Origin of the sequence: Cedecea selenatireducens (genome assembly GCF_042138895.1) — a bacterium.
Classification (GTDB): domain Bacteria; phylum Pseudomonadota; class Gammaproteobacteria; order Enterobacterales; family Enterobacteriaceae; genus Cedecea; species Cedecea selenatireducens.
In genome coordinates, this window is record NZ_JBHIKW010000014.1 from 1 (window position 1) to 115,343 (window position 115,343).

A 115,343-nucleotide genomic window follows, 5' to 3' on the forward strand; every position below is an offset into this window, starting at 1 on the left:
AAAACAGAAAACCTCAGCCTGACGGCTGGGGTTTTTTGCTTTTTACAGATTAAAAAAACGCCGCAAGCGGCATCTTTTCAGCTCGTTATTGCTGTTTTATCCATTCATAGATGAAATCAGCAATCCCTTCTGCATTATTAATATCCAATACGGGTACGGAAATGGTCAAAGGTACGTTACTGGCTACAGCGATAACACAGGGATCGATCTCTAATTCTTCCGCTTTATGACCCGTTTCCTGTCTGAACAGCAGGATTTTTGCCACCGGCTCGTGTTTGAAACCCTCGACAAGAATAAGATCCAACCTGCTGCTGTCCATCCTTGAGGCAAGGTAATGTAGATCCAGGTCAGGTATTTCGGGCGTTTCCGTCATTAGTGCCCAACGCTTCTGGCTGGCGACGATGGTTTGCGCTGCGCCAGCTTTGCGTAGCTCATAGCTATCCTTACCCGGTTTATCCACATCCATATCATGATGCGTATGTTTGATAAGTCCTGGCCTGATGCCTTTCTCCAGCAAAAGTGGGATCAGCTGCTTCAGTAACGTGGTTTTTCCTGTACCGCTCCAGGCCGCAATAGCCAATAAAGGCGGTACTATCCTTTTTTCTGCCATCGTGAAAGCTCATCAAGAGTATTTATGTTGGTGAAACAGTCCGCCAGGCCATCAAAAGAGACTGCATGCCCGCCGGTGCTCAATAAAAACTGCATCACTCGTCTTTCGCCTGCGTGCAAATATTCTGTTAGCGGCAAACAAAGGGAACGATGAAGTAGTGCAACGCCAGGGTGATCCCGTTGGCCGTCATTTACCCAGGTTGCCGGCGCATTTTCACGCGCCTGCCAGAGTCTTGATGCCAGATCTTCGGGTATATTAGGGGTGTCGCAAGGGCAGAATAACAGCCACTCGCTTTCCGTTTGTTCTATAACGGCTAACATACCGGCCAGCGGCCCCTGATAATCACTCATTGAATCCTGGATAACCGGAGCGCCACTTCGCTGATAGATCTCGAGGTTTCTGTTGGCGCTGATGACAACATCGCCTACCTGTAGCCTTAATGCGTTGAGGACGTGCTGGAAAAGTGGCTGGCCGTTAAGCAAGGCTAATCCTTTATCGCTGCCGCCCATTCTGCTTCCCCGGCCGCCGGCCAGCACAACGCCAGTTACCTCTGTTAATCGCTGCACGAATATCGCCTCTTTTAATGTGGGTTTGAGCCTGCTAACGTGTTGCCTTTCACATGTGATAAGGAACACCAACATGAAATGTAAGCGCCTGAACGAACTTCTTGAACTGCTTCAGCCAGCATGGCAGAAAGATCCAGATCTTAACCTGATACAATTCTTGCAGAAACTGGCTACGGAGTCAGGCTATCGCGGTGAGCTGACCGATCTGACTGACGATGTACTGATCTACCACCTTAAAATGCGTGATTCTGCAAAAGATGACGCTATTCCGGGTCTTAAAAAAGACTATGAGGAAGACTTTAAAACGGCTCTGTTGCGCGCACGTGGTGTGATTAAAGAGTAAAAGCTTGTAAGTCGAGACACTTAAGCGGTTTTGAAATGTTATCCTGAAGTATTCGTATTTACTCCGGTTGCCGGGATGACAGACAGCGCTTTTAATTTCCAGACTCTACATCCGGATACTATCCTCGATGCTCTTTTTGAACAGGGCATTCGGGTTGATTCGGGTTTGACGCCGTTAAACAGTTTTGAAAACCGCGTTTACCAATTCCAGGATGAAGATCGCCAACGGTTTGTGGTGAAGTTTTATCGTCCACATCGCTGGTCAGCGGCGCAAATTGAAGAAGAACATCAATTTGCGCTGGAGCTTCAGGCTGATGAAGTGCCTATGGCTGCTCCCCTCCGTTTTGCTGGAAACACACTCCTGCAGCATCAGGGGTTTATGTTTGCCGTGTTCCCAAGCCTGGGGGGGCGGCAGTATGAAACCGATAACCTCGACCAAATGGAATGGGTGGGTCGCTATCTTGGCCGCATTCATCAAACGGGTCGCCAGCAACTCTTTCAGCACCGCCCAACCTTTGGCCTGGATGAATATCTTTTTCAGCCGCGTGAGCTATTTGAAGACAGCAAGCTTATTCCCCGCGCCCTTAAGAAAGACTTTTTGACCGCAACAGATGCGTTGATCGACGAAGTAAAACTCACCTGGCACACCGATTTTGAATCACTTCGCCTGCACGGTGACTGCCATCCGGGTAACATTCTCTGGCGCGACGGGCCGCTGTTCGTTGATCTTGATGATGCTCGTAATGGTCCGGCCGTGCAGGATATCTGGATGTTGCTTAATGGCGATAAGCCCGAACAGCGCATGCAGTTAGAAACCATTATTGAAGCTTACGAAGAGTTTTCGACGTTTGATACCGGCGAACTAACCCTGATTGAACCGCTACGCGCTATGCGCATTGTTTATTATCTCGCGTGGCTGATGCGACGCTGGGATGACCCCGCATTCCCCCGAAATTTCCCCTGGTTTAGCGAGGAGGATTTCTGGAGAAGACAGACTGCAACCTTTACAGAGCAGGTCCGGGTTCTTCGAGAACCACCATTACAATTAACGCCAATGTATTAATCAGTAAAATTCAGGAGAGAGTTGATTATGAAGAAGATTTGGCTGGCGCTGGCGGGCATGATCCTGGCATTTAGCGCTTCTGCAGCACAGTTTACCGACGGTAAACAGTACGTCACCCTGGATAAACCGGTTGCCGGTGAGCCACAGGTATTAGAGTTTTTCTCATTCTACTGCCCGCACTGCTACCAGTTCGAACAGGTTCTTCATGTTTCTGATAACGTGAAGAAAAAGCTGCCGGAAGGCACCAAAATGACCAAGTACCACGTTGAGTTCCTGGGCCCATTGGGCAAAGATCTGACTCAGGCATGGGCAGTGGCTATGGCGCTGGGCGTGGAAGATAAAATTACGTCCCCAATGTTTGAAGCCGTTCAGAAAACTCAAACCGTGCAGAACGACGCAGACATCCGCAAGGTGTTTATCGATGCGGGCGTGAAGCCGGAAGAGTACGATGCGGCCTGGAACAGCTTCGTGGTCAAATCTCTGGTTGCTCAGCAAGAGAAAGCGGCAGCCGATCTTCAGCTGCAGGGCGTACCGGCCATGTTTGTTAACGGCAAATATCAGCTGAACATGCAGGGGATGGATACCAGCAGCATGGATATCTTCGTGCAGCAGTATGCTGACACGGTGAAATACCTGGTTGAGAAGAAATAAGATAAGAGAAAGCCGGTCACTGACCGGCTTTTTTTTCCTCGCCGTGCAGCGCTTCCAGCTGCTTATCTTTCTCGCTCCACAGCCTGTTTAGCCAGAGCTGGAAACGACGCTTAAAGTTTTTATCGTTTACATAATCCCCGTGCAGCTCCTCGGTAATCGGCACCAAAGAAACACGCACAACAATTTTCGTCATCTTTCCTGACAGCATATCGTAGAAAGGCAAACGGTCGTTTTCCGGGTAGCACAGCGTGACGTTCAGCATCTTGTCGAACTGCTTGCCCAGTACATTCATCGCCATTGCAATACCGGCTGCTTTTGGTGCTAACAGATAGTTAAACGGCGAACGAGTCTGAGACTTTTTCTCTGCGGTGAAGCGTGAACCCTCAACAAAATTCACAATCGTTGTTGGATGGGCACGAAACTTCATGCAGGAACGACGCGTGGTTTCAACATCTTTGCCGCGTCGCTCCGGATGGCGCAGCAAATAAGCTCGCGAGTAGCGTTTCATAAACGGCATATCCAGCGCCCAGCAGGCCAGTCCCATAAAGGGAACCCAGGCCAGCTGCTGTTTAAGGAAGTATTTGTTCATGGGGATATGTTTGCGGAACAGCACGCAAAGGATCACGATATCTGCCCAGCTTTGATGATTGCTGATTAACAAATACCAGTGCTTTTTGTTAAGTCCTTCCAGTCCCTCAACATCCCATTTTAAATAAGGATTGAGGCGCAGCAGCAGCGCGAGCCCTTCGCACCAGCAGTACATCATGAAATCAGCAAATACCGAGATTGAGCGCCAGATAACCGGCACGGGCAGCAGTAGCTTAACGATCCCGGCCATAATGATAGGCACAGAACAGGCGATCGTGACCAGAATAGCCAGTGCAACACTTAGCACTAATGTGATCGCGGCGAGTAATCTCGACATAGGTAATTTTTTTTGCAGGTTAAGTGAGTGTGGATCGCTGGTATTAACGGCAATAAGAGGCGGATTTTATCAGAAAACCTAAAATGACGACTCGCCAAATGAACAGGATTTTCATGAATCGCATTTATGGGTAGAACAATGACTCGTCATTTATCACTCGTCTGAGTATATATCCACATCAAACGATCGTTAGTTAATTCACTAAGGCTAAACAATCATGCTGTTAACTTACTGAAATTAAAATGCATTTAATATGATAAGAATAAAAATAATTTCGTGAAATTAGTTAGTTAAAAATATATACACAAAGTTATCCACAGATTTGATCTTGCGCAGGATCTCCCGATCCAGGAATTCTTTTCAGCATATTGCGCCCAATAGTTCATGTTTTTGGCCTGGCTATGGCATCCTTGAACAATAAATTAATCACAGGCATGGAACGGAACATTATGGTCCAGATCGCAGACAACCCGCTTATCCTCGTTGATGGCTCTTCCTATCTTTATCGGGCATATCACGCCTTCCCACCGCTGACGAACAGCCGTGGCGAGCCAACGGGGGCGATGTACGGCGTGCTGAACATGCTGCGTAGCCTGATTTTGCAGTATCAGCCAACGCACGCGGCCGTGGTGTTTGATGCCAAAGGCAAAACGTTCCGTGATGAGCTTTTTGAGCACTATAAATCGCACCGCCCGCCGATGCCGGACGATTTAAGAGCGCAGATTGAGCCGCTGCACGCGATGGTGAAAGCGATGGGACTGCCGCTGCTGGCGGTGTCCGGCGTTGAGGCCGATGACGTTATCGGGACGCTGGCGCTGGAGGCTGAAAAGGTCGGTCGCCCGGTGCTTATCAGTACCGGCGATAAAGACATGGCACAGCTGGTGACGCCTGGCGTTACGCTGATTAATACCATGACTAACACCATTCTTGGGCCGGAAGAAGTGCAGACAAAGTACGGCGTGCCGCCGGAACTGATTATCGACTTCCTGGCGCTAATGGGCGACTCCTCCGATAACATCCCTGGCGTGCCGGGCGTCGGTGAGAAAACGGCGCAGGCGCTGCTACAGGGCCTTGGTGGTCTGGATACGCTTTATGCCAACCCGGAAAAAATCGCAGAGCTTTCCTTCCGCGGTGCGAAAACTATGGCTGCCAAGCTGGAGAAAAGCAAAGAGCTGGCTTACCTGTCCTACAAACTGGCTACCATTAAAACCGACGTTGAGCTGGAGTTGGGCTGCGAGCAGCTTGAGATTCAGCAGCCGGCGGCGGACGAACTATTGGGCCTCTTTAAGCAGTATGAATTCAAACGCTGGGTAACCGACGTAGAAGCCGGCAAGTGGATGCAGGCTAAAGGCGCTAAACCGGCAGCACAGCCGCACAAAGCCGCCGAGGTTGAAGCCGAACCCGAAGCGCCAGCCAGCCAGCTCTCCTATGACAACTACGTCACTATCCTCGATGAGAAAGTGCTGGTTGAATGGATTGAACGGCTGAAAAAAGCGCCGCTCTTTGCGTTTGATACCGAAACCGACAGCCTGGATAACGTCAGCGCGAACCTGGTGGGGCTTTCCTTCGCCACGGAACCGGGCGTCGCCTGTTACATCCCGGTTGCTCATGATTACCTCGATGCGCCAGATCAGATCTCGCGCGAACGAGCGCTTGAGCTGCTTAAGCCGCTGCTGGAAGATGATAAAGCGCTGAAGGTAGGCCAGAACCTGAAATATGACCGTGGCATCATGCAGAACTATGGCATTGAGCTGCGTGGTATTGCTTTTGACACCATGCTGGAGTCCTACACGCTGGACAGCGTAGCGGGCCGGCACGACATGGACAGCCTTGCCGATCGCTGGCTGAAGCACCAAACCATCTCCTTTGAAGAGATTGCCGGCAAAGGCAAAAAACAGCTGACCTTTAACCAGATCGATCTGGAAACGGCCGGGCGTTATGCGGCAGAAGATGCAGACGTAACGCTGCAGCTGCACCTGAAAATGTGGCCGAAGCTTGAGCAGACCGAAGGTCCGCTGAACATCTTTAAAAACGTCGAAATGCCTCTGGTACCGGTGATTTCACGCATTGAACGCAACGGCGTTAAAATTGACCCGACTATTTTGCACACGCATTCCGTCGAGCTGACCAAACGCCTTGCCGAGCTTGAGCTTAAGGCCCATGACATTGCCGGCGAGGAATTTAATCTCTCTTCGACTAAGCAGCTGCAAACGATTCTGTTTGAAAAGCAGGGCATTAAGCCGCTGAAGAAAACGCCAGGCGGTGCACCGTCAACCTCCGAAGAGGTACTTGAAGAGCTGGCGCTGGATTACCCGCTGCCTAAGGTGATTCTGGAATACCGCGGCCTTGCGAAGCTGAAATCCACCTATACCGACAAACTGCCGCTGATGATTAGCCCGATAACCGGACGCGTACATACGTCTTATCATCAGGCGGTAACGGCGACCGGTCGCCTGTCTTCTACCGACCCTAACCTGCAGAACATCCCGGTTCGTAACGATGAAGGTCGCCGTATTCGCCAGGCCTTTATTGCGCCTGAAGACTACGTGATCCTTTCTGCGGACTACTCGCAAATTGAACTGCGCATCATGGCTCATCTTTCCCGCGATAAAGGCTTGCTAAGCGCCTTTGCCGAAGGAAAAGACATCCACCGTGCCACTGCGGCAGAAGTCTTTGGCCTGCCGCTTGAAAGCGTTACCGGCGAGCAGCGCCGCAGCGCGAAGGCGATTAACTTTGGTCTGATCTACGGAATGAGCGCCTTTGGCCTTTCCCGCCAGCTCAACATTCCACGTAAAGAGTCCCAAAAGTACATGGATCTCTACTTCGAGCGTTACCCGGGCGTGCTGGAGTATATGGAGCGTACGCGTGCTCAGGCGAAAGATCGGGGCTATGTAGAAACGCTGGATGGCCGCCGCCTCTATCTGCCGGATATCAATTCCAGCAATGGCGCTCGCCGTGCCGGGGCAGAACGTGCCGCGATCAACGCCCCGATGCAGGGAACCGCCGCTGACATCATCAAGCGCGCGATGATTGCCGTCGATGCCTGGCTGGAGACGGATAAACCACGGGTGAAAATGATCATGCAGGTTCACGATGAACTGGTATTCGAAGTGCACAAAGAGGACGTGGAAGCGGTGTCTGAAAAGGTGCATGAGCTTATGGAAAACAGCATGAAGCTCGACGTGCCGCTGCTGGTGGAAGTGGGTAGCGGTAAGAACTGGGATGAGGCGCATTAATACTCAATGCTCAGGTCATGTTTTTGTAACTAAGCAACATAAGTCATAGCTTTTTGTGATGATGCTTCAAGAATGTGATGCAAAAAGTGAAAAAAAACTACAAAAAATGCTTTTTTGAGCGATTAAAAAGGAGTAGAGTTATTCGCGTAGGGTACAGAGGTAAGATGTTCTATCTTTCAGACCTTTTACTTCACGTAATCGGATTTGGCTGAATATTTAGCCGCCCCAGTCAGAAATGACTGGGGCGTTTTTTATTGCGCGAAACAAAAGAAAAACGCGGCCTGGGCCGCGTATTGGACTGATGACAAGCCCCGAGCAAATCGGATATGCCAGAGAACGTGTTTTAATTACTCTTCAGCCGCTTCTTCTTCCACCGCCGGTGGCAGATCGTTGTACCAGCTATCCAGCTTCAGGCGCAGTTTATCGACGCCGGTTTTCTTCAGGGAAGAGAACGCTTCAACCTCGATATTCCCGCCAAACGCCAGAACCGCCTCGCGCACCATATTCAGCTGCGCTTTACGTGCGCCTGAAGCCAGCTTGTCGGCTTTGGTCAGCAGCAGCATCACTTCGATATTACTGGCTACGGCCCACTGAATCATCTGCTGGTCGAGATCTTTCAGCGGATGACGAATATCCATCAGCACGACCAGGCCTTTCAGGCTGTTACGCTTTTGCAGGTATTCACCCAGCGCGCGCTGCCACTTGTGCTTCACCTCTTCAGGGACTTCGGCATAGCCGTAGCCCGGTAAATCCACCAGGCGTTTGCCTTCGGCAACTTCGAACAGGTTGATAAGCTGGGTACGACCAGGGGTTTTACTGGTGCGAGCCAGGCCTTTCTGGTTGGTCAGCGTGTTCAGCGAGCTGGACTTACCCGCGTTAGAGCGGCCTGCGAAAGCAACCTCAATACCGGTATCAGAAGGCAGATGGCGAATGTCCGGTGCGCTGAGCACGAACTTAGTCAGTTGATAGTTCCAGTTTTTCAAAACGGTTGTCTCCGTCAGGTAAGCATTTGCCGGGGATTATACCTGAACGAGCGAAAAACGCCGTGTTTCTCGCCAGAAGAGAAACTTAATGAAGAAAATAAGGGTTGGTTAACCTGTCGCCTTTTTTCTTTGCTTGCTTTCTGCTAGATTCCGCCGCAATTCTATACTGAATAAAATGGCTTAAGACGACTTATCATGAAGCAACAAAACTCTGCACCACAAGGTAAAAAACCGGCAAAAGCACGCCGCAAATCGCGCGAAGAGATTGACCAGGAAGCGCGTGAGCGCAAGCGCCAGAAAAAACACAGTGGCCACGCAGCGGGTAGCCGCGCTAACGGCGAAAGCCAGGCAAAAGGCGGTAAGTCCTCGGGTCAGGCGAAAGACCCGCGCATTGGCAGTAAAAAACCAATTCAACTGGGCGTAACCGATGCAGCACCGGTCGCTAAACAGCACAAACCTAAGAGCGAGAAACCTATGCTAACACCACAGGCTGAGCTGGATATGCTGGAAAACGATGAGCGCCTGGATGGGCTGCTGGAGCGTCTGGAAGCAGGCGAAACCCTGAGCAAAGAAGAGCAGTCCTGGGTTGATGCGAAGCTCGATCGTATCGACGCGTTGATGGCTGAACTCGGCATCGCCTGGGAAGACGATGAAGAGGAAGAAGAAGAAAAAGCTGACGATTTAATGCGTCTGCTGAAGGGCGGTAACTGACGCTTACTCCTATGGGATTACCTGTTCTTATTATGGTTATTCCGCTGGTGTGTTATCTGCTGTGGTTATTCGTTAAACTACGGCGGCTGTCGCGGCTGCAGAATTTGCTGCGGCGAAGGGTTATGGCTCGCGGAACGAGCGGGCCAGCTTCGCCTCGTCGGCGCCGGCGACAACACCGCAAGGAGTGAGTATGTCTGAGCAGTTAATCGACTGGGATCTGGCTCTGATCCAGAAATATAATTATTCAGGGCCGCGTTACACCTCTTATCCGACCGCGCTGGAGTTCTCAGAAGCTTTTGGCGAGGCGGAATTTTTGCAGGCGGTTGCCCGTTACCCGGAGCGCCCGCTGTCGCTCTACGTGCATATCCCGTTCTGCCACAAGCTTTGCTATTTCTGCGGCTGCAATAAAATTGTGACCCGCCAGCAGCATAAAGCCGATCAGTATCTCGATGCCCTGGAACAGGAAATCATCCACCGTGCGCCGCTGTTTGCTGGCCGTCACGTTAGCCAGCTGCACTGGGGCGGCGGGACGCCAACTTACCTGAGCAAAGCGCAAATCAGTCGCCTGATGACGCTGCTGCGCGGTAATTTCCGCTTTAACGACGACGCCGAACTGTCCATTGAAGTTGACCCGCGTGAAATCGAGCTGGACGTGCTCGATCATCTTCGGCAGGAAGGTTTTACCCGCCTCAGTATGGGCGTTCAGGACTTCAATAAAGAAGTGCAGCGTCTGGTTAACCGTGAGCAGGACGAAGAGTTTATTTTCGCGCTTATTCAACGTGCGCGAGAGCTGGGTTTTACTTCCACCAATATCGACCTGATTTACGGCCTGCCAAAGCAAACGCCGGAAAGCTTTGCCTTTACGCTCAAGCGTGTGGCAGAGCTAAGCCCGCATCGTCTGAGCGTTTTTAACTATGCGCACCTGCCGACGCTGTTTGCCGCCCAACGTAAGATCAAAGATGCTGACTTACCGAGCGCCCAGCAGAAGCTGGATATCCTGCAGGAAACCATCGCTTCGCTGACCGGCTCAGGCTATCAGTTTATCGGTATGGATCATTTTGCCCGCCCGGATGACGAACTGGCTATTGCCCAGCGTGAAGGCAAACTGCACCGCAATTTCCAGGGCTACACCACTCAGGGCGATACAGATTTGCTGGGGCTTGGCGTGTCGGCCATCAGCATGATTGGCGATTGCTACGCGCAGAACCAGAAAGAGCTGAAGTCTTATTATCAGCAGGTGGACGAGCAGGGCAATGCGCTGTGGCGCGGTCTGTCGTTAACGCGAGACGATTGTATTCGCCGCGACGTGATTAAGGCGCTGATCTGTAACTTCCAGCTTAATTTCGCTGAAATTGAGCAGGCATGGTCGCTGACGTTTGCTGACTACTTTGCAGAAGATTTGGGCCTGCTGGCTCCGCTGGCGAAAGATGGGCTGGTGGTGATAGACAGCAAGGGGATTCAGGTAACCGGCAAGGGGCGCCTGCTGATCCGCAATATCTGTATGTGCTTTGATACCTACCTGAGGCAAAAAGCGCGCCTGCAGCAGTTTTCGCGCGTGATATAAAAACGGCGGGCTTTAGCCCCGCCGTTATTTCAACCTTCGCAAAGCGCTATTCCATTCCCAGCTCTTTTAGCTTACGAGTCAGCGTGTTTCGCCCCCAGCCCAGCAGGCGAGCCGCTTCTTGTTTATGTCCCTGAGTGTGTCGTAGCGCGGTGGTTAACAACGTGCGCTCCATTTCCGGCTGAGCTTCTGAAAGCAGATCCTGATGCCCGGAACGTAGCGCCCGTTCCGCCCACTGTGCCAGCAGCATTGCCCAGCTGTCAGGGTTGGTCTGCGTAACCCCGCCGCTTTCGGTTACCGTCGTTTCAAACAGCTCGCTCGGGAGATCCTGAATAAGCACTTCCTGACCCGCCGCCATCACCGTCAGCCAGCGACAGGTGTTTTCCAGCTGGCGCACGTTGCCGGGCCAGGCCAGGCGCGTTAAGGCATTTTCCGTTTCCGGATGCAGCAGTTTTGCTTCAACGCCCAGCTCGCGTGCGGCAACCTGCAGGAAGTGTCGTGACAGGCGAGGAATATCTTCCCGGCGTTCACGCAGAGGCGGCAGGTGTACACGGATCACGTTCAGGCGGTGGAACAAGTCTTCACGGAACTTCCCTTCCTGCACCCGTAGCTCGAGGTTCTGATGGGTTGCGGCAATAATACGCACATCGACTTTAACGGCCGCGTAGCCGCCAACGCGATAAAACTGGCCGTCGGCCAGCACGCGGAGCAGCCGGGTCTGTACGTCCAGGGGCATGTCGCCTATTTCATCGAGAAACAGCGTGCCGCCGTCGGCCTGTTCAAAACGGCCCTGGCGAATCTGGTTGGCGCCGGTGAAAGCACCTTTCTCATGGCCAAACAGCTCTGACTCGATTAAATCTTTGGGAATAGCCGCCATATTAAGCGCGATAAACGGCGATTTAGCCCGCGGGCTATGGCGATGCAGGGCATGCGCCACAAGCTCTTTACCGGTACCAGATTCGCCGTTAATCAGTACGCTGATGGACGAACGCGACAGGCGGCCAATAATACGAAACACGTCCTGCATCGCCGGGGCTTCGCCGATGATGTCGGTCGTTGGCCCGTTGTCCGGCGCATTACGCGGCTGCTGCTGCTCCTGATAGTGGCTGATGGCGCGTTCAACCAGCGCCACCGCCTCGTCGATATCAAACGGTTTTGGCAGATAGTCAAAAGCACCCTGTTGATAGGCGCTAACGGCAGCGTCTAAATCCGAATGGGCAGTCATTATGATGACCGGCAGCATAGGATGGCGCTGTTTAATCTGCTTTAGCAGGGCAAGACCGTCCATGCCGGGCATACGAATATCCGACAGCAGCACGTCCGGGGTTTTGGTCGCCAGGGCGTCCAGCACCTCATTGCCGTTTTCAAAGGTGGTGCAGATCAACCCGGCTCCGGTTAACGCGCGCTCCAGTACCCAGCGGATGGAGCTATCGTCGTCAACGACCCAAACTATCCCTCGTTGCATAAAGACCTCTACTTCCGAATAGGCAGGTAAACCGAAAATTCGGTATGACCAGGCCAGCTGTTGAATTCGATTTTCCCCGAATGCTGGTCGATAAGGCTACGCGCTATGGAAAGACCAAGCCCGGTGCCACCTTCTCGCCCGCTGACCATCGGGTAGAACAACGTGTCCTGCAAATGTGCCGGGATACCCGGGCCGTTATCTTCAACGTCTATGCGTGCTGCAAGACGATAGCGCGAGCCGTGAAGCGTCAGCTGGAAAGCCGTGCGGGTGCGTAAGATAATCTCACCGCCTTCACTACCCAGCGCCTGCAGCGCATTGCGAACGATATTCAGTAAAACCTGCTCTATCTGGTCCGGATCGTGAGCAAACTCCGGCAAACTTGGATCGTAATCCCGCACAAGAGTCACGTTGTCCGGCAGCTCCATCGACACCAGCGTCACCACGCGCTCGGCAACTTTGTGAATGCTTTCGGTGACGTGCATCCCCGGCTGCTGTGGGCCTAACAGGCGGTCGACCAGATTTCTTAAACGGTCAGCCTGTTCAATAATCACTTTGGTGTATTCAGTCAGCGACGGGTCCGGCAATGCTTTACTCAGCAGCTGGGCCGCCCCCCGCAGCCCACCAAGCGGGTTTTTAATTTCATGCGCCAGCCCGCGGACTAAGTCTCTGGCGGCAATCTGCTGCGCATGCTGCAGCTGTTCCTGGCTCAGTCGACGCTGATTATCCATCGGCGCCATTTCCATCAGGATGTACCCTTCCGGCAGCTTTTGCGCCGTCAGGGAGAGAATGTGCGATCGGCCATCAATGACCAGCGTAACCTCGTTGTCGGTAAATCCCTGGCCCGCCATCAGGCTTTCCTGCATGACGCCAATGTTCAACGAGAAATAACTCAATAGATCCGGCAGAGGCGTGCCGTACAGCTTGCGTGAGCTCTGCGCCAGCAGTTGCTGAGCCGCAGGGTTGGCGTAATGTACCGCCAGCTCGTCATCCACGAGCAGGATGCTGTTGATGAGAGAATTCAGAATCTGCCCAGCATCGGGCAGCGCGCCAGTTGCCATACAGCAGTCTCCGTGCACCGTTTTAGTGCATTATAGTCTTTGGGTGACAAAAAACAGCGTCACAGGGGATTCCGGTGGAGAAAAAAGCCCATCCGGAGATGGGCCAAAGTTTCCACGGCAACAAAAAACTCCTAACGCCCTTCGCGCCACAGCTGCGTTGGCTGCCCTTACTCACCCTGGTCACATAGTTACCTATGCTTTCAGGGATTCACTCAGTTGCCGTCTTGCTGCAACGCGAAATTCGTTGGATTTCTAAATTATTAGACGCTGTAGTACAGCTCGAACTCTACCGGGTGCGGAGTCATGCGTACGCGGTCGTTTTCTTCGATACGCAGCGCGATGTAAGCATCGATAGCGTCGTTGGTGAATACGCCACCTGCGGTCAGGAACTCACGGTCTTCGTTCAGAGCGTTCAGTGCTTCTTCCAGAGAACCTGCAACCTGTGGGATCTCTTTCGCTTCTTCTGGCGGCAGGTCATACAGGTTTTTGTCCATGGCTTCGCCAGGGTGGATCTTGTTCTTAATACCGTCCAGGCCGGCCATCAGCAGCGCTGCGAAGCACAGGTATGGGTTCGCCGCTGGGTCCGGGAAGCGCACTTCGATACGACGTGCTTTTGGCGACGCAACAACCGGGATACGAATAGAAGCAGAACGGTTACGGGCAGAGTACGCCAGCATTACTGGTGCTTCGTAGCCTGGGACCAGACGCTTGTAGGAGTTAGTGGTTGGGTTCGCCAAGGCGTTGATCGCTTTAGCGTGTTTGATAACACCACCGATGTAGTACAGCGCTTGCTCAGACAGGCCTGCGTATTTGTCGCCGGAGAACAGGTTTACGCCGTTCTTGGACAGGGACATGTGGCAGTGCATACCAGAACCGTTATCGCCAAACATTGGTTTAGGCATAAAGGTCGCGGTTTTACCGTAGGCGTGAGCAACGTTGTGCACAACGTATTTGTAGATCTGAATTTCGTCAGCTTTTTTGGTCATGGTGTTGAAGCGGGTAGCCACTTCGTTCTGACCAGCGGTCGCTACTTCGTGGTGGTGAGCTTCAACAACCAGGCCCATCTGCTCCATGGTCAGACACATAGCAGAACGCAGATCCTGAGCGGAGTCGACCGGTGGAACCGGGAAGTAACCGCCTTTCACAGCAGGACGGTGGCCTTTGTTACCGCCTTCGTATTTGGTGCCGGTGTTCCATGCGCCTTCGATATCATCGATAGCAACGTGGGAGCCGGAGATAGAGCTGCCGAAACGAATGTCGTCGAACAGGAAGAATTCTGGCTCTGGCCCGAACAGAACGGTGTCTGCGATGCCGGTAGAGCGCAGGTAGTCTTCAGCGCGTTTTGCAATGGAACGCGGGTCACGGTCGTAGCCCTGCATGGTGCCTGGCTCGAGAATGTCGCAGCGGATAATCAGGGTAGAATCCGCGAAGAACGGGTCGATAACCGCCGTCGTTGGATCTGGCATCAGCACCATGTCGGATTCGTTGATACCTTTCCAGCCACCAATCGAGGAGCCGTCAAACATTTTGCCTTCTTCGAAGAAGTCAGCATTCACCTGATGAGCAGGGATAGTGACGTGCTGTTCTTTACCTTTAGTATCGGTAAAGCGCAGATCAACAAACTTTACTTCATGCTCATTCAGCATCGTCAAAACGTGTTCAGCGGACATACTTAAACTCTCCCGGATTGGTGTAGTCGTCGTGGTAACGAGGTAATCAAACACTTCTTAATGTGGCTTTTCGCCATAAAATGTTTAAAGCGAAATCTGTGCCAACTTTTAAATCACCCTAAAAAGGCGCTATCATGCGCACCATAGTGCAAAAGGGCTGCACCAGGATGAATATTTTGCACCAATATAGTGCTTCAGATTAAAACCTGAGCACCATATTGGTGCAATTTACGTTATAGCTCCCTTTTTAGCTCCGTGAAAGCGATCACAATCCCTTACTTTCTATATTGTTTGTAAAGGTTCTTTGTGATCCTGTTCTGTCCTTCGATTAATACGTGTACAATAACGCGCTATTTCTAATGCCTGAGGCAAAGTTGTGATCGAAAATCTGCGTAATATCGCCATCATCGCGCACGTTGACCATGGTAAAACTACCCTGGTTGATAAGCTGCTGCAGCAATCTGGTACTTTCAGTAACGAACGTGCTGAAGCCACTGAACGCGTGATGGACTCCAATGACCTGGAGAAAGAGCGTGGGATTACCATCCTCGCTAAAAACACCGCTATCAAATGGAATGACTATCGTATCAACATCGTTGATACCCCAGGACACGCCGACTTCGGTGGTGAAGTTGAGCGCGTAATGTCAATGGTTGACTCCGTTCTGCTGGTGGTTGATGCAATGGATGGCCCAATGCCGCAGACGCGCTTCGTAACCAAAAAGGCGTTTGCCCATGGTTTGAAGCCGATCGTGGTTATCAACAAAGTTGACCGCCCTGGCGCGCGTCCTGACTGGGTTGTTGATCAGGTCTTCGACCTGTTCGTTAACCTTGATGCGACCGACGAGCAGCTCGACTTCCCAATTATTTATGCATCCGCACTGAACGGCATCGCGGGCATGGATCACAATGATATGGCAGCGGACATGACTCCACTGTATCAGGCCATTGTCGATCGCGTACCGGCACCGAACGTTGACCTCGACGGTCCACTGCAGATGCAAATTTCCCAGCTGGACTACAACAACTACGTTGGCGTTATCGGCATCGGCCGCATCAAACGCGGCAAAGTGAAGCCAAACCAGCAGATCACTATCATTGATAGCGAAGGGAAAACCCGTAACGGTAAAGTCGGTAAAGTTCTGACCCACCTGGGCCTGGAGCGTATCGAGTCTACCGAAGCCGAAGCGGGCGATATCATCGCCATCACCGGCCTGGGCGAGCTGAACATCTCCGACACCATTTGCGACCCGCAAAATGTTGAAGCGCTGCCAGCGCTGTCCGTAGATGAGCCAACCGTTTCCATGTTCTTCAACGTAAATACCTCTCCGTTCTGCGGTAAAGAAGGTAAGTTCGTGACCTCTCGTCAGATTCTGGATCGTCTGAACAAAGAGCTGGTACACAACGTTGCGCTGCGTGTTGAAGAAACCGAAGATGCGGATGCATTCCGCGTATCCGGCCGTGGTGAGCTGCACCTCTCCGTTCTTATCGAAAACATGCGTCGTGAAGGTTTCGAGCTGGCGGTATCCCGTCCGAAAGTTATCTTCCGCGAAATCGACGGCCGTAAACAAGAGCCGTTCGAAAACGTAACGCTGGATATCGAAGAGCAGCATCAGGGTTCCGTGATGCAGGCGCTCGGCGAGCGTAAAGGCGACCTGAAAAACATGAATCCGGACGGCAAAGGCCGCGTGCGTCTTGACTACGTGATTCCAAGCCGTGGTCTGATTGGCTTCCGTAACGAATTCATGACCATGACCTCCGGTACCGGTCTGCTGTACTCCACCTTCAGCCACTATGACGATATCCGTCAGGGCGAAGTGGGCCAGCGTCAGAACGGCGTGCTGATCTCCAACGGTCAGGGTAAAGCGGTTGCGTTTGCTCTGTTCGGCCTGCAGGATCGCGGCAAGCTGTTCCTGGGCCACGGGGCTGAAGTTTACGAAGGCCAGATCATCGGTATTCACAGTCGTTCTAACGACCTGACCGTTAACTGCCTGACCGGTAAGAAGCTGACCAACATGCGTGCTTCCGGTACTGACGAAGCGACCACTCTGGTTCCTGCGCAGAAAATGACCCTGGAGCAAGCTCTGGAGTTCATCGATGACGACGAACTGGTAGAAGTGACTCCGCTGTCCGTGCGTATTCGTAAGCGCCACCTGACTGAAAACGACCGCAAACGTGCGGGTCGTGGTAGCAAAGAAGCGTAAGTTTCTTTTCTGCAGTCCATTGAAGCCCTACCTGCAAAGGTGGGGCTTTTTTTATTTTACCTCTCAGAATGCTCAACGTTGCTTTCCTCTGATAGTCAAAGCCAGCCTTTCCCGCTACAGTTATTTCTCCATGTCGGAAAGGAGGTGCGCATGCTGTATATCTTTGATTTAGGTAACGTCATCGTTGATATCGACTTTAATCGCGTACTGGGCGTCTGGAGCGATTACAGCCGGGTGCCGTTAGCCAACCTGCAGAAAAGTTTCGCGATGGGAGAAACCTTCCATCAGCACGAACGTGGGCAAATAACGGATGAAGTGTTTGCCGAACGCCTGTGCCATGAAATGGACGTTGCGCTGAGCTACGAGCAGTTTGCCGCGGGCTGGCAGGCCATTTTCGTTGGCCTGCGCAAAGAGACGATTGGCGTCATGCAAAAACTCCGCGAGCAGGGACATCGCGTCGTGGTCCTTTCCAATACCAACCGCCTGCACACCGGATTCTGGCCTGATGAATACCCGGAAGTGGCGCAATCGGCCGATAAAATCTATCTCTCCCAGGAAATGGGGATGCGCAAGCCGGACGCGGAAATCTACCTCAACGTGCTGCAGGAAGAAGGATTCTCTGCGGATCAGGCCGTGTTCTTCGATGACAACGCCGACAATATTCACGGCGCGCGGGCATTAGGTATTACCAGTATTCAGGTGCTCGACAAGCAGACCATTCCAGACTGGTTTGCTAAGCAGGGATGAGCAAAAGCGTGCCACGTAAAACTGCGCATCGTCTCAGGCCGCTCTGGGCCTGGGGCAAACTGCTGTGGCAGCGTATCGATCAGGACAACATGACGACGCTGGCAGGCAACCTCGCCTATGTGTCTTTGCTGTCACTGGTGCCGCTGGTGGCGGTCGTATTTGCGCTGTTCGCCGCGTTTCCGATGTTTGCCGATATCAGCGTTCAGCTGCGCCATTTTGTCTTTGCCAATTTTATGCCGGCCACCGGGGACGTGATTCAGCGCTACATCGAACAGTTTGTCGCCAACTCCAATAAAATGACGGCGGTGGGGGCTGTCGGGCTGATTGTGACCTCGCTGCTGCTGATGTATGCGGTAGACAGCGCGCTAAATACCATCTGGCGCAGCAAACGCGTGCGGCCAAAAGTGTATTCCTTTGCCATTTACTGGATGATCCTGACGCTCGGGCCACTTTTGGCCGGGGCAAGCCTGGCGATCAGCTCTTATCTCCTGTCTTTGCGCTGGGCTTCCGAACTGAACAGCATGCTGGATGAAGTGCTGCGCATTTTCCCTCTGCTGCTCTCCTGGCTTTCGTTTTGGCTGCTCTACAGCCTGGTGCCGACGACCAGCGTGCGGGCCAGGGACGCCATGATAGGCTCTCTGGTGGCCGCGTTGCTGTTTGAGCTGGGCAAGAAGGGGTTTGCCCTCTACATCACCATGTTCCCCTCTTACCAGCTGATTTACGGCGTGCTGGCGGTTATCCCCATATTATTTGTCTGGGTCTATTGGACCTGGTGTATTGTGTTGCTGGGGGCGGAAATCACCGCCTCGCTGGGCGACTACCGAAAATTACGACAAGCTGCAGAGCAGGAAGAACTGGAAGAACCATGATTGCATTAATTCAGCGCGTAACCCGTGCCAGCGTCACCGTGGAGGGTGAGGTGACGGGTGAAATTGGCCCCGGACTTTTGGTGTTGTTGGGTGTCGAAAAAGAAGATAACGAACAAAAAGCCAATCGCCTGTGCGAGCGCGTTCTGGGGTATCGAATCTTCAGCGACGAGCAGGGCAAGATGAACCTCAACGTTCAGCAGGCGGGCGGCAGCCTGCTGGTGGTGTCTCAGTTCACGCTGGCTGCGGACACTGAACGCGGCATGCGGCCGAGCTTCTCCGGTGGCGCGGCGCCACAGCAGGCTGAAGCTCTCTATGAGTACTTTGTCGGGCGCTGCAAGCAGCAGGGGATAGAAGCCCCCACCGGGCGATTTGCCGCCGATATGCAGGTTTCACTAATTAATGATGGGCCGGTGACGTTCTGGCTGCAGGTATAACCCTCGCCACCGGCCCGCGCAACGAGAGAGCAACGTATGTATCACCTTCGTGTGCCACAAACAGAAGAAGAACTTGACCGTTATTACCAGTTCCGCTGGGAAATGTTGCGCCAGCCGCTACACCAGCCTAAAGGCTCCGAGCGCGATGCATGGGATGCGATGGCGCATCATCAGATGGTGGTGGATGAAGAGGGTAATACCGTTGCCGTAGGCCGCCTTTATATTAATGCCGATAACGAAGCCGCGATTCGGTTTATGGCGGTACACCCTTCGGTTCAGGATAAAGGTTTAGGTACGCTGGTAGCGATGGCTCTGGAGTCCGTAGCGCGGCAGGAAGGCGTTAAGCGCGTAACCTGCAGTGCACGTGAAGATGCCGTGGCGTTTTTCTCCAAGCTGGGCTTTGTTAACCAGGGCGAAATCACAACCCCGCAAACCACGCCTGTACGCCACTTCCTGATGATTAAGCCGGTCGCCACGCTTGACGATATCCTTCACCGGGGCGACTGGTGTGGGCAGCTGCAGCAGGCCTGGTACGAACATATCCCGCTTAGCGAGAAAATGGGCGTGCGCATACAGCAGTACACCGGGCAAAAATTCATTACTACGATGCCGGAAACGGGCAACCAGAATCCGCACCATACGCTCTTCGCGGGGAGCCTGTTCTCGCTGGCCACGTTAACCGGCTGGGGACTTATCTGGCTGATGTTGCGTGAGCGGCATCTGGGCGGCACGATTATTCTGGCCGATGCCCATATCCGCTATAGCAAACCGATCACCGGGAAACCGGGGGCAACCGCCGATTTAGGATCTTTGAGCGGCGATCTGGACAGGCTTGCCCGTGGCCGTAAAGCTCGCGTTGCGCTTGAGGTTGAGCTTTACGGCAATGAAACGCCCGGCGCCGTATTTGAAGGTGTTTATCTCGTGCTGCCCGCTAAGCCGTTTGGCCCCCTGGAAGAGGGCGGTAACGAAGAGGAGTGATCCCTGGACGCAGGTTACGCGCCGGGAACTTCTCCATTATGCATAGTCTGTTGGATCTGTTGCCCGCTGGCGCCTGTGGCCTGCAGGCTGCCGTTTACTGTCGGTTTCAGAGCCGAATTGGCTGATACCTGCCCGGTAACCGAAACCTGCAGGTTACCGTCGCCCTCGAGCGGAAGAGAAGGCCAGCCCCAGGCGTGCAGCACGTTCACCGGCACGCTCTGGCCCTTCAGGCTAACGCTGACGGCCCGTTGAGGCGTTTGGCTCACGGTTGCCGTTGCTTCCAGTAATCCTTTCCCGGCGAAGGCGCTCAGCTCCGTGATCGCCACCTGGCTCTGATTTGCCGTTAACGACAGCGACGGGCGGCGCACGTCAACCCGGTTAAAGGTGGCGGCGGCGGCATTAAACGAGGCATTGCCTGACCAAATTCCCCATTGATGATCCCGCGCCAGCTGAATATTCGTCGCTGTACCATCCAGGCCTGTCATTTGGAACGGCCATGCCGGGTCGATATCGATAATCAGATTGCGATTAGCCGAAAACTTTTTCACCGTGATGCTATTCAGCCAGTCCGGAAGCGTCTCCATCCACAGGGCCTTCCAGTTGGATGGCAGCGTATATTCGAGCCCGCCCACGACGACTTCATCCATCACCGCCTGATTACCCTCGCGCAACCATTGCCCGGAAGCGCGGACTAAACCGCCTTCCCAGCGGGAGCTGAACTGGCGGAGCGTGGCCGCAGCTGGAGCAAAATCGACGTTTACGATCGGATCCTGCAAATGCAGCGAGCCGTTGATGAACTCGCTGGCGTTCATCGACAGCTGGCCGTCATCGCTTTGCCAGCCTCCGTTAGCCAACGTCAGATTACGCAGGCTAAGGGCCAGGTCGCTCACCGCCCACTCTTTCCCTTCCAGCCGCGCATCGGTTATCTCAAGGCGATCGATGGTTAACGAGGGAATCGACGTCACCGGCGCTAGAAAATCGCTGAGCGATTTTGCCGTTTGCAGGCGAATATCGTTCAGGCGTAGGCTGCCAACCTCCCACGAGCCGTCGGCATTGCGGTGGGCGTTGCCGGTCAGCGAGCCACGTGCAACGTCCGCACCGAGAGTGGTCAGCGTGACTTGTTCATTATCCAGGTTTCCCTGCAGCAAGACGTTGCTGGCGTTGACGCCATTAAGCGTCAGTGAGCCCGCGCTGAAGGCTATAGTGGCTTTATTGCCCAGTACTTTCCCGGCCTGAGGCCTCCAGGGTGAAACGCCGCCCTCAACGCGCTGAGCGCTGAGGTTCCACTCGCTATCCGGGCTGTTAATGGCCATATCCTGCAGCTGCAGTTTATCTGCCTCAAGCGGGAGCGGAACGGCGTTCGAACTGAGATTCAGCGTTCCCTGCTGGAGCAAAATAGTGTCGACATAGAGTGGCTGAGAAAACTGTCGCGTACTCAGGCCAATATCCACGTTCTTTGCTACCAGCGTTGCGGGCTGGCCGCTGCGGCCAAAAGTAACGTTATGAAACATCAGGTGAGTGGGCGAAGACCAGTCGTGTTCCATCTCATTGAAAGAGAGATGGTAGTTGGTTTTTTCATTCACCCAGCTGCTGATTTGGCCAGCGCCCCAGCGGGTTTGCAGCAGGATGTAAAAGGCAATCAGCGCCAGTATGACAAGGCCCAACAGGATAAGAACCAGCTTTCCGAGGAATTTCATTGCCTTCCGCTCCATTGAGTTTCGCTAAGGGTGTTATGCCCCATTTACCGCTATAGCTCAAGGAAGGGATTGTCAAAGGAGGTTTCGCGCCGGCAAAAACAGCCGCCGGCGCGTGAGGGAGTTACGCTTTTTCCGGAGGGAAAACCAGGTTCAAAATAATGGCTGTGATCCCGCCAGCGGCAATGCCTGAGGAAAGCAGGGTTTTCAGCCAGTCTGGTGCAAACTGCAAAATCAGCGGCTGCTGGGAGACGCCCAGACCCACGGCGAGCGACAGGGCGATAATCATAATCGCGCGGCGGTTTAGCGGTTCGCGGGAAACAATACGTACGCCGGAGGCCGCAATGGTGCCGAACATCACAATCGTTGCGCCGCCGAGAACCGGCTCAGGAATGTGCTGCACGAAGCCACTGACCGCCGGGAATAAGCCAAGCACGATCAGCATCAGCGCGACAACAAAACCGACATAGCGGCTGGCAACGCCGGTCAGCTGAATGACGCCATTGTTCTGACCAAAGCAGGAGTTAGGGAAGGTATTGAACACGGCAGAAACGCAGGAGTTGAGGCCGTTTGCCAGCACGCCACCCTTCAGACGCTTCATGTAAAGTGGGCCAGAAACCGGCTGCTCTGATACGTCAGAGGTGGCGGTGATATCGCCGATGGTTTCCAGCGAGGTCACCATAAAGACCAGCATCAGCGGGATAAGCAGGCTCCAGTCGATGCCAAGGCCGTAATACAGCGGCATTGGTACCATTATAAGGTCGGTGTTAGCTGGCTGAGTTGTGGCAGGCAGCATGTCCAGCGCCCAGGCCAGCAGATAGCCCACGGCCATTGCAATAACCAGCGAGGCTACGCGCAGGTAAGGGTTACGCTGGCGGTTTAGCAGGATAATAACCAGCAGAACCGCGCCCGCCAGCAGCAGGTTTTTCGGCGCGCCAAAGGTATGGTCAGCCATTGCGCCGTAGCCGCCGCCGATAGAAGTTAGCCCAACCTGAATCAGCGACAGGCCGATAATCATCACCACCACGCCGGAAACCAGCGGCGTAATAATGCGGCGGGCCAGGTGCAGGACGCGAGAAATCAGCATTTCCGTGCAGCTGGCAAGCATCAGGGTACCGAACAGCGCGGCCATCATCGTCGGCACGTCCGCGCCGCCGTTTTTTAGCGCCATACCGCCCATAATCAGCGGTGAAACAAAGTTAAAGCTGGTGCCCTGAATCGACAACAGGCCTGAACCTACCGGCCCCCAGGCTTTGATTTGAATAATCGAAGCCACGCCAGAGGCAAACAAAGACATGCTGATAATGTGCTGAGTGTCTGATGCCGGTAACCCCAACGCCTGGCAAATTAACAATGCCGGGGTAATCACCGCCACAAACATAGCCAGCAGGTGCTGACAGGCGGCGAAAAGCGTTTGTGGAAGCGGCGGGCGATCTTCAAGGCGATAGATTAGTTCGCTCGGTTGAGTCTGCGCAACCGGTTGCGCATTTTCTGACTCTACGGCATTGACGGACATCAGGCGTTATCTCGTGGCTGGAAAAGCGCTGATTTTAACGGACTGAACGGTAAAAGCAAACGATTGCCAGCATGTGAGGGTAAGAGTGAAATGTCATAAATCAGTCATTATTTATAACTGATACGCGTTTTTTGGTTAAAATGTGCCGGCTGATTTCATGAATGACGGAAAAACAGCAAAGGATAATTAAGCGCGCGACTAATGGATGCGCAATAAAGGAGCACTGCAATGTTTCATCTTGATACCCTTTCTACTCTGGTGGCCGCTACGTTAGTCCTGCTTCTGGGGCGTAAAATGGTCCACTCCGTCCCTTTTCTCAAGAAGTACACCATTCCTGAACCCGTCGCTGGTGGGCTGCTGGTCGCCGTTGCGCTGCTGGTCCTGAAAAAAAGCATGGGTTGGGAAATTGAGTTTGATATGAGCCTCAAAGATCCTTTGATGCTCGCTTTCTTTGCCACTATCGGCCTGAACGCCAATATCGCCAGCTTGCGCAAGGGCGGGAAGGTGGTGGGGATTTTCCTGCTTATCGTCGTTGGGCTGCTGGTGATGCAGAACGCTATTGGCATCGGTATGGCCAGCATGCTGGGGCTCGATCCGCTGATGGGGCTGCTGGCAGGCTCGATAACCTTATCCGGCGGGCACGGTACCGGTGCGGCCTGGGGCAAGCTCTTTACCGAGCGCTATGGCTTCCAGAATGCGACGGAGGTTGCCATGGCCTGTGCGACCTTTGGCCTGGTGCTGGGGGGGTTAATTGGCGGCCCGGTTGCTCGCTATCTGGTGAGGCATTCTTCTACGCCGAATGGCGCCCCGGATGATAATGAAATTCCCGGCGCGTTTGAAAAGCCTGACGTAGGGCGTGTCATTACGTCCCTGGTGCTGATTGAAACTATTGCCCTGATTGCCATTTGCCTGACGGCCGGACGCGTCGTTGCCGGATTGCTGCAGGGGACGCTGTTTGAGCTGCCGACGTTTGTCTGCGTGCTGTTTGTCGGCGTCATTCTCAGTAATTTACTGGCGGCGGTGGGGTTTTACCGCGTCTACGAGCGTGCGGTTTCGGTGTTGGGCAACGTTTGCCTGTCGCTGTTCCTGGCGATGGCGTTAATGAGCCTTAAACTTTGGGAGCTGGCTTCTCTGGCGCTGCCTATGCTGGCTATTCTGGCCGTTCAAACGCTGTTTATGGCGCTATATGCCATCTTTGTGACCTGGCGTTTTATGGGCAAAAACTACGATGCGGCGGTGCTGGCCGCCGGTCACTGTGGTTTTGGCATGGGCGCCACGCCGACGGCTATTGCTAACATGCAGGCAATTACCGAGCGGTTTGGCCCGTCGCATATGGCGTTTCTGGTGGTGCCGATGGTGGGAGCGTTCTTTATCGACATCGTGAATGCGGTGGTGATCAAGCTGTTCCTGATGCTGCCGCTGTTTGCTTAAGCGTTGGAGTAGCGTTCGGTTTCCGGCATCCAGCGTTCAATCAGCGCCTTAGCCTGTTCGGGATAGCGTTCGTGAATATGGCGCGCCAGGCGCTGAACCTGCGGGATCATCCCCTGGTCCCGCAGCAGGTCGGCCACTTTGAATTCTGCGTTACCCGTCTGGCGAGTTCCAAGCAGCTCGCCAGGCCCTCGAATCTCCAGGTCTTTTTGCGCAATCACAAAGCCATCGTTGCTGTCTCTCAGCACCTGCAGGCGAAGCTGCGCCGTTTTGGATAGCGGGGATTTATACAGCAACACGCAATGAGAGGCCACCGCGCCACGGCCTACGCGGCCGCGCAGCTGGTGGAGTTGCGCAAGCCCTAAACGTTCGGGGTTTTCAATAATCATCAGGCTGGCGTTGGGCACATCCACGCCGACTTCAATCACCGTGGTGGCGACCAGAAGATGCAGTTCACCTAGCTTAAAGGCCTGCATCACCGCCTGTTTTTCCTGCGGCTTCATACGCCCGTGCACCAGGCCAATATTAAGCTCCGGCAGCGCGGTTTTGAGCTCTTCCCAGGTGACTTCTGCCGCCTGGGCTTCCAGCAGTTCAGACTCTTCAATCAGCGTGCAAACCCAGTAAGCCTGGCGTTTCTCGTCGCGGCAGGCGCTGCGTACGCGCTCGATTATCTCGCCCCGTCGGGTATCGGCTATCGCAACGGTGGTGACCGGCGTTCGTCCCGGCGGCAGCTCGTCAATAACGGAAGTATCAAGGTCGGCATAGGCGGTCATCGCCAGCGTGCGCGGAATAGGGGTCGCGGTCATGATCAACTGATGAGGGTGAAAGCCCTGAATCTGGCCTTTTTCCCACAGCGCCAGGCGCTGATGAACGCCAAAACGGTGCTGTTCATCAATGATAACCAGCGCCAGTCCGGCAAACTGTACCTGTTCCTGGAAAATAGCGTGAGTGCCGACCACCATTGAAACCTGACCGCTGGCGATGGCTTCCTGTTGCGCAATTCTGGCCTTCCCTTTCTGCTTTCCGGCAAGCCAGCCCACTTCGATGCCTAATGGTTCAAACCACAGACGGAAGTTATTGGCGTGCTGTTCTGCCAGCAGCTCGGTAGGTGCCATCAGGCCAACCTGCTTCCCATGAGCAATAGCTCTCAGCGCGGCAAGTGCGGCAACCAGCGTTTTACCGGAACCCACATCGCCCTGTACCAGGCGCATCATGGGGACGTCCAGCGCCATATCGCGTTCTATTTCTGCCACGACTCGCGCCTGTGCCCCGGTAGGTTTAAAGGGCAGGGCAGCAAGCAGTTGGTTTTTTAGCTCGTCGTGATTGCCCAGCTGCAGCGCATGGTAACGCTGTGCCCCGGCGCGTAGTGCCAGCATGCTCAGGTTATGGGCAAGCAGTTCTTCGAGGATCAGCCGCTGCTGCGCAGGATGCTTACCGGTTTCGAGATCGGCCAGTTTCATGTCCGGCGGCGGGCGGTGCAGGGTGCGTAACGCTTCCGGCAGGCTCATCATGCCCTGGCTCAGCTCGGCGGGCAGAAGCTCGGTAATTGCGCAGGTATCCAGCAGCTCAAGCGCCTGATCGGTCAACTTACGCAGTGTGGCCTGGCGGATGCCTTCAGTTGTCGGGTAAACCGGCGTGAGCGTTTCCTGCAGATCCGGCGTGCTGAGATCCCCCTGAATGCGGTATTCAGGATGGAACATCTCGGCACCGTATTTACCGCGTTTGGCTTCACCGTAAGCGAGCACGCGCTTTCCGGTGGAAAGGCTGTTCTTCATCGCCGCGTTGAAATTAAAGAAGCGCAGGGTAAGAATGCCGGTGCCGTCGCTAATCTGGCAGGTCATCATTCGGCGGCCGCCGAAGGAGATATTGCAGTTCAGCACTTCACCTTCCACCGTGGCGTAAAGGCCGGGTTGGAGATCGTTAATGGGGTAGAGATGGGTGCGGTCTTCGTAGCGAAGCGGCAGGTGCAGCAGTAAATCCTGAATCGTGTGCAGGCCAATTTTGGCCAGCTTGCCGCTCTGGCTGGCACCCACTCCGGCAAGCGTGCTTAGCGGTATGGCATCCAGCAGGCGGCCTTTCATGGCTTACTTCGCTGACTGCATCGTTGCCCACCATGCGGCATCAGCTTCTATCTCACCCTGCTGATTCACATGTGGGTACGGTAAGCCTTTACGGCGGGAGACGTTCGCCAGCACAGGGTAACCGCCTTCAAACAGCAATCTCTGCTGCTCTGATTCCGGTAACGTACTGTTTTCGCGGCGATACATGCCTGCATTTTGACGCTGGCGCTGAGCTTCATACAGAATCAGCGCGGAGGCAACGGAGACGTTCAGCGACTGCACCATGCCAATCATCGGGATGATGATGTCCTGGTCAGCAAGCGCTAGCGCCTCTTCGGTAATGCCGGTTTTTTCCTGCCCCATCAGAATGCAGGTTGGGCGGGTATAGTCTATCTCACGGAAATCGACGGCTTTATCGGAAAGATGAGTGGCCAGAATCTGCATTCCGCTGCTTTTTAGCTGAGTAACGGCCTCGCCGATAGTCTTGTGCGTTTTGACTTCAACCCAGGAGTTGCTTCCTGCAGCGGCAGACGCCATGGTGCGCATACGGTTTCCGGGCCAAACGGCGTGCACTTCATGCACGCCTACGGCATCGGCGGTACGGATGATGGCGGAGACGTTATGGGGCTTATGCACCTGCTCCATACACACGGTCAGGTCCGGCTGGCGTCTGGCGAGCATCTCGCAAATACGCGCATAACGTTGAGGATTCATAACACTAATTTCTGTTGCGGGTAACTTTAATCACATCCGGCATCACGCGAATTTTGCGCATGATGTTAGCCAGATGGACGCGATCCCGGGCTGTCAGACGAATAAAGGCGCTGTACACTCGGCCGTCTTTCTCTTCGGTATTCAGGCTTTGAATATTAGAGCCAGCGGTATTGATTGCCGCGGTGAGATTCGCCAAAGCGCCCTGGTGGTTAAACATGTCCACCTTGATCTCGGTGATGAACTCCTGCTCGGTCTCTTTATCCCACTCCACGGCCATAAACTTCTCAGGCTCTTTCTGGTAGCCACGAATATTTCGACAGGATTCATGGTGGATAACCAGCCCTTTGCCCGGGCTGACGTGAGCGACGATAGGATCGCCTGGAATTGGGCGGCAACACTTAGCGAAGGTGATCAATACGCCGTCGGCGCCTTTGATCGGTAAATTGCTGTGGCCTGTCGATGCCGTAGTACCGGGTTGAGCGGTAATCGACGATTCACCCTGCAGGTTTTTCGCCACCACCACGCTCATCGCGTTACCGAGGCCAATTTCAGCCAGTAGATCGTCAAGAGACGCAAGCTTCATGCGGTCCAGCTCACGCTGGAGATTTTCCGCCGGAATTTCTGCCAGTTTACGGCTACCGCCCAGCGCATGGTTGAGCAGACGGCGACCCAGGCTTACGGAGTCATCACGCTTAAGGTTTTTCAGCATCTGGCGAATTTTGGCGCGAGCTTTCGAGCTGACGACAAAATTGAGCCATGCGGCGTTTGGCCGCGCGCCAGGCGCAGTGATGATTTCGATAGTTTGCCCGCTGGTCAAAGACTGTGAAAGCGGGTACGGCTGGCGGTCGACGCGAGCGCCGACGCAAGCGTGGCCGATATCGGTATGCACGGCGTAGGCAAAGTCCACCGGCGTCGCGCCAGCGGGCAGCTCTACAATGCGGCCTTCCGGGGTGAAAACGTAAATCTCATCCGGGAACAGATCGGATTTTACGCTCTCGATAAATTCAAACGAACTACCGGCGCTTTGCTGCAGCTCCAGCAGGCTCTGCATCCAGCGCTGAGCGCGAATTTGCGCGGTAGTGCTGCTTTCGCCCTGTTCTTTATAAGCCCAGTGCGCAGCGACCCCCATTTCCGCCATCTGATCCATGTCTTCGGTACGGATTTGCACTTCAACCGGGACGCCGTGCGGCCCAATCATTGAGGTGTGCAGAGACTGATAGCCGTTCGCTTTCGGAATGGCGATGTAGTCTTTAACCCGGCCCGGACGAGGCTTGTAGAGGCTGTGCATTTGCCCGAGGACTCGATAGCAGGTGTCCATATCGTGGACAATGACGCGAAACGCGTAGATATCCATGATCGAATGGAAACGCTGTTCTTTGAGCGTCATCTTGCAGTAAATGGAGTAAAGGTGCTTCTCGCGACCGCTTACGCGGCAGGGGATGCCTGCTTCCTGTAAACGCCCGTCGATTTCCGAGAGGATCTTTTGAATCATCTCTTTGCGGTTACCGCGCGCCGCTTTTACCACTTCTTTTATGACGCGGTAGCGGTTTGGGTAAAGCGCTTCAAAGCCGAGCTCTTCCAGTTCGGTTTTCAGGTGATGAATACCGAGGCGGTGAGCGAGTGGGCTGTAGATTTCGAGGGTTTCACGGGCAATGCGTCGACGCTTATCCGGGCGCAGTGACCCGAGCGTACGCATGTTGTGGGTACGGTCAGCAAGCTTGATCAAAATGACGCGGATATCCTGCACCATCGCCATGATCATTTTGCGGAAGTTTTCGGCCTGAGCCTCTTTCTTATCGCGGAACTTCAGTTTGTCTAGCTTAGAAACCCCTTCCACCAGTTCGGCAACGCTTTTGCCAAACAGCTGTTCCATATCCTGGTAGGTGGCCGGGGTGTCTTCAATCACGTCATGCAGAAGCGCTGCCATGAGCGTTTCATGGTCGAGTTTCATCTCGGCCAGGATACAGGCAACGGCGACTGGATGGGTGATGTAGGGTTCACCGCTTGAACGAGTTTGTCCCTCGTGAGCATCACGTGCGACAAGGTATGCCTGCCGGAGGCGCTTAATTTGCTCCTCTGGCAGATAACTTTGAATCAGCTGATTCAGGCTTTCAAACAGATACAAGGGCTACCCGCAGGCTAATTAACGACGACCTTCAGCAATAGCAGTTACGGCCTGCAGTTCTGCGGCTTCCTGCTCTTGCTGTTCCTGGCGCTCACGCACATCGAGAATCTGGTTGGTGATCAACCCTTCTTCGATTTCACGCAGTGCGATAACGGTCGTTTTATCGTTTTCTTCCGGTACCAGCGGATCTTTACCGCCAACCTGCATCTGACGAGCGCGACGCGCGGCCACAAGTACCAGGTCAAAACGGTTACCAATTTTCTCTACAGCGTCCTGAACGGTTACGCGTGCCATAATTAAAATGCTCCACAGGTGAAGAAATGACTGGGCATGATACTGAAACTGGTGTCAGTCTGCCAATAGTTTGCTGATTAAAGCGTCATGTCGCATCTTTTGGCGACCCATTCGTAGACGCTCGGCACGAATGATTATCTTTAAATCAGACAGGGCGGTATCGAAGTCGTCATTAACGATAAGGTAATCATACTCCGCATAGTGACTCATTTCCGCAACGGCTTGCGCCATGCGTTTTGCAATCACTTCTTCGCTGTCCTGGCCGCGGCCACGCAGGCGGCGGTCAAGCTCGTCTTTTGACGGCGGCAGAATAAAGATACTGCGGGCCTGAGGCATTTTCTGACGAATCTGCTCTGCACCCTGCCAGTCGATATCCAAAAATACATCCACGCCGGTTGCCAGGACGTTTTCAATCGCGCGACGCGACGTACCGTAGTAGTTACCAAACACTTCCGCATGCTCAAGAAAAGCGTCTTCAGCGATCATCTGCTGAAATTCGTCTTTGCTGACAAAGAAGTAATGTTCCCCGTGATTTTCACCAGGGCGCACACCACGAGTGGTATGAGAGATGGAAACCTGGGTGTCATACAGCGGTTGTGTCTTTAACAAAGCCTGGATGAGGCTGGATTTACCCGCGCCACTTGGAGCGGAAACAATATAAAGCGTGCCTTGAGCCATGAGTTCTAACTTAATCGGTATGCATAAAGGGAAGAGCGTCTACCGGCATATTATACACACCGCCGCCGTGGTACGTAGATTTTGTCATCGGCTGGCGCTTTTTTTCTCGTGTTTTACGCGATGTTTTCCACTTCTTTGCTGCTTTCTATGTAACAAAACAGGTTTTTAGGGCGCCATCTCGCGTGAGGAGTAATTCTCGCTCGTGAAAAATGCAGTACCTGGTTATACCTCCGCTGAGAAAGATAATGGGGGCAACATGAAAGGGATAGCATTAGTACTGAGCGTTGTTTTACTTAACGTCACGGCCACTGTGTCGGCCTCGTGCCCGGCATGGTCAGCGCTAAGAACACAGACAGAAATTGAAAGTCTGGCGAAGCGGCTCGCCATTCTGGATGACTCTTACTTTCAGCAGGGAAAAAGCCTGGTGAGTGATGCGGTTTACGACAACTTGCAGGCGACACTCTCCGTATGGCGGCGTTGTGTTAAGCCGGGAATAGATGGAGAACCCGTCAGGATGGGCTCCGCAGGGCGCTTCCCTCATCCTGTTGCACATACCGGACTCAAAAAGTTGCCGGATAAACGAGCTGTTGCGCTATGGGGGAAAGGGCGTCAGGGGTTATGGGTGCAGCCCAAAATTGACGGCGTGGCGATAACGCTGGTCTATCAACAGGGCCGGTTGGTGAAAATGCTCAGCCGCGGCGATGGCTTAAAGGGAGAGGACTGGACGCATAAAGCTGCCGGTATTGCTGCAATTCCTCCTCAGGTTTCTGGGCCACTTGCGAACAGCGTATTGCAGGGAGAACTTTTCCTGAAACGAGACGGCCATATTCAAAGCCAGATGGGGGGCATAAATGCGCGTTCTAAAGTTGCCGGGGAGATGTTGCGTACGGGACCCGTTAGCGAGCCGAACCTTCTGGGCGTATTTATATGGGCCTGGCCGGAGGGTCCTGAAGGTATGGTCGAAAAGGGAAAGATATTGCGTGATGAGGGATTTTCACTCACCGCTGCCTGGTCCATGCCGGTAGCCAATATTGACGAGGTGACCCGTCTGCGTGATAGCTGGTTTAACCAACCACTTCCTTTTGTCACGGATGGGGTTGTGATTCGCCAGCAACGTGAACCCCAGTCTACTTTCTGGCAACCAGGCCAGGGAGAATGGGCCGTAGCGTGGAAATATCCTCCTGCAGAAAAAATCGCCGAAGTCCGTAACGTTGATTTTGCCGTTGGGCGTACCGGCAAGGTATCCGTCGTGCTTGAGCTGGAGGAGGTGCAGCTCGACGATAAACGTGTTCGGCGGGTGAACATTGGCTCGCTAAAACGCTGGAAAGAATGGGATGTCGTGGCCGGTGACAAAGTGAAAATAAGCCTGGCTGGTCAAGGAATACCTCGTGTGGACGAGGTTGTCTGGCGCGTCAGCCAGCGAGAAACATCAATACCGGAAATGGCTTCATTTACTCCAGTCAGCTGCCTTTATTCATCCGCAGAGTGTGCAGAACAATTTATTGCCCGTCTGACATGGATGAGCCAAAAGCCCGTGCTTGATTTAGCGGGAGTAAGCCAGAGTACCTGGCGGCATTTGCACATGCGCACGCGGCTTCAGCATATTTTTTCATGGCTGACGCTGAGCAGAGAAGAGGTGTCAGCTTTGCCCGGATTCTCTTCGAAAAAAACCGAGCTGCTATGGCATCAATTTTCTTTATCCCGAAAGCAGCCGTTTATTCGTTGGGTGATGGCTTTAGGAATGCCGCTGCCGCGAAGTGCGCATGAAGCCATCAAATATAAGCGCTGGTATCAACTGGGAGACTGGACGCTATCACGTTGGCAAACTTTGCCCGGCGTGGGGCTTAAGCGGGCAAAGCAGTTAATGGATTTTATGAAACATCCACAGGTTGTTGCCCTGGCCACCTTCCTGGGCCAGTACAACATTCAGGGGTTTAGCCGTCAGTGATCGGCGTGCTTGTAATGAAAGACCGGCAGGCCAAGGCGCAGGCGAAGCGCAAGCAACCGAGCGGTGAATCCGAATAATAAGGTCGCAATCACCACGACGTCATGGCTGCTAACGTAGTGCTGAAGCGCGATATAAAGCACGGCCGAAGCAAAGGCGACACCGGCATACAGTTCTTTTTGGAACACCAGTGGAATGCGTTTGCAGAACATATCTCGCAGCACTCCGCCGAAGACTCCCGTGATCACGGCGGCAATGGTCGCAATGATAGGGCCTTCACCCATATCAAGGGCAACCTGAGCACCGATGATAGAGAAAACAACCAGACCCAGCGCATCAAGTACCAAAAAGAGTTTACGCAGGTGTGGCATCACCGGGGCCATGATAGTGGTGAGTACCGCCGCGATGGCAACAATCACAACGTACTCGGGGTGTTTCACCCAGCCGAGGGGATAGTGGCCAAGCAGAATATCGCGAACTGAACCTCCGCCCAGTGCCGTAGCGGTTGCGATGATAATGACGCCAAACGTATCCATGCGGCGGCGGCCGGCGGCAAGCGCCCCGGTCATGGCTTCCGCCGTGATACCAATCAGATAAAGGATGTGTAGCAGCATGTCTGTCCCCTCAGAAAACAGGTGGAGGGTAACGTTTTGTGTGCTGTATCACGATTGAGATTTTCTAAGTTGAATGAAAAAGGATTAGTTTTATTTATCCAAAAATGAAGGTTTGTTCCTTCTGTGTTGAAGTTTGTTTGATTATTTTTTTGATAAATGGATTAGTAAAATTATTTAAGGAGGGTCGATGAAAATACTGGCGATGTTAAAAGCGCTAGCGAACGGCATCCATCCAGAGACAGGAGAGATTTTGACCGCCGAATCGACAGCAAATAAGCCGGAAGCAATACGAATACTGTTTGCCCTGATAGAGGAGCTGTCGGCTACGCCGGAAAAACAGAAAAAAACAAAGCTGACGCCGGAGGAAAAACAGCAGCGTAACCTAGCAGAGGGGCGCCCGGCAAAGTCTTACTTCCCCTGGACTGAAGAAGAGAAAGTAATCCTGGCGGAACGTTTTGGGCAAAGTGAGGCTATTGAAGCCTTAGGCGGTGAGTTTGGACGTTCTGCGCGTGCGGTGGCTATTCAGCTAGAAAAGATGGGGCTCATTACGGCGGAGCAGCGTTTAGCGTATACGTAAAAAGAAAAAGCCTGCTGAACGCAGGCTTATACGGCATCACTCGATATTCTGAATCTGCTCGCGCATCTGTTCGATCAGGACTTTCAGCTCGATAGCCGAACTTGTGACATCTGCATTGATTGACTTAGAAGCCAGCGTGTTCGACTCGCGGTTAAACTCCTGCATCATAAAGTCGAGGCGGCGGCCAACGGCTTCTTTCTTTTTCAGGATGTTATAGGTCTCTTTGACGTGTGCTTCGAGGCGGTCCAGTTCTTCAGCGACGTCAATGCGCTGTGCCATCAGCACCAGCTCTTGCTCAAGGCGGTTGTTCTCAAGCTGAACTTCGGCTTCTTCCAGCTTGTTAACCAGGCGCTCGCGCTGCCATTTCACGACTTCTGGCATTTGGGCGCGAACCTTAACCACTTCGCCGCTGACGCCTTCAAGGCGCTGTTCAATCAACGCTTTCAGCGCCTGACCTTCGGTCTCACGGGCAATAACAAAGTCGTCCAGCGCGCCGTCAAGAGCGGAAAGTATTTCGGCGGTGATTGCGTCAAGATCCTGCTCCTGAGCGGCCATTACGCCCGGCCAGCGAAGAATATCAACCGGGTTAATTTCACCTTCATCGCTTTGCATTTTGACCCAGTTAGCGGCCTCAACCAGCTGCTTAGCCAGTTTTTCGTTAAGGATCAGTGACCCCTGCGCACGAGCATCGGGCTCGAACCGCAGGTTGCATTCGACTTTACCGCGCGTAAGGCGGTTGCGGATGCGCTCGCGGGCAACGGGCTCAAGACTGCGGAACTGCTCCGGCATGCGGATATACGTTTCGAGATAGCGCTGGTTTACCGAGCGTAATTCCCAGGAGGCAGAGCCCCATTCACCTTTTACTTCACGCCGGGCGTAGGCGGTCATACTGCGGATCATAGTACGTACCCGTTTTCAGCTAATGTATGGGGGGATTATAGCCATCAGGGGTCTTGCAGGATAGGAATAAGCGCCTGAAGTCCGTATAATGCGCAGCCACATTCGTTTTAGCCGGAGATAAGCCCATGCGTCCATCAGGTCGTAGCGCCGAACAAGTGCGCCCAGTTACCCTGACCCGTCATTACACTAAACACGCTGAAGGTTCCGTGCTTGTCGAGTTCGGTGATACCAAAGTACTGTGCACCGCGACGCTTGAAGAAGGCGTGCCTCGCTTCCTGAAAGGTCAGGGCCAGGGATGGATCACCGCTGAATACGGTATGTTGCCGCGTGCAACCCACAGCCGTAATGCCCGTGAAGCGGCAAAAGGCAAACAGGGTGGCCGTACTCTTGAGATTCAACGTCTTATCGCTCGTTCACTGCGTGCAGCTGTGGATTTAAAAGCGCTGGGTGAATTTACCATTACGCTTGACTGTGACGTTCTGCAGGCCGACGGCGGCACCCGCACTGCTTCTATCACCGGTGCCTGCGTGGCTCTGGCCGATGCGCTGAATGGCCTGGTTGCCTCCGGCAAGCTGAAAACTAACCCAATGAAAGGCATGGTTGCGGCGGTTTCCGTTGGCATCGTCAACGGCGAAGCACTCTGCGATCTGGAGTATGTCGAGGACTCAGCGGCCGAAACCGACATGAACGTTGTCATGATGGAAGACGGACGCATGATTGAGGTGCAGGGCACCGCAGAAGGCGAGCCGTTCTCCCATGAAGAGCTACTGGCGCTACTGGCGCTGGCTCGAGGGGGCATTGATTCCATCATCACGTCGCAGAAGGCGGCGTTAGAAAATTAATTTTTTAAAAGCGACTGAGAAGTCGCTTTTTTTATGTCCGTGTAACTTTTATGTCCGTGTAACAATGCTAAGGAGCGAATCCATGAAACCGTATCAGCGCCAGTTTATTGAGTTTGCGCTTAACAAACAGGTACTCAAGTTTGGCGAATTCACGCTGAAATCCGGGCGTACGAGCCCCTATTTCTTCAACGCCGGGCTGTTTAATACCGGGCGCGATCTGGCGTTATTAGGGCGTTTCTATGCAGCCGCACTGATGGATTCCGGTATCGACTTCGATCTGCTCTTCGGCCCGGCCTATAAAGGCATTCCTATTGCTACCACGACGGCGGTTGCGCTGGCGGAGCATCACGAGCGCGATGTGCCTTACTGCTTTAACCGTAAAGAAGCGAAAGACCACGGTGAAGGCGGTAACCTGGTCGGCAGCCCGCTTCAGGGGCGCGTTATGCTGGTGGACGATGTGATCACGGCTGGGACTGCTATTCGTGAGTCGATGGAGATTATTGCCGCGAATGGCGCGAGCCTGGCCGGCGTTCTCATTTCTCTCGACCGACAGGAACGCGGCCGCGCCGATATCTCTGCCATCCAGGAAGTTGAGCGTGATTATCAGTGTAAAGTCATCTCTATCATCACTCTTAAAGATCTGATTACCTATCTGGAAGAGAAGCCTGAGATGGCGGACAAGCTGGCTGCGGTGCGCAAATACCGTGAAGAGTTTGGGGTTTAAGCTTTTTTTTGAGAATCAGTAAAAAGGGCCTTATGGCCCTTTTTTATTAGTAAAGCTGAGCGGCAATCAGCGGCCAACGGGTATCAAAATCATCCGTGGGCAGATAGCGGAAATCACTTCGTACAAAACGCGACAGCATCCCTTCGCAGAAGGCCAGAAGCTGGCTAGCCAGCAGAGCTTCATCGGTGGTAAACCCTTCGCCTTCACGCATCTTTTTTTCACGCATGACCTGGCGCAGCTGAACCTCAATGCGTTCAAAAAGCTGATTAATGCGATCCTGCAGGCGATCTTGTTCAAACATAAGCGCGTGACCGGTGAGAATACGCGTCAGGCCCGGATTCCGTTCACCAAAACCTAAGACCAGCAGCACGATTAACCGCAGGCGGGCTAAGGTGTCTTTTTCATCTTTCAGAATCAGGTTAATGCGGGTAATCAGGCTGTCTTCGATAAACTCAATCAGGCTATCGAACATTTTCATTTTGCTGGGAAAATGTCGATAAAGAGCGGCTTCGGACACGCCAACGGTTGCCGCCAGTTTAGCGGTGGTAATCCGTTGGCTGCCGTCGCTGGATTCAAGCATTTGCGCCAGAGACTGAAGTATTTCCTCGCGACGATTCCTTTTCGCGGTCTGTTTTTCTGCCATGTTCTAAAATACCCCTGAAAAATACCTTGTCAGGTAAACACCGAACCGCGCCCGCAAACGCCTGGTTTGCGGTCTGTTTTAACGTTATCAGCGCGGTAGGGTTACGTTTATAAAACGGTATTACTGGCGGCCAGAATGGCCAAAGCCACCTTCGCCGCGATCGCTGGCGTCAAAATCTTCAACCAGGTTAAATTCGGCCTGGACGACAGGTACAAAGACCATCTGTGCAATGCGCTCACCTGGCTGAATGGTGAAGCTATTTTGGCCGCGGTTCCAGACAGAAACCATCAGTTGCCCCTGATAATCGGAGTCAATCAGCCCCACCAGGTTGCCCAGCACTACGCCGTGTTTGTGGCCCAGGCCGGAGCGAGGCAGGATTACTGCGGCCAGGGAGGCATCAGCAATATGGATAGCCAGGCCGGTAGGCAACAGCGTTGTTGCACCAGGGGCAAGTTCTACGGCGTCATCCAGGCAAGCACGCAGGTCAAGACCGGCAGAGCCGGAGGTGGCATAGGTTGGCAATGGGAACTGCTGACCAACACGCGGGTCCAGAATTTTAACGTCGATTTTTTTCATCATAGCGGGTAACGATCTCGTCCAGTAAAAGGTGGCCAAGGAGTGCTTTACGCTCAAGCGGTAAGACTTTGTCTCCCTCCTGCCAGAAAAGGTGCAATGCGTTGCTGTCGCTATTAAACCCTTGATTATTCTGAGATACGTCATTGGCGCAGATCAGATCCAGGTTTTTAGCAGTACGCTTTTTCCGGGCGTATTCTTCCACATTATTTGTTTCGGCGGCAAACCCTACAACATAAGGGCGGCCTTCGGAAAGCGCCGCGACCCCGGCAACCACATCCGGGTTTTTAACCATTTTCAGAGTAATTTCATCGCCTTGCTTTTTAATCTTCTCGTCGGCAACAACCGCAGCGCGGTAGTCGGCAACGGCGGCGCAACCAATGAAAATATGCTGCCCGGATACTCTTTGCTGGACCGTATCATTCATTTCCAGCGCCGTTGTGACATCAATTCGGTTTACCCATGCCGGGGTTGGCAGATTGACCGGCCCGGAAATCAGGGTGACGTTAGCGCCGCGAGCCGCCGCAGCTGCGGCGATAGCAAAGCCCATTTTACCTGAGCTGTCGTTGGTGATGTATCTGACGGGGTCCAGACGTTCGCGCGTTGGGCCGGCGGTAATCATGACGTTCAGATGTTGCAGATCTTTGACGACGGAAAAATGTTCCACCGCCATATCAACCAGCGTCAGTGGGTCCAGCATACGTCCTGGCCCGATATCCCCACATGCCTGGCTGCCGCTATCCGGCCCCCAAATCAGCAGACCACGAGCGGTTAGAACGTCCAGATTATGTTGGGTTGCAGCCGCACGGTACATTTGCTGGTTCATTGCCGGAACGACGGCAACCGGAGCTGGCGTTGCCAGGCAGATTGTACTGACCAGGTCGTTTGCCATTCCCGCTGCTACACGCGCAATCAGGTCTGCCGTTGCAGGCGCCAGTATGACTAAATCTGCCCATTTGCCTAGTTCAATGTGGCCCATTGCGGCTTCGGCAGCGGGATCTAACAGACTGTCGGACACCGGATAGCCTGACACGGCTTGTAAACTTAGTGGCGTGATAAAGGCCTTCGCCGCCTCGGTCATTACCACTCGTACATCCGCTCCGCGATCGCGCAGACGACGAACCAGCTCAGGTGTTTTATAGGCAGCAATGCCGCCGCTGACACCAAGAACAATTTTCTTGCCGGAAAGTCCCATCATGATTTTTATCCGTTGGAAGATACAGTCGAATGCCTATTTTATCACAATCGCTGTCATGCGCCTTTTTGCAGTTTGCGAGGCATCACGCAAGACCAAAACCCGCCCATCGCCCGAGAAGAAAAAAGGCCGCACTATAGGCTGTGTAAGAGAGGGAGGGTCGTCATGAAAAAGGATATTGATCTTGATAAAGCGCATTTACCCCGTGAAAAACTGCTTCAATTTGGCGTCAGTTCACTCACGGATACTGAGCTTCTGGCGCTATTCTTGCGCACCGGCCACCACGGCATGCATGTCCTGGCCTTTGCCAGCATGCTTTTACGCGAATTTGGTTCCCTGCACCGCTTATTGTCGGCTGACTACTCTCATTTCAAGAAAGTGAAAGGTATCGGCGAAGCAAAATACACTCAGCTGCACGCCATTGCGGAGCTGGCCAGGCGCTACTATTCGTCTCAGGGTGTGAACGAACTCTCCATGCTTACGCCTGACCGGGTACGGGAGTACCTTCAGAGTCAGCTGATGACCGAGCAGCGTGAGATATTTATGGTTCTGTTTCTGAATAACCAGCACCAGGTCATCAAGTGTGAGCGTTTGTTCGCCGGCACGATAAGCCACGTTGAAGTCCATCCGAGAGAAATTGTCCGCGAAGCGATGAAATGCAACGCGGCAGCCATTATACTGGCGCACAACCACCCGTCAGGTAAGGCCGAACCCAGTAAAGCAGACCGGGCTATTACGGAACGTATCGTGAAAGTTTGCCTGTTTATGGAAATTCGAGTGCTTGATCATCTGGTTATTGGTCACGGAGAGTACGTTTCTTTCGCTGAACGAGGGTGGATTTAGTTCATCAGGCGCGATCCATAGGGATCTTTGTCTGTTCGGGACTTGAGCACATGCCTCACACAGCGTATACTACGCCACCTTTGAGAATCTCGGGTTTGGCATTATGCGCCTGGCACTGTGGTTCACATTGAACCGCCAGGGACCAGGCTTGCAGCCTGACGAGGCGCCTAACCCTATACGAAGCTCGAGCTAATTTGATTTTTGGAGAATAGACATGTCCCGAGTCTGCCAAGTTACTGGCAAGCGTCCGGCGACCGGTAATAACCGTTCCCACGCACTGAACGCGACTAAACGCCGTTTCCTGCCGAACCTGCACTCTCACCGTTTCTGGGTTGAGAGCGAGAAGCGTTTTGTCACCCTGCGTGTATCTGCTAAAGGTATGCGTGTAATCGATAAGAAAGGCATCGATACAGTTCTGTCCGAACTGCGTGCCCGTGGCGAAAAGTACTAAGTACTTAGAGGAAATAAATCATGGCTAAAGGTATTCGTGAGAAAATCAAGCTGGTTTCTTCTGCTGGTACTGGTCACTTCTATACCACCACGAAGAACAAACGTACTAAGCCGGAAAAACTGGAGCTGAAAAAGTTCGATCCAGTTGTCCGTCAGCACGTTTTATACAAAGAAGCCAAAATTAAATAATTCTGGTAACTTTGTTGAAGAAACCCGGCTCAGGCCGGGTTTTTTTATGCCTGCTTCCCGGAGGAGAGATGCCTGAATTACCTGAGGTAGAAACCAGCCGACGCGGTATCGAGCCGCATCTGGTGGGTGAAACAATCTTGCATGCGGTTGTACGCAATGGGCGACTGCGTTGGCCGGTTTCTGATGAAATCCATGCCCTGAGCGATAAGCCGGTGCTAAGCGTGCAGCGGCGAGCAAAGTATTTGCTGTTGGAATTACCTGATGGCTGGATAATTATTCACCTGGGAATGTCCGGCAGCCTGAGGATCCTTGCGCAAGAGCTTCCGGCGGAGAAGCACGATCATGTTGATCTGATCATGAGCAACGGAAAAGTCCTGCGCTATACCGACCCGCGCCGCTTTGGCGCCTGGCTGTGGGCCAAAGAGCTGGAAGGCAGCAACGTATTGGCGCATCTTGGGCCTGAGCCGCTGAGCGATGCATTCAATGCCGGGTACCTGCGTGAGAAATCCGCCAAAAAGAAAACGGCCATTAAGCCCTGGCTAATGGATAACAAACTTGTTGTTGGCGTAGGGAATATCTATGCCAGCGAATCTTTGTTTGCAGCAGGTATTCATCCTGACCGCAGCGCGCAGTCGCTGTCAAAAAAAGAGTCTGAAATACTGGTTGCGGCGATCAAAACGGTATTGCAGCGCTCTATCGAACAGGGAGGAACGACGCTAAAAGACTTCCTCCAGTCCGATGGTAAACCCGGCTATTTTGCGCAGGAGCTGCAGGTGTATGGGCGGGAAGGAGAGCCGTGCAGGGTTTGCGGTGCGCCGATTGTTGCCGGTAAGCATGCGCAACGCAGCACTTACTATTGCCGCCGCTGCCAGCGATAGCTATTTAAGCCTTTCGATAAGCGCTTTACAGACATGCTCAGGCAGGAAGTGAGCGACATCTCCATGATGGCGCGCCACTTCTTTGACCAGGGAAGAAGAGACAAACGACCACTCTTTCGACGGCATCAGGAATACGCTTTCCAGTTCCGGCATGAGATGCCGGTTCATGTGAGCCAGCTGCATCTCATATTCAAAATCTGCAGCGGTACGTAAACCGCGAACCAGTACGTTTGCCTGCTGATTGCGGGCAAAGTTTGCCATTAAATCGCTAAAGCCCAGAACCTGAACATTAGGCAAATGTGCAATTGCCTGCTGCGCCAGCGCGACGCGTTCATCAAGGGTAAACAGTGCGTTCTTACTTGGGCTTGCCGCAATGGCAAGGATCACCTGGTCAAACATATTGGCTGCACGGGTAACAATATCAATATGGCCGTTGGTGATGGGATCGAAGGTCCCCGGATAGATTGCACGCTTTTGCATATCTGACCTTAGTGTGTTTTAGGGGGGAGATAAGGTTCCAGCAGCTGCAACAGGCGCTGTAATGCGCCCTGATTCTGGTAGAGCACTTCCACAGCATGGCGACCGTAGAAGTTACGATAATCCTCATCTGTGAGCAACGACGCAATCTCTTTTACTAACGACGGCTCATCGGCCACGGTGATGAGGCCATCTGCCTGCGACAGGCGCGCGCAGATGTCTTTGAAGTTAAAGGTATGCGGCCCCATTAACACCGGAATAGCGTGCGCAGCTGGCTCAAGAGGGTTATGGCCGCCACGTTCGACTAACGAGCCGCCAACAAAGGCTAAATCGGCAATGCCGTATAGCAGCATCAACTCACCCATGGTATCGCCGATGACGACCTGCGTACTGGAAGAGGGAACCTCTCCAGAAGAGCGGGTGGTATAGCTCAACCCCGCATTTCGCACCAGGTTAATGGCATCCGGGAAGCGTTCCGGGTGGCGAGGGACAAGAATCAGCAGCAGATTAGGAAACTGTTTTAAAAGCGACTGATGAGCCTGAATGACAATGCTTTCTTCGCCTTCATGCGTACTGGTGGCTATCCAGACAGGGCGGTGCGGAGCCCACTGTCGACGAAGCGTGACGGCCCGGGCTGCAAGTTGTGGCGTTACGGAGATATCAAATTTAAGGCTACCGGTTACGGTCAGTTGGCTTCGCTTTGCTCCCAACGCAATAAAACGTTCGCCGTCTTCTTCATTCTGAGCCGCGATGAGCGTGATGCGCTGTAGCAGCGTACGGACAAAGTCACCGAGTTTTGCATAGCCTTTAGCTGAGCGTGCAGAAAGCCTGGCATTAGCAATGACCAGCGGAATGTAGCGCTTGTGCAGGGCGGCTATCAGGTTCGGCCAAAGCTCGGTTTCCATGATAAGCACCAGCTTCGGATCGACTTTATCAAGGAAACGGTTAAGCGCGCAGGGTAAATCATAAGGCAGGTAGACGTGCTGGACGTCTTGTCCGAAGGCGGACATTACCCTCTCAGAACCCGTTGGGGTCATTGTCGTGACGGTAATCGGAAGCTCTGGATAGCGGTGGCGCAGGGCTCGCACCAGGGGAATGGCGGCCAGGGTTTCACCCACGGAAACAGAATGCAGCATAATGCCGCCGGGCTTGAGCGGTTTTTTATAGAAACCGTAGCGCTCGCCAATGCGTTTACGGTATGCCGGAGCTTTACGACCGCGCACCCACAATCGCAGCCAGATGAGTGGCTGTATGAGGTAAAGCAGTATGGTGTAAAGCAATTGGAGCATAGGACACGGCTGACATTATGAATGTGCTGGGGATTCTATGTATTTAACCTGAGCTTTGCCATTACTTTTGCGGAATTTGCCTGAAATGACCCCTGATTGTTCCTGGTGATATTCGCTTGGGTGTTTTTTTCAATTTCTATTGAATAGATGAGGGTAAATTCTGGGTTTGCAAACCGTGCTGGTAAGGCATTACGACTAGAGATAATTGAGATAATTTTCTTATTTTATAATAGGTTGTGCTTTGCTTTGTGCGATTGATATTCATATCGGATTGCCCCCTGATAAATGCTACACTATGCAACGTTTTGGAAGGCATTCGGGACTCGTCAATGTTGGAAAATTGAGCATTTTATTTCCGACATTATCGACCTGGTTAGAGCGATTTTTCCCTATGGTTTGTCTGACTTCGGTTTAGGCCTCACGGATATAAGTACATGATCATTGCTTTTTGCTTATACAAATACTTTCCCTACGGCGGCCTGCAGCGCGATTTTATGCGTATAGCTCAAACCGTTGCTTCTCGTGGGCATCACGTCAAAGTGTTTACCCAACAGTGGCAAGGGGAGCATCCTGAGCAGTTTGAAATCGTTCTTGTTCCGGTGACGGCTCGTACAAACCATGGCAGAAATGCGCAGTATCATCAATGGGTTGAGAATGAACTGAAGGTGCATCCGGTCGATAGAGTCGTCGGATTCAACAAAATGCCCGGTCTCGATGTTTATTACGCAGCTGACGTCTGCTATGCCGAAAAGGTTGAGCGTGAAAAGGGCTTTTTCTACAAATTGACCGCTCGTTATCGGCACTATGCGCGATTTGAGAAAGCGACGTTCCAGCAGGGAAAGAAAACTCAGCTGCTGATGCTGACGCCAACGCAAATTGCTGATTTCAAAAAGCACTATCAGACGGAGTCGGATCGCTTCCATATTATGCCGCCGGGAATTTACCCCGACAGGAAATACAGCAACCAGATTGCAGACAGCCGGCAGGTTTACCGCCAGAAGAACGGAATCGATCCACAGCAGTTAATGGTTTTACAAGTGGGCTCGGATTTTAAGCGCAAAGGCGTGTTTCGTTCGCTGGAGGCGATAGCCGTGTTGCCGGAAACCTTGCGCAAAAGAACGCGTTTTCTGGTCGTAGGGCAGGATAAACCCGGGCGTTTCGAAGCCAGGGCGCGGCAGCTTGGAATTGCAGATAACGTGCAGTTCTTTTCAGGCAGAGATGACGTTGCTGAGCTGATGGCTGCAGCCGATATACTGATCCATCCTGCGGTCCAGGAAGCGGCTGGGATTGTTCTGCTGGAAGCTATCGTTTCTGGATTACCGGTTCTGGTGACGGAAGTGTGCGGGTATGCACACTATATTGAGTCTGCTCGCTGTGGCGAGGTGATTCCTGAGCCGTTTAACCAGTCGACGTTGAACCGCTCACTTTTCAATGCGTTAGAGAATGATGCGTTGCGTAATCAATGGGCCGAGCATGCGCGGCATTATGCCGACAGTGAGGATCTGTACAGTTTGCCTGAGAAAGTGGCCGATATTATTTTAGGTTGTGAACATGATTGAGCTTAAAGAGCCGTTTGCTACGCAATGGCGCGGAAAAGACCCTTTTACTGAGGTTATAAAGCTGGAAGGAGAGGTCTTCCGTGCCCTGGAATCTCGTCGGACTATCCGTTTCGAGATGGAGGGTAAAGGCTATTTTCTGAAGTATCATCGTGGCACAACGTTAAAAGAAGTAGTAAAAAACCTGGCTTCATTACGTATGCCGGTGCTGGGTGCAGACAGAGAATGGTTTGCTATTCATCGGCTCAAGGAGCTTGGCGTCGACACGATGAAGGGCGTTGCGTTTGGACAAAAGGGGCTGAATCCTTTAGAACGAACCTCTTTTATTATTACCGAAGACCTGTCCCCAACCGTGAGTCTTGAAGACTATTGTGCAGATTGGGCCGTCAAGCCACCCGAAGTTAGCGTGAAACGTGCAATTATCCAACGCGTGGCCGGGATGGTTAGGGATATGCACCGTGGCGGCGTAAATCATCGGGATTGCTACATATGCCACTTTCTTTTGCATTTACCGTTTGAGTCCCCAAAAAAACCGTTCAAGATATCGGTGATTGATTTACACCGGGCTCAAATTCGTCCCGCCGTACCTCGACGTTGGCGAGACAAAGACCTCATCGGTCTTTATTTTTCATCTTTGCACATTGGGTTAACTTCTCGCGACATTTACCGATTTCTGAGCATTTATTTTGCTGTGCCATTACGCGAAATCATCAAGAATGAGTCAGCTTTGTTTGCCACCGCAGGCGTTAAAGCACAAAAGATACAGAAAAGAACGGTAAGAAAGTCATTATAATTAATTAAAAGTAAAAGCCCTGTAAGGTATGAGGCAAGAAATAATGGAACTTGATTTCGATAAAGTGGTGCTTAAGAAGATAACATTCGATCACTCTGAGCATGCAAAAGACAATAAGTTAAATATTGCATACGGTGTTGATCGTAATTTTTTGTTTGGTTCAGGCATCTCAATGACATCCGTATTGATCAATAATCCGGATATCGATATCAGTTTCTACATTGTTACTGATTATGTTGATGATGAGTATCTTTCGCACATAGAGTCTCTTGCTAAAACATACGGCACTTCGGTTACTGTATTTTTATTTAATAACCAGGAGTTTCGTAAGCTCCCAAGTACCAAGGCATGGACTTATGCCATGTACTATCGCTATTTTGCCTTCGAATACTTGAGTGCCGAGTTGGATTCGGTGCTCTATCTTGATGCGGACGTTGTTTGTAAAGGTTCTCTTCTTGAGCTATCTGAGATTAAGTTTAACGGCGAATATGCGGCGGTTATCCATGATATTGATGAAGTTCGCCTTAAGTCGGGTGAACGCTTAGGAATACCGGCCCTGTCAGATGGTTACTTTAATTCCGGCGTTGTGTTTGCCAACCTGATTGTCTGGCGCGAGCAGGGGTTGTTGTCTAAAGCCTTTGCCATTTTATTTGAGAGACAAGCGGGTTTGCTTTATTTTGACCAGGATGTTCTTAATATTCTATTTGTAGGTAATGTCATCTCATTACGTCGAGATTTTAATTGCATTTATGGGGTGGATCAGGAGCTAGTTAACAAAAGCATTGATGAATATAAGCATTATATTTCTAAACAGACAATACTTATTCACTATGTTGGTGTGACTAAGCCATGGCATTGTTGGGCTAACTACCCGGCGGCAGATTTCTTTATGCATGCATATAAAAAATCTCCCTGGAACGAAAAACCGTTGTTAAATGCGAATGCGGCAAAGTTGTACAAAAGAAAGTCGCGCCATGAAAAGGTTCAGGGAAAGCATATTAGCTCTGTTCTGAGTCATATTATGTATATAAAATATAAGCTGTGTAATTCGCAGAATTAAACACTGCAGATGAAAATTTTTGACTGGTATTGATATAAATAAGGTGAAAATAATGAATTTCGACTGTCGCCAGGCAATTAAGGAAAAATTGGTTTATTCCTCAACCCCGGAATCTTATCAGGGTCCGGCCCTGAATATTGCCTGGGGTGTTGATAAAAACTTTATGTTCGGTGCCGCTATTTCATTAACATCTGTGCTGATGAACAATCGTGACACCCCCATTCATTTTCATCTTTTTACTGATTCTATTGATGAAGATTATAAAGTGCGTTTACAGCGCCTTGTTCAGCAATATCATACCATAATTACCGTATATGTTATGGATTCCGAAGGGCTAAAGGTCTTACCTTGTGGCAATGCCTGGTCGCATGCAACCTATTTTCGTTTCATAGCATTTGAATATTTAAGTGATGAAATTGACTCACTTCTTTATATTGATGCTGATGTGATATGCAAAGGGTCGTTGCATAAGTTGTGTGATATTGATTTTGGAGATCGTGTTGCTGCGGTAATCCTTGATATTGATGCTAGTCGTGAATATGCCGCTCAGAGATTGAATACGCGACAGTTTGAAAGTGATTACTTCAATGCCGGCGTAATTTATGCCAACCTAAAAGCATGGAAAGCACAGAGTTTCTTAAGTACTGCTTTCAATATGTTAATGGATAAAAATAAAAGTTTTGCTTTCTTCGATCAGGATGTATTAAATATTATGTTCCTGAATAAGGTAATGTTCTTACCACGTATTTATGATGCTATTTATGGTATGAAGCAAGAGTTAAAAAGTAAGGACCTGGAGAAATATAAAGAGTTCATTACTGATGAGACTATCCTTATTCATTATATCGGCGTGACAAAACCATGGCACTCCTGGGCAGTTTATCCATCAGCACAATATTTTGGCGTCGCTTATAAAGCTTCTCCGTGGTCAGATGTGCCGTTACTTGGGGCAATAACACCTAAGCAATTCAAGAAGAAATCACGGCATGAAAGACTTCAAGGAAAAACCCTGAAGTCTATTGTTAGTTATGTTGGTTATCTAATAGCGAAGCTTAAAAGTAAGTAATGCCCTGTTATAATAGATTGTTTTACCGTAATGATAAAAAAGCTCCCAGAGGGAGCTTTTTTAATGGAATTTGCTTTTGATGTATTTCAAATACCAACCAATGGCAATAAAGTAATGACCCTTTTTGGCATTTTGTCGCGCATAGACTCTATAATCTGTTGGCCGCATACGAGGCTTGTAGGAGCGCAAAGGAGAATCACGCCATGGGGTGAAATGATGGTAAAAAACATAAAGCTGTTGCGCTAGCCCAGCGTGCTCTTTATACCATGGTTTCCTGCCCCCAGTGAAATGCATGATTTTAGGTGTCAGGTTTTTATGATAGAAAAACGTTTCTTTTTGCTCGTCGGTAAACCAGTTAAATAAAAAATTCCATTTATTATCTATGAATCTCACGTTGCCATCAATGACAATATTTAAGGCATCCTGATCAGGATAAGGTAGGCTGTTTCCCTTTTCCTGCAGCAATGTATTTGCCTTGTTTTCTATATCATGCTGGATCCAGTTTTTCACATTGATATAAAGGAATCCTGAGTTGAAGTAATGTGTGTTTTTTAAGCCCAGGCGTTGTGCATTTTTGTTTTCATCAATAGTTAAAGCGTCATGACTTACCGCACAGATAACGTCACTAATATTAACTTCACTTATTGAACTTATACTATCAAAACAAAGCGTATCGGCATCAAGATAAATCAAGCTTTCAACGTTATCACGTAAAAGACGCGGAACTGCAAGCCGCATATAAATAGAGCGATTCAGGTGTTTTATTTTTAGATTATCACTGTATTTTTCTATATCTGATTTTTCAATTTTTTGCACATGAATACATGTATTAATCGATTTTAGCTTTTCGATTTCATCATCGCTGACATCATAAACAAAAACATAAAAGGCCAGTGATTGATGAGTGTTATTCATCAAAACGGATATCATCGAGGTGGCTACATACTCCAGATAATTGGCATCCGTACACCAGGCGACATTGATTACTGAGTTATTAGCCATTTATTTTTTCTCATTGTCTTGTGTTACCGTATTTTTCAACGTGGTATCGATAGCGTCAATGACGGCCTGAGCTGGGATCCAGGAAAGATACTTCTGCGAACGATTCAAATCTTTTCTTTCGGGCATAGGGTGATAATTTCCCGCCCAAATCAGCGTCGCTTTATCTGACCATGGTCGCCATTGCTGATAGTTAGTTGCACCAAACAGGCATACTTGAGGTTTATTTAATGCAGCAGCCATGTGCATTGGGGCGGAATCAACGCCGATATATAGGATTGCGTGGTCGAGTAGCGCGGCAAGCTGCAGGAATGATGTTTTCCCTGCAAAACGGATGTCTGGAGAAATAGCGCACAGGCTGGCAATACGCTTTACCTCTTCCTGTTCACTGGCTGCTGGCCCGCAGGTTAAATAGACCTTCAATCCCTGACTATGCAGGTGATTAATAACCTCAGCGAACTTATCCTCATCCCAGCACTTAAACGACTGCCGTGCTGTGGGCTGAATAACCACATAAGGTTGTAAGGTGAGCTCTGGATCCTGGGAACATAACGCCTGAAAGTCACTTTGCCGATAATTTAGCTGCATCCGTGGCGTAAGGTCAGTATCGTTAAAGTCGATACCCTTCAGCAGAGACAGGTTTTGCTCAACGATGTGAGTTCCTGTCATAGGGACTACCCGGCTAAAGAGCTTATTCCACAGCTGTTTCTCACGTTGAAATGCAATAGAAGGCCGCCCTAATGATGCCACTAGCACGCCAATGGGCCACTGTTCGGTCAGGTTCACAATCAGATCATAGCGATTTTTTTTCAGCTCACGTCGTAGGGTGAGATAGTTTTTAATTGTATCGAGCAGTCCGAGCTTCTTTTCGACCAGATAAAATTGATTAATTCGGTCATCTGCCGCGAGAATTGCTTTTGTATCTTTATACAGCAATACGTCAATTTTAGCCTGAGGATAGCGCGCCTGTAGACTTGCTATGATCGGGGTAATGAGTAATACATCACCATAAAATTTAAGCTTACAAATTAAGATGCGATCTACATGTTGTTGAGCCATCTTAACGTTCCTTGTTGATCTTTTTCTTGCAAAGCTTCAATACCTGGTTACGAGTAGAAGAGATAAATGTATCTACCCAAGGATGTCGCATTTTATAGATGATTTTTTTGTTTATAACGCTTTCGTCGCAATACTGTAATGCTGTTTTTATATCGCTTAACATTTTCTCATCATAGGCATAGTAGCCTTTCTTTTTGCGTACGATTTTGCGCCCTTCAAGAAAACAGTTAACGATCATCAGCGTGGCGACGGAGCGCTTTTCTGGATTGTTTTTTATATAGTCACACATTTTTCTCATGGCGAAAAAGATATGTTGAGCATCACTTTCTCGTAGATTTTCAGTGATGCTTTGGCTGTTTATCCGATAATAATAGAGGTTGGCGTCAAGCTTTAAAATCCGACGGCATTTAAAGTACTGAAATGGGCTAAAGATAATGTCTTCATAGCGGCGATTTGCTTCAAATCGGTCGCTGCCAAGAAGATCCCGACGAAATATTTTGGTGACCAGATGCCATTGTGCAGCGCTGAACGTCGGTATCAACGGTAAATACTGAGCATCCTGCAAAATGAGTTCACTCCTTGCAATTTTCTCGTTGCTGCTATGTTGTGCAGTATGCAGTTTTTCTTCGTCACGAGTTAAACTAAATTCTACGATGTCATAACGTTGTTCACGCAGGATCGGTAGCAAAAGAGTGAAGTAGTCGGGGCTGATAATATCGTCACTATCAACAAATGCGATGTGAATACCTGTGGCAATGTCTAGCCCACGGTTCCTGGCAATGGCGACTCCCTGATTAGCCTGATGGATAATTTTTACGTTATTGCAGGGTCTTAATTGATAAAAGTTGGCTATTTTTTCATCAGTGTTGTCGGTTGAGCCGTCATTGATAATGATAATTTCAACTTCATCTGTGAGCCCCTGTTGCAGTGATGACAGTGTCGAGATGATAAATTCGGCATTATTGTATGTCGGGATAATAATGCTAAGAAGGTAATCGTTTCTATCATTCATGGGACTGCTCTCTCATTGTGCCAGGAAACAAAATGAAGGCAAAGCAAAGGGCCAACATACTGATTAAGGATTCACCTTTGGCATACAGTAACAGGTCGCTTAATCCATAGATCGCTATAGCACCTGCAATAATCAGTAAAAGCGCATTTTTCTGATCATACGCCATGTGTGCCATCGAGGCATATAAAAGCATCAGGAGCACGACCCCCAACACCCCTTTTAGAGAAAACGTATCCATCATTTCATTATGGAGATGAATATTCATATATATTAATGCGCCGCTGAGCGATGGGTCGGCTGCTTCCAGAACATTGAGAGAAGCGCTGCGCTGCTCAAGTGATTCTCCCCAGGGCTGCAACTTGCCCGTCTCAAAGCCTGCACGCTGCATTGCAAACCTGGCGCCAATCGACGTATTGCTGTTTTCGCTCTGGTATGCCGCTAAGTCAGTTTTGAAATCAACATACCGTTGTTCTAGCACCGATTTCAGCGGGACCAGCGCTAAAATACCGAGGATGATAAAGCTCGTTATGGAGACTGCAAGGACCTTACGGTTACGACGATAATGTAGCAAAAATAAGGCTATGCACAATATCGGATAGACTAGAATAGCCGCACGCGTTTGTGTGGTAACGATGGCCATAGAAGACATTGCAAAATGCAGGAAGTAAAACGGAATAACCAAGCGACCACGTAAATTGAGTATTGCCTGAGAGGCAAGCAGCGCAATAAAAGTCAACGCGTAAGCCGTGCCGGTCGCAAATTCAAAGCCAAGTGGCACTCTGTATGCAAGAAGATTCATCCCACCAAGGCTATAGAGCTGGTAAGCTGCCCATCCATACAGTGAGAGTCCGGTTACAATCACTAGATAATTAACTCCCCGCCTAATGCAGGGAGAGGATGTGTCCCGGCAACCTATCGCTGTTATGACCAATGATGCGAAAATAAGTGTCTTACCACCATTTTGGTATGAACGATAGGCTGCAGTGAAGGGAGAACCTTGCTGTTTGAATACAGCGACCCAAATTATTTGCATCAGCCCAAAAGCGAGAAGTGCGAGAGGCAGAATCAGCAACCTTTTGTTTTTAAGAATGTGATGATAATTATTGTAAATAATGGGCAGAGAGAGCATTGCGCTAAAAGTAAAAATCTTAATCGCTTGATCTGGATTGATAAGCACCATAAATAACGTGAGCAGGCAGCCGGCAAAAAACAGGCCGTCTACTACGCGGAAGAAGACATCTTTTCTCTTGCTGCAATGTTGAGAAAGAATTGAGCTATCAAGCATGAGTATACTCTTGAAATATTTATAATATATTTAATTGTTGTAGCGATTTTCGCACGTCGCCTGCTGATATTGAAGTCATTGTGTGATCCTCACTCTTTAGGGCTTGCTGGTGTAACCCATACCCTCCAATCAATCCCGGATCCGTCGGCCCATAAAGCGTCAGATTTGGTCGGTCTAATGCTGCGGTAAGATGGCTTAATCCTGTATCAACAGAAATCACAAATTCCGCATTAGCCAATATCCTGGCTACGCTTTCAAGCGTCATCCTGGGCAGCACCTCAACAAAGCTAAACCCTTCGGCCAGGCGCTTTGCTCTTTCTTCTTCGTGTGGAGCACCCCATGGCAGCTTTATCCGCAGGCCGGTCGCCGCCATGAGCTTAATCAGTTCTCGCCAGTTTGCTTCGGGCCAGTGTTTATCATCCCGGGTTGTTGCATGTAAAAATACAGCATACTTTTCCTCACTACCTTTAAGATTAGTAAGAAAATGCCCTGAAATTGCATAATCGCCCTGCCGATTGGGTTTGGCATAACCCAAACTCCTGGCAAAAAGCTCACGGATACGCTCAACGGCGTGCTGCTGTTTAGCCACGCTGTGTTTTACGTTGTAGAACAGGCTGGCCAGTGGCTCACGCGCGCTGTTCCAGTCCATGCCGTGCTTTATGCCATGCGCCTTACGTGTGACCAGCGCTGCGCTCTTTACCAGCCCCTGAGCGTCGATGATGCAGTCATATTCTCTGGTTTTCAGTGCCTGATAGAATGCGTTGCGTTCGGTACGTGTTTTGGAGGCAAACCAGCTTTTACGCCAGCGGCGGATAGCAACCGGAAACACCTTATCCACGGCGGGATGCCAGCCCGGGATCTGGGCAAAGCCTTCTTCAACAACCCAGTCGAATTTGATACCCGGAATCGCCTGCATCGCGTCCGTCAGCGCAGGAAGGGAATGCAGTACATCGCCCATCGAGGACGTTTTAACCAGAAGTACACGCATCAGTCTTCCTTACTACTGGTGAGCAGTTCGGTTAACGTAATCAGCACGCTATCGGGAGTAATATCGATCAGGCTCTGGTGATACCCTTCGGCTGCATCGCCCTTACGTACTTTATGGTAGCCGCTGATCAGGCGAATGACCTTCGCTTTATGAGAGAGCGGCGGCGTGAAATCAGGGCTGCTTGGGCCATAAAGTGCCACCAGAGGACGGTCGAGTGCGGCGGCAACATGCATCAGGCCAGAGTCATTAGTGACCACGCCCTGGCATGCTGAGAGCAGGATAACGGCCTGTTCAAGCTGGGTATCACCCGCAAGGTTACGGCACCACGCCTGTTGCTCGGTGGACAGGGCCGCCAGAATCTCTTTACCCGCTTCCTTATCTTTGGCCGAGCCGAAAAGAATAACCTGATAGCCAGAATCAATGAGCTTCGCTGCGAGCGCGGCGTAGTGATAATGCGGCCAGCGCTTTGCCGGGCCGAATTCGGCTCCCGGGCAGAAACCGATCATCGGGCGCTGCTGCTCAAGGTTAAAAGCGGCGCAGGCCTGGGCTTTTTCACCCTCATTAACCTGTAATTTAGGCCACAGCAGTGGCTGCGGCAGATCTTTGGCCGACTGCATTACGCCTTTGTCGTAGCCCAATGCGACGTAGCGCTCGACCATCAATGGCCAGGCCTGTTTGTCCAGCTTGCGGCTGTCGTTCAGCAGGCCATAGCGCATCTCGCCCAGCCAGCCGGTGCGGTGGGGGATGTTGGCAAAAAAGGGAACCAGTGCGGATTTGAACGAGTTTGGCAGGACGTAAGCGCGATCGTAGCGCTTATCACGCAGGCTGTGGCCAAGACGACGGCGTTCGCCTATTGCCAGTGCGCCGTGACCAAGCGGCATGGCGATAGCTTCGTTCACTTCCGGCATGCGGGATAACAGCGGACGGCACCACGCGGGTGCCATCACATCGATTATCGCCTGGGGATAACGCGCCTTGAGCGTGCGATAGAGACTTTGCGACATCATCATGTCGCCCACCCATGACGGGCCAATCACCAGAATTTTCATGCGTTCCCTGTGCTGCTTATGCGTCGCGGTTTAACCATTTCATGTATTCCGCCACCCCTTCGGCGACGGTTTTGAACGGCTTGTCATAGCCTGCAGCACGCAGATTGGTTAAGTCTGCTTCGGTATAAGCCTGGTAGCGCCCCTTCAGCTTGTCCGGGAAAGGAATGTATTCGATGCTGCCTTTGCTGTGGAACGCCAGCGCGGCATCTGCCACGGCCTGGAAGGATTCCGCCCGGCCGGTACCGCAGTTGAAAATACCGGAAACACCGTTTTGCCAGAACCACAGGTTAACGGCGGCAACATCACCCACGTAGATGAAATCGCGCTTGAAGCCGTCGCTGCCTTCAAACAGCTTAGGATTTTCACCGTTGTTTAACTGAGTGTTGAGGTGGAATGCCACGCTCGCCATGCTGCCTTTGTGGCCTTCACGTGGTCCGTAGACGTTAAAGTAGCGGAACCCGGTCACCTGAGAGTTAGCCTCAGGCAGGATCTGGCGGACATACTCGTCGAACAGGAACTTGGAGTAGCCGTAAACGTTCAGCGGCTGCTCATATTCGCGGGATTCGATAAAGTCTTTATTGCGACCGCCGTAAGTGGCAGCGGAAGAAGCATACAGGAACGGAATTTCATGCTCGAGGCAGTAGTGCAGGACTTCTTTAGAATACTGATAGTTGTTGTCCATCATGTACTTGCCGTCCCACTCTGTGGTGGACGAGCAGGCGCCTTCATGGAAGATAGCGTCGATATCGCCAAACTCTTCCCCGGCCATAATCTGGATAAGGAAGTCTTCTTTATCCATGTAGTCAGCGATATCAAGATCAACCAGGTTAGCAAACTTAGTGCCGTCCTTCAGGTTATCCACCACCAGGATGTCCCGGTAGCCTTGCTCATTCAGGGATTTAATAATATTGCTGCCGATCATGCCGGCGCCGCCAGTAACGATAATCATAAGCTTAACCTTTAAAAAGTGGGGCTTTCAGGCCTTGTGCCTGATGTGCTAATGGCTCTTATCATACCATTACAATTAAAGACCCGCCTAATGAGCGGAAGTTTTTCACCCTCGTGATTTATCCTGCAAAAATCAGATTCCCTGAAGCGTAATCTCGTCTCCTGGTATAGGTTTGGGTAATATGTGCCGAAATTTGCCATGCCTGGAGAATCGCGATGCGCGAAGATTTTTACAAGCAGTTGACCTCCCAGCTCGAGACGGCTCGTGCGGAAGGGTTATTTAAAGAAGAGCGTATTATCACCTCCGCCCAGAATGCGGATATCACCGTTGCCGATGGCAGCCACGTTATCAACTTCTGCGCCAACAACTATTTGGGTCTTGCTAACCATCCGCAGCTGATTGAAGCGGCTAAACAGGGGATGGATAAGCACGGCTTTGGTATGGCTTCGGTGCGCTTTATCTGCGGTACTCAGGACAGCCACAAAGTGCTGGAAGGCAAGCTGGCGGAATTCCTCGGTACGGACGATGCGATTCTTTACTCCTCCTGCTTCGACGCCAACGGCGGCTTGTTTGAAACCCTGCTTGGCCCGGAAGACGCCATCATTTCCGATGCGCTGAACCATGCCTCGATTATCGACGGCGTTCGCCTGTGTAAAGCCCAGCGCTACCGTTATGCCAATAATGACATGCAGGAACTGGAAACTCGCCTGAAAGAGGCGCGTGCTGCCGGGGCTCGTCACGTGATGATCGCCACCGACGGCGTGTTCTCAATGGACGGCGTGATTGCCAACCTGCAGGGCGTATGTGACCTGGCGGACGAATATAATGCGCTGGTGATGGTGGATGATTCTCACGCCGTGGGTTTTGTCGGTGCCAACGGGCGCGGCACGCACGAATATTGCGATGTCATGGACCGCGTTGACATCATCACCGGTACGCTGGGCAAAGCGCTGGGTGGCGCTTCCGGTGGCTACACCGCAGGACGCAAAGAAGTTATTGAATGGCTTCGCCAGCGTTCACGCCCTTATCTGTTCTCTAACTCGCTCGCTCCAGCCATTGTTTCCGCCTCTATTAAGGTTCTGGAGATGCTGGCGTCAGGCGAAGAACTGCGTGAGCGCCTGTGGTCGAATGCCCGCCTGTTCCGCGAAAAAATGAGCGCAGCCGGTTTTACGCTTGCCGGTGCCGATCACGCGATCATTCCGGTGATGTTGGGCGAAGCGGTTGTGGCGCAGAACTTTGCGCGTGAGCTGCAAAAAGAAGGTATTTACGTCACCGGTTTCTTCTACCCGGTGGTGCCAAAAGGTCAGGCGCGTATTCGTACCCAAATGTCGGCGGCGCATACCCCTGAGCAAATTGAACGTGCGGTTGATGCGTTTACGCGTATCGGTAAGCAATTAGGCGTTATCGCTTAAGGGAGCGGCCATGAAAGCATTAGCAAAACTGAAGGCGGAAGAAGGCATCTGGATGACGGATGCACCCAAGCCGGAAATGGGTCATAACGATCTGCTGATTAAAATTCGTAAAACGGCGATTTGCGGTACCGACGTGCATATCTACAACTGGGACGAATGGTCGCAAAAAACCATCCCTGTCCCTATGGTTGTGGGTCACGAATACGTAGGGGAAGTGGTTGGCATAGGCCAGGAAGTGAAAGGCTTCAAGATTGGTGACCGCGTTTCCGGCGAAGGGCACATCACCTGTGGTCACTGCCGTAACTGCCGCGGCGGTCGTACCCACCTGTGCCGCAACACCACCGGCGTTGGCGTCAACCGCCCTGGCTGTTTTGCTGAGTATTTGGTTATCCCGGCCTTTAATGCGTTCAAAATTCCGGACAATATCTCTGACGATCTGGCTTCTATCTTCGATCCATTCGGCAACGCAGTGCATACCGCGCTTTCGTTCGATCTTGTGGGCGAAGATGTGCTGGTGTCCGGCGCGGGTCCTATCGGGATCATGGCCGCTGCGGTAGCGAAGCACGTTGGTGCTCGTAACGTGGTGATTACCGACGTGAACGAATACCGCCTGGAACTGGCGCGTGAAATGGGTATTACTCGCGCGGTTAACGTCAGCAAAGAAAGCCTGCAGGACGTGATGGGCGAGCTGGGGATGACCGAAGGGTTTGACGTTGGCCTGGAGATGTCCGGCGCACCTCCGGCGTTTCGCACCATGCTGGATACCATGAACCATGGCGGCCGTATTGCCATGCTGGGGATCCCGCCGTCTGATATGTCTATCGACTGGACCAAGGTTATCTTTAAAGGACTGTTTATTAAAGGTATCTACGGGCGAGAGATGTTTGAGACCTGGTACAAGATGGCCGCGCTGATCCAGTCTGGCCTGGATCTGTCTCCTATCATCACCCATCGTTTCTCTATCGATGAGTTCCAGAAAGGCTTTGACGCGATGCGCTCCGGGCAGTCCGGTAAAGTTATCCTGAGCTGGGATTAATCATTAAGCCAGAGGGCATCGCGCCCTCTGGTTTTTCAGTTACGCCTGTTTGCCCCAACCCTGCCACTGATGCTGGAGATATTTCACCAGCGCGCTCTCGGCAATACTTTCACTGATGACTTTAAAGTAGGTGGTTGCGTCCACCGGCTCGATAGGCTGTTTCGGTTTACACAGCTTCACGCCACGGAATGGGTTACGAGGCGGCTGTTGTTTGCCCGGCTGCGTATTATTTGGCGTTGAAGTGTCTATCTGTGGTTCATTAAGCAGGCTGCTCGGGCGTACCAGAGTAATGTCCGGCGGAAGGTTATAGACCATCTGCTGGAGGACCCGAACGGTTGATGGGTGTGGATGGCCGATGGCGATTGCCGACCCGGTTTTTCGCGCAAGTTGAATCGCGCGGTTGAACTGAAAGCGAATATCCGCTTCGTTCTGGGTATCGTCGAGAAAGACCTTCCGCTTAATCACTTTTACGCGCGTCCCGGCTGCGGCACGCGTTGCCTGGCTGTTGCCGATGGTCATGCTGTCCAGGAAATAGAGATTGTACTGCTCCAGCGACTGCATCACCTTTTGCATGCCGAACAGGCTGGAGGTCATCGCGCTGCCCATATGGTTATTCATGCCAACGGCATAAGGGACTTTGTTTACCGCATCGCGAATAATTCTCTCGATCTCGCTGCTGCTCATGTCCGGACGTAGAGTATCTTTCTCAAGCGGCTGCTTGCTAAGCGGTGCCATCGGCAGGTGGATCAGGACTTCGTGCCCGGCGTTATGGGCTTTGGTGGCCATTTCACGAGCGTGAGGCGCATTGGGCAGCACGGCAACGGAGACGTTAGTCGGCAGTGCCAGCACCAGGTTTTCCTGCTGAGGACGATAGCCAAAGTCATCAATCACTATCGAGAGCTTACCGGCCCATGCGGAGGTTGCCAGCATTAGCCCGCTGGCGGCGGCGAAAAAAACAGTGCGGAACTGAGGCAAAACTTATCTTCCCAACCACGGTTGTGGATTCACTGCCTGGCCCTGGCGACGAATTTCGAAATAGAGTGACGGACGGCCCTGGCCGCCACTGCTACCGACCAGTGCGATAGGCTGCCCGGCGCGCACCTGGGTGCCGACGCTGACCAACGCGCTCTGGTTGTAGCCGTAGAGACTCATATCGCCTTTACCGTGTTCAATAACGACGACAAGGCCATAGCCCTGCAGCCAGTCGGCAAGGATCACGCGTCCGTCGGCAATGGCTTTAACTTCCGTGCCCTCCGGCGCCGCAATAACGATACCTTTCCAACGTAGTTCACCTTGCAGCTGTTCGCCATAACGATGCAGTAACGAACCGCGAACCGGCCAGTATGCCTGCCCGCGCGGTGACCCGAGGCCGCCGGTTCTCGACATCAGCGAGCGTTCGCTTTCGGTTGGCTTGTAGGTCGTGCCTTTGTTAGAGGCTTCCTGCTGCTTGCTGCGAACCTGCTCGGCTTCGCGCGCCTCACGCTCTGCCCGAGCTTTTGCTGCGGCTGCTGCTCGGGCGATTTGATTCTGCAAGCGCGACTGGTTCTGACGCATTTCGCTCAGCTTCTGCTGATCCTGCTGAATCGAGGATTCGAGGCCAGCGAGGGTTTTTTTGCGTTCGTTACGGGCGCTTTCCAGCTTGGCCTGCTGTGCCTGCTGCTCGTAGAGCAGCGTTTGCTGTTCACTCTGCTTACTTTCCAGCTCGGATTTCTGCTGTGCGGCTTCAGCTTTGGTCTGCTTTAGCTCTTCGATTGTCTGCTGACGAGCAGCGTTAAGATAGCCAAAATAAGCCTGCAGGCGCTGGCCTCGCTGGCTTTCTTCTCCGCTGAGAATCAACTGAATACCGGTATGCTGACCCTGGCGAAACGCCGCATCCAGCTGAGCGGCCAGGTTACGTTCCTGGGTTGCCTGCTGTTTTTGCAGTTTGGCGAGAGAGTTATTCAGGGTTGCGATTTGATTGTTTAAATCTGCGAGGGTGTTCTGGGTTTCACGCAGCTTGCGGCTGGCCGCAGAAATAGCTTCTTCCTGCGCTTTTAGCTGAGCGAGTAAAACAGATCGCTGCTGCTGCTGCTGGCGCACGGCTCGCTCTTTGGCGGCGATATCCTGCTGGATAGACTGCAGCTGCTGTTTGTCATCGGCGTGGCTGGAAAAAGAGCATAACAAGACGCCAGCGCTTAACACGCTGGCGTAAATAACGGGCTTCACAGCCCATGTCTTTGAAAAAATCGCCTTTCCCCTCATGGGGAGGGATTATTCCACGATGAACAGCGGCTTGCCAGTCATCTCTTGCGGGATTTCCATGCCCATCAGGCTCAGCATGGTTGGCGCGATGTCGGACAGCTTGCCGCCTTCGACCGCTTTCAGATTTTTCTTGCCGATATAAATCAGAGGAACCGGCAGGCTGGTGTGCGCGGTATGTGCCTGGCCGGTAGCCGGGTCGCGCATTTGTTCTGCGTTGCCGTGATCTGCGGTAATCAGCAGTTGACCGTCAACGGCCTCAACGGCTTTAACCACCTGAGCCACGCAATTATCCAGCGCTTCAACGGCAGAAATAGCGGCATCATAAATGCCGGTATGACCGACCATGTCGCCGTTCGGGTAGTTACAGATGATGGTGTCGTATTTACCGCTGTTGATGGCGCTGAGAAGCTTGTCGGTCAGCTCTGCGGAGCTCATTTCTGGCTGCAGATCGTAAGTGGCTACTTTTGGCGAATTCACCAGCACGCGGTCTTCACCAGCGAAAGGCTCTTCAACCCCGCCGTTGTAGAAGAAGGTAACGTGAGCGTATTTCTCTGTTTCGGAGATGCGTAGCTGGGTTTTGTTGTGTTTCGCCATCCACTCGCCGAAGGTATTCGTCAGTGAAGCTGGTGGGTACGCGCAGGCTGTTTTAATGTCTGCGGCATATTCGGTCAGCATCACGAAGTCGCCAAACTTCACCACTTTTTTACGGCTGAAACCGTCGAAATCGGTATTAACAAAGGCGCGGGTGATCTGGCGGGCACGGTCGGCACGGAAGTTCATGAAGATCAGCGCATCGCCGTCGTTCATAGTGGACTCGGCTTCACCTGTAGCGCGGATCACAGTAGGTTTAACAAACTCATCGTTTTCATCGCGGGCGTAAGCGGCTGCCAGACCGGCAACGGCATTGTCTGCCTGGAATTCACCTTTGGCCTGAGTCATCAGGTCGTAGGCGAGCTCAACGCGATCCCAGCGGTTGTCACGGTCCATCGCGTAGTAACGGCCAATCAGGGTGGCTACGCGGCCTTTGCCCAGCGCAGCGAACTTGTCGGAGAATTTCTTCAGGGAGGATTCGGCGCTGCGCGGCGGCGTGTCGCGGCCGTCAAGGAAAGCGTGCAGATAGATGGCTTCAGCACCGCGTTCAGCGGCCAGTTCGATCATCGCCAGAATATGTTCTTCATGGCTGTGAACGCCGCCAGGAGAAACCAGGCCCATGATATGTACTGCTTTCCCGGCGGCAACCGCTTTGTCTACCGCGCCGGTCAGCACCGGGTTAGCAAAGAAAGTACGTTCTTTAATTTCAACGTCCAGGCGAGTCAAGTCCTGGTAGACGATGCGGCCGGCGCCAAGGTTGACGTGGCCCACTTCAGAGTTACCCATTTGACCGTCCGGCAGGCCAACTTCCAGGCCAGATGCGTTGATCAGGGTATGTGGACGCTGGGCCCACAGGTTATCCATTACCGGAGTTTTCGCGTTAAGGATGGCGTTATCCTGCTGCTCTTCGCGGTGGCCGTAGCCATCCAGAATCACCAGCACCATAGGTTTTTTAGTAACCGACATTGCAACAACCTCTGAGTCTAAGACAAAATTTGCGTAATTTTACTACAGGCGCTCCCGGTGAATAGCCGCAGAAGATCAAAGAAAGGGGCTGGATGGCGATCGGATTACATCAGTCTGGTTCTTTTTTTTCGTAACAGCCCGCAGAATCCACATAACATTATTCAGACTGGCTGTAATTGCCACAACGCGAAGGTATACTCCCCACCTGGTTTTCTCATCATTACTTAGTCGGGAGTTATTACCCCCCATGCAAGAAATTATGCAATTCGTTGGTCGTCATCCCATACTTAGTCTGGCGTGGGTTGGTCTGCTGGCAGCGGTACTTTTCATGACCTTTAAAGGCCTGGCCTCCAAAGTCAAAGTGGTAACCCGCGGTGAAGCCACTCGCTTAATTAACAAAGAAGACGCGGTGGTTGTCGATGTGCGCCAGCGTGACGATTTCCGTAAAGGCCACATTGCGAATTCACTGAACGTGCTGCCAACCGAAATCAAAAGCGGCAATTTTGGTGAGCTTGAAAAACACAAAGCGAAGCCCATTATTGTGGTATGCGCTAACGGCGTTTCTTCACAAGAATCAGCGGCTTTGTTACACAAAGCTGGCTTCGAGCAAGTCGCGCTGTTAAAAGAAGGTATTGCTGGCTGGAGCGGGGAAAACCTGCCACTGGTTCGCGGTAAATAATCTGGAAAAGACTGAGGTAAACCATGGCGAACATTGAGATCTATACCAAAGCGACCTGCCCTTTTTGCCACCGTGCAAAAGCCCTGCTGAATGAAAAAGGCGTGGCGTTCCAGGAGTTGCCTATTGACGGCGACGCCGCTAAGCGGGAAGAGATGATCAAACGCAGTGGCCGCACCACGGTACCGCAGATTTTTATTGACGCACAGCACATTGGCGGTTGCGATGACTTGTACGCACTGGACGCGCGTGGTGGACTCGATCCCCTGCTGAGCTAGTGTGGTTTGTCTGCCGTGTATCGCAGAGTAAGGACGTTTAAATTTAAGGGTTAACAATGTCAGAACAAAACAATACAGAAATGGGTTTCCAGATTCAGCGTGTTTACACCAAGGATGTCTCTTTCGAAGCACCTAACGCGCCGCACGTTTTCCAGAAAGACTGGCAGCCAGAAGTTAAACTGGATCTGGATACTGCATCCAGCCAGCTGGCTGACAATATCTACGAAGTTGTACTGCGCGTAACCGTCACCGCCAGCCTGGGCGAAGACACTGCTTTCCTGTGTGAAGTTCAGCAGGCGGGTATCTTCTCCGTGGACGGTATCGAAGGCTCGCAGCTGGCGCATTGCCTGGGTGCATACTGCCCGAACATTCTGTTCCCGTATGCGCGTGAATGTATCACTAGCCTGGTTTCTCGCGGCACTTTCCCGCAGCTGAACCTTGCACCGGTTAACTTCGATGCGTTGTTCATGAACTATCTGCAGCAGCAAGCTGGCGAAGGTGCTGAAAACCATCAGGATGCCTGATGAACAGCCTTAATGCTTCAATGACTGTTATCGGTGCCGGCTCTTACGGCACCGCTCTCGCTATCACCCTTGCGAGAAATGGCCACCACGTTGTGCTGTGGGGCCATGATGCCAAACATATCGCTACGCTGCAGGCCGATCGCTGCAACGTGGCTTTCCTGCCCGACGTTCCTTTTCCCGACACGCTGCATCTCGAGAGTGATTTAGCCGTCGCACTTGCCGCCAGCCGCAATATTCTGGTGGTCGTGCCGAGCCATGTGTTCGGGCAAGTGTTACGTCAAATCAAGCCGCTGATGCGCCCGGATGCACGTATTGTGTGGGCGACAAAAGGGCTGGAAGCTGAAACGGGTCGATTGCTGCAGGACGTTGCCCGCGAAGCGCTGGGTGATGATGTTCCCCTGGCGGTTATTTCCGGCCCGACCTTTGCGAAAGAGCTGGCTGCCGGTTTACCAACCGCGATTGCGCTTGCGGCGACCGACGACCAGTTTGCAGAGGATCTCCAGCACCTGCTGCACTGCGGCAAAAGCTTCCGCGTCTACAGCAATCCCGATTTCATCGGCGTTCAGCTGGGCGGGGCGGTTAAAAACGTCATCGCTATTGGGGCCGGGATGTCGGATGGCATCGGGTTTGGCGCCAATGCACGTACCGCGCTTATCACCCGTGGTCTTGCAGAGATGACGCGTCTGGGCAGTGCGCTCGGTGCTTCGCCTGAAACCTTTATGGGTATGGCTGGCCTGGGCGATCTGGTGCTGACCTGTACCGACAACCAATCCCGTAACCGTCGCTTCGGCATGATGCTTGGCCAGGGAATGGATGTGGATGGCGCACAGCAGAAGATTGGCCAGGTGGTTGAAGGCTATCGCAATACCAAAGAAGTTCGCGAGCTGGCGGCTCGAGTAGGCGTCGAAATGCCAATAACCGAGGAAATTTATCAGGTATTGTATTGCGGAAAAAATGCGCGCGAGGCAGCATTAACGTTGCTTGGTCGTACTCGTAAGGATGAACGAAGCGGCAATTGAGGGATCGCTTAATACACCGCAATAACTGAAACGTCCCGACCCTGGTGTCGGGCGTTGTTTTTCTGTCTGGAGAGAACAATGTCGTCTGAAGAACTGGATTTGGTGTGGAGCAATATTAAAGCCGAAGCGCGAGCGCTTGCGGATTGTGAACCCATGTTGGCCAGTTTTTATCATGCGACGCTCCTCAAGCACGATAACCTTGGTAACGCGCTCAGCTACATGCTGGCCAATAAGTTAGCTTCGCCGATTATGCCGGCTATCGCGATTCGCGAGGTTGTCGAAGAAGCCTACGCAGCCGATCCGCAGATGATTGCTTCCGCGGCTTGTGACATTCAGGCTGTTCGCACCCGTGACCCGGCGGTAGACAAGTATTCAACGCCGCTGCTTTATCTCAAAGGTTTTCACGCGCTCCAGGCATATCGAATTGGCCACTGGCTCTGGCTGCAAGGGCGACAGGCGCTGGCTATCTTCCTGCAGAATCAGGTCTCAGTTTCTTTCCAGGTAGACATTCACCCGGCGGCGAAAATCGGCTGCGGGATCATGCTGGATCACGCCACGGGGATTGTGATCGGTGAGACTGCGGTCGTCGAAAACGATGTTTCTATTCTGCAGTCGGTCACGCTGGGCGGTACCGGTAAAACCAGTGGCGATCGCCATCCGAAGATCCGCGAAGGCGTGATGATTGGCGCTGGCGCAAAAATCCTTGGCAATATAGAGGTCGGAACCGGCGCAAAAATTGGCGCAGGCTCAGTTGTGCTACAGCCTGTTCCGCCGCATACCACTGCTGCTGGCGTACCGGCTCGCATTGTGGGCACGCCAGGTAGCGACAAACCGGCGATGGATATGGATCAGCACTTCAACGGCGCGGGCTTTGAGTACGGCGACGGCATTTAGCTTCTGAGCACGGCGCCCTGATACCCCAACTGGCGCCAGGCCTCATACACCACCACGGACACCGAGTTAGAGAGGTTCATGCTGCGGCTGTCCGGCATCATTGGGATGCGAATCTTCTGTTCCGCCGGCATCGCATTCAGGATCTCAGGGGGCAACCCACGCGTTTCCGGCCCGAACATCAAATAATCCCCTGCCTGATAGCTCACCGCGCTGTGGGCCGGCGTTCCCTTGGTCGTTAAGGCAAACAGGCGTTGAGGCTTTTCTGCCTCTAAAAATGCATTGTAGTCGCGATGGCGCAGCACGGTCGTAAACTCGTGGTAGTCCAGCCCGGCGCGTCGCAGGCGCTTATCGTCCCAGGGAAAGCCCATCGGCTCAATGATGTGCAACCGGAAACCGGTATTGGCGCACAGGCGGATAATGTTCCCGGTATTGGGCGGAATTTCTGGCTCAAACAAAACGATATTTAACATACAACCCCCATCGACTAGGGGGCGAAGAATAGCAAAATTGCGGCTAAGCAGAAATGAAAACAGGCTCCGTAGAGCCTGCTTGTTAGCGGTGATAAAGCGGTAGCCAGAGCGTCAGGCGTAGACCACCCAGCGGGCTGTCATCAGCTTTTACCCAGCCACGATGCTGCTGTACGGCGGTTTCCACGATAGCCAGACCGAGACCTGTACCTCCCGACTCGCGATCGCGAGCTTCATCTGTACGATAGAACGGGCGGAAAATCTGCTCTCTGTCTTCCGGGCTGACACCCGGGCCGTCATCGTCAACGGTGACGGTAATGCCTTGATTATCGACTGAGAAATTCACAGCTATCTTGGTATGGGAGTAACGCAGGGCGTTACGAACAATGTTCTCCAGCGCGCTTTCCAGCGCATTCGGGTTACCGTACATCAGCCACGGTCCCGGCGGGTAGGTGATCTCCAGCGACTTGCCCACCTGCTCGGCTTCGAAGGCGGCGTTATCCAGCATCTCAGTCCAGATTTGATTAGCCTTCATGGTCTCGCTAACCAGCGCATTTTTTTGCTGGTTACGCGACATGACAAGCAGGTCATTAATCATCCCGTCCAGGCGCTGGGCTTCCGTTTCAATGCGTGCCAGCTCTTTGCTCTCACCGCTTCGGCGGCGCAGCAGCGCGGTACCAAGCTGCAGGCGGGTCAGCGGAGTGCGGAGTTCATGAGAGATATCAGACAGCAATCTTTGCTGCGCCGTCATCATTCTTTCCAGCGCCGTCACCATTTGGTTAAAGCTTGCGCCCGCGGCCTGGAATTCCTGTGGCCCAGCCTCGAGTTCCGGATGTTGACGCAGGTTGCCCTGGGCTACTTCATCTGCTGCGTTTTTCAGCTTACGAGCCGGTTTGGCGAGGCTCCATGCAAGCCAGAGCAACAGCGGGGAACTCACCAGCATGGTGACAATCAGTAGCAGCAAAGGGCGGTCGAACAGCAGGTTGATGAAGTCAGATTGCGAGCTGCTGGCCGGGCGAATCAGGTAAAGTTGGTAGTTATCTTCGCCATCTCGCACCGAAAAAGGCCCAACTAGCTCAACCCGGCCATATTTCTTTTTCTGAGGATGATCGGCATTATCGGACTGGCCGATAAAGTTGCGGATGATCTGCATTTCGTTGCGTTGGGCGCCAATGACGCGCCCTTCGCTGGTGACCAGCAGCAGACGCTGGCCAGGAGGTGCCCATTTGTCGATGGCGCGGAACAGGCGCCGCCACCACATCAAATCATTCGGTGGATCGGTTGCCAGCTCCGCCTCGACGTGTTGCTCAATCATGTAGCCCTGACGTTGCTCATTTTCCATCAGCTCGGTCATCTGGCGTGAATCCAGCTTCGGCAGCATTAAAACTAACATCAGTACCAGAGCTAGCGTCAGCCAGAAGATGGCAAAAATTCGCGCGGTAAGGCTACTTATCATGAAGCGGAAACCATCAGATAGCCGCGGCCACGCAAGGTTTTAAACCACGGATGGCCGTCTTTACGATCCGGCAATTTACGACGCAGGTTGGAAATATGCATGTCGATTGCACGATCGAACGGCGTTAAGCGTTTACCCAGAACTTCCTGGCTCAGATGTTCACGTGAAACCACCTGACCCAGATGCTGGGCAAGGAGATAAAGCAGCGTGAATTCGGTGCCGGTTAAGTCCAGGGCCTGCCCGTCAAAGCTGGCTTCCTGGCGGCCCGGATTGAGGCTCAGCCCGTCGACTTCTACCGTCGGCGAACTGCTGTCGCTGTTCTGTTGCTGCTCGCTCCAGTGTGAACGACGCAGGATGGCGCGAATACGGGCGACAAGCTCGCGGTCGTTAAAGGGTTTTGGCAAATAGTCATCGGCACCCAGCTCAAGGCCGAGCACGCGATCGAGTTCGCTACCGCGAGCGGTAAGCATAATGACAGGTGTCTGGTGTGTCTGGCGAAGCTCTTTCAAAGTATCAATGCCGTTTTTCTTTGGCATCATTACGTCGAGCAATAACAGGTCGATGCTGTCGTCCAGAAGCGTCAACGCTTGCTCACCATCGTGAGCAACAATCACGTCAAAACCTTCCATGTCGAGCAATTCCTTTAGCAGGGAAGTCAGCTCTCGGTCATCATCAACTAACAGGATTTTATTCATTGTGAAATTACCTCCGAGGCAGAAATTACGTCATCAAGGCGCGCTAATCCATGACTTTACGTTGTTTTACACCCCCTGACGCTAGTTTGCAGCGGGAATCGTAGACTGGCTCTCGTTGAATCGCAGCACACACAGATTTTGGGAGCAAGTGATGCGCAATGTTACCGCTGTCGTCATGGCCTCAACGCTGGCGTTTACCTCGTTAGCCAGCCAGGCCGCTGATTTGCCGACCGGCGTTAACTGGCCACAAAGCGACAATCTGGCAAAACGAAACAACGGTCAGAATCATATGTTTGACGGCATAAGTTTGACTGAGCAACAACGCCAACAGATGCGAGATCTTATGCACCGGGCAAGGCATGATAGCCCACCCGTTAATGTTAGCGAAATGGAGATCATGCATCGCCTGGTCACCGCAGATAAATTTGATGAAGTGGCAGTGAAAGCTCAGGCTGAAAAAATGGCACAAGAACAGGTTGCCCGCCAGGTTGAAATGGCAAAAGTACGCAACCAAATGTACCACTTACTCAGTCCGGAACAGCAAGCCGCTTTGAATGAGAAACACCAGCAGCGCATGGATAATCTCCGTGAACTGTCTGAACTGCAGCAGGGCGTTTCGCTGCAGGCCATGAGTAGTAGCAGTACCCGTAGTAACCAGTAACAAACCCTGTTTTCCTTGCCATAGACACCATCCCTGTCTTCCCCGCCTACCAAGGCGGGTTTTTTTTGCCCGACGCTCAGGGCGGATCCGCTATACTAGCGGCATTCACCTGCGGGAGCCCCCATGAATCAACAATATGGGCAGCTGGTTAGTCGGGCTGCAATTGCAGCGACCGTCATGGCGTCGCTGTTGCTGTTAATTAAAATTTTCGCCTGGTGGTATACCGGTTCGGTCAGTATCCTGGCCGCGCTGGTGGATTCACTGGTTGATATTGCCGCTTCATTAACGAATCTGCTGGTGGTGCGTTATTCGCTTCAGCCCGCGGATGAAGAGCATACGTTCGGTCACGGTAAGGCTGAGTCGCTGGCCGCCCTCGCACAAAGCATGTTTATCTCAGGTTCTGCACTGTTCCTGTTTTTGACCGGTATTCAGCACCTGGCCGAACCCTCGCCGATGAAAGATCCTGGTATTGGCGTTGCGGTCACGATTGTGGCACTGATAAGCACCTTAATTCTGGTGACTTTCCAGCGCTGGGTGGTGCGAAAAACTCAAAGCCAGGCCGTCCGGGCAGATATGCTTCATTATCAGTCTGATGTTATGATGAATGGCGCAATTCTTATTGCGTTGGCCTTATCCTGGTACGGCTGGCATCGTGCGGATTCGCTGTTTGCTTTGGGCATTGGCGTGTACATTTTGTATAGCGCGCTGCAAATGGGTTATGAAGCAGTGCAATCGCTGCTTGATCGGGCGTTACCAGACGAGGAACGTCAGGCTATTATTGATATCGTGAATGCGTGGCCCGGCGTCAGAGGGGCCCACGATCTTCGAACGCGGCAGTCAGGGCCGACCCGCTTTATACAGCTTCATATTGAGATGGAAGATAATTTGCCGCTGGTTCAGGCGCACGTTGTGGCTGAACAGGTGGAACAGGCAATCTTGCATCGTTTTCCCGGATCGGATGTGATTATCCACCAGGATCCTTGCTCTGTGGTTCCAGCGGGACGACAGGGGCATTTCGAGCTTTAGTTTTACGTTGGAAAGTTGGCGCTGATTGGCAGTTTTTGCATAATGTACCGCCATTTGGCCTGACCTGAATCAATTCAGCTGGAAGCCGTTGTTATACTATTTGGGCAGCGTCGAAGCTTCGGATTGCCCGCAGCGTTTTCCGGCAACAGGATTAATTTTGCTTTCAAAGTTCAGAGGTAGTCATGATCAAAAAAATTGGTGTGTTGACGAGTGGCGGTGATGCGCCGGGCATGAACGCGGCGATCCGCGGTGTGGTGCGCGCAGCGCTGTCAGAAGGTCTGGAAGTCATGGGTGTCTATGATGGCTACCTGGGTCTGTACGAAGATCGCATGGTGCAGCTGGACCGCTATAGCGTGTCCGACATGATTAACCGTGGCGGTACATTCCTGGGTTCCGCTCGCTTCCCTGAGTTCCGCGATGAAAATGTTCGCGCCGTGGCTATCGAAAACCTGAAAAAACGCGGCATTGACGCGCTGGTGGTTATCGGCGGCGACGGTTCTTACATGGGGGCAATGCGCCTGACCGAAATGGGCTTCCCTTGCATCGGTCTGCCGGGCACCATCGATAACGATATCAAAGGCACCGACTACACCATCGGTTACTTCACCGCGCTGGAAACCGTGGTTGAAGCGATTGACCGCCTGCGTGATACCTCCTCTTCACACCAGCGTATCTCCATCGTTGAAGTGATGGGGCGTTACTGCGGTGACCTGACCCTGGCTGCGGCTATCGCCGGCGGCTGTGAGTTTGTGGTTCTGCCGGAAGTTGAATTCAGCCGCGAAGATCTGGTGGCAGAGATTAAAGCCGGGATCGCCAAAGGTAAAAAACACGCCATTGTTGCCATTACGGAGCACATTTGCGATGTCGACGAACTGGCTAAATATATCGAAACCGAAACCAAGCGCGAAACCCGTGCTACCGTTCTGGGCCATATCCAGCGCGGCGGTTCTCCGGTAGCGTATGACCGTATCCTGGCATCCCGCATGGGCTCTTATTCCATCGAACTGCTGCTGCAGGGCTTTGGTGGCCGCTGCGTCGGCATCCAGAACGAAAAACTGGTTCACCATGACATCATCGACGCGATTGAGAACATGAAGCGTCCGTTTAAAGGTGACTGGCTGGATTGCGCTAAAAAGCTCTACTAAGTCGAGCTGCTATCAGCGAAAACCGGGCATTGCCCGGTTTTTTATTGCCTGTTATATCGCCAAAAGTTATAGACAATCTTTTTTTATTCTTTAATCCTTGAAATAGTTTCTGGCACGCTGGCTGCATCAAACTTCATAGAGAGAGCGAGCGATGAACAAGTGGGGCGTGGGTTTAACATTACTTTTGGCTTCTGGTGGCGTACTGGCGAAGGATATTCAGTTACTCAACGTGTCTTACGATCCGACTCGTGAACTGTATGAAGAGTACAACAAAGCGTTCAGCGCTCACTGGCAGCAGCAGACCGGTGATACGGTCACCGTACGCCAGTCTCACGGTGGGTCCGGGAAACAGGCAACCTCGGTCATCAACGGTATTGAAGCCGATGTCGTGACCCTGGCTCTGGCCTATGACGTTGATGCTATTGCCGAACGCGGACGCATTGATAAAAACTGGATCAAGCGCCTGCCGGATAACTCCGCGCCATACACTTCCACCATCGTGTTCCTGGTGCGTAAAGGCAACCCTAAACAGATTCATGACTGGAACGACCTGATTAAACCCGGCGTTTCCGTCATCACGCCAAACCCGAAAAGCTCCGGCGGTGCGCGCTGGAACTACTTAGCCGCATGGGGCTATGCGCTGCACCACAACAATAACGATCAGGCGAAAGCGCAGGACTTCGTTAAAGCATTATTCAAGAACGTAGAGGTGCTGGACTCCGGCGCTCGCGGCTCGACTAACACCTTCGTTGAACGCGGCATTGGCGATGTGCTGATTGCGTGGGAAAACGAGGCCTTACTGGCTACCAACGAGCTGGGTAAAGACAAATTCGAGATTGTGACCCCGAGCGAATCTATTCTTGCAGAACCGACCGTGTCGGTCGTGGATAAAGTTGTTGAGAAGAAAGGGACTCAGGCGGTGGCAGAAGCTTACCTGAAGTATCTCTACTCGCCAGAAGGCCAGGAGATTGCGGCGAAGAACTACTATCGCCCGCGTAACCCTGACGTTGCTAAAAAGTATGAAAAAGAGTTCCCGAAACTGAAGCTCTACACCATTGATGAAGAGTTTGGCGGCTGGGCGAAGGCGCAGAAGGACCACTTCTCTAACGGCGGTAGCTTCGACCAAATCAGCAAGCGTTAATCTTAAGTGGCCCCGAGGGGCCATTTTTGTTTCCGCTGTCTGACATTTACTCGCTGAATATCTTCCCGTAGAGTGCTGAAAAACTCTACAGGAGACAGGTATGTCGCTCTGGTTTTCAGATCCCCTCATCCTGCCCGGCATCATTATTCTCATCACCATCGTTCTTTGGGCCACTTCTGCGCTGCCTGAATACCTGACCGCGCTGTTATTTTTCGCCGCAGCGATGGTGGCGAAAATAGCCCCGGCCGAGGTGATTTTTAGCGGCTTTGCCTCGTCGGCCTTCTGGCTGGTGTTCAGCGGTTTTGTTCTGGGCATCGCTATTCGCAAAACGGGTCTGGCCGATCGTGTGGCTCGAGCGCTTTCCGCAAGGCTGACGAATTCCTGGCTGCATATGGTCGGCAGCGTCGTGTTACTAAGTTATGCCCTGGCTTTTGTTATGCCTTCGAACATGGGGCGCATTGCGCTGCTGATGCCGATTGTTGCGGCGATGGCGCAAAGAGCGTCCATCGGCGAAGGCACTCGAGCCTGGTACGGTTTGGCGCTGGCCGTGGGATTTGGCACTTTCCAGCTCTCGGCCACGATTTTACCCGCCAACGTACCGAATCTGGTGATGAGCGGGGCGGCTGAAGGGTCTTATGGCCTGCATCTTAACTATCTGCCTTATCTGATGCTGCACACCCCGGTGCTCGGCATTCTGAAAGGGATTGTGCTGATAGGCCTGATTTCCTGGCTATTTCCCGGCAAGCCTTTGCCGCCTGAGCAAATGGCCAGCTCAGCGCCGATGAGCGCCGAAGAAAAGCGGCTGGCGTGGCTGCTGGTTGCCGTGCTGGGGCTGTGGGTGACTGAAAGCTGGCACGGGATTGGTCCTGCGTGGATAGGCCTTATCGCCGCCTGCATAACGCTGTTGCCGCGCGTTGGATTTATCACCGGGGAGGAGTTTGCCAGCGGCGTGAATGTACGTACCTGTTTTTACGTGGCGGGGATTCTGGCTCTGGCAACGACCGTGACTCATATTGGGCTGGGCGCTCTGGTGGGCGAGAAGCTAATGGCTATTATGCCGCTGGACGCCAGCAGGCCCTTTACCAGCTTTGCCGCGCTGACCGGCATCACCAGCCTGCTCAACTTTATCGTCACCGCGAATGGCGTGCCCGCGCTTTATACCACCTTTGCGGAGAGCTTCTCGCAGGCGACGGGATTCCCACTTTTGTCAGTGATTATGATTCAGGTGCTCGGTTATTCAACGCCGCTGCTGCCGTATATGGCTTCACCGATTGTGGTGGCGATGGGGCTGGGGAAAGTTCCCGCCAAAGAGGGATTGAAGCTTTGCCTGGCGCTGGCCTTGGTGACGTTCTTGATTCTGCTGCCGCTGGATTATGGCTGGTTCCAGTTGCTGCACAAACTCTAAAAAAAACGGCTCCGCTTGCCGGAGCCGTTCATCAATATTATTCGCGTAATTACGCTTTTTTCGCTTCAGCTGCTGCTTTAACGATAACCGCGAAAGCGTCCGCTTTCAGGGATGCACCGCCAACCAGCGCGCCGTCGATGTCCGGCTGAGCAAACAGCTCTGCTGCGTTTTTATCGTTAACGGAACCGCCGTACTGGATGATCACTTGCTCAGCCACTTTCGCGTCTGCTTTAGCAATGTGGTCACGGATAAATTTGTGTACTGCCTGAGCCTGAGCTGGGGTTGCAGATTTACCGGTACCGATAGCCCAAATTGGTTCGTAAGCGATAACCGCGCCTTCGAAAGCTGCTGCGCCCTGAGTTTTCAGCACGGCGTCAATCTGGCGGGCGCAAACTTCTTCGGTTTTGCCCGCTTCGTTTTCCGCTTCGCTTTCACCGATGCACAGTACTGGCACCAGGCCTGCAGCTTTCAGCACGGCGAATTTTTTGGCGATGAACTCGTCGGACTCAGCGTGATAGGTACGACGCTCAGAGTGGCCAATGATGATGTATTTAGCACCGATATCTTTCAGCATGTCTGCAGAAACTTCACCGGTGAACGCGCCGGACAGGTTAACGTCTACGTTCTGCGCGCCAAGAATGATGTGGCTACCGGAAGCAGCGTGTTTGGCCAGGTCCAGGTACATGGTTGGTGGGGCGATGGCAACGCCGCAGCCGTCCACGCCAGACAGCTCTTTACGCAGGTTAGCGATAAGCTCGTTAACCATATGTTTGCTGCCGTTCAGTTTCCAGTTACCCATCACTAAAGGATGTCGCATTTTAATTCTCCACGCGGTAAGCAATAAAAAGAATCACTGCCCGTTGGGCAGCTTGGTCTGTGAAACAGTATAGAGAGTCAGCGGGTGAAAGGCTTTGCTTTTTGTCATTTATTCGCCGCTGTTTAACGTCTCGGATAGCGTTAGCTTAATCGGTTCAACGGCGAAAGTTAGCCCTTTTTCGCCGTTATCTGCCACCACATAGCGAATGGCACCGTCGTTCTGGGCGAAATAGCGTTTATTTTTTCCATCGCTGAGTAATTTGGTCAGCTTCTGCTGGCTTTGCGCTTTTGAAAGCGTTGGCGTGAAGCTGCGGATAATCGCGGCCATATACTCCAGCGCCTTGCCGCGGGCGGCTTTTTGCTCCGGTCCTTGAATGGGCAGCCAGGTTATCTGCATCGACTTAATTTTTAAGGTACCGAGTTCCAGCGCCGTAGAAGCGTAAAGATTTTCGTTGATCTTGGTGGCGGCGCGGGTCAGGTTAGCTTTGTCGCGGCTTTTCTCCACTGCGCGGAATTCATTCAGAGGCAGCGACGGATTATCGATATCAAACCTTCCGCGAAACTGGGTAATGGTCAGATCGAAAGTCGGTGCACCTGGCAGCAGGTAAGGGGCGGCAGGAAGCTGAGAAGCTGTATCTGACGTAGGATCTGCCCGACTCACCGCCAGAGGCAGCGCCAGCAGCACAAGGGCAGGCAGCAGGTATTTCATCGACACACTTCTCCTGATTTGTTCATCATCCCGATTAAATCGGCAATCCGTTGGCTTGTCAAAACGGGCGGTGACCAGGGTACACTACGCCGCGAGAAAATAATAAGGACCTTACCCATGACCATACAGCAATGGTTGTTCTCTTTTAAAGGGCGTATTGGACGCCGTGACTTTTGGATCTGGATCGGCGCGTGGATAGTCGGGCTGATTATTCTGTTTACCCTGGCCGGGGCAGAAATCCTGCCTTACTCCACGGCGGGCTTCTTCCTCACCGGCTCGTTGATTCCCACCGCCGCAGTGATTGTGAAGCGCCTGCACGACAGGGATAAAAAAGGCTGGTGGGCGTTGCTGTTCATTCCGGCATGGCTGCTGGTGGCGGGGAACTGGGAAACTTTTGGCACGCTGTGGCAGTGGGGATTAGGGCGTTTTATCCCGACGCTTATCTTCGTCATGGTGTTGATGGACCTGGGTGCGTTTGTTGGCACCCAGGGAGAAAACCGCTTCGGGAAAGAGACCAGCGAAGTTAAATTTCGCTAACTTACCAGTAATGTTCGGCGGTCATATGGCCAGGTCTGCGGCGCAGATGTTTGGCCATCTGCCGGGTATCTTTCAGCAATTGCTGGGTATCACGCACCATTTGCGGGTTCCCGCATAGCATCACATGGCTGGTTTCAATATCCATCGCTAAGCCTACAGCCGCCTCAAGCTCGCCGCTTTCAATTAACGCCGGAACGCGCCCGGTGAGCGAACCTGGAACGGTTTCACGACTGACCACGGTTTGAATACGCAGTTTCCCCTGATAGCGCTCCTGTAACTCAAGCATGAGCGGGAGATAGCTTAAGTCGCTGGCGTAGCGCACCGCGTGAAGCAGAACGATATTGTCAAAGCGCTCAAGATCTTTGCCTTCCTGCAGGATAGACAGATAAGGCCCCAGCGCGGTGCCGGTCGCCAGCATCCAGAGCGTCTTGCATTCGGGGATTTCTTCCAGCACGAAGAACCCGGCCGCCTCGCTGACCAGCTGCACTTCATCACCAGGCTGAAGGGCATGCAGGCGAGGGCTGAGTTTGCCTTCGGGAACGGTAACCAGATAGAACTCAAGATCGGGGTTACTCGGGGCGTTAACGTAGGAGTAGGCGCGCTGAACGCGTTCGCCGTCTATCTCAAGCCCAAGCTTGGTAAATTGCCCGGCGGTAAACGCATTTACCGGCGCGTGAACCGTCAGGCTGAAGAGAGAATCGGTCCAGTTTTGAACCCTGGTGACTTTACCTGTAACCCACTCCGCCATGTTGCACTCCCGTCGTTACTTTTTTTCTATCTTCTCCAGAATGTGGCGGCATTTCCAGCCCAAACGAGCCGGAAAGCTCTAACCAACAAACGAGAAACGTTACAGAATATGCTTCTGCACTTCGGTATCTTTACGATCCAGATAGTGAATGGACTGGATGCGGCGAATGGTCCGGGATTTGCCGCGAATCAGCAGCGTTTCCGTGGTGGCCATGTTGCCCTTACGGGTGATGCCTTCCAGCAAATCGCCTTTGGTGATGCCTGTGGCGGAGAAAATAACGTTGTCGTTACGCGCCATTTCATCAAGCTTTAACACCAGCCCGGCCTCGATGCCCATTGCTTTGCAGCGCGCCAGTTCCTGCTCGCCAATGCGACGATTCTCTTCGCTGTCGCCTTTTACGTGGTGACGAGCCAGCAGCCGACCCTGCATATCGCCGTCCAGCGCGCGAATAACTGCCGCAGAAACTACGCCTTCCGGAGCGCCGCCGATCCCATAGAGGACGTCAACTTCGCTGTCCGGCATGCAGGTCAGGATCGAGGCGGCAACATCGCCGTCAGGAATGGCGAACACGCGCACGCCAAGCTGCTGCATCTCTTTAATCGTTTCGTCGTGGCGTGGTTTTGCCAGGATGGTTACCGTCAGCTCACCAAGTGGCTTTTCCAGCGCAGACGCGATGTTGCGGAGATTATCTTCAAGGCCGAGATTAAGGTCGATTGCGCCTTTGGCTCCCGGCCCAACGATCAGTTTCTCCATATACATATCGGGTGCATTCAGAAACGTGCCTTTATCGCCCACTGCGAGAACCGCCAGGGCGTTAGCCTGACCCATCGCCGTCATACGCGTGCCTTCAATCGGATCAACGGCAATATCTACCGCATCGCCTTTGCCGGTACCGACCTTTTCGCCAATGTAGAGCATCGGCGCTTCGTCGATTTCGCCCTCGCCGATGACGATTTCACCGTCGATGTTGATTTGGTTAAGGACGATACGCATGGCGTTTACGGCCGCGCCATCGGCCACATTCTTATCCCCACGGCCAAGCCATTTGTAGCCAGCAAGCGCGGCGGCTTCGGTCACGCGGGAAAATTCGATGGCAAGTTCTCGTTTCATAGCAGACTCATTTAGCAAACAGAATTGCCGGGGAGTTTAGCACAGGCGGGGAAGAGGGCGGGCAAGGCAGAAGCTGAAAGGCCCCTTTTCAGGGGCCTTATGGAGATTACTTCTCTTCGTGATCTTCCCAGGCAAGGGCGCGTTTAACCGCCTTTTGCCAGCCGGCGTAGCGGTAATTACGCTCGGTAGTTTCGATACCCGGACGGAACTCTTTCTCGATAACGGATTTCTCCTGCAGTTCGTCCAGGTTCTGCCAGAAGCCCACGGCCAGACCTGCCAGGTAAGCCGCACCCAGAGCGGTAACTTCACGAACTTCAGGGCGTTCAACGCGGGTGCCCAGAATATCGGACTGGAACTGCATCAGGAAGTTGTTGGCAACCGCACCACCGTCCACGCGCAATGCATGCAGGCGAATACCGGAGTCAGCCTGCATTGCTTCCAGCACGTCACGAGTCTGGTAGGCGATGGATTCCAGCGTAGCGCGAATAATATGGTTCGAGTTCACGCCGCGAGTCAGGCCGAAGATAGCCCCACGTGCATACGGGTCCCAGTAAGGCGCGCCCAGGCCGGTAAACGCAGGCACAACGTATACGCCGTTGGTATCCTTCACCTTGTTGGCAAAGTACTCGGAGTCGAACGCATCGCCAATCATCTTCATTTCGTCACGCAGCCACTGAATGGATGCGCCAGCCATAAACACCGCGCCTTCCAGCGCGTAGTTAACTTCGCCTTTCGGGCCGCAGGCGATGGTAGTCAGCAGGCCGTTGGTTGATGCAACTGCCTTTTCGCCGGTATTCATCAGCATAAAGCAGCCGGTGCCGTAGGTATTCTTCGCCATGCCTTCTTTTACGCACAGCTGGCCAAACAGCGCGGCCTGCTGGTCGCCGGCGATACCTGCGATAGGAATACGCGTGCCGCCTTTACCGCCGATGTTGGTCTGGCCATAAACTTCGGAAGATTTGCGAACTTCCGGCAGCATCGCCCGAGGGATATCCAGCGCTTCCAGCATACGGTCGTCCCAGTCCAGCTCGTGGATGTTGAACAGCATGGTACGGGAGGCGTTGGTGTAGTCGGTAACGTGCACACGTCCCTGGGTCATCTTCCAGATAATCCAGGTATCCACGGTACCGAACAGCAGTTCGCCGCGGCGAGCACGCTCGCGTGAGCCCTCAACGTGGTCGAGGATCCATTTTACTTTGGTACCGGAGAAGTACGGGTCAACCACCAGGCCGGTGTTGTGACGCACGTATTCTTCCATGCCGTTGCGCTTCAGCTCTTCGCAGATATCAGCGGTACGGCGGCACTGCCAGACGATCGCATTGTAAATTGGCTTACCGGTTTCGCGCTCCCACACCACGGTGGTTTCACGCTGGTTGGTGATGCCGATGGCCGCGATTTCGTCGGAATTGATGTCCGCTTTTGCCAGCACTTCTACCAGCGTGGAGCTTTGGGTGGCCCAGATTTCCATCGGATCGTGCTCTACCCAGCCTGGCTTAGGATAGATTTGCTCGAATTCACGCTGCGCGACGCTGATGATGTTGGCGTCATGATCCAGGACAACGGCACGCGAGCTGGTTGTTCCCTGGTCGAGAGCGACGATGTATTTTTTTTCTGTAGTCATAATCATGTCCTGAAGTCAGTATTACAGTGCTTTTTGCTGAGAGGTCACCTTGGTGTCCGGCTTGTCTTCTTCGACAACGCAGACATCGCATGGCAGGTGGCGACCAATCAATTTACGGTAGCCGAATGCGCCGAGGCACGCGCCGACAATAGGCGCAAACAGCGGCACCAGGAAGTAAGGCATGTCTTTCCCACCGGTGAAGGCTACGTCGCCCCAGCCTGCCAGCCACGCGAAGGTCTTCGGCCCAAGGTCACGAGCAGGGTTCATCGCAAACCCGGTCAGCGGGCCCATTGACGCGCCGATAACCGCGATCAGCAAGCCAATCAGCAGCGGAGCCAGTGGGCCACGCGGCACGCCGTTACCGTCATCGGTCAGCGCCAGAATCACGCCCATCAGAATGGCGGTAATCACCATTTCTACGGCAAAGGCCTGCACAAAGTTAATGTGTGGATTCGGGTAGGTGGAGAAGATACCTGCTAAATCCAGGCTTTCTACGCTGCCGCGCACCATATGATGCGTTTGTTCGTAGTCGAGGAACAGATTGTAATATAAGCCATAAACCAACGCGGCGGCGCTGAACGCGCCAAGGAACTGTGAAATAATAAACGGCACGACTTTGCGGCCGTCAAAACAAGCGAACAGCCAGAGTGCGATCGTCACGGCCGGGTTAAGATGTGCACCAGAAACCCCTGCGGTCATATAGATAGCCATCGCCACCCCTAAGCCCCAGATGATACTGATTTCCCACTGCCCGAAGGTGGCACCGGCCACTTTCAATGCAGCAACACATCCCACACCGAAGAAGATCAACAACGCGGTACCCATGAATTCGGCGATGCACTGGCCTTTTAAGGTTGTTGTAGCTGTCTGACTCATAGTGGGGTCCTGAAGGCAAAATTGATGATTATTGTTGTAGAGCGTCCTAGCCACCTTTATGCCGTGTAGGCACGGTGTTAATTTATCGTTAACGAGCACAAACGAGAAATATCGAACTTTAAATGTGCGTGGTGCGTCAAGAAAATGAGCGTTTTCGCGCTAAAAAATGAGCGGCACCGCATGATAAAACGGGGGAAGTTACGCGTTTTGTTAACGTATTATTTAACAAATTTTGGCCGTGAGGGCGGATGGCTTTCGGCATAGGCTGAAAAACGTCATGTTACGCAAAGAGCGCGGTAAGCCGCTGGACACGTGCATCCGCGCTCCTTACAATCGAGTTACGCCACGTGTTGCGCATACGTTCATAAAGGCGTCGCCGAAGAATCGGGACGAGGATAGCCATCCATCAACGCCTTGCCATTCAGGAGAGTTCGAAATGTCATTTGAAGTGTTTGAGAAACTGGAAGCAAAAGTTCAGCAGGCGGTTGACACGATTACGTTGTTACAGATGGAAATCGAAGAGCTGAAAGAGAAAAATAACGGTCTGGCTCAGGAAGTGCAGCAGGCGCAGAGCAATCACGAAGAGCTGGTGCGTGAAAACAGCAGCCTGAAAGAACAACAGCACGTCTGGCAGGAGCGTTTGCATGCGCTGCTGGGCAAAATGGAAGAAGTGTAATTCCCGCTTCCGACAAATAAGAACGGGCGCCTCAGGCGCCCGTTTTGCTATGTATCAGCTGGATTACTCAATATCCAGCGGATCTTCGGAGAGGATGATTCCGGTGTTGTCGGCATACAGATGGTCGCCGGAGAAGAAGGTGACGCCACCGAAGTTGACGCGCACATCGCTTTCGCCGATGCCTTCACCCGCAGAGCCTGCCGGAATTGCCGCAATGGCCTGAATGCCAATGTCCAGCTCTTCCAGATCGTCCACCTGGCGTACCGCGCCGTAAACCACAATGCCTTCCCACTCGTTTTGCAGCGCAAGACGAGCCAGTTCCGCATCAATCAGTGCACGACGTACCGAACCGCCGCCGTCGACCAACAACACGCGTCCACGGCCATTCTCTTCGAGCAGATCGTACAGCAACCCGTTGTCCTCGAAACATTTCACCGTGATGATTTGCCCACCAAATGACGAGCGGCCACCAAAGTTGGAGAACAACGGCTCGACGACGTTGACCTCTTCCTGGTAGATGTCACAAAGCTCAGAAGTATCGTATTTCATAGGATTAAGGTTCATTTGCTGCAGGAGTTGTCAGTATATCGCGTTCTGTTAACTGTTGGCAAAATCATCAATTGTTAATTGATATTTGTCAGTCATCAGAAAACGGTACTGAGCACGACGCCCACGGCAAACAGCAGATTCGTTAGCAACGCTGCTTTTACGGTGCGTTCCAGCATTGGGCGCATCGCAACAGGAGACTGCTCGCGTACCACATAGGCTGCTTGTTTGAGTAAAAGCGGCGCGGCCAGAACAAACAGCCATCCCCACAGACTCTTGAGCCAGATAAGGTTAAACAGGGCGAGGCAGACCAAAGAACCGATGAGCAGGCCGGCATGATAGCGGCGGGCAATGACCGGGCCGAGGCGCACGGCGAGCGTACTTTTACCGTTTTCACGGTCGCTGTCGATATCACGTAGGTTATTGATATTTAGCACGGCCGTTGCGAGCAGGCCGCAGGCGGTGGCGGGCAGAATGACCAGCGGCGCCAGTGAATGAGCCTGCAGATACCAGGTCCCCGCGACGCTAATCCAGCCGAAGAACACCAGCACTGAAATATCCCCCAGCCCCATATACCCGTAAGGGCGGGTGCCGACGGTGTAGGTAATGGCGGCGACGATAGACAGTACGCCGAGCAGCAAGAAACCCATAAAGTCCGCAAAGGTGTGACAGGCGAGGGCGACCAGCGACAGGCCCGAGAGGCAAATCAGCACGACCGTGATGACCAGCGCACGTTTCATCTGTGCCTGAGTAATCATCCCTTTTTGCATCCCACGCAGCGGCCCGATGCGATCTTCTTTGTCGCTGCCTTTAACCGCATCGCCGTAGTCATTGGCGAGATTTGACAAGATTTGCAGCAGCCCGGCGGTCAGCAGCGCCAGCAGCGCCACGGCAGGGTCAAATACGCCTTGCCAGTAGGCCAGGGCCGAGCCGCAGACGATGGAAGCAAACGCCAGAGGCAGCGTGCGTGGGCGAAGACTTTCCAGCCAGGCCTGGGTGACACTTGTAGGTTGCGAATCGCTCATTATTTGGTTGCCAACTTAGATAAAAAAATGGAGGGCATAAGCCCTCCACTTCAAATGAAGAAAATGCGTTAGCCGGATTATAGGATAAAACGGCTCAGGTCTTCATCTGCAACCAACTCATCCAGATGTTTGCCCACGTATTCGGCGTCGATCAGGATGGACTGACCATCTAGCTCGCTGGCGTCATAGGAGATATCTTCCATCAGACGTTCAAGCACGGTGTGCAGACGACGAGCACCGATGTTTTCGGTTGATTCGTTCACCTGCCAGGCCGCCTGAGCAATACGACGGATACCGTCCTCGGTAAAGTCGATGTTCACGCCTTCGGTCGCCATCAGCGCTTTGTACTGCACGGTCACTGAGGCGTTCGGCTCGGTCAGGATGCGCTCAAAATCGTCAACAGTCAGAGCCTGCAGCTCAACGCGAATCGGCAGACGGCCCTGCAGCTCAGGAATAAGATCTGACGGGCTGGCAACCTGGAACGCGCCGGAAGCGATAAACAGAATGTGGTCCGTTTTCACCATCCCGTGCTTGGTAGACACGGTACACCCTTCTACCAGAGGCAACAGGTCGCGCTGTACGCCTTCGCGGGAAACGTCCGGGCCGGAACTGTTGCCGCCGCGCTTACAAATTTTGTCGATTTCATCGATAAACACGATGCCGTGCTGCTCAACCGCGTCGATGGCGTCCTGCTTCAGCTCTTCCGGGTTCACCAGTTTTGCCGCTTCTTCTTCCACCAGCAGCTTCATCGCATCTTTGATTTTCAGCTTGCGCGGTTTCTGCTTCTGGCCGCCCAGGTTCTGGAACATGGACTGCAGCTGGCTGGTCATCTCTTCCATGCCCGGAGGTGCCATGATTTCTACACCCATAGGTGCAGCGGCGAGATCGATTTCAATCTCTTTGTCATCCAACTGGCCTTCACGCAGTTTCTTGCGGAACGACTGGCGAGCCGCAGAAGGTTCCTGCTGAGCTTCAGACTGGCCCCAGTTATTCTTCGCCGGTGGGATCAGCACGTCGAGAATGCGCTCTTCGGCCATCTCTTCGGCGCGATAACGGTTTTTCTCAATAGACTGCATGCGAACCATTTTTACTGCAGCATCAGTCAGATCGCGGATGATGGAATCCACTTCTTTACCGACATAGCCGACTTCGGTGAATTTGGTCGCTTCAACCTTAATGAACGGCGCGTTGGCCAGTTTTGCCAGGCGGCGGGCAATTTCGGTTTTACCCACGCCGGTCGGGCCGATCATCAGAATGTTTTTAGGGGTAACTTCATGGCGCAGCTCTTCGTCAAGCTGCATACGGCGCCAGCGGTTACGTAAGGCGATAGCGACGGAGCGCTTAGCGTTGTCCTGGCCGATAATGTGTTTGTTCAGCTCGCTGACAATTTCGCGTGGGGTCATTTCAGACATGGGAAATCCTTACGCTTTAGACGGTAATTCTTCGATGGTATGGAAGTGGTTGGTATACACGCAGATATCACCTGCAATATCCAACGCTTTCACAGCGATGTCGCGCGCACCCATTTCGGTGTTTTCAAGCAGGGCACGGGCGGCGGCCTGGGCGTACGGGCCGCCAGAGCCGATGGCAATCAGATCGTTTTCAGGCTGGATGACGTCGCCGTTACCGGTGATGATCAGAGAGGAATTCTCGTCAGCCACGGCCAGCAGTGCTTCCAGCTTGCGCAGCATGCGGTCGGTACGCCAGTCCTTCGCCAGCTCAACGGCGGCTTTCACCAGGTGGCCCTGATGCATTTCCAGCTTGCGCTCAAAAAGTTCGAACAGCGTGAAGGCATCCGCAGTACCGCCAGCAAAACCGGCGATCACTTTATCGTTGTACAGGCGACGCACTTTTTTGACGTTGCCTTTCATGACGGTATTTCCCAGCGTGGCCTGGCCATCGCCGGCAATGACCACATGGCCGTTACGACGTACACTTACTATTGTTGTCACGATCGGACCCCTTTTGCATCAGCTAAACAGGAGCCCTGCGTGGTACGCAGGGCCTAATGCCATTATAAATGGGGGGCAATTTTGGGGTTTCAACCCCCGGTGGCAAGACGAATACAGCTGGTATGTCCAGCCATCTTGAGGCGATTGATTGTGCCGTCGACGTTGTCTTTGCCTTTGATAGGGCCAATAACGACGCGGTTCCAGCCGTTATTGGTCGTAATACGAGAGTCAAAACCTTCAAACGCCAGCTGAGCGCGAACGGTTTCCGCCTGCTCGCTGCCTTTAAACGAGCCACACTGTACCATCCAGCGTTTTTCGTCCTTCTTCTCCTGGCTGGCCGGGGCCTGCTTAGCGACTTCCTGCTCGCGCGTAATGGGTGCTGGCTGAGCTTCACGCTGAACCGGTTTGGTTTGCTGAGGCGCTTTTTGCTGACTGTGCGGCGGCGTCTGCAGCAGATCCTGGTAAGGCTGCTGATTGTTGGCCGTCGAGGTCTTTGGCTGTTGCTGTTGAACGGTTTTTGGCTGCTGGTAAGGCTGCGTGGTTTGCTGCGTGTTACGCGGCTGCTGGTATGGCTGCTCCGCTACGCGCTGCTGAACGCGAGGCTGCTGCGTTTGCGTATTCCACTGCTGCTGCTGTTGTGCTGGCTGCGTTTGCTGAACAATCTGCTTCTGACGCTGCAAAGTTTGCTGGCGCTGGGCAGGTGTTTGCTCATTCCACGGCACTTCATTTAGCTGAGTTGGCTGCTGGCGCATATCCGCCTGCATTTGTTCAAGCAGCTGTCGCTGTTCGTTGGTGAGCTGGTTTTGGTTCATGACTTCGCCACCGGCGGTCGGCTCGGTAGGCGCACGAACGCCAGGCTGGCGGTTTTCCAGCTCTTTAATATAGCGCCAGCGCTCTTCTGGTTTTGGCGGCAGGCCATTCCCGGTCACTTTGTGGCCCGGGAGAACGTCTATCTCTTCTTTCTTATGGTGAGTAATAAAGTAAAGAGCACCGACAAAGGCCACCACGATCGCGGCCGCAATGGCTACCATCGTCGGAGAGACGGAGGGCAGACTACGTTGCTTTTTGCGGGGTGTACTTTTTTTGCGCCGCGTCCCTGCCGATTGCCCGCGGCTTACATAATCTCGTTGTGCCACTATCGTTTCGCTGTCTTTATTCGTTTATCAGTCCGCCATGTTACTTAAGGGGCGGGGCTTTGACCAGTTTATGCAGTCTTAAAAGCGGCTCATTTTCTGCTGCCGGGCGCGGCGGTGCTGCCTCGCTCAATAAGATCGCAGTCCAGCAGGCGAGAGCCGCTGCTAACGTTTTGGCCGTTAATGTTGTCCAGCAATAGCAGCATAGCCTCTCTGCCAATATCGAAACGGGGTTGTGCGACAGTGGTGAGGGGCGGGTCACAGAACTGCGACAGGGCGATGTCGTCGAAGCCCATGATAGATAAATCTTCCGGGACTTTCAGCCCGCTACGCTTCGCCTGTGACAGAGCGCCTAGCGCCATGACATCGCTGTGGCAGAAAATAGCGGTTGGCGGTTCGGGCAGGGCGATAAGCTGTGCCAGAGCGGCTGCACCAGCTTCATAAGTAAAGTCACCGCGTGCAATGTAGTGAGGATCGACGACGATGCCGTTGCGGCGCAGCGCCTGGACGTAACCCTGCAGGCGGTAATGGCAAAGCGGCATCTCTTCTGGCCCGGCGATACAGGCAATGCGCTGATGCCCAAGCTCCTGCAGATAATAAACGGCGTTAAAGGCGGCAGTCAGGTTGTCGATATGCACCGTTGGCAGTTCCAGCTCAGGCGCAAATTCGTTCGCCATCACCATCGGCGGCAGGTTGCGTTGCTCTTCTTTGCTGGCGTCAAACGGCAGACGTGAGCCCAGCAGCAGCATGCCGTCAATCTGTTTGGTGATGATAAGGTCGATGAAGGTTTTTTCCTGCTGGTTTTGATGGGCGCAGTCGCCAATCAGCACCAGATAGCCCTGTGCAGCAGCGGTCACTTCAATGCCACGGATAATTTCGCTGAAAAACGGATCGCAGATATCGGGCACGATGACCAGGATAGTTCGTGATTCGCTGCGCTTGATGTTACGGCCCAGGGAGTGAGGCAGATAGCCCACTTCAATCGCCGCCTGCTCCACGCGATTACGGGTGCTTTGTGAAACTTTATCTGGATTCATTAGAGCGCGGGATACCGTTGCAGTAGACACGTTTGCCTGCACGGCGACATCTTTCATGGTGGCATTAACCACCGGTTTCTTCGGCTTCACTTCTTCTCCTCACATGCACGCCGCTATCGTCAACACTCCTGTGTGTCTGACAGTCATCACATTCTTAGCAGAAGTTGGCTGTAAGCGGTTACAAATTTTTCACAAGAAATGTGATGAGTATTAGATTTTTCGATCCGCTTCTCATAACCAGCCACATTGTGCTACCCGTCGATAGGGTCAACGTCCAGCATCCACTTCACTTTACGGGCTTCGGGCAGCGTGTTGACCAGCGTGAGCGAATGGCTGACCAGCTTTTGCAGGCGTGCCCTGGACGGATGCTGCAGCAAGATTTGCCAGCGGAAGCGGCCGCCGCGTTTTGGCTGCAGCGACGGGACAGGCCCCATGATCCAGAGCTGTTCATCGCGCAGCGGGCTGGCTTCCAGCAGATTACGCAACTGCTGTAAAAACAGCGGCGCCTGATGGTTGTTCTGATCCTCGGCGCGAATCAGTACATGGCTGGTGTACGGCGGTAAAAAGACCGTTTTACGCTCGCTTAGCGCCTGGCTGGAAAACGCGTCATAGCCTTTGGCCAGCAGCGTTTGCAGTAAAGGATGTTCCGGATGGTGCGTTTGCAGCAGGACTTCACCCTGCTTACCGGCTCGCCCGGCACGGCCAGAAACCTGAACGTAGAGCTGAGCAAAACGCTCGGCGGCCCGGAAATCGGCAGAAAATAGCGCGCCGTCTACGTCCAGCAGTGCGACCAGCGTGACGTCCGGGAAGTGGTGGCCTTTAGCCAGCATCTGGGTGCCGATAAGAATACGTGCGCCGCCGCGGTGAACTTCGGCCAACTGCTGTTCCAGGGCCCCTTTACGGCTGGTGGTGTCGCGATCGATACGGGAAATCGGCACGTCAGGGAATAGCGGCTCAAGACTATGCTCAAGCTGTTCGGTGCCCATGCCAACCGGGACCAGATGCGTGGAGCCGCACTGCGGGCACTGCTGTGGGATTGCACGCTGGCTGTCGCAGTGGTGGCAACGCAGGTGGCGCTGGCCCTGGTGCAGCGTGTAATAGTGATCGCAGCGGGCGCATTCTGCAATCCAGCCGCATTCGTGGCAGAGCAGGGCAGGCGCGAAGCCACGGCGGTTGAGGAACAGAATCACCTGGTTATCTGCGGCGAGATGCTCGCCTATCTTTTTGATCAGCGCTGGCGCCAGGCCTGCTTTAAGCTGCTGCCCTTTGAGATCTACGACCTGCTGGTGGGCAGGGCGCGCATTTCCTGCACGTTTGGTCAGGCGAAGCTGGCGGTATTTCCCCACCTCAACATTGTGCAGCGTTTCCAGCGCTGGCGTGGCCGACCCGAGAATAATCGGAATGTTTTCTGCATGTGCCCGGTAAACGGCCAGGTCACGGGCATGATAGCGCCAGCCTTCCTGCTGCTTATAGGAGCTGTCATGCTCTTCATCGATAACAATGACCCCGAGACGACAGAAAGGCGTAAACAGAGAAGAGCGAGTGCCAATGACGATGGCTGCCTCACCGCTACGCGCTTTTAGCCAGACACTAAGCCTTTCGCTGTCGTTCAGCCCGGAATGCAGGACTTCAACCGGCGCGTTAAAGCGCTCACGGAAACGAGCGATGGTTTGCGGCGTCAGGCCAATTTCTGGCACTAACACTAAAGCCTGTTTCCCCTGCGCCAGGACGTTTTCCAGCACGCTGAGGTAAACCTCGGTTTTCCCGGAGCCGGTAATACCGGCGAGCAGCCAGGCGGCGAAGTGGTCAGATTCGCTGTGGATGGCCCCCACGGCGGTGGCCTGCTCGGTATTCAGCCTTAGTCGTTCACCGGCAACGGAATAGCCTGGCCGCCAGTCTTGTTCCGCGGGTGCTGCGCTTTTCAGGTCGCACAGGCCCTTGGTTCTCAGCGCCTGCAGCCCCGGTTCGCTGATCTCCAGCTCGCTAATTTGATGCCGCCAGATAATATTGTGGCGTAACGCGGCCAGCGCCTGTTGCTGCTTAGGCGCTCGTTTAATGCTGTTCAGATCGATGGCTTTGCCTTCTTCAGTGGCAAACCAATACCAAAGCGGGGCATGGTGCGCGGGTTTTCCCTGGCGCAGAAGAATCGGCAGAGCGTGAAAGAGTACTTCACCAATCGGATGGTGATAATACTCTGCCGCCCACAGCAGAACGCGCCACAGTGACGGCGTGAAGAGCGATCGTCCGTCGAGCACATCGGCAACGGGTTTCAGTTTTTCAAGAGGGAGATCGCTGTTATCGCTGACCGCCATGACGATGCCGACGGCCTCTCGCTGTTTGCCGAAGGGCACCCGCACGCGGCAGCCAGCGCTTACCTGCATGCCGTCGGGAAGCAGGTAGTCGAAGGTACGGGCCAGCGGAACAGGCAGAGCGACGTGGGCTACGGGCATGAAAGCATCCAGGCTGAAAAAAATGACGTATTAGTGTACACTGTGTGCTTCCAGAAATGCGGATCAGTTTGCACCGGCTGAGTAAGTTCTGTATGATTCGCCGCCTTTGATGCGCAGTTTTGGTATCGAAAAAACCTAATTTATTAACTTCGCGTGGTGTCTGGCGTTAGGGCTGGAAGAGCGACGCGGCCTTTACCGAGGTTTACCATGAAAAAAGATATCCATCCTAAATACGAAGAAATTACTGCAAACTGCTCTTGCGGTAATGTTATCAAAATCCGCTCTACTGCGGGTCACGACCTGAACCTGGACGTGTGCGGCGAATGCCACCCGTTCTACACTGGTAAGCAGCGTGATGTTGCTACCGGCGGCCGTGTTGATCGCTTCAACAAGCGCTTCAGCGTACCAGGCGCGAAAAAATAAGTTTCGCGAGCTGGAAAGAGAAAGGCGCCCTGGGCGCCTTTTTTGTTTCCGGTATTCCGTGGCACTACGGCTCGGAAATCACCTGCATCACGTTTTCCAGACTGCCGATTTTTATCTCTCCCGCCCGGTTCATCTTACTTTTATCAATCAGCAGTAAAGATTGCAGCGCACGCTTTAGCAGCAGAGACTTAAATTCAGCGTTATAGCGGTTGGAGTCCCACAGCGTCCCCTCTTTATCTATCCCCTCGCAGGAAAAAACAAACAGATCGATTTCCAACTCCTTAAGCTGCGAGACAATCGCCGGGTTAACATAGCAGGCGTATTTCCGCTGAAGCAGCCCGCCTGAACTGATCAGCTGAATGTGTTCTCGTTTCGACAGCTCCTGGCAAATACGCTCGCTATTAGTAAATACCGTGATATCAATATCCGGTAGCTGTTTAGCCAGATACCAGCAGGTGGAGCTGGCGTCGAGTGCGATCACCATCCCGTCATTAACCCACTGCAACGCCTGGCGGGCGATGTCGGCTTTACTGGTGTGGTGGCTTTTCAGGCGGGCATTAAAAGGATCGCCGCTATCACGATTTTCCCGCTTAATGCTTTTTGCGCACCCATGAAGGCGGATTATTTTCCCCTGGGTCTGTAAGGCGCTCAGATCCCGGCGAATAGTCTCTTTGCTGACGTGGAGCAGGCTGGCAAGCTCTTCGGTCGCCAACGTTTCGTGCTGGCGAATCAACTGGACGATGGCCTGGTGGCGAGCCGTTTTCATCCGCGTACTCCTCTGTAAATCGCCATGCGCACGTGAGCGCATGGCTGAATGAGGAGAATGAGACTACGGCGTCACGCCTTTTTTTAACAATATATTGCCGTATTTTGCCGTCTCACCTGTGATAACGATCGCAAAGGCTTTTTGCGCCCGTTCGTAAAACGCGAAACGGTCTATTCGGCGGATGCTAAGCCCGTCGATGGCCAACGCTGCCAGATAGCGCTCTTCAACGGATGAGTCCAGGCTGTCTCCCGCCACCGCCGCCATCATCACCAGCGGTGGCGCGTAGCTGTCCAGTTCAAATAAAGGCGCGATGGCAGCCAGCAGGGCGCTAACCTTCAGGCCATCGGCGCGGATCACCTGAGGCCCGAGGCTGTGGGCAGGGAAATGAGCATCGGAAAAAATGATTTCGTCACCGTGCCCCATTTCTGCCAGCGTTTTCAGCAGCGCCGGGGAGATAAGCGGAGAGATTGTTTTCAACACGTTATGCTCCTTCTAAAGCCTTATTGTTGCATCCGGACAGGGCGCGGTAGTCCACGCTTTGCTCGCCGGGATACCAGGTTTGATAGCGATATTCGACCTGCTGACGAGCCAGCTCCGGCGAGGCGTAATACTTCACGCCGCTCCAGGCGAACATCGCCGCGCCGAGCACGGTAGTTTCTGCATCACGCAGTACGTTGACGGGGAGATTAAGCACGTCTGCCTTGATTTGATTCCACAGGGCATTGCGGCTACCGCCGCCTACCAGCAGAAGCGATTTGGCTTTAAAGTCGCCTATCTTTTCCAGCACGGCCAGGTTTTGCTGGAGCTGCCAGCAGAGACCTTCGAGCGCAGAACGATAAAAATGGCCGCGGCTGGTGCTCAACCGCATACCTTGCCAGCCCGCAGTCGTTTGGCTTTCCAGCATTCGGCAGTTCATGCGCAGGCCTTCTGAACCCGGCGGTATGTCGCTGGCTTCGTCTATCATCTGTCGGTAAACATCAGGCAGCGTGTCATCACGCCAGTAAAGCTGGCGAATCCACTCCAGTACGCCGGAAGCCAGCCACTGTAGCCCCGGGTTAAACAGCTGCTGGCAGCTGTCCAGCTCGCAGGTTGAGCCGGTAAAACGAGGTAGCAGGGAAGTATTCACGCGCGGAGTTCGCACCATTAATATTTCCCAGGTGCCGGACGATAACACCGGCTGGTCCAGCTCAGCGCCGGAGCCAAACAGGGCGAACTGAGTATCGTGCCCGGCTGAAATAACGGGCACGCCTGCGGGAAGCCCCAGCCTCCCTGCGATACCCGGTAGCAAGTTGCCAATAAACTCCCCCGCCGAAACCATTCGCGGAAACAGCCTCTTCGGCAGGCCGGTTCGCTGGAGAATGGTGTCGCTGAACGTCCCGCTGCGTACATCCAGCAGCTGGCTTGTACCCGCCATCGTGCGGTCTGTAGTGAATTCACCGGTCAGCTTTTGGTTAATCAGCGATGAAATGAACAGCCAGGCATATGCTTTTTCCAGCAGTTCGGGGCGATTTTCTTTTAACCAGATAAGTTTATAGAGCGTGTTGAAACTGAACTGGCCAATGCCTGAAATGGTTTGCAGCTCGCCTGACGTGATGTAGCGATCGATCTTCTCCATCACGGCAGTCGTTCTTGGGCATTTCCAGCTGATAATCGGATAAACCAGTTCACCCTTGCTGTCCACCAGGGCTCCGTCCACGCCGAATGTCGTTACGGTAAGCGCGCGAACGGCGTAGCCGTGAAGCCGGGGGATAATCTGGCGGCAGCAAAAAGTGAAGCGCTGCAAAATGTCGTCGAGCGACCAGATTTGCCAGTCGCTATGTTCGGCGCCGGGCTGGCTGGAATTTGGGGTTGAGGCTCTGGCGACGACCGTGCCTTTAGTATCCACGGCGATGGCGCGAACGTTGGTTGCGCCGCAGTCCAGAACAATCACCACATCATGATTCATAATGGCTCCTTCAATGGGATCATGCGCCTCCCCGGCACGCTCATCGCGGCGGGGAGGCGCTGCGCTTATTTTTTATAAAGCGGGCCATAGTTCTGGCAGGCGCGATAATCCTGGCCTTCGACATCCATACCGTGCGCCCCCCACGCGGAAGGGCGATAAATTGCCTCGTCCGGCAGGTTATGCATACAAACCGGAATACGCAGCATTGACGCCAGGGTAATTAAATCCGCCCCGACGTGGCCGATAGTCAGCACGCCGTGGTTCGCGCCCCAGTTCGCCATCACAGAATAAACATCGGTAAAAGGGCCTTTGCCCGTAAGACGTGGCGCAAACCAGGTCGTTGGCCAGGTTTCGTTGGTGCGTTTATCCAGCGTGTCGTGCATCGCTTTTGGTAGCTCCACGCTCCAGCCTTCGGCGATTTGCAGCACCGGACCAACGCCTTTGATGAGGTTGACGCGGGACAGGGTGAACGGCACGCCGCCGCGGGTCAGGAAGCCCGACGAGAAGCCACCCCCGCGGAAGTATTCATGAATTGCCGGGTACCACTCTGTCGCTTTCAGGCAGGCATCCGCTTCTTTCTGACTGATTTGCCAGTGCGGTTTGATTGTCGGTTTGCCCTGCTCATCCAGCTGCTGGCATGTGCCGTCCAGCGCCGCAGAGCCTGAGTTGATCAGGTGAATAATCCCGTGCTCTGCCTGGCCGGTCAGTTCGCTGCCGGTAACGCGTTTCACCGCTTCCGGCGACCAGTAGGTTCGCACGTCGGCAAAGACCTGCGCCGTACCCGTCAGCATGTGGCCGAACAGCATCGCCACGCCGTTCAGGCTATCGTTTTCGGTGGCAACAACAAACGGTTTGCGCACGCCATTCCAGTCGAAGGAGCTGTTGAGCAGGGCTTCGGCGGTATCGCCGTTGGGATATTGATCGGTCCAATGCCGCTGGCCCTGGAAGCCGGCCGCGATGGCATTGTAGCCCAGGGACTCCTCGACAAACCCCTTTTGCACCAGCTTCTGATTACCCTGCATCATGTCGCGAATACACATCGCCATTAGCAAGCTTTCCCGCAGTATGGCGCGGCTGCTTTCCGGCGAGCGGCGATACTGTTCGGCGTTAAGATCCGGGCCAAAGCGGAAGTGGTTATCTGCCCAGCTCAGCGCCAGCTCCAGTTCCTGCTCGTCGTAAATTTTCTGATCAATACGGCGGCGCAGCTCGGTCATATCCACGGCCTGGACTTTCATGCCGAGCCAGGACTCAAAGAAGTTGTGATCGACAATCGATCCGGCGATCCCCATAGAAACGCCGCCCAGCGACAGATAGCTTTTACCTTTCAGATGAGCCACTGCCAGCCCCGCCCGGGCGAAACGCAGCAGTTTCTCTTCGACATCTGGCGGAATACTGTTGTCGCCTTCGTCCTGCACATCGTGACCATAAATGGAAAATGCCGGGATGCCTTTCTGAGCGTGAGCCGCCAGCGCGGCAGCCAGATAAACCGCACCAGGGCGTTCCGTACCGTTAAAACCCCAGATAGCTTTTGGGCGGTCAGGGGCCATATCGATGGTTTCGCTGCCATAACACCAGCACGGGGTGACGGTGATTGTCAGCCCAACGTTTTGGCTGCTGAACTTATCTTCACAGGCGGCAGACTCGGCCATTCCGGCAATGCAGCTATCGGCAATGACGCACTCCACCGGCGCACCGCACGGATGGCGCAGCCGTTCGCTCAGCAGGTGGGCTGTCGCCAGCGCCATGTTCATGGTCTGTTCTTCCAGCGATTCACGGACGCCCAGGCGTCGGCCGTCTATTGTCGGGCGGATACCAATTTTCGGGAGCGGTTTTACGGAATACTGTTGGCTTTTCATTCGTTTTCCTCACGGTTAATCGGATAACAAAACGGGTTGATATTCATCGTGCGGCTAGCTGGCTATCGCCGGGGTTGCCCCAGATTTGAATTTGGCAAAGATGAAAACAATGGCGAAGCAGATCGCCGGGATGATTTCAGCGGTAGGGAGGTTATTGGCGGCATCGCTGACAAAGCCCATTAACGGGGTGACCACTCCACCGCCTACAATGCCCATCACGATAATTGACGAGCCGTATTTGGTGTCCTGACCGAGGTTTTTGATGCCGAGCGAAAAAATGGTCGGGTACTGAATCGACATGAACAGGCTACAGAGCGTAAGGGCAATCAGCCCGATATGCCCTCCGGCGACGGCAGAAATAATGCAAAGCACCATGGAGATAAATGCGTAAATCGCCAGCACTTTATTCGGGGACTGACGGCGGATAAGCCACGTACCGGTGAAACGACCGATGAAGAAGCAAACCATAGTGGCGGTAAGGTAGTTGGCGGCAAAACCCGGCGTGGTGCCCGGTATTTCCTCGATGGCATAGCGGATCAGGTAGCTCCAGCAGGCCGTTTGTGCGCCGACATAGCAGAACTGTGCCAGCACGGACCAGCGCCAGTGGCGAATACGTAACAAGCGTGAAACCGAAGACAGCAACGAACCGCTGTCGTCGTCGTGCGTATCGCTCTGTATTGTTGGAAAGCGGGTTAGGGCAATCAGTAGCGCGACGATGACGACCACGGCCACAATTATCATGTACGGAGACTGCACGGCGTGTACCAGGCTGCGGTTATAGGCCTCAAGCTGGACCGGCGTCATGTGCTTAAGAACGTCAGACGACTGATGCGGGACATGAGAAAGAATCAGCCCTTGCCCAAACACCACGGCTATAATTGCGCCGAAGGAATTAAAAGTCTGCGCCAGATTAATTCGGAAATGACCTGTTTTCTCCGGCCCTAATACAGTTACAAACGGATTGGCCGCGGTTTCTAAACAGCCAAGTCCGGCAGCGATAATAAATAATCCGATCAGAAAGAGGGTGTAATTCATACCCTGTGCAGCAGGCCAGAACAGCGCTGCGCCAATGGCATAAAATAGTAGCCCGGTAATGATCCCGGCTTTATAACTGAGCTTCTTCATTAGCATTCCGGCCGGAATGGGAATCAGGAAATAGCCGAAATAGAATGAGGACTGGATCAGCCCCGCCTGAAAATTATTTAGCATGAATGCCTGCTGGAATTGCGGCAATAGAATATCGTTAAGGTTGTTAGCAACGGCCCATAAGAAAAACAATGAACAGAGCAAAGCAAAGGGCAAGAGATAGCTTCCTTTAGGCTCATTGCTGTCAACGAGATAGGTCTGTGACTGGATGGATACGTTTCCCATAGCGCCCTCATCAGGAGTGGAGGAGATAATCGTGCCGCCATTCTTAGAACAAAAAACGCCGGAAAATTTGAATTCAGTCACATTGAAGATTCCCGACAAATGAACTGTGAGCCTTATCACTTTAATCAACCTATAAACATGCCCGTTTGAAACGAAAAGTGATTTAAACAGCCAGCGTAAATGACCGATTTATTATTTTTTATTTGAAACAGGCAGATGTTAATTAAATATTTAACAACTGACCGTTTTTATATTTATTCAATCAAAACGGACATTTTAATTTTTTGTATAACGGGGGTGAGGGCGTAATTGGCACAATTGTGTTGACGCCCATCACATATTTCTTGACTGAAAATGAACGGTCCTTAGCAGCGCATGATGATAACTCGCAGATATTCACTTCTTTTATTAAATCCATTCACTGGATAAAGAGGAAAAAATGGAAAGAGATTCACTGGCGCGCAGCATTATTTCTACCTGCCTGGAGATGACAAGGCTTGGGCTTAATCAGGGAACGGCGGGCAACGTTAGCGTGCGCTACCGGGACGGTATGCTGATAACGCCGACGGGTATTTCCTACGAAACGTTAACCCCTTCCCACATCGTTTATGTGGATGCCGGGGGCAAGCATGAAGAGGGAAAAATCCCGTCCAGCGAGTGGCGCTTCCATCAGATGGCCTATCAAACCCGGCCCGATGCTAATGCCGTGGTGCATAACCACGCGGTTCACTGTACGGCCGTTTCTATTCTTAATCGCCCGATCCCGGCTATTCATTACATGATTGCCGCTGCGGGTGGGAATACGATCCCCTGCGCCCCTTACGCGACTTTCGGCTCTAAAAAGCTCTCGGAATATGTGGCGATAGCGCTGAAAAATCGTAAGGCTATCTTGCTGCAACATCACGGCATGATTGCCTGTGAAATCAACTTGCAAAAGGCGCTGTGGCTGGCGCACGAAGTGGAAGTGCTCGCCCATCTCTATCTCGCTACTTTGGCTATCAACGACCCGGTTCCCGTGCTTTCTGAAGCGGAAATTGCCACCGTGCTTGAGAAATTCAAAACCTACGGCCTGCGTGTAGAGGAGTAACACCATGACAAACCGCATGATATTAAATGAGACCTCGTGGTTTGGCCGGGGGGCGATTAACGAACTGATCCCGGAGGTGCGGCGTCGTGGCTATCGCAAAGCGTTAATTGTTACGGATGCGAGGCTTATAGCCTGCGGCACGGTGGCTAAGGTTACCGCCGGCCTGGATCGGGCCGGTTTTCCTTATAAGGTCTTTGATGGCGTTATCCCCAACCCGACAATCAGCGTGGTGAAGCAGGGACTGACAGCCTTCAGGCAATCGGAGGCGGATTATCTTATCGCGATTGGCGGGGGGTCGCCGCAGGACACTTGTAAAGCCATCGGGATAATCATTAATAACCCCGAATTTGAAGACGTTCGCAGCCTGGAAGGCGTAGCTGCGACTCAGCGCGCGTGCGTGCCGATTATGGCGATTCCGACCACGTCGGGTACGGCAGCAGAAGTGACTATCAACTACGTCATTACCGATGAAGAAAAGCGGCGTAAATTTGTCTGTGTTGACCCTCACGACATCCCGCTGGTTGCCTTTATTGATGCAGACATGATGGATGGAATGCCTGCTGCGCTAAAAGCGGCGACGGGTGTGGATGCGCTTACGCACGCCATCGAAGGGTTTATCACTATGGGAGCGTGGGAGTTGACAGATGTTTTACATCTTAAAGCGATTGAGATTATTGCCCGTTCGCTGCGCGCGTCCGTTGCCGGAAAACCGGAGGCGGTAGAGTCGATGGCGCTGGGGCAATATATCGCCGGGATGGGGTTTTCCAATGTAGGGCTGGGGCTGGTTCACGGCATGGCCCATCCACTGGGGGCGTTTTATAACACTCCCCACGGCGTGGCGAACGCCATTCTGCTGCCGCATGTGATGCGTTATAACGCTGCTTTTACCGGGGACAAATATTCCCGTATTGCACAGGCAATGGGTGTTGATGTGGCAACCGCTACGCTGGAGCAGACTCGAAATTTAGCGATACGGGCCGTGGAGGCACTAAACAGGGATGTGGGTATTCCCGCAAAACTACGGGAGGCTGGCATGCGTGAGGCGGATATTCCGGCGCTGGCGCAGGCCGCGCTGGAAGATGTTTGTACCGGCGGTAACCCGCGAAAAGCGACCTTTGAGGAGATAGTCGGGCTTTATCGTCAGGCTTATTAAATGACAAAGGCACCCGAGGGTGCCTTTGCTCAAGCCTTAATATTCCCACGTATCCGGATCGATCCCCAGTTCACGCATGATGACCTTGGCATCTTCCGGAATCTCATCGCTGCGTTCTTTACGCAGGTCAGCATCGTTCGGCAGCGGTTGGCCGGTGAACGCGTGCAGAAAAGCTTCACACAGCAGTTCACTGTTGGTCGCATGACGCAGGTTATTCACCTGGCGACGCGTGCGCTCGTCGGTGAGGATCTTCAACACTTTCAGAGGAATGGAAACCGTAATTTTCTTTACTTGTTCACTCTTCTTGCCGTGCTCAGCGTAGGGGCTGATATATTCGCCGCTCCATTCAGCCATGAGATACCTTAATCCTCTTAATCTATGAAAATGTGCCAAAGCCGGGTGAATCCACGGCGTTGACGATTATCTCTTTTAGTGTACAGCGTAGGATAACCCTTTCCTGAGCGCGAAACTCAGACGCATACACTCTAAAACGCATAATTTTAACGGCTATTTGTCTTTTGCTCAATCTATACGCAAAGAGGTTTAGATGTCCAGATGTATTGACGTCTATACTGCGGTTGTTTACTCTGAGGCCTGACTTTTATTCGACCAGCAAGGATCGGGCACACCATGACGCGTAAACAGGCAACCATAGCAGTTCGTAGCGGTTTGAATGATGACGAGCAGTACGGCTGCGTCGTTCCACCTATCCACCTGTCCAGCACCTATAACTTTACCGGCTTCAACGAGCCGCGCGCCCATGACTATTCGCGTCGCGGTAACCCAACGCGTGACGTTGTGCAGCGGGCGCTGGCGGAGCTGGAGGGCGGCACGGGCGCGGTGTTAACCAATACCGGAATGTCGGCGATCCACCTGGTGACTACCGTATTTCTGAAGCCCGGCGACCTGCTGGTTGCGCCTCATGACTGCTATGGTGGCAGCTATCGCCTGTTTGATAGTCTTGCAAAACGTGGGGCCTATCGCGTTTTATTCGTCGATCAGAACGATGAAGAAGCTTTAAAATCTGCGCTGGCGGAAAAACCTAAGCTGGTATTGGTAGAAAGTCCAAGTAATCCATTGTTGCGCGTCGTGGATATTGCGAAAATCTGCGCCGCGGCGCGTGAAGCCGGTGCGGTTAGCGTGGTGGATAACACCTTCCTGAGCCCGGCGCTGCAAAATCCGTTGGCGCTGGGGGCTGACCTGGTCCTGCACTCGTGCACCAAATACCTTAACGGCCACTCTGATGTGGTTGCCGGCGTGGTGATTGCGAAGGATCCGGCGACTGTCACCGAGTTGGCATGGTGGGCGAATAACATTGGCGTCACCGGCGGCGCATTCGACAGCTATCTGCTGCTGCGCGGCCTGCGTACCCTGTCGCCACGTATGGAGGTGGCTCAGCGCAATGCCCAGGCAATTGTTGAGTTCCTCAGGCAGCAACCGCTGGTGAAAAAGCTGTATCATCCTTCACTGCCGGAAAATCAGGGCCACGAAATCGCCGCTCGTCAGCAAAAAGGGTTTGGCGCGATGCTGAGTTTTGAGCTGGACGGCGACGAGCAAACGCTGCGTCGTTTCCTGAGTGCCCTGTCGCTGTTTACTCTGGCGGAATCGCTGGGTGGCGTGGAAAGTTTGATTTCACACGCCGCAACCATGACCCATGCGGGCATGGCTCCGGAGGCGCGCGCCGCCGCCGGTATTTCTGAGACGCTGCTGCGCGTTTCAACAGGTATAGAAGATAGTGAAGATTTAATTGCCGATCTGGAAAATGCCTTCCGGGTCGCTGCCGAGGGGTAAGCATGAGTGTTTCAGCACCAGCAGGGACGCCGGTTCGTCAACTGCACAAGTTTGGGGGCAGCAGTCTTGCCGATGTGAAGTGTTACCTGCGCGTGGCGGGTATCATGACCGAGTATTCCAGACCGGGTGACATGATGGTGGTTTCGGCCGCCGGCAGTACCACTAACCAGTTGATCAACTGGCTCAAGCTGAGCCAGAGCGACAGGCTTTCCGCGCATCAGGTGCAGCAAACGCTGCGCCGCTATCAGAGCGATCTTATTGGCGGCCTGCTGCCGCCGGACGTTGCCGATGGCCTGATTGCCGATTTTATCCACGACCTTGAGCGCCTTGCCGGACTGCTGGACGGCAAAATGACCGATGCGGTTTACGCAGAGGTGGTTGGGCACGGCGAGGTCTGGTCGGCACGTCTGATGTCTGCCGTCCTGAACCAACTTGGTGTTGAAGCCGCGTGGCTGGACGCCCGTGATTTTATGCGTGCTGAACGAGCTGCTCAGCCGCAGGTTGATGAGGGCCGTTCCTGGCCACTGCTGCAAAACTTGCTTGCCCAGCATCCGAATAAACGGCTGGTTGTCACGGGCTTTATTTGCAGCAACGAGGCGGGCGAAACCGTTCTGCTGGGACGTAACGGTTCTGACTACTCTGCGACGCAAATTGGCGCGCTGGCCGGCGTTTCCCGTGTCACTATCTGGAGTGACGTTGCCGGTGTGTACAGCGCCGACCCGCGTAAGGTTAAAGATGCCTGCCTGCTGCCGCTCCTGCGTCTTGATGAAGCTAGCGAACTGGCTCGCCTTGCCGCCCCGGTTTTGCACGCTCGTACCTTGCAGCCCGTATCCGGGAGCGATATCGACCTTCAGCTGCGCTGCAGCTATTCGCCTGAGCAGGGCTCTACGCGAATTGAGCGCGTGCTGGCCTCCGGCACCGGCGCACGTATTGTCACCAGTCACGACGATGTCTGCCTGATCGAGTATCAGGTGCCGTCGCATCAGGACTTTAAGCTGGCGCAAAAAGAGCTGGATCTGATCCTCAAGCGTGGCCAGGTACGCCCGCTGTCGATTGGCGTACATCCTGACCGTAACCTGCTTCAGCTTTGCTACACCTCTGAAGTTGCAAACAGCGTGCTGTTGCTTCTCCAGGACGCCGGTTTGCAGGGTGAACTGCGTCTGCGGGAAGGCCTGGCACTTGTGGCGATGGTGGGGGCGGGCGTTTGTCGTAACCCGCTGCATAGCCACCGCTTCTGGCAGCAGCTAAAAGATCATCCCGTCGAGTTTATCTGGCAGTCGGAAGACGGCATTAGCCTGGTGGCCGTGCTGCGCGTTGGTCCAACGGAGAGCCTGATTCAGGGCTTACATAAGTCGCTGTTTCGTGCTGAAAAACGTATTGGTTTGATGCTATTCGGAAAAGGCAATATCGGCTCCCGCTGGCTTGAGCTTTTTGCCCGTGAGCAGGAAGTTCTCTCTGCCCGTACCGGCTTTGAGTTTGTGCTTGCCGGCGTGGTTGATAGCAGCCGTAGCCTGCTGAACTATGAAGGGCTGGATGCCAGCCGCGCGTTGGCCTTCTTCAATGACGAGGCCGTCCAGCAGGATGAAGAGTCGCTGTTCCTGTGGATGCGCGCTCACCCTTACGATGATTTAGTGGTGCTGGACGTGACCGCCAGCGAGCAGCTTGCGGATCAGTATCTCGACTTCGCCAGCCACGGCTTCCACGTGATCAGCGCCAATAAGCTGGCCGGCGCGGGAAATGGCCATAAGTATCGCCAGATTCGCGATGCGTTTGAGAAAACGGGGCGCCACTGGCTGTACAACGCGACGGTAGGAGCCGGGCTTCCGGTTAACCACACCGTGCGTGACCTGCGCGATAGCGGTGATGCCATTTTGGCTATTAGCGGTATTTTCTCCGGGACGCTCTCATGGCTGTTCCTGCAGTTTGACGGCACCGTGCCGTTTACCGAGCTGGTGGATCAAGCCTGGCAGCAGGGGCTGACCGAGCCGGATCCGCGCGTTGACCTTTCTGGTAAAGACGTGATGCGTAAGCTGGTGATCCTTGCCCGCGAAGCGGGTTATGACATCGAGCCGGATCAGGTTCGGGTGGAATCTCTGGTACCTTCAGGCTGTGAAGGTGGCTCCATCGACCACTTCTTTGAAAATGGCGATGAGCTGAACGAGCAAATGCTGCAACGGCTGGAGGCCGCGCAGGAAATGGGGCTGGTGCTGCGCTACGTGGCTCGTTTTGATGCGAACGGCAAGGCGCGCGTTGGCGTTGAAGCCGTGCGTGCAGAGCATCCGCTTGCCGCTCTGCTGCCGTGCGATAACGTCTTCGCGATTGAAAGCCGTTGGTACCGTGATAACCCGCTGGTAATTCGCGGACCTGGCGCCGGCCGCGACGTGACGGCCGGGGCAATCCAGTCTGATTTGAACCGCCTGGCACAGCTGCTGTAGTTGCTTTTCCCCGCACTCTCTTCCTCCCGGAGGAGAGTGCGTTTTCCTGCAAGCCTTCCTTTCTACCCCCTCCTGAAAAAAATTCATCTTGAGTGAGAATTCCTCCACTTTCTGTGGTGATATTTCTGTTGACGCATTGGCGCTTTTCCGTCATCTTTCTATCCAGACGTCTAAACGTCTGGGTGGCAACGGGTGCAATAACACACAATAATGATGCGATTGATGAGGTAAGGGTATGAGCTTTTTTCACGCCAACCAGCGGGAAGCGCTGAATCAGAGTCTGGCCGAAGTGGCGGGGCATATTAACGTTTCCTTTGAGTTTTTCCCGCCGCGCACCAGTGAAATGGAACAAACCCTGTGGAAGTCAATCGACAGACTGAGCAGCCTGAAACCTCAGTTTGTCTCCGTGACCTACGGCGCAAACTCCGGTGAACGAGACCGTACCCACAGCATTATTAAAGGCATAAAAGATCGCACCGGCCTTGAGGCGGCTCCGCATCTCACCTGTATTGATGCGACACGCGATGAACTTCGCGCTATTGCGCAGGACTACTGGAACAGTGGTATCCGCCATATCGTTGCGCTGCGGGGCGATCTACCGCCTGACAGCGGAAAACCGGATATGTATGCCTCTGACTTAGTGGCTCTGCTGAAGGAAGTCGGCGACTTTGATATTTCCGTTGCGGCCTACCCGGAAGTACACCCCGAAGCCAAAAGTGCCCAGGCGGATTTACTTAACCTGCGTCGTAAAATTGAAGCCGGGGCTAACCGCGCGATTACTCAATTCTTCTTTGATGTTGAAAGTTATCTTCGCTTCCGCGACCGCTGTGCCGCGACCGGAATTGATGTTGAGATCATCCCTGGCATCCTGCCGGTATCTAACTTCAGACAGGCGAAGAAATTTGCCGACATGACTAACGTACGCATTCCTTCATGGATGGCGCAGATGTTTGAAGGTTTGGACAACGACGCAGAAACACGCCAGCTGGTTGGGGCGAATATCGCGATGGATATGGTCAAGATACTCAGCCGTGAAGGCGTGAAGGATTTCCATTTCTACACGCTGAACCGGGCGGAAATGAGCTATGCGATTTGCCACACTTTAGGTGTTCGTCCGGCGCTGTAACCGTTTATTTTCGATAAAAAAAGCCCCGCTTACATACGCGGGGCTTTTTGCTTAACTGGAAAAAGACGTTACTGATTGCCTACCTGCTCGCTGTAAGGCAGCGAGTCGTAATCCCTTAACGCGTTTTTCTCATACGGGTTACCAATCCAGCGGGTTGCTTCTACAAACTGCGGGCTGGCGATGGCTCGCGTTGCATCGTAGCCGTCGTAGGTTAAACCGGCCAAATCAGACCAGGTATGAATCAGTTCTGAGCTGCTGTACTTCCGGTTTATATCGCCCGAGAAGTCACGCGGATGAGCCTGCTGCCAGGTCGGTGACGTCCAGACAATAAACGGTATGGTGTACATATGACGCGTTGGGTTGCTTTCGTTACGACCCTGCGTCTGGTGCGGTGGCGTATCGTAAACCTCTTCCCCATGGTCTGAGAAATAGAGCAGGAAACCGTTAGGGTCGCTGGCTTTGTAGTCTTTGATCAGCGTGGAAACCACATGGTCGTTAAACAGGTTGGCGTTATCGTAGCTGTTGTAGGCTTCTTGCTGATCTTTGCTCAAACCTGCAGGTAAATCATCGGTTTTACCGTCAAACTTGCCCCAGTTTTCCGGGTAGCGGAAGTCGTAGCGAATATGCGTACCCAGCAAATGCACGATAATGAACTTCTTCGGCGCCGGGTCTGCCAGCACCTCTTTAAACGGTGCCAGGACGTTAGTGTCGTATTCGCGTGCGCTCTGCGTACGCTGCTGATTCATATAATATTGCTTGTCGGTCTGCCTTGAGAACACCGTCAGCATCGTGTTGCGCTCGGTCATTGTCTGCTGGTTGGTTATCCAGAACGTTTTGTAACCGGCCTGCTTCATCAGGTTCATCAGCGAAGGTTTGGTCAGATAAAGGTCCGGATCTTTCTCGTCCGCAAACGTCAGCGCCTGCTGCAGAATTTCGATGGTGTAAGGACGTGACGTGACGACGTTGTTAAACACCGTCATTTGCGGGTCGGTCTTGTGCAGCTCGTCCAGTTCAGGCGTTGTCTGGCGGTGATAGCCATAAAGGCTCATACGGCCACGCTGTGTCGACTCGCCAATCACCAGCACTAAGGTGCGCGGCGCGTTGCCGGAGGCATCTTTCAGGTTAGCCAAAGGCGGCAGCGCGTTGTTGGAATTGAGCATGCTGTTCAGGCTGTCCAACTGCTGGCGGTACTCGGTATAGGCGACGATAAACTGCCACGGTGCCGCTGGCTCAAGGCGAGAAGAAATACTTGAGAACGAGTCGCCGATGCTGCGTTTGTTAATGAGCCACTCTTTGCCGACCGGGTTAAGCACCAGACCAAACAGGATGGCGAAGGAGACCAGCCAGCGCCATGGATTTGGAATATAAACCGGGCGCAAGCGTGTCCAAAGCAGGATTGCCACCAGAGTATAGGCCAGCGTAATCAACAACAGCTTCAGGCTAAAATACTGGCTTAGGTATTCGCTGGCTTCGTTGGCGTTTGTCTCGAACATCACAAACAGAACGCTTTGTGAGAACTCCTGTCCGTAAACAACGTAATAGCCGAGAGCCGCAATCGAAGCTGCCCACAGAACGACGCCGATAGCGGCGGCGATAATGCGCGTACGCTGTGGGAACAGAAAGACGGGAATAAACCACAGGGAGCTGAACAGCAGGGAATCACGCAGCCCCGTTGTACCGCTGTATCCTGTTGATAATATGGCAATCTGCAGAACCGATGAAAAATACCAAAAATAAAGTAAAACCCATCCAAGGGCTTTAATGCTGAACTTGCGTTCAGGCGGGTTCGATGTGAAGTGCATTCTCTTGCCTGTGCTAAAAAATTATCATTAACCGTAATGAGAAAACCTTAAGTAAGCCTTAGTTATGGACGCTACGGTGGCTTTTATTGACGAAAAAAGCCACCCGTAAACGAGTGACTTTTGCGCACAATATAGGAAATGTGTCTGGATAATGACAGCGGAATTTGGAGCTTGTTCCACAACGATTTACGGTGGCTCTACTTTTGCATGTTTATTGTCTTTTTATTTAAGAAGAATAAATAGTTAAGGCAAATTGCAATAATGATGAGCCTTTTAATTAGCCTGCAATGAAAAACCCCGCCGAAGCGGGGTTTAGAGGTAGTTAATAAAGAATTAACCGGTATTACGCATCCCGGCGGCAACGCCGGCGATGGTGACCATCAGGGCTTGTTCTACACGGGCATCAGGTTCTTCGCCTTTCTCTTCCGACTGACGTGAGCGGTGTAGCAGCTCGGCCTGCAGGACGTTCAGCGGGTCGGTGTAGATATTACGTAGGGTGATAGACTCGGCAATCCACGGTAAATCTTCCATCAGGTGCGAGTCATTGGCGATGTCCAGCACGACCTTGATGTCGGCTTCGAGCTGGTCACGAAGCTGTTTACCCAGCTTCCACAACTCGGGCTTCACCAGGCGCTGATCGTAGTATTCCGCCAGCCACAGGTCTGCTTTCGCAAATACCATCTCCAGCATACCGAGGCGAGTGGAGAAGAACGGCCAGTCGCGGCACATTGTTTCCAGTTCGCTTTGTTTCCCTTCCTCCACCACTTTTTGTAGTGCAGCACCGGCTCCCAGCCAGGCAGGCAGCATCAGGCGGTTCTGGGTCCAGGCGAAGATCCACGGAATGGCGCGCAGAGATTCTACGCCGCCGTTTGGACGGCGTTTTGCCGGGCGAGAGCCCAATGGAAGTTTGCCCAATTCCAGCTCCGGCGTTGCGGAACGGAAATACGGCACGAAGTCTTCGTTTTCCCGAATATAGCCGCGATACATCTCGCATGAGGTGGCCGAAAGTGAATTCATAATCTGGATCCACTCTTTCTTCGGCTCCGGCGGCGGCAGCAGGTTAGCTTCAAGAATGGCGCTGGTGTAAAGCGACAGGCTGCTGATGGTGATTTCCGGCAGGCCGTATTTGAAGCGGATCATCTCGCCTTGCTCAGTCACACGCAGGCCGCCCTTCAGGCTTCCCGGTGGCTGTGAAAGCAGGGCCGCGTGAGCAGGTGCACCGCCACGGCCGATAGATCCGCCGCGTCCGTGGAACAGCGTCAGGGCAATCCCTGCTTTCTCGCAGGTTTTGATCAGGGCATCCTGCGCTTCGTATTGCGCCCAGGATGCAGCCATTACGCCCGCATCTTTCGCCGAGTCAGAATAGCCAATCATGACCATCTGCTTGCCCTGGATAAAGCCGCGGTACCAGTCAATGTTCAGCAACTGGGTCATTACGTCGTCGGCGTTATTCAGGTCGTCCAGGGTTTCAAACAGCGGCGCAACCGGCAGGGCGAAAGTACAACCGGCTTCTTTAAGAAGCAGGTGAACGGCCAGCACGTCGGACGGCGTTTTGGCCATCGAAATAACGTAGGCAGCGATAGAACCACGCGGGGCTTCGGCGACCACTTTACAGGTTTCCAGCACTTCGCGGGTATCCGCGCTTGGTTCCCACTGGCGGGGCAGCAGAGGGCGCTTGGAATTCAGTTCGCGGATCAGGAAGGCTTGTTTGTCGGCCTCTGACCAGCTTTCGTAATCACCGATGCCAATATAGCGAGTCATTTCGCCCAACGCTTCGCTGTGGCGAGTACTTTCCTGGCGGATATCAATGCGTACCAACGGCACGCCGAAGCATTTCACGCGGCGCAGGGTATCCAACAGCTGTCCGTTGGCGATAATCCCCATCCCGCAGGCCTGCAGCGATTGATAACAGGCATAGAGCGGGTCCCAGAGCTGCTCGTTTTGAATGAGCAGACCTTCAGGTTTGGGCAGGCGCTGACCTTTCAGACGGGCTTCAAGCCATGCCTGAGTGGCAAGCAGCTGCTGGCGCAGCCCTTTCATGATGTGACGATAAGGTTCCTGGCCCGCATCCGGTCCTGCCAGCTCGCTCAGCTCCGCCGTACATTCCACCATCGACAGCTCTGAAACCAGCACCGCAATATCGCGCAGGAACAGGTCAGTGGCTTTCCAGCGGCTAAGCAGCAGGACGTGACGGGTGATTTCGGAGGTGACGTTCGGGTTACCGTCGCGGTCACCGCCCATCCAGGAGGTGAAACGTACCGGTACGAAGTCCACCGGCAGCTTGTAGTTCAGGTTCTCTTCGAGCTGCTCGTTAAGCTCGCGCAGGTAGTTTGGTACGCCTTCCCAGAGGCTGTTTTCCACCACCGCAAAGCCCCATTTGGCTTCGTCGACGGGAGAAGGGCGATGTTTACGGATTTCGTCGGTATGCCAGGCCTGAGCAACAAGCTGGCGCAGGCGGCGCATTATCTGGTTACGCTCGTAGTCGGCGAGATCGCTGTGGTCGAGTTGCTTCAGGCAACTGTTCACTTCGACCAATTTGTGAATCAGGGTACGGCGGGTGATTTCCGTAGGGTGAGCGGTAAGCACCAGCTCCAGAGAGAGGGACTCAACGGCTTCACGAATTGCGGCTTCGCTGATGTCTGGCTGATTTTTTAATTTTTGCAGCGTTTTGGCGATAACTTCCGGGTTACTGACCGCTTCGCCCGTCGCGGAGATGCTGTGGTACTGCTCTGCGGTGTTGGCAAGATTAAGGAACTGGCTAAAAGCACGGGCGACGGGGAGCAGTTCATCATTTGAGAGGTTCTGCAGCGTGCTCAGCAGCTCCTGACGATGGGCTTCATTACCGGCGCGGGAGGACTTGGATAACTTACGGATCGTTTCTACGCGGTCAAGAATGTTCTCCCCCAGCGCATCTTTGATGGTATCTCCGAGCAGTTTTCCGAGCATGCTGACATTACTTCGCAAAGCAGAATAGCGTTCGTTCATATGACTCCAGCCCAATCTATTATGTAACTTAATTTCACCCGTGAAGGTTCAACACCGCCTTTTATAAAGCCACGTCGTTAACCATTCGTCAATTGCTACGAAATCGTTTCAGCAAACGAAGAAATGACGCGAATTTATGAAATTTAATTACCAACTTCGCTCATAAGCGTTTCTTATAAGAATAGCGATAAATCCAGATTAAAAAGGGGGTAAAACCCCCTTTCACCGCGATTTATTAATGCCAGCAAAAATGATGCACCACCTGAGTAATTAATTCCCGGGTCGGCTTAATAAAGCGTGTATCAATGTATTCATCCGGCTGGTGTGCCTGGTTGATAGAGCCAGGGCCAAGGACCAGCGTAGGGCATACGGTCTGGATAAACGGTGCTTCGGTGCAGTAGTTCACCACTTCCGTTTGTGCACCCAGCAGCTTCTCGACGACCTGGACGAGCTGGTGGTCCGGAGGGCATTCGTAGCCTGGAATCGGCGGATGCAGTTCCGAAATTGTCACACGGCCGGGCCAGCGCTGGCTCACCGGCTCTAATGCTTCGGTCAGTAAACCGTTCAGATCGTTTAATGTCATGCCCGGCAACGGGCGAATGTCCATGTGAAGTTCGCAACACGCACAAATGCGATTTGCTGCGTCGCCGCCGTTGATATGGCCCAGGTTAAGGGTCGGATACGGCACGGTGAAAGCGTCGTGGTGGTAGCGGTCCTTCAGTGTGTTTCGTAGCGTGAGGATATGGCCAATCGCGTCATGCATCAGCTCAATCGCATTCACGCCCCGCGCCGGATCGCTCGAGTGGCCGGACTGCCCGAGAATGCGGATGGCATTCGACAAGTGACCCTTGTGCGCGCGTACCGGCTGTAAAGACGTCGGTTCACCGATGATGGCGCAGTCCGGGCGCAGAGCCGTTGTTTCAGAGAAATAGCGGGCCCCCGCCATGGTGGTTTCTTCGTCGGCCGTGGCCAGGACGTAGAGCGGCTTTTTCAGGGTTGTCACATCCACGTCGCGCAGCGCATCCAAAATAAACGCGAAGAAACCTTTCATATCGGCGGTGCCCAGGCCGTAAAGCTTGTTGTCGTGCTCGGTCAGGGTAAACGGGTCACGCGTCCAGCGGCCATCGTCAAACGGCACGGTATCGGTATGCCCCGCCAGCAGCAGGCCGCCAGCGCCCTGGCCGCTGCTTGCCAGCATATTGAATTTATTGCGTGTGCCCGGAACGGGCTGAATTTCGACGTTAAAACCGAGATCGCGGAACCAACCTGCGAGTAAATTGATTAAAGACTCATTGCTTTGGTCCAGCGCGCTGTCGGTGGCGCTGATGGAAGGTGTCGCGATCAGGGCGCGGTAGATGTCGATAAAAGGGGGTAATTTCATCTTCACTGTTGACAGGCCTTAGGTTAGGATAGTATCAATATTCATGCAGTAATTATGAATAAAAATACAATAACGTTGAGCGTAAAGGAACAGTTAAGCGTTCCGGTGAATAAAAAACCACGCTAACGGACGTGGGTGAAAGCGTCAGGCTTGCACTCTGAGCAGACCGAAAAGACAAGGTGAACGACCCAGATGTTGAATACGCTGATTGTGGGTGCAAGCGGTTATGCAGGCGCAGAGCTTGTGAGCTATTTGAATCGCCATCCTGATATGAACATAACCGCTTTGACGGTTTCAGCGCAAAGTTCAGATGCAGGTAAATTGATATCTGATTTGCATCCGCAATTAAAGGGGATTGTCGATCTGCCGCTGCAGGCGATGTCCGACATCAGCGAGTTTAGCGAAGGCGTGGACGTGGTATTCCTGGCCACCGCTCATGAAGTTAGCCACGACCTGGCCCCGCAGTTCCTTGCTGCCGGCTGCGTAGTTATCGATCTCTCCGGTGCGTTTCGCGTTAACGATCCGGCGTTTTATGAACGTTATTACGGTTTTACCCATCAGCATCCTGAGCTGCTGGAAAAGGCGGTTTATGGCCTGGCAGAGTGGCAGGCCGATAAGCTGAAAGAGAGCAATTTAATTGCGGTGCCGGGCTGTTATCCGACGGCGTCTCAGCTGGCGCTGAAGCCGCTGATCGACGCCGATCTGCTGGATTTGAGCCAGTGGCCGGTGATCAACGCCACCAGTGGCGTAAGCGGTGCCGGGCGCAAGGCGGCGATTTCCAACAGCTTCTGCGAAGTTAGCCTGCAGCCCTATGGCGTGTTTAATCATCGTCATCAGCCCGAAATTGCCACCCATCTTGGTGCGTCGGTCATTTTCACCCCGCACCTCGGCAATTTCCCGCGCGGCATTCTGGCGACCATTACCTGCCGCCTGAAGGCGGGCGTAACGCAGCAGCAAATCGCTGAGACGTTTAGCCAGGCCTACGGCGACAAGCCGCTGGTTCGCCTGTATGAAAAAGGCGTGCCGGCGCTCAAAAATGTGGTTGGCCTGCCGTTCTGCGACATCGGATTTGCCGTGCAGGATGAGCACCTGATTGTCGTTGCCACCGAGGATAACCTGCTGAAAGGTGCCGCGGCGCAGGCAGTACAGTGTCTTAATATTCGTTTTGGCTTCGCCGAAACGCAGTCTCTTATTTAACCGTCTGTCGGGTGAAATGATGAATCCTTTAATTATCAAATTAGGCGGCGTACTGCTGGATAGCGAAGAAGCGCTGGAGCGCCTGTTTGCCGCGCTGGTGAACTATCGTCAGTCCCATCAGCGCCCGCTGGTTATTGTTCACGGCGGCGGTTGCCTGGTGGATGAGCTGATGAAAAAGCTGGCGCTGCCGGTGGAAAAGAAAAATGGCCTGCGCGTTACGCCTGCCGACCAGATTGACATTATTACCGGTGCGCTGGCGGGTACGGCTAACAAGACGCTGCTGGCGTGGGCAAAGAAGCACGGCATTAACGGCGTCGGCCTGAGCCTCGGCGACGGGGATAGCGTCACGGTGACCCAGCTTGACGAAGCGTTGGGCCACGTCGGTCTGGCTAAACCGGGTTCGCCAAAACTGATTAATACCCTGCTGGAAAACGGCTTCCTGCCGATTGTTAGCTCCATCGGCGTGACCGCGGAAGGCGAGCTGATGAACGTGAATGCGGACCAGGCAGCGACAGCGCTTGCCGCCACGCTCGGCGCGGACCTGATTCTGCTCTCAGACGTGAGCGGTATCCTGGACGGTAAAGGCCAGCGCATTGCCGAGATGACGGCGGCCAAAGCCGAGCAGCTGATTCAGCAGGGCATTATTACCGACGGCATGATAGTGAAAGTGAACGCGGCGCTGGATGCGGCCCGTACTCTGGGACGTCCGGTGGATATCGCCTCATGGCGCCACGCGGATCAGCTACCCTCTTTATTCAACGGCGTGGCTATTGGCACCCGGATTCTGGCATAGACAAAGAATAGTTTTAACAAGGACAAGACAATGCAAAATCACGGCATCAAAAAAATCGTTCTCGCATACTCTGGCGGCCTCGACACTTCAGCCATCATTCCATGGCTGAAAGAGAACTACGGCGGCTGCGAAGTTGTCGCCTGCGTGGTGGATATCGGCCAGGATCGTGAAGATCTGAAAGGCGTTGAGCAGAAAGCGCTGCGCTCCGGGGCTACTGAGTGCTACGTCGTGGATGCGCGTGAAGAGTTTATCAGCGACTATGTTTACCCTGTGCTGCAGACCGGCGCGCTGTATGAAGGCAGCTACCTGCTCGGTACGTCTATGGCGCGTCCGCTGATCGCTAAGGCGCTGGTAGATGTAGCGAACAAAGTGGGCGCTGATGCGCTGTGCCACGGTGCGACCGGTAAAGGTAACGACCAGGTGCGTTTCGAATCCACCTGGGCCGCGCTGGCTCCACATCTGAAGGTTGTTGCGCCATGGCGTGAGTGGAACCTGCGTTCCCGTGAAGCGCTGCTCGACTACCTGAAAGAGCGTGACATCCCGACCACCGCCTCACTGGAAAAAATCTACAGCCGTGACGAAAACGCATGGCACATTTCCACCGAAGGCGGCGTGCTGGAAAGCCCGTGGAATGCCCCGAACAAAGATTGCTGGGTGTGGACCGTTGACCCGCAGGAAGCGCCGGACCAGGCCGAGCAGGTGACCGTTACCGTTAAGCAGGGCAAAGTGGTTGCCGTTAACGGCGAAGCGATGAGCCCGTTCAAATGTTTGGAAACCCTGAATGCGATTGGCTCTAAGCACGGTATTGGCCGTATCGATATCGTAGAAAACCGTCTGGTGGGCATAAAGTCCCGTGGCTGCTATGAAACCCCAGGGGGCACGATTATTATGGCCGCGCTGCGTGGCGTTGAGCAGCTGGTGCTGGATCGTGATTCCTTCAAATGGCGTGAGCAGCTGGGCCTCGAAATGTCCTACGTCGTGTACGATGGCCGCTGGTTTGCACCGCTGCGTAAATCTCTGCAGGCCTCTGCCGAGTCGCTGGCGGAAGAAGTGAACGGTGAAGTAGTGCTGCAGCTATATAAAGGCCAGGTGACGGCGATTCAGAAAAAATCACCGAACAGCCTGTATAGCGAAGAATTTGCGACCTTTGGCGAAGATGAAGTTTACGATCACAGCCATGCCGGCGGCTTTATCCGTCTGTTCTCGCTCTCTTCTCGTATCCGTGCGCTGAACGAACTTAAGAAGTAATTTTTACCCTCACTCTTTCCCTGGACAGGGAGTGGGTGAGGGGCAAACGAATATTAATATGATGAATGGAGCATGACTATGGCACTTTGGGGTGGGCGTTTTACTCAGGCAGCCGATCGGCGGTTTAAGCAATTCAATGACTCTTTGCGCTTTGACTATCGCTTAGCTGAGCAAGACATCGTAGGTTCCGTCGCCTGGTCCAAAGCGCTGGTCACCGTGGGCGTGCTGACCGAAGCTGAGCAGCAGCAGCTCGAGCAGGCTCTGAAAGTTTTGCTGGAAGAAGTACAGGCCAATCCGCAGGCGATTCTGGAAAGCGACGCGGAAGATATTCACAGCTGGGTGGAAGGCAAGCTTATCGATAAAGTCGGTACGCTGGGTAAAAAACTCCATACCGGCCGTAGCCGCAACGACCAGGTCGCTACCGACCTGAAACTGTGGTGCAAAATGCAGGTTAGCGAACTGCTGGCGGCCACTCGCCAGGTTCAGCAGGCGCTGATTGAAACCGCCGAAGCGAACCAGGATGCCGTGATGCCGGGCTATACGCACCTGCAGCGTGCGCAGCCGGTGACTTTTGCTCACTGGTGCCTGGCCTACGTTGAGATGCTGGCTCGCGACGAAAGTCGTTTACAAAGCACCTTGCAGCGCCTCGATGTAAGCCCCTTGGGTAGCGGTGCGCTGGCCGGCACGGCCTATGAGATTGACCGTGAGCAGCTGGCTGGCTGGTTAGGTTTTGCTTCTGCGACCCGCAACAGTCTCGACAGCGTATCTGACCGCGACCACGTGCTGGAACTGCTGTCCAACGCTTCTATCGGCATGGTTCATCTGTCCCGTTTTGCAGAAGACCTGATCTTCTTCAATACCGGAGAAGCCGGTTTTGTTGAGCTGTCCGATCGCGTGACTTCCGGTTCTTCGCTGATGCCGCAGAAGAAAAACCCGGATGCGCTGGAGCTGATCCGCGGCAAGTGTGGCCGCGTGCAGGGCGCGCTGACAGGCATGATGATGACCCTGAAAGGCCTGCCGCTGGCGTATAACAAAGATATGCAGGAAGACAAAGAAGGGTTATTCGACGCGCTCGATACCTGGCTCGACTGCCTGCATATGTCGGTGCTGGTGCTGGACGGCATTCAGGTTAAACGTCCGCGTTGCCAGGAAGCTGCCGAGCAGGGCTATGCCAATGCCACCGAACTGGCGGATTACCTGGTCGCCAAAGGCGTACCGTTCCGTGAAGCCCACCACATTGTCGGTGAGGCCGTCGTTGAAGCGATCCAACAAGGTAAAGCCCTGGAAGCCTTAGCCCTGGCCGATCTGCAGAAATTCAGTGCGGTCATTGGCGAAGACGTTTATCCGATCCTGTCGCTGCAATCCTGTCTCGACAAACGCGCCGCGAAAGGCGGCGTTTCTCCGAAGCAGGTTGCTCTGGCTATCGCTGACGCCAAACAGCGCCTGGTCTAATCCCCTCGAAATTTGAACAAAAAAAAGCGGACATACTGTCCGCTAAAAGTTCACGTTGGCTTTAATAATTCGTCAGGTTCAGAGAACAGAGAGTCTCTGCAGCCGCGCTTCGTTCTCGGGTAAGTAAGAGCGAAGCGCCTTGCTGTTGTGGGTTATTATTCACCAACATTGCTTGATAGGGATAATCGTTCGTTGCTATGCTATCTATCGCCATGAACTATCGTGGCACAGGAGGATAGAGAATGAATATTCGAGATCTTGAATACCTGGTGGCGCTGGCCGAGCACCGCCATTTTCGTCGGGCAGCGGATGCCTGTCACGTTAGCCAGCCGACGCTGAGCGGCCAGATTCGCAAGCTGGAAGATGAACTTGGCGTCATGCTGCTGGAGCGTACCAGCCGTAAAGTGCTGTTCACCCAGGCAGGTTTGCTGCTGGTGGATCAGGCCAGAACGGTGCTGCGTGAAGTCAAAGTGCTGAAAGAGATGGCAAGCCAGCAGGGCGAAGCCATGTCCGGCCCGCTACACATCGGCCTGATCCCAACCGTGGGACCTTATCTGCTGCCGCAAATTATTCCGATGCTGCATCAAACCTTCCCAAAGCTGGAAATGTATCTGCACGAAGCCCAAACCCATCAGCTGCTGGCGCAGCTTGATAGCGGTAAGCTGGACTGTGCCATTCTGGCGCTGGTGAAAGAAAGCGAAGCGTTTATCGAAGTGCCGCTGTTTGATGAGCCAATGGTGCTGGCGGTTTATAAGGATCATCCATGGGCGAACCGCGACCGCGTGCCGATGTCCGATCTGGCCGGTGAAAAGCTGCTGATGCTGGAAGACGGGCACTGCCTGCGCGACCAGGCAATGGGCTTCTGCTTTGAAGCCGGCGCTGATGAAGATACCCATTTCCGGGCAACAAGCTTAGAAACGCTGCGCAACATGGTTGCAGCAGGCAGCGGCATTACGCTACTGCCAGCCCTTGCCGTACCGAAGGAGCGCCAGCGAGACGGGGTGGTTTATCTGCCGTGTTATAAACCAGAGCCGCGTCGTACCATCGGCCTGGTTTATCGTCCAGGGTCACCGCTGCGCAGCCGCTATGAGCAGCTGGCAGAGGCCATCCGCACTCAGATGGTTGGCCATTTCGACTCAGCGCTAAAACAGGCGATTTAAGCCGTTAAGCGCCGCTACCCGATAGGCTTCCGCCATCGTTGGGTAGTTAAAGGTGGTGTTAACGAAGTACTCAATGGTGTTACCGCCACCTTTCTGCTCCATAATCGCCTGGCCGATGTGAATAATTTCGGCCGCGCGCTCGCCAAAGCAGTGGATCCCCAGAATTTCTTTCGTCTCACGGTGGAACAGAATTTTCAGCGTCCCGACGTTCATCCCCACAATTTGCGCCCGCGCGAGGTGTTTAAACTGCGCACGGCCCACTTCGTAAGGCACTTTCATCGAGGTCAGCTGTTGTTCCGTTTTGCCCACGGAGCTGATTTCAGGGATGGTATAAATCCCGGTGGGAATATCTTCTACCAGATGGCCAGTCGCCTCGCCTTTTACCAGCGCCTGAGCGGCGATGCGTCCCTGGTCATAGGCCGCTGAAGCCAGGCTTGGGTAGCCGATAACGTCGCCCACCGCGTAAATATGCGGCAGCGCGGTCTGGTACATGCTGTTGACCTTGATAAGCCCACGGCTGTCCGCTTCCAGACCGATGTTCTCCAGCGCCAGCGAATCCGTGTTCCCGGTACGTCCGTTAGCGTAAAGCAGGCAATCCGCCTTCACTTTTTTGCCGGATTTCAGGGAAACGATCACGCCGTCATCCACGCCTTCAATCTTCTCGAACTCTTCGTTGTGGCGGATAACCACGCCGCTGTTCCAGAAGTGATAGGAGAGCGAGTCCGACATTTCCTGATCGAGGAAAGCCAGCAGGCGATCGCGGGTGTTGATCAGGTCGACTTTGACGTTCATCCCACGGAAGATCGAAGCGTATTCGCAGCCGATCACCCCGGCGCCATAGATGATCACATGGCGTGGTTCGTGATGCAGGCTAAGGATAGAGTCGCTGTCGTAGATGCGCGGATGGGTAAAATCAACCTCCGGCGGGCGGTAAGGCCGCGAGCCGCAGGCAATGACAAACTTCTCGGCGGTATAGGTTTCGACCGATCCATCGTGGCACTGCAGCGCGATGGTATGTTCATCCACAAAGTGCGCGTCCCCCTGCAGCATTTCGCAGCGATTACGCTCGTAAAAGCCCTGGCGCATGCGGGTTTGCTGGTTAATCACGCTGTCGGCGTGGTTAAGGATGTCGGCAAAAGAGGAGCGGAGAAGGTGAGTGTGGTCGCTGTATAACGGGTTTTGATTGAATTCAATAATGCGGCTGACTGCGTGGCGGAGGGCTTTTGAAGGGATGGTGCCCCAGTGGGTGCAACCGCCGCCGACATTATGGTAGCGCTCAATCACCGCTACCCTGGCTCCTTGTTTCACCAGACCCATGGCGGCACCTTCGCCTCCGGGACCGGAACCAATCACTATTGCGTCATAATCGTAGGTTTGTGGCATTGTAAGGCTTACCTGTTTTTATACATAAAGGCAACACGATGGTAACATCAACCGGGAATTTCCCCAATTCTTGTTGTGCTTTTTACCGCCAGTTCAGGTCAATGTTCCGTAAACAATCATTCACAATACACTATAAAAGCGGTAGCTTGATTCTCTGATATAGTTCCAGCTCTGTTTGAAGGATTCAGGCAATATGATGGGTGTAAGAGCGCAACAAAAAGAGAGAACCAGGCGTTCTTTAGTCGAAGCCGCATTTAGCCAGCTAAGCGCCGAAAGAAGCTTTGCCAGCCTGAGCCTGCGTGAAGTTGCCCGCGAAGCCGGCATTGCGCCGACGTCATTTTATCGCCATTTCCGCGATGTTGATGAACTCGGCCTTACCATGGTCGATGAAAGTGGCCTGATGCTGCGTCAGCTAATGCGCCAGGCGCGTCAACGCATCGCGAAGGGCGGCAGCGTTATCCGCACGTCGGTTTCCACCTTTATGGAATTTATCGGCAATAACCCTAATGCCTTCCGCCTGCTGCTGCGCGAGAGATCGGGCACGTCTGCGGCGTTTCGTGCCGCGGTTGTCCGTGAAATTCAGC

108 protein-coding genes (1 of these 108 running past the window's edge) are annotated in these 115,343 nt (G+C 53.3%); 51 read left to right on the forward strand and 57 right to left on the reverse strand.

All coding sequences use genetic code 11. The features are described from left to right. Positions 1-85: 85 nt before the first annotated feature. Both mobB and mobA read right to left on the reverse strand, forming a co-directional pair. Positions 86-610 (reverse strand): molybdopterin-guanine dinucleotide biosynthesis protein MobB, encoded by a 525-nt coding sequence (gene mobB, locus ACE38U_RS18885; protein ID WP_375530350.1) that lies wholly within the window; start codon positions 608-610, stop codon positions 86-88. Further along, positions 592-1,251, reverse strand: a complete 660-nt coding sequence (mobA, locus tag ACE38U_RS18890; RefSeq protein WP_375530351.1) for a molybdenum cofactor guanylyltransferase MobA — start codon at positions 1,249-1,251, stop codon at positions 592-594. Before mobA ends, mobB begins: the two co-directional genes overlap by 19 nt. On the opposite strand from mobA, the gene ACE38U_RS18895 reads away from it, so the two are divergent. The 3 genes from ACE38U_RS18895 (at position 1,250) to dsbA (ending at position 3,232) form a co-directional block, all read left to right on the forward strand. Then, positions 1,250-1,519: a YihD family protein gene (locus tag ACE38U_RS18895; protein WP_038477260.1), complete on the forward strand. Its 270-nt coding sequence runs from the start codon at positions 1,250-1,252 to the stop codon at positions 1,517-1,519. The two genes, mobA and ACE38U_RS18895, sit on opposite strands and share 2 nt — an antisense overlap. 75 nt (positions 1,520-1,594) lie before the next feature. Further along, the gene (locus tag ACE38U_RS18900; RefSeq protein WP_038477257.1) at positions 1,595-2,581 is read left to right on the forward strand and encodes a serine/threonine protein kinase; all 987 of its coding nucleotides are present in this window, start codon (positions 1,595-1,597) and stop codon (positions 2,579-2,581) included. A gap of 27 nt (positions 2,582-2,608) precedes the next feature. After that, a complete protein-coding gene (dsbA, locus tag ACE38U_RS18905; RefSeq protein WP_038477254.1) occupies positions 2,609-3,232 on the forward strand; it encodes a thiol:disulfide interchange protein DsbA in 624 nt (207 codons plus the stop codon). 16 nt (positions 3,233-3,248) lie between these two features. Here dsbA and yihG read toward each other — a convergent pair whose 3' ends face one another. After that, positions 3,249-4,157: a 1-acylglycerol-3-phosphate O-acyltransferase, YihG family gene (gene yihG, locus ACE38U_RS18910; RefSeq protein WP_375530352.1), complete on the reverse strand. Its 909-nt coding sequence runs from the start codon at positions 4,155-4,157 to the stop codon at positions 3,249-3,251. 449 nt (positions 4,158-4,606) lie between these two features. Here yihG and polA point away from each other — a divergent pair, with 449 nt between their 5' ends. Both polA and spfP read left to right on the forward strand, forming a co-directional pair. Then, positions 4,607-7,393 (forward strand): DNA polymerase I, encoded by a 2,787-nt coding sequence (polA, locus tag ACE38U_RS18915; protein ID WP_375530353.1) that lies wholly within the window; start codon positions 4,607-4,609, stop codon positions 7,391-7,393. 164 nt (positions 7,394-7,557) lie between these two features. After that, complete coding sequence (spfP, locus tag ACE38U_RS22440) at positions 7,558-7,605, forward strand: small protein SpfP (protein WP_071892919.1); 48 nt, start codon at positions 7,558-7,560, stop codon at positions 7,603-7,605. Between the two features lie 135 nt (positions 7,606-7,740). Here the strand turns inward: spfP and yihA are convergent, their stop codons facing one another. Then, a complete protein-coding gene (gene yihA / locus ACE38U_RS18920) occupies positions 7,741-8,376 on the reverse strand; it encodes a ribosome biogenesis GTP-binding protein YihA/YsxC (RefSeq protein ID WP_038477245.1) in 636 nt (211 codons plus the stop codon). Between the two features lie 195 nt (positions 8,377-8,571). Here yihA and yihI point away from each other — a divergent pair, with 195 nt between their 5' ends. Continuing rightward, positions 8,572-9,087, forward strand: a complete 516-nt coding sequence (gene yihI, locus ACE38U_RS18925; protein ID WP_038477242.1) for a Der GTPase-activating protein YihI — start codon at positions 8,572-8,574, stop codon at positions 9,085-9,087. Between the two features lie 190 nt (positions 9,088-9,277). Next, positions 9,278-10,651 carry an oxygen-independent coproporphyrinogen III oxidase gene (gene hemN / locus ACE38U_RS18930; RefSeq protein ID WP_375530354.1) on the forward strand — a complete coding sequence of 458 codons (1,374 nt, stop codon included), beginning with the start codon at positions 9,278-9,280 and terminating at the stop codon, positions 10,649-10,651. Positions 10,652-10,697: 46 nt separating this feature from the next. Here hemN and glnG read toward each other — a convergent pair whose 3' ends face one another. The 3 genes from glnG to glnA form a co-directional block, all read right to left on the reverse strand. After that, positions 10,698-12,113 carry a nitrogen regulation protein NR(I) gene (gene glnG / locus ACE38U_RS18935; RefSeq protein WP_038477237.1) on the reverse strand — a complete coding sequence of 472 codons (1,416 nt, stop codon included), beginning with the start codon at positions 12,111-12,113 and terminating at the stop codon, positions 10,698-10,700. Positions 12,114-12,121: 8 nt separating this feature from the next. Further along, the gene (gene glnL, locus ACE38U_RS18940) at positions 12,122-13,171 is read right to left on the reverse strand and encodes a nitrogen regulation protein NR(II) (RefSeq protein WP_038477234.1); all 1,050 of its coding nucleotides are present in this window, start codon (positions 13,169-13,171) and stop codon (positions 12,122-12,124) included. 260 nt (positions 13,172-13,431) lie between these two features. Then, on the reverse strand, positions 13,432-14,841 hold the full coding sequence (gene glnA / locus ACE38U_RS18945; RefSeq protein WP_038477231.1) for a glutamate--ammonia ligase: 1,410 nt from the start codon (positions 14,839-14,841) through the stop codon (positions 13,432-13,434). A 376-nt stretch (positions 14,842-15,217) separates the two neighbouring features. Between glnA and typA the strand changes: the two genes are divergently transcribed. From typA to fabY, 5 genes are all read left to right on the forward strand, one after another. Beyond that, complete coding sequence (typA, locus tag ACE38U_RS18950; RefSeq protein WP_008457395.1) at positions 15,218-17,044, forward strand: ribosome-dependent GTPase TypA; 1,827 nt, start codon at positions 15,218-15,220, stop codon at positions 17,042-17,044. Between the two features lie 150 nt (positions 17,045-17,194). Beyond that, entirely contained in the window at positions 17,195-17,791 is a 597-nt protein-coding gene (gene yihX / locus ACE38U_RS18955) for a glucose-1-phosphatase (protein ID WP_176982980.1), read from the forward strand. Continuing rightward, entirely contained in the window at positions 17,788-18,660 is an 873-nt protein-coding gene (locus tag ACE38U_RS18960; protein WP_038477223.1) for a virulence factor BrkB family protein, read from the forward strand. Before yihX ends, ACE38U_RS18960 begins: the two co-directional genes overlap by 4 nt. After that, complete coding sequence (gene dtd / locus ACE38U_RS18965; protein WP_038477220.1) at positions 18,657-19,094, forward strand: D-aminoacyl-tRNA deacylase; 438 nt, start codon at positions 18,657-18,659, stop codon at positions 19,092-19,094. Before ACE38U_RS18960 ends, dtd begins: the two co-directional genes overlap by 4 nt. A 36-nt stretch (positions 19,095-19,130) precedes the next feature. Next, positions 19,131-20,072: a fatty acid biosynthesis protein FabY gene (gene fabY / locus ACE38U_RS18970; protein ID WP_375530355.1), complete on the forward strand. Its 942-nt coding sequence runs from the start codon at positions 19,131-19,133 to the stop codon at positions 20,070-20,072. Between the two features lie 14 nt (positions 20,073-20,086). Here the strand turns inward: fabY and ACE38U_RS18975 are convergent, their stop codons facing one another. Both ACE38U_RS18975 and ACE38U_RS18980 read right to left on the reverse strand, forming a co-directional pair. Next, positions 20,087-21,769 (reverse strand): AsmA family protein, encoded by a 1,683-nt coding sequence (locus ACE38U_RS18975; protein WP_375530356.1) that lies wholly within the window; start codon positions 21,767-21,769, stop codon positions 20,087-20,089. 121 nt (positions 21,770-21,890) lie between these two features. Further along, positions 21,891-23,282, reverse strand: coding sequence for a nucleobase:cation symporter-2 family protein (locus ACE38U_RS18980; RefSeq protein ID WP_038477212.1), 1,392 nt, complete (start codon positions 23,280-23,282; stop codon positions 21,891-21,893). A 228-nt stretch (positions 23,283-23,510) separates the two neighbouring features. Between ACE38U_RS18980 and gltS the strand changes: the two genes are divergently transcribed. Further along, a complete protein-coding gene (gene gltS / locus ACE38U_RS18985; protein ID WP_038477209.1) occupies positions 23,511-24,713 on the forward strand; it encodes a sodium/glutamate symporter in 1,203 nt (400 codons plus the stop codon). Here gltS and recG read toward each other — a convergent pair. From recG to gmk, 5 genes are read right to left on the reverse strand one after another with little or no spacing between them, the layout of a single operon-like run. Beyond that, positions 24,710-26,791 (reverse strand): ATP-dependent DNA helicase RecG, encoded by a 2,082-nt coding sequence (gene recG / locus ACE38U_RS18990; RefSeq protein ID WP_375530357.1) that lies wholly within the window; start codon positions 26,789-26,791, stop codon positions 24,710-24,712. The genes gltS and recG overlap by 4 nt on opposite strands. A 3-nt stretch (positions 26,792-26,794) precedes the next feature. Continuing rightward, positions 26,795-27,484 carry a tRNA (guanosine(18)-2'-O)-methyltransferase TrmH gene (trmH, locus tag ACE38U_RS18995; protein WP_038477203.1) on the reverse strand — a complete coding sequence of 230 codons (690 nt, stop codon included), beginning with the start codon at positions 27,482-27,484 and terminating at the stop codon, positions 26,795-26,797. A 4-nt stretch (positions 27,485-27,488) separates the two neighbouring features. Next, positions 27,489-29,609: a bifunctional GTP diphosphokinase/guanosine-3',5'-bis pyrophosphate 3'-pyrophosphohydrolase gene (spoT, locus tag ACE38U_RS19000; RefSeq protein WP_038477200.1), complete on the reverse strand. Its 2,121-nt coding sequence runs from the start codon at positions 29,607-29,609 to the stop codon at positions 27,489-27,491. A gap of 18 nt (positions 29,610-29,627) precedes the next feature. Then, positions 29,628-29,903 (reverse strand): DNA-directed RNA polymerase subunit omega, encoded by a 276-nt coding sequence (rpoZ, locus tag ACE38U_RS19005; RefSeq protein ID WP_008457417.1) that lies wholly within the window; start codon positions 29,901-29,903, stop codon positions 29,628-29,630. Positions 29,904-29,957: 54 nt separating this feature from the next. After that, positions 29,958-30,581 (reverse strand): guanylate kinase, encoded by a 624-nt coding sequence (gene gmk / locus ACE38U_RS19010; protein WP_038477197.1) that lies wholly within the window; start codon positions 30,579-30,581, stop codon positions 29,958-29,960. A 256-nt stretch (positions 30,582-30,837) separates the two neighbouring features. Between gmk and ligB the strand changes: the two genes are divergently transcribed. After that, positions 30,838-32,529, forward strand: a complete 1,692-nt coding sequence (ligB, locus tag ACE38U_RS19015; protein ID WP_375530382.1) for an NAD-dependent DNA ligase LigB — start codon at positions 30,838-30,840, stop codon at positions 32,527-32,529. Here ligB and ACE38U_RS19020 read toward each other — a convergent pair. Then, complete coding sequence (locus ACE38U_RS19020) at positions 32,523-33,140, reverse strand: trimeric intracellular cation channel family protein (RefSeq protein WP_038477194.1); 618 nt, start codon at positions 33,138-33,140, stop codon at positions 32,523-32,525. The genes ligB and ACE38U_RS19020 overlap by 7 nt on opposite strands. 187 nt (positions 33,141-33,327) lie before the next feature. Between ACE38U_RS19020 and ACE38U_RS19025 the strand changes: the two genes are divergently transcribed. Then, on the forward strand, positions 33,328-33,717 hold the full coding sequence (locus ACE38U_RS19025; protein WP_176982985.1) for a hypothetical protein: 390 nt from the start codon (positions 33,328-33,330) through the stop codon (positions 33,715-33,717). A 36-nt stretch (positions 33,718-33,753) separates the two neighbouring features. Here ACE38U_RS19025 and ACE38U_RS19030 read toward each other — a convergent pair whose 3' ends face one another. Then, complete coding sequence (locus ACE38U_RS19030; protein ID WP_038477188.1) at positions 33,754-34,617, reverse strand: YicC/YloC family endoribonuclease; 864 nt, start codon at positions 34,615-34,617, stop codon at positions 33,754-33,756. Between the two features lie 125 nt (positions 34,618-34,742). Between ACE38U_RS19030 and rph the strand changes: the two genes are divergently transcribed. Next, complete coding sequence (gene rph, locus ACE38U_RS19035; protein ID WP_038477184.1) at positions 34,743-35,459, forward strand: ribonuclease PH; 717 nt, start codon at positions 34,743-34,745, stop codon at positions 35,457-35,459. Positions 35,460-35,541: 82 nt separating this feature from the next. After that, positions 35,542-36,183, forward strand: a complete 642-nt coding sequence (gene pyrE / locus ACE38U_RS19040) for an orotate phosphoribosyltransferase (protein WP_038477181.1) — start codon at positions 35,542-35,544, stop codon at positions 36,181-36,183. Between the two features lie 46 nt (positions 36,184-36,229). Here the strand turns inward: pyrE and slmA are convergent, their stop codons facing one another. The 3 genes from slmA to coaBC form a co-directional block, all read right to left on the reverse strand. Then, positions 36,230-36,826, reverse strand: a complete 597-nt coding sequence (gene slmA / locus ACE38U_RS19045; RefSeq protein ID WP_016538879.1) for a nucleoid occlusion factor SlmA — start codon at positions 36,824-36,826, stop codon at positions 36,230-36,232. A gap of 120 nt (positions 36,827-36,946) precedes the next feature. Continuing rightward, the gene (dut, locus tag ACE38U_RS19050) at positions 36,947-37,405 is read right to left on the reverse strand and encodes a dUTP diphosphatase (RefSeq protein ID WP_016538880.1); all 459 of its coding nucleotides are present in this window, start codon (positions 37,403-37,405) and stop codon (positions 36,947-36,949) included. Next, positions 37,383-38,594, reverse strand: a complete 1,212-nt coding sequence (coaBC, locus tag ACE38U_RS19055) for a bifunctional phosphopantothenoylcysteine decarboxylase/phosphopantothenate--cysteine ligase CoaBC (RefSeq protein WP_144244099.1) — start codon at positions 38,592-38,594, stop codon at positions 37,383-37,385. The genes dut and coaBC overlap by 23 nt, the downstream gene beginning before the upstream one ends. Positions 38,595-38,759: 165 nt before the next feature. Between coaBC and radC the strand changes: the two genes are divergently transcribed. From radC to mutM, 4 genes are all read left to right on the forward strand, one after another. Then, entirely contained in the window at positions 38,760-39,437 is a 678-nt protein-coding gene (gene radC / locus ACE38U_RS19060) for a RadC family protein (protein WP_144244042.1), read from the forward strand. 214 nt (positions 39,438-39,651) lie between these two features. Continuing rightward, on the forward strand, positions 39,652-39,888 hold the full coding sequence (gene rpmB, locus ACE38U_RS19065; RefSeq protein WP_008457442.1) for a 50S ribosomal protein L28: 237 nt from the start codon (positions 39,652-39,654) through the stop codon (positions 39,886-39,888). Between the two features lie 20 nt (positions 39,889-39,908). After that, positions 39,909-40,076 (forward strand): 50S ribosomal protein L33, encoded by a 168-nt coding sequence (rpmG, locus tag ACE38U_RS19070; protein WP_003024094.1) that lies wholly within the window; start codon positions 39,909-39,911, stop codon positions 40,074-40,076. A gap of 68 nt (positions 40,077-40,144) precedes the next feature. After that, complete coding sequence (gene mutM / locus ACE38U_RS19075) at positions 40,145-40,954, forward strand: bifunctional DNA-formamidopyrimidine glycosylase/DNA-(apurinic or apyrimidinic site) lyase (RefSeq protein ID WP_375530358.1); 810 nt, start codon at positions 40,145-40,147, stop codon at positions 40,952-40,954. On the opposite strand, the gene coaD is transcribed toward mutM, so the two are convergent. Together coaD and waaA are read right to left on the reverse strand one after the other, a co-directional pair. Beyond that, positions 40,955-41,434, reverse strand: a complete 480-nt coding sequence (gene coaD, locus ACE38U_RS19080) for a pantetheine-phosphate adenylyltransferase (protein WP_038477164.1) — start codon at positions 41,432-41,434, stop codon at positions 40,955-40,957. Positions 41,435-41,442: 8 nt separating this feature from the next. Next, positions 41,443-42,720 (reverse strand): lipid IV(A) 3-deoxy-D-manno-octulosonic acid transferase, encoded by a 1,278-nt coding sequence (gene waaA / locus ACE38U_RS19085; RefSeq protein WP_038477160.1) that lies wholly within the window; start codon positions 42,718-42,720, stop codon positions 41,443-41,445. 434 nt (positions 42,721-43,154) lie between these two features. On the opposite strand from waaA, the gene ACE38U_RS19090 reads away from it, so the two are divergent. Genes ACE38U_RS19090 through ACE38U_RS19105 form a run of 4 tightly spaced genes read left to right on the forward strand, consistent with a single transcriptional unit; the run spans position 43,155 to position 47,195 of the window. Then, complete coding sequence (locus ACE38U_RS19090; protein ID WP_375530359.1) at positions 43,155-44,279, forward strand: glycosyltransferase family 4 protein; 1,125 nt, start codon at positions 43,155-43,157, stop codon at positions 44,277-44,279. Beyond that, positions 44,272-45,069 (forward strand): lipopolysaccharide core heptose(I) kinase RfaP, encoded by a 798-nt coding sequence (gene rfaP / locus ACE38U_RS19095; protein WP_375530360.1) that lies wholly within the window; start codon positions 44,272-44,274, stop codon positions 45,067-45,069. Before ACE38U_RS19090 ends, rfaP begins: the two co-directional genes overlap by 8 nt. A gap of 43 nt (positions 45,070-45,112) precedes the next feature. Beyond that, complete coding sequence (locus tag ACE38U_RS19100) at positions 45,113-46,129, forward strand: glycosyltransferase family 8 protein (protein WP_375530361.1); 1,017 nt, start codon at positions 45,113-45,115, stop codon at positions 46,127-46,129. A gap of 52 nt (positions 46,130-46,181) precedes the next feature. Continuing rightward, positions 46,182-47,195 carry a glycosyltransferase family 8 protein gene (locus ACE38U_RS19105; protein ID WP_375530362.1) on the forward strand — a complete coding sequence of 338 codons (1,014 nt, stop codon included), beginning with the start codon at positions 46,182-46,184 and terminating at the stop codon, positions 47,193-47,195. 60 nt (positions 47,196-47,255) lie between these two features. Here ACE38U_RS19105 and ACE38U_RS19110 read toward each other — a convergent pair whose 3' ends face one another. The 7 genes from ACE38U_RS19110 to rfaD are packed head-to-tail and all read right to left on the reverse strand — an operon-like array spanning position 47,256 to position 54,536. Continuing rightward, the gene (locus tag ACE38U_RS19110) at positions 47,256-48,197 is read right to left on the reverse strand and encodes a glycosyltransferase family 8 protein (RefSeq protein ID WP_375530363.1); all 942 of its coding nucleotides are present in this window, start codon (positions 48,195-48,197) and stop codon (positions 47,256-47,258) included. Beyond that, a complete protein-coding gene (rfaQ, locus tag ACE38U_RS19115; RefSeq protein WP_375530364.1) occupies positions 48,198-49,253 on the reverse strand; it encodes a lipopolysaccharide core heptosyltransferase RfaQ in 1,056 nt (351 codons plus the stop codon). Between the two features lies 1 nt (position 49,254). Then, on the reverse strand, positions 49,255-50,265 hold the full coding sequence (locus tag ACE38U_RS19120; RefSeq protein ID WP_375530365.1) for a glycosyltransferase: 1,011 nt from the start codon (positions 50,263-50,265) through the stop codon (positions 49,255-49,257). Continuing rightward, positions 50,258-51,550, reverse strand: a complete 1,293-nt coding sequence (locus ACE38U_RS19125) for an O-antigen ligase family protein (RefSeq protein ID WP_375530366.1) — start codon at positions 51,548-51,550, stop codon at positions 50,258-50,260. The genes ACE38U_RS19120 and ACE38U_RS19125 overlap by 8 nt, the downstream gene beginning before the upstream one ends. A 19-nt stretch (positions 51,551-51,569) precedes the next feature. Continuing rightward, the gene (gene rfaC, locus ACE38U_RS19130) at positions 51,570-52,538 is read right to left on the reverse strand and encodes a lipopolysaccharide heptosyltransferase RfaC (RefSeq protein WP_038477136.1); all 969 of its coding nucleotides are present in this window, start codon (positions 52,536-52,538) and stop codon (positions 51,570-51,572) included. Further along, a complete protein-coding gene (gene rfaF, locus ACE38U_RS19135) occupies positions 52,538-53,587 on the reverse strand; it encodes an ADP-heptose--LPS heptosyltransferase RfaF (RefSeq protein WP_038477133.1) in 1,050 nt (349 codons plus the stop codon). Before rfaF ends, rfaC begins: the two co-directional genes overlap by 1 nt. 16 nt (positions 53,588-53,603) lie before the next feature. Then, positions 53,604-54,536, reverse strand: a complete 933-nt coding sequence (gene rfaD / locus ACE38U_RS19140; protein WP_038477130.1) for an ADP-glyceromanno-heptose 6-epimerase — start codon at positions 54,534-54,536, stop codon at positions 53,604-53,606. A 215-nt stretch (positions 54,537-54,751) separates the two neighbouring features. Between rfaD and kbl the strand changes: the two genes are divergently transcribed. Beyond that, on the forward strand, positions 54,752-55,948 hold the full coding sequence (gene kbl / locus ACE38U_RS19145; RefSeq protein ID WP_176981807.1) for a glycine C-acetyltransferase: 1,197 nt from the start codon (positions 54,752-54,754) through the stop codon (positions 55,946-55,948). Between the two features lie 10 nt (positions 55,949-55,958). Beyond that, entirely contained in the window at positions 55,959-56,984 is a 1,026-nt protein-coding gene (gene tdh, locus ACE38U_RS19150) for an L-threonine 3-dehydrogenase (RefSeq protein ID WP_038477125.1), read from the forward strand. A gap of 39 nt (positions 56,985-57,023) precedes the next feature. Here the strand turns inward: tdh and ACE38U_RS19155 are convergent, their stop codons facing one another. The 3 genes from ACE38U_RS19155 to gpmM are packed head-to-tail and all read right to left on the reverse strand — an operon-like array spanning position 57,024 to position 60,782. Continuing rightward, positions 57,024-57,914 carry a divergent polysaccharide deacetylase family protein gene (locus ACE38U_RS19155; RefSeq protein ID WP_375530367.1) on the reverse strand — a complete coding sequence of 297 codons (891 nt, stop codon included), beginning with the start codon at positions 57,912-57,914 and terminating at the stop codon, positions 57,024-57,026. A 48-nt stretch (positions 57,915-57,962) separates the two neighbouring features. Beyond that, complete coding sequence (envC, locus tag ACE38U_RS19160; protein ID WP_375530368.1) at positions 57,963-59,225, reverse strand: murein hydrolase activator EnvC; 1,263 nt, start codon at positions 59,223-59,225, stop codon at positions 57,963-57,965. Between the two features lie 9 nt (positions 59,226-59,234). Beyond that, positions 59,235-60,782 carry a 2,3-bisphosphoglycerate-independent phosphoglycerate mutase gene (gpmM, locus tag ACE38U_RS19165; RefSeq protein ID WP_375530369.1) on the reverse strand — a complete coding sequence of 516 codons (1,548 nt, stop codon included), beginning with the start codon at positions 60,780-60,782 and terminating at the stop codon, positions 59,235-59,237. 247 nt (positions 60,783-61,029) lie between these two features. Here gpmM and ACE38U_RS19170 point away from each other — a divergent pair, with 247 nt between their 5' ends. From ACE38U_RS19170 to cysE, 5 genes are all read left to right on the forward strand, one after another. Beyond that, the gene (locus ACE38U_RS19170) at positions 61,030-61,461 is read left to right on the forward strand and encodes a rhodanese-like domain-containing protein (protein WP_375530370.1); all 432 of its coding nucleotides are present in this window, start codon (positions 61,030-61,032) and stop codon (positions 61,459-61,461) included. 23 nt (positions 61,462-61,484) lie between these two features. After that, positions 61,485-61,736: a glutaredoxin 3 gene (gene grxC, locus ACE38U_RS19175; protein ID WP_008457480.1), complete on the forward strand. Its 252-nt coding sequence runs from the start codon at positions 61,485-61,487 to the stop codon at positions 61,734-61,736. A gap of 56 nt (positions 61,737-61,792) precedes the next feature. Further along, complete coding sequence (gene secB / locus ACE38U_RS19180) at positions 61,793-62,260, forward strand: protein-export chaperone SecB (protein ID WP_038477105.1); 468 nt, start codon at positions 61,793-61,795, stop codon at positions 62,258-62,260. Then, complete coding sequence (gene gpsA / locus ACE38U_RS19185; RefSeq protein ID WP_038477101.1) at positions 62,260-63,279, forward strand: NAD(P)H-dependent glycerol-3-phosphate dehydrogenase; 1,020 nt, start codon at positions 62,260-62,262, stop codon at positions 63,277-63,279. The genes secB and gpsA overlap by 1 nt, the downstream gene beginning before the upstream one ends. Positions 63,280-63,357: 78 nt before the next feature. Further along, positions 63,358-64,173 carry a serine O-acetyltransferase gene (gene cysE / locus ACE38U_RS19190; protein WP_038477098.1) on the forward strand — a complete coding sequence of 272 codons (816 nt, stop codon included), beginning with the start codon at positions 63,358-63,360 and terminating at the stop codon, positions 64,171-64,173. Here cysE and trmL read toward each other — a convergent pair. The 3 genes from trmL to cpxR all read right to left on the reverse strand — a co-directional run bounded on the left by trmL (position 64,170) and on the right by cpxR (position 66,791). After that, positions 64,170-64,643, reverse strand: a complete 474-nt coding sequence (gene trmL, locus ACE38U_RS19195) for a tRNA (uridine(34)/cytosine(34)/5-carboxymethylaminomethyluridine(34)-2'-O)-methyltransferase TrmL (RefSeq protein ID WP_038477095.1) — start codon at positions 64,641-64,643, stop codon at positions 64,170-64,172. The two genes, cysE and trmL, sit on opposite strands and share 4 nt — an antisense overlap. Positions 64,644-64,725: 82 nt before the next feature. Next, on the reverse strand, positions 64,726-66,096 hold the full coding sequence (cpxA, locus tag ACE38U_RS19200; protein ID WP_038477092.1) for an envelope stress sensor histidine kinase CpxA: 1,371 nt from the start codon (positions 66,094-66,096) through the stop codon (positions 64,726-64,728). Beyond that, positions 66,093-66,791: an envelope stress response regulator transcription factor CpxR gene (cpxR, locus tag ACE38U_RS19205; protein ID WP_008457487.1), complete on the reverse strand. Its 699-nt coding sequence runs from the start codon at positions 66,789-66,791 to the stop codon at positions 66,093-66,095. Before cpxR ends, cpxA begins: the two co-directional genes overlap by 4 nt. Before the next feature lie 151 nt (positions 66,792-66,942). On the opposite strand from cpxR, the gene cpxP reads away from it, so the two are divergent. The 5 genes from cpxP (at position 66,943) to ACE38U_RS19230 (ending at position 72,169) form a co-directional block, all read left to right on the forward strand. Then, a complete protein-coding gene (cpxP, locus tag ACE38U_RS19210; protein WP_038477089.1) occupies positions 66,943-67,452 on the forward strand; it encodes a cell-envelope stress modulator CpxP in 510 nt (169 codons plus the stop codon). A 123-nt stretch (positions 67,453-67,575) separates the two neighbouring features. Beyond that, the gene (fieF, locus tag ACE38U_RS19215; protein WP_375530371.1) at positions 67,576-68,478 is read left to right on the forward strand and encodes a CDF family cation-efflux transporter FieF; all 903 of its coding nucleotides are present in this window, start codon (positions 67,576-67,578) and stop codon (positions 68,476-68,478) included. Positions 68,479-68,660: 182 nt separating this feature from the next. Beyond that, the gene (pfkA, locus tag ACE38U_RS19220; protein ID WP_038477083.1) at positions 68,661-69,623 is read left to right on the forward strand and encodes a 6-phosphofructokinase; all 963 of its coding nucleotides are present in this window, start codon (positions 68,661-68,663) and stop codon (positions 69,621-69,623) included. 151 nt (positions 69,624-69,774) lie between these two features. After that, entirely contained in the window at positions 69,775-70,764 is a 990-nt protein-coding gene (locus ACE38U_RS19225; RefSeq protein ID WP_375530372.1) for a sulfate ABC transporter substrate-binding protein, read from the forward strand. Between the two features lie 100 nt (positions 70,765-70,864). Next, positions 70,865-72,169, forward strand: a complete 1,305-nt coding sequence (locus tag ACE38U_RS19230) for an SLC13 family permease (protein ID WP_375530373.1) — start codon at positions 70,865-70,867, stop codon at positions 72,167-72,169. A gap of 49 nt (positions 72,170-72,218) precedes the next feature. On the opposite strand, the gene tpiA is transcribed toward ACE38U_RS19230, so the two are convergent. Next, positions 72,219-72,986, reverse strand: a complete 768-nt coding sequence (tpiA, locus tag ACE38U_RS19235) for a triose-phosphate isomerase (protein ID WP_038477074.1) — start codon at positions 72,984-72,986, stop codon at positions 72,219-72,221. A gap of 108 nt (positions 72,987-73,094) precedes the next feature. Then, positions 73,095-73,694: a DUF1454 family protein gene (locus ACE38U_RS19240; protein ID WP_038477072.1), complete on the reverse strand. Its 600-nt coding sequence runs from the start codon at positions 73,692-73,694 to the stop codon at positions 73,095-73,097. A gap of 117 nt (positions 73,695-73,811) precedes the next feature. Here ACE38U_RS19240 and ACE38U_RS19245 point away from each other — a divergent pair, with 117 nt between their 5' ends. Continuing rightward, entirely contained in the window at positions 73,812-74,231 is a 420-nt protein-coding gene (locus tag ACE38U_RS19245; RefSeq protein WP_038477069.1) for a DUF805 domain-containing protein, read from the forward strand. A gap of 1 nt (position 74,232) precedes the next feature. Here ACE38U_RS19245 and fpr read toward each other — a convergent pair whose 3' ends face one another. From fpr to ACE38U_RS19265, 4 genes are all read right to left on the reverse strand, one after another. Continuing rightward, complete coding sequence (fpr, locus tag ACE38U_RS19250; RefSeq protein WP_038477066.1) at positions 74,233-74,979, reverse strand: ferredoxin--NADP(+) reductase; 747 nt, start codon at positions 74,977-74,979, stop codon at positions 74,233-74,235. Positions 74,980-75,078: 99 nt separating this feature from the next. Beyond that, the gene (gene glpX, locus ACE38U_RS19255; protein ID WP_038477063.1) at positions 75,079-76,089 is read right to left on the reverse strand and encodes a class II fructose-bisphosphatase; all 1,011 of its coding nucleotides are present in this window, start codon (positions 76,087-76,089) and stop codon (positions 75,079-75,081) included. 106 nt (positions 76,090-76,195) lie between these two features. After that, positions 76,196-77,710 (reverse strand): glycerol kinase GlpK, encoded by a 1,515-nt coding sequence (glpK, locus tag ACE38U_RS19260; RefSeq protein WP_038477060.1) that lies wholly within the window; start codon positions 77,708-77,710, stop codon positions 76,196-76,198. A 21-nt stretch (positions 77,711-77,731) separates the two neighbouring features. Next, positions 77,732-78,586 (reverse strand): MIP/aquaporin family protein, encoded by an 855-nt coding sequence (locus ACE38U_RS19265; protein WP_038477057.1) that lies wholly within the window; start codon positions 78,584-78,586, stop codon positions 77,732-77,734. A gap of 436 nt (positions 78,587-79,022) precedes the next feature. Between ACE38U_RS19265 and zapB the strand changes: the two genes are divergently transcribed. Next, positions 79,023-79,262, forward strand: a complete 240-nt coding sequence (zapB, locus tag ACE38U_RS19270; protein ID WP_008457532.1) for a septal ring assembly protein ZapB — start codon at positions 79,023-79,025, stop codon at positions 79,260-79,262. Positions 79,263-79,325: 63 nt separating this feature from the next. Here the strand turns inward: zapB and rraA are convergent, their stop codons facing one another. From rraA to priA, 7 genes are all read right to left on the reverse strand, one after another. Beyond that, positions 79,326-79,811 (reverse strand): ribonuclease E activity regulator RraA, encoded by a 486-nt coding sequence (gene rraA / locus ACE38U_RS19275; RefSeq protein ID WP_008457535.1) that lies wholly within the window; start codon positions 79,809-79,811, stop codon positions 79,326-79,328. A 95-nt stretch (positions 79,812-79,906) separates the two neighbouring features. Beyond that, entirely contained in the window at positions 79,907-80,833 is a 927-nt protein-coding gene (gene menA, locus ACE38U_RS19280) for a 1,4-dihydroxy-2-naphthoate polyprenyltransferase (RefSeq protein WP_375530374.1), read from the reverse strand. A gap of 77 nt (positions 80,834-80,910) precedes the next feature. Then, positions 80,911-82,245, reverse strand: a complete 1,335-nt coding sequence (hslU, locus tag ACE38U_RS19285; protein ID WP_038477050.1) for an ATP-dependent protease ATPase subunit HslU — start codon at positions 82,243-82,245, stop codon at positions 80,911-80,913. Between the two features lie 9 nt (positions 82,246-82,254). Further along, positions 82,255-82,785 carry an ATP-dependent protease subunit HslV gene (gene hslV, locus ACE38U_RS19290; RefSeq protein ID WP_038477047.1) on the reverse strand — a complete coding sequence of 177 codons (531 nt, stop codon included), beginning with the start codon at positions 82,783-82,785 and terminating at the stop codon, positions 82,255-82,257. Between the two features lie 89 nt (positions 82,786-82,874). Further along, on the reverse strand, positions 82,875-83,921 hold the full coding sequence (ftsN, locus tag ACE38U_RS19295) for a cell division protein FtsN (RefSeq protein ID WP_176981813.1): 1,047 nt from the start codon (positions 83,919-83,921) through the stop codon (positions 82,875-82,877). 89 nt (positions 83,922-84,010) lie between these two features. Continuing rightward, complete coding sequence (cytR, locus tag ACE38U_RS19300; protein WP_038477041.1) at positions 84,011-85,045, reverse strand: DNA-binding transcriptional regulator CytR; 1,035 nt, start codon at positions 85,043-85,045, stop codon at positions 84,011-84,013. Between the two features lie 161 nt (positions 85,046-85,206). Beyond that, a complete protein-coding gene (gene priA / locus ACE38U_RS19305) occupies positions 85,207-87,405 on the reverse strand; it encodes a primosomal protein N' (RefSeq protein WP_375530375.1) in 2,199 nt (732 codons plus the stop codon). 207 nt (positions 87,406-87,612) lie between these two features. Between priA and rpmE the strand changes: the two genes are divergently transcribed. After that, positions 87,613-87,828 carry a 50S ribosomal protein L31 gene (rpmE, locus tag ACE38U_RS19310; RefSeq protein ID WP_016538934.1) on the forward strand — a complete coding sequence of 72 codons (216 nt, stop codon included), beginning with the start codon at positions 87,613-87,615 and terminating at the stop codon, positions 87,826-87,828. Positions 87,829-87,892: 64 nt separating this feature from the next. Here rpmE and fucR read toward each other — a convergent pair whose 3' ends face one another. The 5 genes from fucR to fucP form a co-directional block, all read right to left on the reverse strand. Beyond that, the gene (fucR, locus tag ACE38U_RS19315; protein WP_038477035.1) at positions 87,893-88,594 is read right to left on the reverse strand and encodes an L-fucose operon activator; all 702 of its coding nucleotides are present in this window, start codon (positions 88,592-88,594) and stop codon (positions 87,893-87,895) included. Between the two features lie 63 nt (positions 88,595-88,657). Beyond that, positions 88,658-89,074: an L-fucose mutarotase gene (gene fucU / locus ACE38U_RS19320; protein WP_176981815.1), complete on the reverse strand. Its 417-nt coding sequence runs from the start codon at positions 89,072-89,074 to the stop codon at positions 88,658-88,660. A 1-nt stretch (position 89,075) separates the two neighbouring features. Beyond that, a complete protein-coding gene (gene fucK, locus ACE38U_RS19325) occupies positions 89,076-90,539 on the reverse strand; it encodes an L-fuculokinase (RefSeq protein ID WP_375530376.1) in 1,464 nt (487 codons plus the stop codon). 65 nt (positions 90,540-90,604) lie between these two features. Beyond that, positions 90,605-92,395 carry an L-fucose isomerase gene (gene fucI / locus ACE38U_RS19330; RefSeq protein ID WP_375530377.1) on the reverse strand — a complete coding sequence of 597 codons (1,791 nt, stop codon included), beginning with the start codon at positions 92,393-92,395 and terminating at the stop codon, positions 90,605-90,607. A 54-nt stretch (positions 92,396-92,449) separates the two neighbouring features. After that, positions 92,450-93,766 carry an L-fucose:H+ symporter permease gene (gene fucP / locus ACE38U_RS19335; RefSeq protein ID WP_038483045.1) on the reverse strand — a complete coding sequence of 439 codons (1,317 nt, stop codon included), beginning with the start codon at positions 93,764-93,766 and terminating at the stop codon, positions 92,450-92,452. Between the two features lie 439 nt (positions 93,767-94,205). On the opposite strand from fucP, the gene fucA reads away from it, so the two are divergent. Then, positions 94,206-94,853: an L-fuculose-phosphate aldolase gene (gene fucA / locus ACE38U_RS19340; protein ID WP_375530378.1), complete on the forward strand. Its 648-nt coding sequence runs from the start codon at positions 94,206-94,208 to the stop codon at positions 94,851-94,853. 4 nt (positions 94,854-94,857) lie between these two features. Beyond that, positions 94,858-96,006: a lactaldehyde reductase gene (gene fucO / locus ACE38U_RS19345; RefSeq protein WP_375530379.1), complete on the forward strand. Its 1,149-nt coding sequence runs from the start codon at positions 94,858-94,860 to the stop codon at positions 96,004-96,006. A 36-nt stretch (positions 96,007-96,042) separates the two neighbouring features. Here fucO and metJ read toward each other — a convergent pair whose 3' ends face one another. Beyond that, positions 96,043-96,360, reverse strand: a complete 318-nt coding sequence (gene metJ, locus ACE38U_RS19350) for a met regulon transcriptional regulator MetJ (protein WP_008457553.1) — start codon at positions 96,358-96,360, stop codon at positions 96,043-96,045. Positions 96,361-96,636: 276 nt separating this feature from the next. Between metJ and metB the strand changes: the two genes are divergently transcribed. From metB to metF, 3 genes are all read left to right on the forward strand, one after another. After that, positions 96,637-97,797: a cystathionine gamma-synthase gene (gene metB / locus ACE38U_RS19355; protein WP_375530380.1), complete on the forward strand. Its 1,161-nt coding sequence runs from the start codon at positions 96,637-96,639 to the stop codon at positions 97,795-97,797. Positions 97,798-97,799: 2 nt separating this feature from the next. Next, positions 97,800-100,232, forward strand: coding sequence for a bifunctional aspartate kinase/homoserine dehydrogenase II (locus tag ACE38U_RS19360; RefSeq protein ID WP_038477017.1), 2,433 nt, complete (start codon positions 97,800-97,802; stop codon positions 100,230-100,232). Between the two features lie 235 nt (positions 100,233-100,467). Further along, positions 100,468-101,358 carry a methylenetetrahydrofolate reductase gene (gene metF / locus ACE38U_RS19365; RefSeq protein WP_038477014.1) on the forward strand — a complete coding sequence of 297 codons (891 nt, stop codon included), beginning with the start codon at positions 100,468-100,470 and terminating at the stop codon, positions 101,356-101,358. 68 nt (positions 101,359-101,426) lie between these two features. Here metF and ACE38U_RS19370 read toward each other — a convergent pair whose 3' ends face one another. The 3 genes from ACE38U_RS19370 to argE form a co-directional block, all read right to left on the reverse strand. Then, positions 101,427-103,160: a phosphoethanolamine transferase CptA gene (locus ACE38U_RS19370; RefSeq protein ID WP_038477011.1), complete on the reverse strand. Its 1,734-nt coding sequence runs from the start codon at positions 103,158-103,160 to the stop codon at positions 101,427-101,429. 333 nt (positions 103,161-103,493) lie between these two features. Then, positions 103,494-106,145 (reverse strand): phosphoenolpyruvate carboxylase, encoded by a 2,652-nt coding sequence (gene ppc, locus ACE38U_RS19375; protein ID WP_038477007.1) that lies wholly within the window; start codon positions 106,143-106,145, stop codon positions 103,494-103,496. Between the two features lie 235 nt (positions 106,146-106,380). Then, on the reverse strand, positions 106,381-107,532 hold the full coding sequence (argE, locus tag ACE38U_RS19380; protein WP_038477004.1) for an acetylornithine deacetylase: 1,152 nt from the start codon (positions 107,530-107,532) through the stop codon (positions 106,381-106,383). 186 nt (positions 107,533-107,718) lie between these two features. On the opposite strand from argE, the gene argC reads away from it, so the two are divergent. The 5 genes from argC to oxyR all read left to right on the forward strand — a co-directional run bounded on the left by argC (position 107,719) and on the right by oxyR (position 113,376). Beyond that, entirely contained in the window at positions 107,719-108,723 is a 1,005-nt protein-coding gene (argC, locus tag ACE38U_RS19385) for an N-acetyl-gamma-glutamyl-phosphate reductase (RefSeq protein WP_154188899.1), read from the forward strand. A gap of 16 nt (positions 108,724-108,739) precedes the next feature. Continuing rightward, positions 108,740-109,516, forward strand: a complete 777-nt coding sequence (gene argB, locus ACE38U_RS19390; protein WP_375530381.1) for an acetylglutamate kinase — start codon at positions 108,740-108,742, stop codon at positions 109,514-109,516. Positions 109,517-109,546: 30 nt separating this feature from the next. Further along, positions 109,547-110,764, forward strand: a complete 1,218-nt coding sequence (locus ACE38U_RS19395; RefSeq protein ID WP_038476996.1) for an argininosuccinate synthase — start codon at positions 109,547-109,549, stop codon at positions 110,762-110,764. A 78-nt stretch (positions 110,765-110,842) separates the two neighbouring features. Beyond that, positions 110,843-112,216, forward strand: coding sequence for an argininosuccinate lyase (gene argH / locus ACE38U_RS19400; protein WP_038476993.1), 1,374 nt, complete (start codon positions 110,843-110,845; stop codon positions 112,214-112,216). Positions 112,217-112,458: 242 nt separating this feature from the next. Then, complete coding sequence (oxyR, locus tag ACE38U_RS19405) at positions 112,459-113,376, forward strand: DNA-binding transcriptional regulator OxyR (RefSeq protein WP_038476990.1); 918 nt, start codon at positions 112,459-112,461, stop codon at positions 113,374-113,376. Here oxyR and sthA read toward each other — a convergent pair. Next, positions 113,359-114,759: a Si-specific NAD(P)(+) transhydrogenase gene (sthA, locus tag ACE38U_RS19410; RefSeq protein WP_016538947.1), complete on the reverse strand. Its 1,401-nt coding sequence runs from the start codon at positions 114,757-114,759 to the stop codon at positions 113,359-113,361. The two genes, oxyR and sthA, sit on opposite strands and share 18 nt — an antisense overlap. Positions 114,760-114,955: 196 nt before the next feature. On the opposite strand from sthA, the gene fabR reads away from it, so the two are divergent. Next, positions 114,956-115,343, forward strand: the 5' portion of a protein-coding gene (fabR, locus tag ACE38U_RS19415; RefSeq protein WP_167549841.1) for an HTH-type transcriptional repressor FabR. 254 nt of this gene lie beyond the right edge of the window; 388 of the gene's 642 nt are visible here — the first part of the coding sequence; its start codon is at positions 114,956-114,958; its stop codon lies off the right edge, out of view.

Coding starts and splice junctions, on each gene's coding strand:
- argB (WP_375530381.1), top strand. CDS start 108,740: ATGATGAATCCTTTAATTATCAAATTAGGCGGCGTACTGCTGGATAGC.
- ACE38U_RS18960 (WP_038477223.1), top strand. CDS start 17,788: ATGAGCAAAAGCGTGCCACGTAAAACTGCGCATCGTCTCAGGCCGCTC.
- trmL (WP_038477095.1), bottom strand. CDS start 64,643: ATGTTAAATATCGTTTTGTTTGAGCCAGAAATTCCGCCCAATACCGGG.
- coaD (WP_038477164.1), bottom strand. CDS start 41,434: ATGCAAAAGCGTGCAATCTATCCGGGGACCTTCGATCCCATCACCAAC.
- dtd (WP_038477220.1), top strand. CDS start 18,657: ATGATTGCATTAATTCAGCGCGTAACCCGTGCCAGCGTCACCGTGGAG.
- rph (WP_038477184.1), top strand. CDS start 34,743: ATGCGTCCATCAGGTCGTAGCGCCGAACAAGTGCGCCCAGTTACCCTG.
- metB (WP_375530380.1), top strand. CDS start 96,637: ATGACGCGTAAACAGGCAACCATAGCAGTTCGTAGCGGTTTGAATGAT.
- glpK (WP_038477060.1), bottom strand. CDS start 77,710: ATGACTACAGAAAAAAAATACATCGTCGCTCTCGACCAGGGAACAACC.
- recG (WP_375530357.1), bottom strand. CDS start 26,791: ATGAAAGGCCGCCTGCTGGATGCCATACCGCTAAGCACGCTTGCCGGA.
- fucK (WP_375530376.1), bottom strand. CDS start 90,539: ATGAATCATGATGTGGTGATTGTTCTGGACTGCGGCGCAACCAACGTT.
- mutM (WP_375530358.1), top strand. CDS start 40,145: ATGCCTGAATTACCTGAGGTAGAAACCAGCCGACGCGGTATCGAGCCG.
- envC (WP_375530368.1), bottom strand. CDS start 59,225: ATGAGGGGAAAGGCGATTTTTTCAAAGACATGGGCTGTGAAGCCCGTT.
- coaBC (WP_144244099.1), bottom strand. CDS start 38,594: ATGGGACTTTCCGGCAAGAAAATTGTTCTTGGTGTCAGCGGCGGCATT.
- fucR (WP_038477035.1), bottom strand. CDS start 88,594: ATGAAAACGGCTCGCCACCAGGCCATCGTCCAGTTGATTCGCCAGCAC.
- cysE (WP_038477098.1), top strand. CDS start 63,358: ATGTCGTCTGAAGAACTGGATTTGGTGTGGAGCAATATTAAAGCCGAA.
- ACE38U_RS19120 (WP_375530365.1), bottom strand. CDS start 50,265: ATGAATGATAGAAACGATTACCTTCTTAGCATTATTATCCCGACATAC.
- fucI (WP_375530377.1), bottom strand. CDS start 92,395: ATGAAAAGCCAACAGTATTCCGTAAAACCGCTCCCGAAAATTGGTATC.
- waaA (WP_038477160.1), bottom strand. CDS start 42,720: ATGCTCCAATTGCTTTACACCATACTGCTTTACCTCATACAGCCACTC.
- menA (WP_375530374.1), bottom strand. CDS start 80,833: ATGAGCGATTCGCAACCTACAAGTGTCACCCAGGCCTGGCTGGAAAGT.
- gpmM (WP_375530369.1), bottom strand. CDS start 60,782: ATGTCGGTTACTAAAAAACCTATGGTGCTGGTGATTCTGGATGGCTAC.
- mobB (WP_375530350.1), bottom strand. CDS start 610: ATGGCAGAAAAAAGGATAGTACCGCCTTTATTGGCTATTGCGGCCTGG.
- fucA (WP_375530378.1), top strand. CDS start 94,206: ATGGAAAGAGATTCACTGGCGCGCAGCATTATTTCTACCTGCCTGGAG.
- grxC (WP_008457480.1), top strand. CDS start 61,485: ATGGCGAACATTGAGATCTATACCAAAGCGACCTGCCCTTTTTGCCAC.
- ACE38U_RS19110 (WP_375530363.1), bottom strand. CDS start 48,197: ATGGCTAATAACTCAGTAATCAATGTCGCCTGGTGTACGGATGCCAAT.
- hemN (WP_375530354.1), top strand. CDS start 9,278: ATGTCTGAGCAGTTAATCGACTGGGATCTGGCTCTGATCCAGAAATAT.
- fpr (WP_038477066.1), bottom strand. CDS start 74,979: ATGGCGGAGTGGGTTACAGGTAAAGTCACCAGGGTTCAAAACTGGACC.
- ACE38U_RS18895 (WP_038477260.1), top strand. CDS start 1,250: ATGAAATGTAAGCGCCTGAACGAACTTCTTGAACTGCTTCAGCCAGCA.
- rpoZ (WP_008457417.1), bottom strand. CDS start 29,903: ATGGCACGCGTAACCGTTCAGGACGCTGTAGAGAAAATTGGTAACCGT.
- yihG (WP_375530352.1), bottom strand. CDS start 4,157: ATGTCGAGATTACTCGCCGCGATCACATTAGTGCTAAGTGTTGCACTG.
- ACE38U_RS19105 (WP_375530362.1), top strand. CDS start 46,182: ATGAATTTCGACTGTCGCCAGGCAATTAAGGAAAAATTGGTTTATTCC.
- ACE38U_RS19125 (WP_375530366.1), bottom strand. CDS start 51,550: ATGCTTGATAGCTCAATTCTTTCTCAACATTGCAGCAAGAGAAAAGAT.
- glpX (WP_038477063.1), bottom strand. CDS start 76,089: ATGAAACGAGAACTTGCCATCGAATTTTCCCGCGTGACCGAAGCCGCC.
- ACE38U_RS19170 (WP_375530370.1), top strand. CDS start 61,030: ATGCAAGAAATTATGCAATTCGTTGGTCGTCATCCCATACTTAGTCTG.
- fieF (WP_375530371.1), top strand. CDS start 67,576: ATGAATCAACAATATGGGCAGCTGGTTAGTCGGGCTGCAATTGCAGCG.
- argC (WP_154188899.1), top strand. CDS start 107,719: ATGTTGAATACGCTGATTGTGGGTGCAAGCGGTTATGCAGGCGCAGAG.
- radC (WP_144244042.1), top strand. CDS start 38,760: ATGAAAAAGGATATTGATCTTGATAAAGCGCATTTACCCCGTGAAAAA.
- rfaP (WP_375530360.1), top strand. CDS start 44,272: ATGATTGAGCTTAAAGAGCCGTTTGCTACGCAATGGCGCGGAAAAGAC.
- rfaQ (WP_375530364.1), bottom strand. CDS start 49,253: ATGGCTCAACAACATGTAGATCGCATCTTAATTTGTAAGCTTAAATTT.
- gltS (WP_038477209.1), top strand. CDS start 23,511: ATGTTTCATCTTGATACCCTTTCTACTCTGGTGGCCGCTACGTTAGTC.
- argH (WP_038476993.1), top strand. CDS start 110,843: ATGGCACTTTGGGGTGGGCGTTTTACTCAGGCAGCCGATCGGCGGTTT.
- ACE38U_RS19395 (WP_038476996.1), top strand. CDS start 109,547: ATGCAAAATCACGGCATCAAAAAAATCGTTCTCGCATACTCTGGCGGC.
- ACE38U_RS19245 (WP_038477069.1), top strand. CDS start 73,812: ATGACCATACAGCAATGGTTGTTCTCTTTTAAAGGGCGTATTGGACGC.
- ACE38U_RS19090 (WP_375530359.1), top strand. CDS start 43,155: ATGATCATTGCTTTTTGCTTATACAAATACTTTCCCTACGGCGGCCTG.
- fucP (WP_038483045.1), bottom strand. CDS start 93,766: ATGGGAAACGTATCCATCCAGTCACAGACCTATCTCGTTGACAGCAAT.
- rraA (WP_008457535.1), bottom strand. CDS start 79,811: ATGAAATACGATACTTCTGAGCTTTGTGACATCTACCAGGAAGAGGTC.
- ACE38U_RS19025 (WP_176982985.1), top strand. CDS start 33,328: ATGAAAATACTGGCGATGTTAAAAGCGCTAGCGAACGGCATCCATCCA.
- dsbA (WP_038477254.1), top strand. CDS start 2,609: ATGAAGAAGATTTGGCTGGCGCTGGCGGGCATGATCCTGGCATTTAGC.
- pfkA (WP_038477083.1), top strand. CDS start 68,661: ATGATCAAAAAAATTGGTGTGTTGACGAGTGGCGGTGATGCGCCGGGC.
- ACE38U_RS19020 (WP_038477194.1), bottom strand. CDS start 33,140: ATGCTGCTACACATCCTTTATCTGATTGGTATCACGGCGGAAGCCATG.
- pyrE (WP_038477181.1), top strand. CDS start 35,542: ATGAAACCGTATCAGCGCCAGTTTATTGAGTTTGCGCTTAACAAACAG.
- secB (WP_038477105.1), top strand. CDS start 61,793: ATGTCAGAACAAAACAATACAGAAATGGGTTTCCAGATTCAGCGTGTT.
- ACE38U_RS19360 (WP_038477017.1), top strand. CDS start 97,800: ATGAGTGTTTCAGCACCAGCAGGGACGCCGGTTCGTCAACTGCACAAG.
- trmH (WP_038477203.1), bottom strand. CDS start 27,484: ATGAATCCTCAACGTTATGCGCGTATTTGCGAGATGCTCGCCAGACGC.
- fucO (WP_375530379.1), top strand. CDS start 94,858: ATGACAAACCGCATGATATTAAATGAGACCTCGTGGTTTGGCCGGGGG.
- ACE38U_RS19030 (WP_038477188.1), bottom strand. CDS start 34,617: ATGATCCGCAGTATGACCGCCTACGCCCGGCGTGAAGTAAAAGGTGAA.
- yihI (WP_038477242.1), top strand. CDS start 8,572: ATGAAGCAACAAAACTCTGCACCACAAGGTAAAAAACCGGCAAAAGCA.
- polA (WP_375530353.1), top strand. CDS start 4,607: ATGGTCCAGATCGCAGACAACCCGCTTATCCTCGTTGATGGCTCTTCC.
- rfaF (WP_038477133.1), bottom strand. CDS start 53,587: ATGAAAATTCTGGTGATTGGCCCGTCATGGGTGGGCGACATGATGATG.
- ACE38U_RS19265 (WP_038477057.1), bottom strand. CDS start 78,586: ATGAGTCAGACAGCTACAACAACCTTAAAAGGCCAGTGCATCGCCGAA.
- tdh (WP_038477125.1), top strand. CDS start 55,959: ATGAAAGCATTAGCAAAACTGAAGGCGGAAGAAGGCATCTGGATGACG.
- cpxP (WP_038477089.1), top strand. CDS start 66,943: ATGCGCAATGTTACCGCTGTCGTCATGGCCTCAACGCTGGCGTTTACC.
- rpmE (WP_016538934.1), top strand. CDS start 87,613: ATGAAAAAAGATATCCATCCTAAATACGAAGAAATTACTGCAAACTGC.
- hslU (WP_038477050.1), bottom strand. CDS start 82,245: ATGTCTGAAATGACCCCACGCGAAATTGTCAGCGAGCTGAACAAACAC.
- metF (WP_038477014.1), top strand. CDS start 100,468: ATGAGCTTTTTTCACGCCAACCAGCGGGAAGCGCTGAATCAGAGTCTG.
- ACE38U_RS19225 (WP_375530372.1), top strand. CDS start 69,775: ATGAACAAGTGGGGCGTGGGTTTAACATTACTTTTGGCTTCTGGTGGC.
- ACE38U_RS18980 (WP_038477212.1), bottom strand. CDS start 23,282: ATGTCCGTCAATGCCGTAGAGTCAGAAAATGCGCAACCGGTTGCGCAG.
- rfaD (WP_038477130.1), bottom strand. CDS start 54,536: ATGATTATCGTTACTGGCGGCGCCGGCATGATCGGCAGCAATATTATT.
- metJ (WP_008457553.1), bottom strand. CDS start 96,360: ATGGCTGAATGGAGCGGCGAATATATCAGCCCCTACGCTGAGCACGGC.
- tpiA (WP_038477074.1), bottom strand. CDS start 72,986: ATGCGACATCCTTTAGTGATGGGTAACTGGAAACTGAACGGCAGCAAA.
- gpsA (WP_038477101.1), top strand. CDS start 62,260: ATGAACAGCCTTAATGCTTCAATGACTGTTATCGGTGCCGGCTCTTAC.
- rfaC (WP_038477136.1), bottom strand. CDS start 52,538: ATGCGTGTACTTCTGGTTAAAACGTCCTCGATGGGCGATGTACTGCAT.
- sthA (WP_016538947.1), bottom strand. CDS start 114,759: ATGCCACAAACCTACGATTATGACGCAATAGTGATTGGTTCCGGTCCC.
- ACE38U_RS19155 (WP_375530367.1), bottom strand. CDS start 57,914: ATGCTGGCAACCTCCGCATGGGCCGGTAAGCTCTCGATAGTGATTGAT.
- slmA (WP_016538879.1), bottom strand. CDS start 36,826: ATGGCAGAAAAACAGACCGCGAAAAGGAATCGTCGCGAGGAAATACTT.
- kbl (WP_176981807.1), top strand. CDS start 54,752: ATGCGCGAAGATTTTTACAAGCAGTTGACCTCCCAGCTCGAGACGGCT.
- rpmB (WP_008457442.1), top strand. CDS start 39,652: ATGTCCCGAGTCTGCCAAGTTACTGGCAAGCGTCCGGCGACCGGTAAT.
- ACE38U_RS18900 (WP_038477257.1), top strand. CDS start 1,595: ATGACAGACAGCGCTTTTAATTTCCAGACTCTACATCCGGATACTATC.
- gmk (WP_038477197.1), bottom strand. CDS start 30,581: ATGGCTCAAGGCACGCTTTATATTGTTTCCGCTCCAAGTGGCGCGGGT.
- cpxR (WP_008457487.1), bottom strand. CDS start 66,791: ATGAATAAAATCCTGTTAGTTGATGATGACCGAGAGCTGACTTCCCTG.
- ACE38U_RS19370 (WP_038477011.1), bottom strand. CDS start 103,160: ATGCACTTCACATCGAACCCGCCTGAACGCAAGTTCAGCATTAAAGCC.
- ligB (WP_375530382.1), top strand. CDS start 30,838: ATGAAAGGGATAGCATTAGTACTGAGCGTTGTTTTACTTAACGTCACG.
- ppc (WP_038477007.1), bottom strand. CDS start 106,145: ATGAACGAACGCTATTCTGCTTTGCGAAGTAATGTCAGCATGCTCGGA.
- ACE38U_RS19100 (WP_375530361.1), top strand. CDS start 45,113: ATGGAACTTGATTTCGATAAAGTGGTGCTTAAGAAGATAACATTCGAT.
- fabY (WP_375530355.1), top strand. CDS start 19,131: ATGTATCACCTTCGTGTGCCACAAACAGAAGAAGAACTTGACCGTTAT.
- rpmG (WP_003024094.1), top strand. CDS start 39,909: ATGGCTAAAGGTATTCGTGAGAAAATCAAGCTGGTTTCTTCTGCTGGT.
- priA (WP_375530375.1), bottom strand. CDS start 87,405: ATGCCCGTAGCCCACGTCGCTCTGCCTGTTCCGCTGGCCCGTACCTTC.
- ACE38U_RS19230 (WP_375530373.1), top strand. CDS start 70,865: ATGTCGCTCTGGTTTTCAGATCCCCTCATCCTGCCCGGCATCATTATT.
- glnL (WP_038477234.1), bottom strand. CDS start 13,171: ATGGCAACTGGCGCGCTGCCCGATGCTGGGCAGATTCTGAATTCTCTC.
- dut (WP_016538880.1), bottom strand. CDS start 37,405: ATGATGAAAAAAATCGACGTTAAAATTCTGGACCCGCGTGTTGGTCAG.
- oxyR (WP_038476990.1), top strand. CDS start 112,459: ATGAATATTCGAGATCTTGAATACCTGGTGGCGCTGGCCGAGCACCGC.
- glnA (WP_038477231.1), bottom strand. CDS start 14,841: ATGTCCGCTGAACACGTTTTGACGATGCTGAATGAGCATGAAGTAAAG.
- ACE38U_RS18975 (WP_375530356.1), bottom strand. CDS start 21,769: ATGAAATTCCTCGGAAAGCTGGTTCTTATCCTGTTGGGCCTTGTCATA.
- ACE38U_RS19240 (WP_038477072.1), bottom strand. CDS start 73,694: ATGAAATACCTGCTGCCTGCCCTTGTGCTGCTGGCGCTGCCTCTGGCG.
- yihX (WP_176982980.1), top strand. CDS start 17,195: ATGCTGTATATCTTTGATTTAGGTAACGTCATCGTTGATATCGACTTT.
- cpxA (WP_038477092.1), bottom strand. CDS start 66,096: ATGATAAGTAGCCTTACCGCGCGAATTTTTGCCATCTTCTGGCTGACG.
- glnG (WP_038477237.1), bottom strand. CDS start 12,113: ATGCAACGAGGGATAGTTTGGGTCGTTGACGACGATAGCTCCATCCGC.
- zapB (WP_008457532.1), top strand. CDS start 79,023: ATGTCATTTGAAGTGTTTGAGAAACTGGAAGCAAAAGTTCAGCAGGCG.
- mobA (WP_375530351.1), bottom strand. CDS start 1,251: ATGTTGGTGTTCCTTATCACATGTGAAAGGCAACACGTTAGCAGGCTC.